This window comes from Hyphomicrobium sp. 99 (assembly GCF_000384335.2).
In the GTDB taxonomy this organism is placed as follows: Bacteria; Pseudomonadota; Alphaproteobacteria; order Rhizobiales; family Hyphomicrobiaceae; genus Hyphomicrobium_B.
On record NZ_KQ031382.1, the window covers coordinates 3728545 to 3843887 of the forward strand.

The 115343-nt window shown below is 59.0% G+C and carries 111 protein-coding genes, 2 tRNA genes, 3 pseudogenes and 1 other annotated feature (2 of these 117 only partly in view); of the genes and pseudogenes, 61 read left to right on the top strand and 55 right to left on the bottom strand.

Features of this window, described 5'->3' with window-relative positions:
- From adh to aroA, 16 genes are all read right to left on the bottom strand, one after another.
- Positions 1–805 carry the 5' portion of an aldehyde dehydrogenase gene (adh, locus tag G359_RS17965; protein ID WP_045837231.1) on the bottom strand. Its footprint begins 716 nt before the window's first position, so only the first 805 of its 1521 coding nucleotides appear in the window; its start codon is at positions 803–805; its stop codon lies beyond the left edge, outside the window.
- A gap of 250 nt (positions 806–1055) precedes the next feature.
- Positions 1056–2405 carry a bifunctional folylpolyglutamate synthase/dihydrofolate synthase gene (locus tag G359_RS17970; protein ID WP_045837232.1) on the bottom strand — a complete coding sequence of 450 codons (1350 nt, stop codon included), beginning with the start codon at positions 2403–2405 and terminating at the stop codon, positions 1056–1058.
- A gap of 27 nt (positions 2406–2432) precedes the next feature.
- A complete protein-coding gene (gene accD, locus G359_RS17975; protein ID WP_045838204.1) occupies positions 2433–3518 on the bottom strand; it encodes an acetyl-CoA carboxylase, carboxyltransferase subunit beta in 1086 nt (361 codons plus the stop codon).
- 176 nt (positions 3519–3694) lie between these two features.
- Positions 3695–4525, bottom strand: coding sequence for a tryptophan synthase subunit alpha (trpA, locus tag G359_RS17980; RefSeq protein ID WP_045837233.1), 831 nt, complete (start codon positions 4523–4525; stop codon positions 3695–3697).
- Between the two features lies 1 nt (position 4526).
- Positions 4527–5768 (bottom strand): tryptophan synthase subunit beta, encoded by a 1242-nt coding sequence (gene trpB, locus G359_RS17985; RefSeq protein ID WP_045837234.1) that lies wholly within the window; start codon positions 5766–5768, stop codon positions 4527–4529.
- Positions 5769–5810: 42 nt separating this feature from the next.
- The gene (locus G359_RS17990) at positions 5811–6461 is read right to left on the bottom strand and encodes a phosphoribosylanthranilate isomerase (protein ID WP_045837235.1); all 651 of its coding nucleotides are present in this window, start codon (positions 6459–6461) and stop codon (positions 5811–5813) included.
- Between the two features lie 13 nt (positions 6462–6474).
- Positions 6475–6714, bottom strand: a complete 240-nt coding sequence (locus G359_RS17995) for a hypothetical protein (RefSeq protein ID WP_045837236.1) — start codon at positions 6712–6714, stop codon at positions 6475–6477.
- 19 nt (positions 6715–6733) lie between these two features.
- On the bottom strand, positions 6734–7084 hold the full coding sequence (locus G359_RS18000; protein ID WP_045837237.1) for a LapA family protein: 351 nt from the start codon (positions 7082–7084) through the stop codon (positions 6734–6736).
- A 61-nt stretch (positions 7085–7145) separates the two neighbouring features.
- The gene (ihfB, locus tag G359_RS18005) at positions 7146–7442 is read right to left on the bottom strand and encodes an integration host factor subunit beta (protein WP_045837238.1); all 297 of its coding nucleotides are present in this window, start codon (positions 7440–7442) and stop codon (positions 7146–7148) included.
- A gap of 32 nt (positions 7443–7474) precedes the next feature.
- Positions 7475–8440 carry a signal peptide peptidase SppA gene (sppA, locus tag G359_RS18010; RefSeq protein ID WP_045837239.1) on the bottom strand — a complete coding sequence of 322 codons (966 nt, stop codon included), beginning with the start codon at positions 8438–8440 and terminating at the stop codon, positions 7475–7477.
- A 193-nt stretch (positions 8441–8633) separates the two neighbouring features.
- Positions 8634–10355 carry a 30S ribosomal protein S1 gene (rpsA, locus tag G359_RS18015; RefSeq protein WP_045837240.1) on the bottom strand — a complete coding sequence of 574 codons (1722 nt, stop codon included), beginning with the start codon at positions 10353–10355 and terminating at the stop codon, positions 8634–8636.
- Between the two features lie 291 nt (positions 10356–10646).
- On the bottom strand, positions 10647–12413 hold the full coding sequence (lpdA, locus tag G359_RS18020) for a dihydrolipoyl dehydrogenase (RefSeq protein WP_045837241.1): 1767 nt from the start codon (positions 12411–12413) through the stop codon (positions 10647–10649).
- 9 nt (positions 12414–12422) lie between these two features.
- Positions 12423–13709, bottom strand: a complete 1287-nt coding sequence (locus G359_RS18025; protein WP_045837242.1) for a 2-oxo acid dehydrogenase subunit E2 — start codon at positions 13707–13709, stop codon at positions 12423–12425.
- A 19-nt stretch (positions 13710–13728) separates the two neighbouring features.
- Positions 13729–16407: a pyruvate dehydrogenase (acetyl-transferring), homodimeric type gene (aceE, locus tag G359_RS18030; RefSeq protein ID WP_045837243.1), complete on the bottom strand. Its 2679-nt coding sequence runs from the start codon at positions 16405–16407 to the stop codon at positions 13729–13731.
- Positions 16408–16640: 233 nt separating this feature from the next.
- Positions 16641–17270: a (d)CMP kinase gene (gene cmk / locus G359_RS18035; protein ID WP_045837244.1), complete on the bottom strand. Its 630-nt coding sequence runs from the start codon at positions 17268–17270 to the stop codon at positions 16641–16643.
- Between the two features lie 14 nt (positions 17271–17284).
- Positions 17285–18628, bottom strand: coding sequence for a 3-phosphoshikimate 1-carboxyvinyltransferase (gene aroA, locus G359_RS18040; protein ID WP_045837245.1), 1344 nt, complete (start codon positions 18626–18628; stop codon positions 17285–17287).
- 235 nt (positions 18629–18863) lie between these two features.
- On the opposite strand from aroA, the gene G359_RS18045 reads away from it, so the two are divergent.
- The 5 genes from G359_RS18045 to G359_RS18065 all read left to right on the top strand — a co-directional run bounded on the left by G359_RS18045 (position 18864) and on the right by G359_RS18065 (position 23757).
- On the top strand, positions 18864–19241 hold the full coding sequence (locus G359_RS18045) for a TIGR02300 family protein (RefSeq protein WP_045837246.1): 378 nt from the start codon (positions 18864–18866) through the stop codon (positions 19239–19241).
- Between the two features lie 97 nt (positions 19242–19338).
- Positions 19339–19414: transfer RNA gene (locus G359_RS18050), tRNA-Ala, on the top strand.
- 132 nt (positions 19415–19546) lie between these two features.
- Positions 19547–21598: a carbon starvation CstA family protein gene (locus G359_RS18055; RefSeq protein ID WP_045837247.1), complete on the top strand. Its 2052-nt coding sequence runs from the start codon at positions 19547–19549 to the stop codon at positions 21596–21598.
- Positions 21599–21601: 3 nt separating this feature from the next.
- On the top strand, positions 21602–21817 hold the full coding sequence (locus tag G359_RS18060) for a YbdD/YjiX family protein (protein WP_045837248.1): 216 nt from the start codon (positions 21602–21604) through the stop codon (positions 21815–21817).
- Positions 21818–21936: 119 nt separating this feature from the next.
- Positions 21937–23757: an ABC-F family ATP-binding cassette domain-containing protein gene (locus G359_RS18065; protein ID WP_045837249.1), complete on the top strand. Its 1821-nt coding sequence runs from the start codon at positions 21937–21939 to the stop codon at positions 23755–23757.
- A gap of 76 nt (positions 23758–23833) precedes the next feature.
- Here the strand turns inward: G359_RS18065 and pqqA are convergent, their stop codons facing one another.
- Positions 23834–23923, bottom strand: a complete 90-nt coding sequence (gene pqqA / locus G359_RS18070; RefSeq protein ID WP_045838205.1) for a pyrroloquinoline quinone precursor peptide PqqA — start codon at positions 23921–23923, stop codon at positions 23834–23836.
- A 162-nt stretch (positions 23924–24085) separates the two neighbouring features.
- Positions 24086–24772: a hypothetical protein gene (locus G359_RS18075; protein WP_045837250.1), complete on the bottom strand. Its 687-nt coding sequence runs from the start codon at positions 24770–24772 to the stop codon at positions 24086–24088.
- Between the two features lie 262 nt (positions 24773–25034).
- Here G359_RS18075 and G359_RS18080 point away from each other — a divergent pair, with 262 nt between their 5' ends.
- Together G359_RS18080 and G359_RS18085 are read left to right on the top strand one after the other, a co-directional pair.
- Positions 25035–25493, top strand: coding sequence for an Hsp20 family protein (locus tag G359_RS18080; RefSeq protein ID WP_045837251.1), 459 nt, complete (start codon positions 25035–25037; stop codon positions 25491–25493).
- 123 nt (positions 25494–25616) lie between these two features.
- On the top strand, positions 25617–25904 hold the full coding sequence (locus G359_RS18085; protein ID WP_045837252.1) for a BQ00720 family protein: 288 nt from the start codon (positions 25617–25619) through the stop codon (positions 25902–25904).
- 95 nt (positions 25905–25999) lie between these two features.
- Here the strand turns inward: G359_RS18085 and G359_RS18090 are convergent, their stop codons facing one another.
- Positions 26000–26974, bottom strand: a complete 975-nt coding sequence (locus tag G359_RS18090) for a complex I NDUFA9 subunit family protein (protein WP_045837253.1) — start codon at positions 26972–26974, stop codon at positions 26000–26002.
- Between the two features lie 441 nt (positions 26975–27415).
- Between G359_RS18090 and G359_RS18095 the strand changes: the two genes are divergently transcribed.
- The 8 genes from G359_RS18095 (at position 27416) to G359_RS18125 (ending at position 36066) form a co-directional block, all read left to right on the top strand.
- A tRNA-Leu gene (locus tag G359_RS18095) sits at positions 27416–27501 on the top strand.
- Positions 27502–27659: 158 nt separating this feature from the next.
- Positions 27660–28889 (top strand): tyrosine-type recombinase/integrase, encoded by a 1230-nt coding sequence (locus G359_RS18100; RefSeq protein WP_045837254.1) that lies wholly within the window; start codon positions 27660–27662, stop codon positions 28887–28889.
- Positions 28890–28974: 85 nt separating this feature from the next.
- Complete coding sequence (locus G359_RS19815; protein ID WP_052699449.1) at positions 28975–29643, top strand: hypothetical protein; 669 nt, start codon at positions 28975–28977, stop codon at positions 29641–29643.
- A gap of 135 nt (positions 29644–29778) precedes the next feature.
- Complete coding sequence (locus G359_RS18110) at positions 29779–29985, top strand: helix-turn-helix transcriptional regulator (RefSeq protein ID WP_045838207.1); 207 nt, start codon at positions 29779–29781, stop codon at positions 29983–29985.
- 60 nt (positions 29986–30045) lie between these two features.
- Positions 30046–30453: a helix-turn-helix domain-containing protein gene (locus G359_RS21180; protein WP_371199105.1), complete on the top strand. Its 408-nt coding sequence runs from the start codon at positions 30046–30048 to the stop codon at positions 30451–30453.
- Between the two features lie 27 nt (positions 30454–30480).
- Positions 30481–31584 carry a tyrosine-type recombinase/integrase gene (locus tag G359_RS18115; protein ID WP_045837255.1) on the top strand — a complete coding sequence of 368 codons (1104 nt, stop codon included), beginning with the start codon at positions 30481–30483 and terminating at the stop codon, positions 31582–31584.
- An 82-nt stretch (positions 31585–31666) separates the two neighbouring features.
- Complete coding sequence (locus G359_RS18120; protein WP_045837256.1) at positions 31667–33409, top strand: site-specific DNA-methyltransferase; 1743 nt, start codon at positions 31667–31669, stop codon at positions 33407–33409.
- Between the two features lie 2 nt (positions 33410–33411).
- Positions 33412–36066, top strand: coding sequence for a DEAD/DEAH box helicase (locus G359_RS18125; protein ID WP_045838208.1), 2655 nt, complete (start codon positions 33412–33414; stop codon positions 36064–36066).
- Positions 36067–36846: 780 nt separating this feature from the next.
- On the opposite strand, the gene arsH is transcribed toward G359_RS18125, so the two are convergent.
- The 5 genes from arsH to G359_RS21185 all read right to left on the bottom strand — a co-directional run bounded on the left by arsH (position 36847) and on the right by G359_RS21185 (position 40156).
- Positions 36847–37554, bottom strand: a complete 708-nt coding sequence (arsH, locus tag G359_RS18130; protein WP_371199106.1) for an arsenical resistance protein ArsH — start codon at positions 37552–37554, stop codon at positions 36847–36849.
- A gap of 22 nt (positions 37555–37576) precedes the next feature.
- Entirely contained in the window at positions 37577–38686 is a 1110-nt protein-coding gene (arsB, locus tag G359_RS18135) for an ACR3 family arsenite efflux transporter (protein ID WP_045837258.1), read from the bottom strand.
- Between the two features lie 72 nt (positions 38687–38758).
- A complete protein-coding gene (locus G359_RS18140; RefSeq protein ID WP_045837259.1) occupies positions 38759–39286 on the bottom strand; it encodes an arsenate reductase ArsC in 528 nt (175 codons plus the stop codon).
- Positions 39283–39636 (bottom strand): ArsR/SmtB family transcription factor, encoded by a 354-nt coding sequence (locus G359_RS18145; protein WP_045837260.1) that lies wholly within the window; start codon positions 39634–39636, stop codon positions 39283–39285. Before G359_RS18145 ends, G359_RS18140 begins: the two co-directional genes overlap by 4 nt.
- Positions 39590–40156: a TonB-dependent receptor domain-containing protein gene (locus tag G359_RS21185; RefSeq protein WP_156150828.1), complete on the bottom strand. Its 567-nt coding sequence runs from the start codon at positions 40154–40156 to the stop codon at positions 39590–39592. The genes G359_RS18145 and G359_RS21185 overlap by 47 nt, the downstream gene beginning before the upstream one ends.
- Between G359_RS21185 and G359_RS18150 the strand changes: the two genes are divergently transcribed.
- Both G359_RS18150 and G359_RS18155 read left to right on the top strand, forming a co-directional pair.
- Positions 40072–40455, top strand: coding sequence for a helix-turn-helix domain-containing protein (locus G359_RS18150; protein WP_197077610.1), 384 nt, complete (start codon positions 40072–40074; stop codon positions 40453–40455). The two genes, G359_RS21185 and G359_RS18150, sit on opposite strands and share 85 nt — an antisense overlap.
- Positions 40456–40561: 106 nt before the next feature.
- Positions 40562–41392 (top strand): ribonuclease HII, encoded by an 831-nt coding sequence (locus G359_RS18155; protein WP_245280084.1) that lies wholly within the window; start codon positions 40562–40564, stop codon positions 41390–41392.
- Between the two features lie 109 nt (positions 41393–41501).
- On the opposite strand, the gene G359_RS18160 is transcribed toward G359_RS18155, so the two are convergent.
- Positions 41502–43664, bottom strand: coding sequence for a catalase (locus tag G359_RS18160; RefSeq protein WP_082073007.1), 2163 nt, complete (start codon positions 43662–43664; stop codon positions 41502–41504).
- A gap of 682 nt (positions 43665–44346) precedes the next feature.
- Between G359_RS18160 and G359_RS20640 the strand changes: the two genes are divergently transcribed.
- Both G359_RS20640 and G359_RS18170 read left to right on the top strand, forming a co-directional pair.
- Entirely contained in the window at positions 44347–44523 is a 177-nt protein-coding gene (locus G359_RS20640) for a hypothetical protein (RefSeq protein ID WP_156150830.1), read from the top strand.
- Between the two features lie 115 nt (positions 44524–44638).
- Positions 44639–44926 (top strand): hypothetical protein, encoded by a 288-nt coding sequence (locus G359_RS18170; protein WP_156150831.1) that lies wholly within the window; start codon positions 44639–44641, stop codon positions 44924–44926.
- Between the two features lie 21 nt (positions 44927–44947).
- Here G359_RS18170 and G359_RS18175 read toward each other — a convergent pair whose 3' ends face one another.
- Entirely contained in the window at positions 44948–45247 is a 300-nt protein-coding gene (locus G359_RS18175) for a hypothetical protein (RefSeq protein ID WP_045837265.1), read from the bottom strand.
- Between the two features lie 540 nt (positions 45248–45787).
- Between G359_RS18175 and G359_RS18180 the strand changes: the two genes are divergently transcribed.
- Positions 45788–46006 (top strand): hypothetical protein, encoded by a 219-nt coding sequence (locus tag G359_RS18180; RefSeq protein ID WP_052699452.1) that lies wholly within the window; start codon positions 45788–45790, stop codon positions 46004–46006.
- Positions 46007–46420: 414 nt separating this feature from the next.
- Entirely contained in the window at positions 46421–46852 is a 432-nt protein-coding gene (locus tag G359_RS18190) for a response regulator (RefSeq protein WP_052699453.1), read from the top strand.
- A gap of 191 nt (positions 46853–47043) precedes the next feature.
- Here G359_RS18190 and G359_RS18195 read toward each other — a convergent pair whose 3' ends face one another.
- The 3 genes from G359_RS18195 to G359_RS18205 all read right to left on the bottom strand — a co-directional run bounded on the left by G359_RS18195 (position 47044) and on the right by G359_RS18205 (position 49554).
- The gene (locus tag G359_RS18195; protein WP_156150832.1) at positions 47044–47244 is read right to left on the bottom strand and encodes a hypothetical protein; all 201 of its coding nucleotides are present in this window, start codon (positions 47242–47244) and stop codon (positions 47044–47046) included.
- A gap of 187 nt (positions 47245–47431) precedes the next feature.
- Positions 47432–47989 carry a COG3904 family protein gene (locus G359_RS18200; protein ID WP_156150833.1) on the bottom strand — a complete coding sequence of 186 codons (558 nt, stop codon included), beginning with the start codon at positions 47987–47989 and terminating at the stop codon, positions 47432–47434.
- A gap of 260 nt (positions 47990–48249) precedes the next feature.
- Positions 48250–49554, bottom strand: coding sequence for a hypothetical protein (locus G359_RS18205; protein WP_052699454.1), 1305 nt, complete (start codon positions 49552–49554; stop codon positions 48250–48252).
- 236 nt (positions 49555–49790) lie between these two features.
- Between G359_RS18205 and G359_RS18210 the strand changes: the two genes are divergently transcribed.
- Positions 49791–50093: a polyhydroxyalkanoic acid system family protein gene (locus G359_RS18210; protein WP_045837269.1), complete on the top strand. Its 303-nt coding sequence runs from the start codon at positions 49791–49793 to the stop codon at positions 50091–50093.
- A 269-nt stretch (positions 50094–50362) separates the two neighbouring features.
- Here G359_RS18210 and G359_RS18215 read toward each other — a convergent pair whose 3' ends face one another.
- The 7 genes from G359_RS18215 to G359_RS18240 all read right to left on the bottom strand — a co-directional run bounded on the left by G359_RS18215 (position 50363) and on the right by G359_RS18240 (position 54620).
- Positions 50363–50620, bottom strand: a complete 258-nt coding sequence (locus tag G359_RS18215; RefSeq protein WP_045837270.1) for a membrane protein — start codon at positions 50618–50620, stop codon at positions 50363–50365.
- 214 nt (positions 50621–50834) lie between these two features.
- Positions 50835–52733, bottom strand: a complete 1899-nt coding sequence (locus tag G359_RS18220) for an AI-2E family transporter (RefSeq protein ID WP_052699455.1) — start codon at positions 52731–52733, stop codon at positions 50835–50837.
- Between the two features lie 150 nt (positions 52734–52883).
- Positions 52884–53099, bottom strand: a complete 216-nt coding sequence (locus tag G359_RS18225; RefSeq protein ID WP_045837271.1) for a CsbD family protein — start codon at positions 53097–53099, stop codon at positions 52884–52886.
- Positions 53100–53214: 115 nt separating this feature from the next.
- Positions 53215–53337 carry a hypothetical protein gene (locus G359_RS21055; RefSeq protein ID WP_256363870.1) on the bottom strand — a complete coding sequence of 41 codons (123 nt, stop codon included), beginning with the start codon at positions 53335–53337 and terminating at the stop codon, positions 53215–53217.
- 136 nt (positions 53338–53473) lie between these two features.
- Entirely contained in the window at positions 53474–53818 is a 345-nt protein-coding gene (locus tag G359_RS18230; protein ID WP_045837272.1) for a hypothetical protein, read from the bottom strand.
- 13 nt (positions 53819–53831) lie between these two features.
- Complete coding sequence (locus tag G359_RS18235) at positions 53832–54314, bottom strand: hypothetical protein (RefSeq protein ID WP_045837273.1); 483 nt, start codon at positions 54312–54314, stop codon at positions 53832–53834.
- 15 nt (positions 54315–54329) lie between these two features.
- Positions 54330–54620 (bottom strand): DUF883 family protein, encoded by a 291-nt coding sequence (locus G359_RS18240; RefSeq protein WP_045838214.1) that lies wholly within the window; start codon positions 54618–54620, stop codon positions 54330–54332.
- 220 nt (positions 54621–54840) lie between these two features.
- Here G359_RS18240 and G359_RS18245 point away from each other — a divergent pair, with 220 nt between their 5' ends.
- The 3 genes from G359_RS18245 (at position 54841) to G359_RS18255 (ending at position 57188) form a co-directional block, all read left to right on the top strand.
- Positions 54841–55452 (top strand): hypothetical protein, encoded by a 612-nt coding sequence (locus G359_RS18245; RefSeq protein ID WP_045837274.1) that lies wholly within the window; start codon positions 54841–54843, stop codon positions 55450–55452.
- Between the two features lie 82 nt (positions 55453–55534).
- Entirely contained in the window at positions 55535–56314 is a 780-nt protein-coding gene (locus tag G359_RS18250; protein WP_045837275.1) for a COG4705 family protein, read from the top strand.
- A 148-nt stretch (positions 56315–56462) separates the two neighbouring features.
- Complete coding sequence (locus G359_RS18255; RefSeq protein WP_045837276.1) at positions 56463–57188, top strand: phosphatase PAP2 family protein; 726 nt, start codon at positions 56463–56465, stop codon at positions 57186–57188.
- Between the two features lie 4 nt (positions 57189–57192).
- Here the strand turns inward: G359_RS18255 and G359_RS18260 are convergent, their stop codons facing one another.
- Positions 57193–58593: a sensor histidine kinase gene (locus G359_RS18260; protein WP_052699456.1), complete on the bottom strand. Its 1401-nt coding sequence runs from the start codon at positions 58591–58593 to the stop codon at positions 57193–57195.
- Entirely contained in the window at positions 58577–59254 is a 678-nt protein-coding gene (locus G359_RS18265; protein ID WP_045838215.1) for a response regulator transcription factor, read from the bottom strand. Before G359_RS18265 ends, G359_RS18260 begins: the two co-directional genes overlap by 17 nt.
- 224 nt (positions 59255–59478) lie before the next feature.
- Here G359_RS18265 and G359_RS18270 point away from each other — a divergent pair, with 224 nt between their 5' ends.
- The 3 genes from G359_RS18270 (at position 59479) to yghU (ending at position 62090) form a co-directional block, all read left to right on the top strand.
- Positions 59479–59946: a hypothetical protein gene (locus G359_RS18270; protein ID WP_156150834.1), complete on the top strand. Its 468-nt coding sequence runs from the start codon at positions 59479–59481 to the stop codon at positions 59944–59946.
- A gap of 104 nt (positions 59947–60050) precedes the next feature.
- A complete protein-coding gene (locus G359_RS18275) occupies positions 60051–61166 on the top strand; it encodes a THUMP domain-containing class I SAM-dependent RNA methyltransferase (RefSeq protein WP_045837279.1) in 1116 nt (371 codons plus the stop codon).
- A 57-nt stretch (positions 61167–61223) separates the two neighbouring features.
- The gene (yghU, locus tag G359_RS18280; protein WP_045837280.1) at positions 61224–62090 is read left to right on the top strand and encodes a glutathione-dependent disulfide-bond oxidoreductase; all 867 of its coding nucleotides are present in this window, start codon (positions 61224–61226) and stop codon (positions 62088–62090) included.
- On the opposite strand, the gene G359_RS18285 is transcribed toward yghU, so the two are convergent.
- The gene (locus tag G359_RS18285; protein ID WP_082073011.1) at positions 62091–62834 is read right to left on the bottom strand and encodes an alpha/beta hydrolase; all 744 of its coding nucleotides are present in this window, start codon (positions 62832–62834) and stop codon (positions 62091–62093) included.
- 41 nt (positions 62835–62875) lie between these two features.
- Between G359_RS18285 and G359_RS18290 the strand changes: the two genes are divergently transcribed.
- The 6 genes from G359_RS18290 to G359_RS18320 all read left to right on the top strand — a co-directional run bounded on the left by G359_RS18290 (position 62876) and on the right by G359_RS18320 (position 68207).
- Positions 62876–63670: a cobalamin-binding protein gene (locus G359_RS18290; RefSeq protein ID WP_045837281.1), complete on the top strand. Its 795-nt coding sequence runs from the start codon at positions 62876–62878 to the stop codon at positions 63668–63670.
- Positions 63671–63802: 132 nt separating this feature from the next.
- A complete protein-coding gene (locus G359_RS18295; RefSeq protein ID WP_045837282.1) occupies positions 63803–64240 on the top strand; it encodes a hypothetical protein in 438 nt (145 codons plus the stop codon).
- Between the two features lie 616 nt (positions 64241–64856).
- Positions 64857–65078, top strand: a complete 222-nt coding sequence (locus G359_RS18305) for a hypothetical protein (RefSeq protein WP_045837284.1) — start codon at positions 64857–64859, stop codon at positions 65076–65078.
- A 127-nt stretch (positions 65079–65205) separates the two neighbouring features.
- Positions 65206–65487, top strand: coding sequence for a hypothetical protein (locus G359_RS18310; RefSeq protein WP_045837285.1), 282 nt, complete (start codon positions 65206–65208; stop codon positions 65485–65487).
- A 184-nt stretch (positions 65488–65671) separates the two neighbouring features.
- Positions 65672–66667, top strand: coding sequence for an aldo/keto reductase (locus G359_RS18315; protein WP_045837286.1), 996 nt, complete (start codon positions 65672–65674; stop codon positions 66665–66667).
- A gap of 76 nt (positions 66668–66743) precedes the next feature.
- The gene (locus tag G359_RS18320; RefSeq protein WP_045837287.1) at positions 66744–68207 is read left to right on the top strand and encodes an MFS transporter; all 1464 of its coding nucleotides are present in this window, start codon (positions 66744–66746) and stop codon (positions 68205–68207) included.
- Positions 68208–68214: 7 nt separating this feature from the next.
- On the opposite strand, the gene G359_RS18325 is transcribed toward G359_RS18320, so the two are convergent.
- Genes G359_RS18325 through ssuD form a run of 3 tightly spaced genes read right to left on the bottom strand, consistent with a single transcriptional unit; the run spans position 68215 to position 70998 of the window.
- Positions 68215–69003, bottom strand: a complete 789-nt coding sequence (locus G359_RS18325; RefSeq protein ID WP_082073012.1) for an ATP-binding cassette domain-containing protein — start codon at positions 69001–69003, stop codon at positions 68215–68217.
- Between the two features lie 25 nt (positions 69004–69028).
- Positions 69029–69829 carry an aliphatic sulfonate ABC transporter permease SsuC gene (gene ssuC / locus G359_RS18330; protein WP_045837288.1) on the bottom strand — a complete coding sequence of 267 codons (801 nt, stop codon included), beginning with the start codon at positions 69827–69829 and terminating at the stop codon, positions 69029–69031.
- A complete protein-coding gene (ssuD, locus tag G359_RS18335; RefSeq protein WP_156150897.1) occupies positions 69826–70998 on the bottom strand; it encodes an FMNH2-dependent alkanesulfonate monooxygenase in 1173 nt (390 codons plus the stop codon). The genes ssuC and ssuD overlap by 4 nt, the downstream gene beginning before the upstream one ends.
- Before the next feature lie 254 nt (positions 70999–71252).
- Here ssuD and G359_RS18340 point away from each other — a divergent pair, with 254 nt between their 5' ends.
- Entirely contained in the window at positions 71253–72230 is a 978-nt protein-coding gene (locus tag G359_RS18340; RefSeq protein WP_045838218.1) for an aliphatic sulfonate ABC transporter substrate-binding protein, read from the top strand.
- Positions 72231–72266: 36 nt separating this feature from the next.
- Here the strand turns inward: G359_RS18340 and G359_RS18345 are convergent, their stop codons facing one another.
- Positions 72267–73877, bottom strand: coding sequence for an MDR family MFS transporter (locus tag G359_RS18345; protein WP_082073013.1), 1611 nt, complete (start codon positions 73875–73877; stop codon positions 72267–72269).
- A 39-nt stretch (positions 73878–73916) separates the two neighbouring features.
- Positions 73917–75143: an HlyD family secretion protein gene (locus G359_RS18350; RefSeq protein ID WP_045838220.1), complete on the bottom strand. Its 1227-nt coding sequence runs from the start codon at positions 75141–75143 to the stop codon at positions 73917–73919.
- A 113-nt stretch (positions 75144–75256) separates the two neighbouring features.
- Between G359_RS18350 and G359_RS18355 the strand changes: the two genes are divergently transcribed.
- The 4 genes and pseudogenes from G359_RS18355 to lptC form a co-directional block, all read left to right on the top strand.
- Entirely contained in the window at positions 75257–75904 is a 648-nt protein-coding gene (locus tag G359_RS18355) for a TetR/AcrR family transcriptional regulator (protein WP_045837290.1), read from the top strand.
- Positions 75905–76080: 176 nt separating this feature from the next.
- On the top strand, positions 76081–77277 hold the full coding sequence (locus G359_RS18360) for an HlyD family secretion protein (RefSeq protein ID WP_052699458.1): 1197 nt from the start codon (positions 76081–76083) through the stop codon (positions 77275–77277).
- Positions 77278–77516: 239 nt separating this feature from the next.
- Positions 77517–78137, top strand: coding sequence for a ribonuclease D (locus G359_RS18365; protein WP_045837291.1), 621 nt, complete (start codon positions 77517–77519; stop codon positions 78135–78137).
- An 83-nt stretch (positions 78138–78220) separates the two neighbouring features.
- Positions 78221–79432: pseudogene (lptC, locus tag G359_RS21190) on the top strand (LPS export ABC transporter periplasmic protein LptC); the annotation flags it as partial.
- On the opposite strand, the pseudogene G359_RS21195 reads toward lptC, so the two are convergent.
- Positions 79410–79463: pseudogene (locus G359_RS21195) on the bottom strand (hypothetical protein); the annotation flags it as partial. The pseudogenes lptC and G359_RS21195 overlap by 23 nt on opposite strands.
- Before the next feature lie 176 nt (positions 79464–79639).
- Between G359_RS21195 and G359_RS21200 the strand changes: the two are divergent.
- The 5 genes and pseudogenes from G359_RS21200 to G359_RS18390 all read left to right on the top strand — a co-directional run.
- Positions 79640–80164, top strand: a pseudogene (locus G359_RS21200) (LptA/OstA family protein); the annotation flags it as partial.
- Positions 80165–80313: 149 nt separating this feature from the next.
- Complete coding sequence (lptB, locus tag G359_RS18375) at positions 80314–81093, top strand: LPS export ABC transporter ATP-binding protein (protein WP_371199108.1); 780 nt, start codon at positions 80314–80316, stop codon at positions 81091–81093.
- A 46-nt stretch (positions 81094–81139) separates the two neighbouring features.
- On the top strand, positions 81140–82669 hold the full coding sequence (gene rpoN / locus G359_RS18380; protein ID WP_045837294.1) for an RNA polymerase factor sigma-54: 1530 nt from the start codon (positions 81140–81142) through the stop codon (positions 82667–82669).
- A gap of 228 nt (positions 82670–82897) precedes the next feature.
- Positions 82898–83518 carry a ribosome hibernation-promoting factor, HPF/YfiA family gene (gene hpf, locus G359_RS18385; RefSeq protein ID WP_045838222.1) on the top strand — a complete coding sequence of 207 codons (621 nt, stop codon included), beginning with the start codon at positions 82898–82900 and terminating at the stop codon, positions 83516–83518.
- Between the two features lie 97 nt (positions 83519–83615).
- Entirely contained in the window at positions 83616–84080 is a 465-nt protein-coding gene (locus G359_RS18390; RefSeq protein ID WP_045837295.1) for a PTS sugar transporter subunit IIA, read from the top strand.
- 55 nt (positions 84081–84135) lie between these two features.
- Here G359_RS18390 and G359_RS18395 read toward each other — a convergent pair whose 3' ends face one another.
- Positions 84136–84933, bottom strand: a complete 798-nt coding sequence (locus G359_RS18395; RefSeq protein ID WP_045837296.1) for an undecaprenyl-diphosphate phosphatase — start codon at positions 84931–84933, stop codon at positions 84136–84138.
- Between the two features lie 137 nt (positions 84934–85070).
- On the opposite strand from G359_RS18395, the gene G359_RS18400 reads away from it, so the two are divergent.
- The 4 genes from G359_RS18400 (at position 85071) to G359_RS18415 (ending at position 88830) form a co-directional block, all read left to right on the top strand.
- Positions 85071–85775, top strand: coding sequence for a glutathione S-transferase family protein (locus G359_RS18400; RefSeq protein ID WP_045837297.1), 705 nt, complete (start codon positions 85071–85073; stop codon positions 85773–85775).
- 9 nt (positions 85776–85784) lie between these two features.
- Positions 85785–86939 (top strand): tRNA epoxyqueuosine(34) reductase QueG, encoded by a 1155-nt coding sequence (queG, locus tag G359_RS18405; RefSeq protein WP_045837298.1) that lies wholly within the window; start codon positions 85785–85787, stop codon positions 86937–86939.
- Complete coding sequence (locus G359_RS18410) at positions 86936–87799, top strand: SDR family oxidoreductase (RefSeq protein WP_045837299.1); 864 nt, start codon at positions 86936–86938, stop codon at positions 87797–87799. The genes queG and G359_RS18410 overlap by 4 nt, the downstream gene beginning before the upstream one ends.
- Positions 87800–87918: 119 nt before the next feature.
- Complete coding sequence (locus tag G359_RS18415; protein ID WP_156150835.1) at positions 87919–88830, top strand: hypothetical protein; 912 nt, start codon at positions 87919–87921, stop codon at positions 88828–88830.
- A gap of 2 nt (positions 88831–88832) precedes the next feature.
- Here G359_RS18415 and G359_RS18420 read toward each other — a convergent pair whose 3' ends face one another.
- On the bottom strand, positions 88833–89636 hold the full coding sequence (locus tag G359_RS18420; protein WP_045837301.1) for an alpha/beta hydrolase: 804 nt from the start codon (positions 89634–89636) through the stop codon (positions 88833–88835).
- A 34-nt stretch (positions 89637–89670) separates the two neighbouring features.
- Here G359_RS18420 and G359_RS18425 point away from each other — a divergent pair, with 34 nt between their 5' ends.
- The 4 genes from G359_RS18425 (at position 89671) to G359_RS18440 (ending at position 93026) form a co-directional block, all read left to right on the top strand.
- Positions 89671–90831 (top strand): glycosyltransferase family 4 protein, encoded by a 1161-nt coding sequence (locus tag G359_RS18425; protein WP_045837302.1) that lies wholly within the window; start codon positions 89671–89673, stop codon positions 90829–90831.
- Between the two features lie 216 nt (positions 90832–91047).
- Positions 91048–91779, top strand: a complete 732-nt coding sequence (locus tag G359_RS18430) for a hypothetical protein (protein ID WP_045837303.1) — start codon at positions 91048–91050, stop codon at positions 91777–91779.
- Positions 91780–91980: 201 nt separating this feature from the next.
- Positions 91981–92511, top strand: coding sequence for a translation initiation factor IF-3 (infC, locus tag G359_RS18435; protein ID WP_045837304.1), 531 nt, complete (start codon positions 91981–91983; stop codon positions 92509–92511).
- Between the two features lie 140 nt (positions 92512–92651).
- A complete protein-coding gene (locus G359_RS18440; RefSeq protein WP_052699459.1) occupies positions 92652–93026 on the top strand; it encodes a cyclic nucleotide-binding domain-containing protein in 375 nt (124 codons plus the stop codon).
- A 26-nt stretch (positions 93027–93052) separates the two neighbouring features.
- Here G359_RS18440 and G359_RS20645 read toward each other — a convergent pair whose 3' ends face one another.
- Entirely contained in the window at positions 93053–93229 is a 177-nt protein-coding gene (locus G359_RS20645) for a hypothetical protein (RefSeq protein WP_156150836.1), read from the bottom strand.
- A gap of 93 nt (positions 93230–93322) precedes the next feature.
- Positions 93323–93523: a hypothetical protein gene (locus tag G359_RS18445; protein ID WP_045837305.1), complete on the bottom strand. Its 201-nt coding sequence runs from the start codon at positions 93521–93523 to the stop codon at positions 93323–93325.
- Positions 93524–93795: 272 nt separating this feature from the next.
- Between G359_RS18445 and G359_RS18450 the strand changes: the two genes are divergently transcribed.
- Positions 93796–94311: a GtrA family protein gene (locus G359_RS18450; RefSeq protein ID WP_245280085.1), complete on the top strand. Its 516-nt coding sequence runs from the start codon at positions 93796–93798 to the stop codon at positions 94309–94311.
- Here the strand turns inward: G359_RS18450 and G359_RS18455 are convergent.
- Positions 94308–94655, bottom strand: coding sequence for a hypothetical protein (locus G359_RS18455; RefSeq protein WP_045837306.1), 348 nt, complete (start codon positions 94653–94655; stop codon positions 94308–94310). The two genes, G359_RS18450 and G359_RS18455, sit on opposite strands and share 4 nt — an antisense overlap.
- A 491-nt stretch (positions 94656–95146) precedes the next feature.
- On the opposite strand from G359_RS18455, the gene rpmI reads away from it, so the two are divergent.
- The 5 genes from rpmI to G359_RS18480 all read left to right on the top strand — a co-directional run bounded on the left by rpmI (position 95147) and on the right by G359_RS18480 (position 100998).
- Positions 95147–95347, top strand: coding sequence for a 50S ribosomal protein L35 (gene rpmI / locus G359_RS18460; RefSeq protein WP_015596609.1), 201 nt, complete (start codon positions 95147–95149; stop codon positions 95345–95347).
- Positions 95348–95447: 100 nt separating this feature from the next.
- Positions 95448–95849: a 50S ribosomal protein L20 gene (rplT, locus tag G359_RS18465; RefSeq protein ID WP_045837307.1), complete on the top strand. Its 402-nt coding sequence runs from the start codon at positions 95448–95450 to the stop codon at positions 95847–95849.
- A gap of 236 nt (positions 95850–96085) precedes the next feature.
- The gene (pheS, locus tag G359_RS18470; protein WP_045837308.1) at positions 96086–97159 is read left to right on the top strand and encodes a phenylalanine--tRNA ligase subunit alpha; all 1074 of its coding nucleotides are present in this window, start codon (positions 96086–96088) and stop codon (positions 97157–97159) included.
- Positions 97160–97170: 11 nt separating this feature from the next.
- Positions 97171–99603 (top strand): phenylalanine--tRNA ligase subunit beta, encoded by a 2433-nt coding sequence (pheT, locus tag G359_RS18475; protein WP_045837309.1) that lies wholly within the window; start codon positions 97171–97173, stop codon positions 99601–99603.
- Between the two features lie 33 nt (positions 99604–99636).
- Positions 99637–100998 (top strand): NAD(P)/FAD-dependent oxidoreductase, encoded by a 1362-nt coding sequence (locus G359_RS18480; protein ID WP_045837310.1) that lies wholly within the window; start codon positions 99637–99639, stop codon positions 100996–100998.
- Positions 100999–101085: 87 nt separating this feature from the next.
- Here the strand turns inward: G359_RS18480 and G359_RS18485 are convergent, their stop codons facing one another.
- From G359_RS18485 to G359_RS18500, 4 genes are all read right to left on the bottom strand, one after another.
- On the bottom strand, positions 101086–102327 hold the full coding sequence (locus G359_RS18485) for a lytic murein transglycosylase (protein ID WP_045838225.1): 1242 nt from the start codon (positions 102325–102327) through the stop codon (positions 101086–101088).
- Positions 102328–102425: 98 nt separating this feature from the next.
- On the bottom strand, positions 102426–103382 hold the full coding sequence (gene mbfA, locus G359_RS18490) for an iron exporter MbfA (RefSeq protein ID WP_045837311.1): 957 nt from the start codon (positions 103380–103382) through the stop codon (positions 102426–102428).
- A gap of 135 nt (positions 103383–103517) precedes the next feature.
- Positions 103518–105113, bottom strand: a complete 1596-nt coding sequence (locus tag G359_RS18495) for a SulP family inorganic anion transporter (RefSeq protein WP_245280086.1) — start codon at positions 105111–105113, stop codon at positions 103518–103520.
- A gap of 240 nt (positions 105114–105353) precedes the next feature.
- Positions 105354–105920, bottom strand: a complete 567-nt coding sequence (locus G359_RS18500) for a hypothetical protein (RefSeq protein ID WP_045837312.1) — start codon at positions 105918–105920, stop codon at positions 105354–105356.
- 170 nt (positions 105921–106090) lie between these two features.
- On the opposite strand from G359_RS18500, the gene lepA reads away from it, so the two are divergent.
- Positions 106091–107893: a translation elongation factor 4 gene (lepA, locus tag G359_RS18505; RefSeq protein ID WP_045837313.1), complete on the top strand. Its 1803-nt coding sequence runs from the start codon at positions 106091–106093 to the stop codon at positions 107891–107893.
- 35 nt (positions 107894–107928) lie between these two features.
- Here the strand turns inward: lepA and G359_RS18510 are convergent, their stop codons facing one another.
- Entirely contained in the window at positions 107929–111954 is a 4026-nt protein-coding gene (locus tag G359_RS18510; RefSeq protein WP_045837314.1) for an AsmA family protein, read from the bottom strand.
- 504 nt (positions 111955–112458) lie between these two features.
- Positions 112459–112511, top strand: a sequence feature (sul1 is cis-regulatory element that is thought to sense ions involved in sulfur or methionine metabolism; They are found in Alphaproteobacteria).
- 83 nt (positions 112512–112594) lie between these two features.
- Here G359_RS18510 and G359_RS18515 point away from each other — a divergent pair.
- Both G359_RS18515 and G359_RS18520 read left to right on the top strand, forming a co-directional pair.
- Positions 112595–114076 carry a SulP family inorganic anion transporter gene (locus tag G359_RS18515; RefSeq protein WP_045837315.1) on the top strand — a complete coding sequence of 494 codons (1482 nt, stop codon included), beginning with the start codon at positions 112595–112597 and terminating at the stop codon, positions 114074–114076.
- 204 nt (positions 114077–114280) lie between these two features.
- Positions 114281–115343: the 5' end (the start) of an ATP-dependent helicase gene (locus G359_RS18520; protein ID WP_045837316.1), read on the top strand. It continues 1382 nt past the right edge of the window; only the first 1063 of its 2445 coding nucleotides appear in the window; the start codon lies at positions 114281–114283; its stop codon lies beyond the right edge, outside the window.

Genomic DNA, 115343 nt, shown 5'->3' on the forward strand with positions numbered 1-115343 from the left:
TCGGTGACTTGCCGCCGAGCTCCAGAGTGCACGGAATGATGTTTTCCGATGCGTACTGCATGATGAGGCGACCCGTCGTCGTCTCGCCGGTGAACGCGATCTTCGCGATACGCTTGTTCTGAGCGAGCGGCTTACCGGCCTCGATGCCGAAGCCGTTGACGATGTTCAACACGCCTTCCGGAATGAGGTCCGCGATCAAGTCCGCAAGAACCATGATCGACATCGGCGTCTGCTCTGCAGGTTTCAGAACGACGCAGTTGCCGGCAGCGAGAGCGGGCGCGAGCTTCCAGACCGCCATCAACAGCGGGAAGTTCCACGGGATGATCTGCCCGACGACGCCGAGCGGTTCGTGGAAGTGATAGGCGACCGTGTCGTGATCGATCTCAGCGATCGAGCCTTCCTGGGCACGCACGCAACCGGCAAAGTAACGGAAATGGTCAATGGCCAACGGAAGGTCGGCGTGCGTCGTCTCACGGATCGGCTTGCCGTTGTCGATGGTCTCGACGAGAGCGAGGATGTCGAGATTTTCTTCCATGCGGTCGGCGATTTTCGACAGCACGCGGGCGCGCGCCGCGGGAGAGGAATTACCCCAAGCGTCCTTGGCTTTGTGCGCGGCGTCGAGAGCGAGTTCGATATCTTCGGCCGTCGAGCGGGCAATCTCGCAGACCTGCTGGCCCGTAATCGGCGTAACGTTAGAGAAGTACTGGCCGCGGACCGGAGCCACCCACTTGCCGCCGATGAAATTGTCGTAGCGCGACTTGATGATCTGCCGCCCTTTTAGCTTGTCCATAGCTACGTGTTGCATCGTGCATCTCCTCCGAATGACGCCTGTACCGGCGATCTTGTTTGCTTGATCGTGAAACGCTTTTTAGTAGCCTTGCTATGCTTCGTCTTGACCGTCCTCAATCTTAGTTGGCAAAGCAGCTATGCAAGGGCTCTAGGTCCGAGATAGTCGCGCCAACCTAGCGGGTTTTTATGACCTTTCGAACAGCAAATATCGAACGTGGCCGAAGCAATTTGAATTTGCGCGACCGCCGACCCTATCGGGCGGCTAATTATTCGAGGTTTTGCTGCAATGAAAGCACGTGTCCGGCAAGATAAAGCGAACCGCAGATAAGAACGCGCTTCGGCCCCTTCGAAAGCCCGGCGATCGTCTGCAGCGCCTCAATCACATTTTTGCGATCAAGAGCTTGCATGCCGGCCCCGCGCGCGACCTCGGCGAGATTTTCTTCGTTGTGCGGCGCCTCGTGGGCACCGGGGATCGGAACCGTATAGATGGCCCGGACAAGTCCGCGAAATGGCGCCAGAAAACCCAGCGCATCCTTCTGCCCCATCATGCCAACGATCAGATAGACGGGCTTCGGCGACTTCTCATCGAGCGTCGCGAGCGTATCGGCGAGCATATCTCCAGCCGCGGGATTGTGACCGCCGTCGAGCCAAAGCTCGGCCTGGTCTCCAAGAATTTCAGGCAGCGGCCCGTACGTCAGGTGCTGCATGCGGGCCGGCCATTCGACAGTACGAAGCCCTGTCTCGAGAGCGCGTTCATCGATCCCGAGCGACGGAATTCTTTCGCCGAGCATCAGCGCCGCAGCAACGGCCGTTCCGGCATTGACGATCTGATGCCGCCCGATGAGCGCGGGCAGCGGCAGGTCGAGCAGACGATCGTTCTGTTGAACGATGAGACGCCCCGCCTGTTCATACGCGTCGTAATCACGGCCCCAAACGGTGAGCGGCGCCCCGACCGAGCGGGCACGCGATTCAAGCACCGTGAGAACGTCATCGGATTGCTGCGAGACGATGCCGGGAACGCCGCGCTTCAGAATGCCGGACTTTTCGAACGCGATCTTCGCAAGCGTGGGCCCTAGCTTCTCGGCGTGGTCCATCGAGATCGGCGTGATGATGGTGAGTGCTGGCTCCGCAATCACGTTCGTCGCGTCGAGCCGTCCGCCGAGCCCAACTTCCAGCAGCAGAACGTCGGCCGGCCGTTCGGAAAATGCGAGGAACGCCGCCGCTGTCGTGATCTCGAACTGCGTGATGTCTTCGCCGTCGTTGACAGCGTGGACGCGCGTCAGAACATCGACGAGCGTGTCTTCGTCGATCGCATGCGCCTTCCCGTCATCTCCGGCAAGCGCGATGCGCTCGTGAAATCGGACGAGATGCGGCGACGTATAAATGTGCGCGCGCTTACCGGCTGCTTCCGTGAAAGCCTTGAGATAGGCCGTCACTGACCCCTTGCCGTTCGTGCCAGCGATGTGGACCACTGGCGGAAGCTTCTTTTCGGGATGCCCGAGCTTCGCAAGCAAACGCTCCACGCGGCCGAGCGACAGGTCGATCAGCTTGGGATGCAAGAGCATCATGTCGGCCAATAAGGCGTCGCTTGTAGGTCGTGTCGTCGACGAGGTCATGCCGCCCCGCAATACCTTCGAGAATTGCTAGGCGCCCTGGGGCGCATCCTTAGGCTTCGCGGACGAAGCCGATCCGGCTTCATCGCGGCGCGGCTTGTCGCCCTTGCCCGGCTCGAACCTTTGACTGTTCGGAACAGCCTCGGGCTCCACGACGCCGCTTTCCCGCGCGGCCGTCTCAATGACCTTGCCATCGACGGGCGCGCCGTTGACGTAAGGCTTGCCGTTCATCTTGCGCGTGTCTTTCGGCTTCGCCGCCTGCACACCGCTCATCAATAGCTTGGAGATGCGCGCAAGCGTTTCGCGCATTTGGTGGCGATGCACGACCATGTCGATCATGCCGTGCGAAAGCAAATATTCCGCACGTTGGAAGCCATCTGGCAATTGCTCGCGGATCGTCTGCTGAATGACGCGCGGCCCTGCGAAGCAGATGAGCGCGCCGGGCTCCGCGATATGAATATCTCCGAGCATCGCGTAGGAAGCGGTCACGCCACCCGTCGTCGGATCCGTCAGAACGACGATGTAGGGAAGCCGGGCGTCTCTCAGACGTTGCACGGCGATCGTCGTGCGCGGCATCTGCATGAGGGAGAGAATACCCTCCTGCATGCGTGCTCCACCCGAGGCCGCGAAAAGAATAAATGGCGTCCTGAGTTCGAGCGCGCGCTGCATGCCAGCGATAATCGCTTCGCCAGCCGCCATGCCGAGCGAACCCGCCATGAAACGGAAATCTTGAGCTGCCGCGACGACCGGCAAGCCCTCGAGCTCTCCTTCGCCAACGAGGATCGCATCTTCGAGCTTCGTCGCCGCCTTCGCGTCTTTCAAGCGATCGGTATATTTGCGCCCATCGCGAAACTTCAGCGGATCCTGCTGAACGGTTGGCACCGGGACGGTGCGATATTCTCCGCCATCGAACAGATGCTGCAGGCGCTGCTGCGAACCCATACGCATATGATAGTTCGAGCCGGGCACCACGAACTGATTGGCCTCGAGGTCTTTGTAGAAGACCATCTGGCCCGTCTCCGGGCACTTCACCCAGAGGTTATCCGGCACATCGCGCTTCGCCGTCGATAAAAGCCCGCTGATCTTGGGGCGGACGACGTTGTTAATCCAATTCACGTGCTCTTGGCTCCTTGTAAGCCGCTCCAAGCGCCTATCGCATCAACGTGCGGGCACAATGGCAAGCTCCTCACAGTCCGCCATTTTTTAGCGCCACATGAGGGGCCGACGCTAGGACAATGCCCAAAATGGGGGTGTAGAAGGCCGTATCCAATAGAGCTTTCCCGGGGAAAGCGCTAGTCGGCCGATAGGGCCGAACTCAATTCCCGGACGAGATCCGTTACACCCTTACGAGTTCTCTCCGTCGCCTCGCCCTTCGGCCCGAGGGATTTTTCTATAGTAGAAACAATGGCTGAGCCGACAACGACACCGTCAGCCCCTTTAGATATGGCCCGGGCTTGCTCGCCTGACCGCACACCAAAACCAACAACCACGGGCAGCGGCGTTTCCGCCTTGATCGCCTTCACTTGACTGTGAACGTCGTTAACGACGGGTGCCGCAGCCCCGGTGATGCCGGTGATCGAAACATAGTAAACGAAACCTGACGTATTCTTCAAAACCGCGGGCAATCGCGCCTTGTCCGTCGTCGGCGTTGCGAGGCGGATGAAATTGAGCCCTGCGGCGAGCGAGGGGAGGCAAAGCTCATCGTCAGCCTCGGGCGGCACGTCGACGACGATGAGACCATCGACCCCCGCCGACTTCGCATCCTTGATGAAGCGCTCGTTGCCGTAGACGTAGATCGGATTGTAGTAGCCCATCAGCACGATCGGCGTCGTCGCGTCCTTGGCACGGAAATCGCGAACGAGCTGCAGCGTCTTGATCATATTCTGACCGGCCTTGAGCGCTCGATGCGACGAAGCCTGGATCGCCGGACCATCGGCCATCGGGTCCGAGAACGGCATACCGAGTTCGATGATATCGGCGCCGGCTTTGACGAGGTCGTCAAGAATCTGCGCGCTCGTCTCGAGATCGGGATCGCCCGCCGTAACGAACGTAATGAGCGCCGGTCGCTTTTCTTTTTTCAATGCTTCAAAACGGGCATCGATGCGTGTGACGTGCTTGGTCATCTTAGATCTTCATCCCAAGATGTTTGGCGACCGTGAAGAGATCCTTGTCGCCACGACCGGATAGATTCACGACCAGCAGATTGTCTTTCGGAAGTTTCGGCGCAAGCTTCATGACTTGCGCGAGCGCATGACTTGGTTCGAGCGCCGGGATGATCCCTTCAAGACGCGTGCAGAACTGCAAAGCCGCGAGCGCTTCTTTGTCCGTCACGGCGACATACTTCACCCGGCCGATATCCTTGAGCCAGGAATGCTCAGGCCCGACGCCGGGATAATCGAGGCCCGCGGAAATCGAGTGACCTTCGAGAATTTGTCCGTCGCTATCCTGCAAGAGATACGTACGGTTTCCGTGCAGCACGCCCGGCGAACCGCCCGTCATCGATGCCGCGTGACCGTTCTCGACGTCGAGCCCGTGGCCGCCCGCTTCGACGCCATAGATCGCAACGTCCTTGTCGTCCAAGAACGGATGGAAAATGCCGATGGCGTTCGACCCGCCGCCGATGCAGGCAACGATCGTATCCGGCAACCGGCCTTCCGCTTCCATCATCTGCGAACGCGTCTCATGGCCGATGATCGCCTGGAAATCGCGAACCATCGCCGGATAAGGGTGCGGACCTGCCGCCGTGCCGATGAGGTAATAGGTGTCGCGCACGTTGGTGACCCAATCGCGCAGCGCTTCGTTCATCGCGTCTTTCAACGTGCCCGCGCCCGACGTCACGGGATTGAGCTTGGCGCCGAGCAACGTCATGCGCGCGACGTTCGGCGCCTGACGCTCAACGTCAGTCGCGCCCATGTAGATCTCGCAGTCCATGCCGTACTTCGCGCAAACCGTCGCGACGGCGACGCCGTGCTGACCGGCCCCCGTCTCCGCGATGATCCGCTTTTTGCCCATCCGGCGCGCAAGCAGGATCTGCCCGAGGCAGTTGTTGATCTTGTGCGAACCCGTGTGATTGAGCTCTTCGCGCTTGAAGTAAATCTTTGCGCCGCCAAGTTCCGCCGTCATGCGCTCTGCATGATAGAGGGGGCTCGGCCGGCCAGCGTAATGCAGGCTGAGAAAATCAAGCTCGCGCTGGAATTCGGGATCGGCTTTTGCAGCTTCGTAGGCGCGCTCGAGTTCCAGAATCAGCGGCATCAGCGTCTCGGCAACGAAGCGGCCACCGAAGATGCCGAAAAATCCCTTGTCGTCGGGACCTGTCGCATAGCTGTTGAGAGCGGCGTCCGCCGTCTTCTGAGATTTCGTTGCCATGAAAGCCTCGTTTCTCCGAGCTTGAGCCGGGAGATGAAATTGTCAGGTCTGCTTAGCTGTCTTTACGGCCAGAAGAAAGCGACGGATCTGTTCAAGGTCCTTGATGCCCGGCGCGCTTTCGACGCCCGACGACACATCGACGGCGATCGGATGCGTTAACGCGATCGCATCCGCCACATTATCGGGGTCAAGGCCGCCCGAAAGCATGAACGGCAGCGCTTCGGCGACACCGTCGAGCGCATGCCAGTCGAACGTCCGGCCGTTACCGCCCGGCAGCGATGAACCCGGAGGCGCCTTCGCGTCGAAGAGAATGAGGTCGGCAGCACCCGCATAACCCTGCGCTCGCGCGGCGTCGTCCGCTGTGGCGACGGAGATCGCCTTGATCACCTCACGACCGAACTTCTTCTTGATGGCCAGAACCCGTTCGGGCGCTTCACTGCCATGAAGCTGCAGAATGTCTGGCGCCACGTCTTCGACGATGTCTTGCAACGTCTCATCGTCCGCATCGACCGTTAACGCGACGATTCCGACCTTGCCGCGCGCCAACTCAGCAAGCGCCTTGGCCTGCGCGATCTCGAGATGACGCGGGCTCTTCGGGTAGAACACAAGCCCGATGTAATCGGCGCCACCGGCTATCGCGGCATCCAATGCTTCAGGCGTCGAGATCCCGCAAATTTTGGTTCTTGTGACCATAATATTTCATGCGTTACGCAGTGGGCGCACCAGCGAGACGGCGCTTCTGCCAGCGCTTAAGGGCGATAAACGTCCAAACGCCTTCGACCAAACCGAAAGGCCATGCGCCCTGCAGAAATCCATAGACCGAACCCATCGCGCAAGCGACGGAAAATCCAAGGATGCACCAAGGGCTGCTGTCCTCGAACGTGTAGAACAAAAGCATCAGACTGACCGCTACGAGCCCGAACAGCGTCAACGCATCGAATGTCATCGGGAACGTAGGCTCACAATCAACGGCTCGAGATCGCCAAGTGCTGGTCTGCGGCTTCAGCGGCAGCTTCGCGTTCGCGCGCGAGGCGGTCCGCCTCCGCTTGCCAGCGCGCTGCTCGCCGGCCTTGCGAACGGGCCGTTTGACGCCATCGGCTTTGCCCCATCCAAGTCGCAACGCCGCCAAGGATGACACCGAGAACGAGAGCCGCCATCAGATAGATGTAAAACGGCAGCTCGATCGAAAGCGCCGGCGTTTCGGGCCGGAACGGATCAAGGATCAGATCCACCGGCTGGCGGTTCGAAACCGCGATCGCAACGAGAATGATGCCAAGCGGAAACCCGATAAGCAGCGCGAGAATACGCCTGAACATGATCTACCTCACTTGGCGGGGCACGAAAATCCGCCGCGGCCATCTCGTCAGTGGTTGCTCGTCAGTGTTTCGCGCCGTTGAGCTTATTTAGCCGGTCGCGAAGTTCTTTGCCCGTCTTGAAGAATGGCACAAATTTCTCGGCGACGGCGACGGTCGTGCCGGTCCGGGGATTTCTTCCCTGTCGCGACGCACGATGCTTCACCGTGAATGCGCCGAAACCGCGAAGCTCGACGCGATCACCTCGCGATAAAGCATCGACGATTTCGTCGAAAATTACATTGACGATGCGTTCGACGTCACGATGGTAAAGATGCGGATTGGCAGTGGCAATCCGTTGCACCAGCTCCGATTTGATCACGTTTCGCTCCCAGCTTCGGCGACCATTTCTTCTTATTTTTCAGAAGGGTGCCAAACTGAGAGAAGACCGTCAAGTCCGAGCGTGGAAATCATCCGATCACGAACCAAAAAATTTACAGCGTCGCCCGCCGCCGGTCCCAACAGCCAGCCCGCAATGCTGGCCGACATCCCTGCAAAGCCGTAACCACTGCTGCTCGCGGGCTTCCAATCGGTGACTTTGGCCGTCTGCGGGACGCTTTTCACGTCTTTGAGCCATTTGACCGCCTCATCCTCACCGCCGAGTTGATCGACCAACTTGGCGTCGAGAGCCTCGCGGCCTGAATAGATTCGGCCGTCCAGCAGGCCTGGAATATCGGCAGCCTTGACGCCGCGGCGGCTCTCAACCAGCCCGATGAACCATTTGAAGCCGTCGGCCACCATGCCCTCGGCGACCTTCTTGCTCGAGTCGTCAAGCGTCTCGAACGGCGACGGCGAAGCCTTCAGCGGACCGCTCTTAACCTCGTTCATCTTGACGCCGATCTTGTCGAGCAACTGGACGACTTCCGGCCACTGCACGATGACGCCGACAGAGCCCGTAATCGTATTGCCACGGGCAACAATGTGGTCCGTGGCGAGACCCGCGATGTAGGCCGCCGAAGCCGCCACGGTGCCGAATTGCGCAACGACAGGCTTCTTTTTGGAAAGCGCACGGATGCCTTCGAAGAGCGCCTCGCCCCCCGTTGTCGTGCCGCCGGGACTGTTGATGAACAGCAGAACGCCAGAGACGCTGGCGTCGTCACCAATATCCTTCAGCAATTTAAGCTGATCGCGATCTTCCGTAATGGTGCCTTCGATTGTGACGCGGGCAATCTGCTTTTGACCGGTAAGGGAAGCAAGCTTGTCGCCCCCTAATGCCAGCGCACCGATCGCGATAAGCAGACCGGCGAGCCCTGCGGCGCGCCAAAGCGATACCGACCGGCGAAGCCGCCTGCGATCGAGAACCGTTTCCGTTTCAAGCATTTGGGGTGGTGCCCTTTCGTCATCTCGCGGCAAGTCGAGCGGGAGGCCCGTCAACGCGGCTCGTTCTGGGGGCGAACGTAGGCAAGGTTGGGGCCGCGAGCAACGGGGAAGCCCGCGACCTCTCGCCCAAAAGTTAAGGCGCGCGGCAGGGTTTGCCGCGCGCCTCTCAATTTCCAGGCTAAGCCTAAGCCGATTACTCGGCGTCTTCCGCGCCTTCGCGCTTCTTGATGGCAGCCTTGAAGATGTCGCCGAGCGAAGCTCCCGAGTCGGTCGAGCCGTACTGAGCAACAGCCTGCTTCTCTTCCGCGAGTTCGAGCGCCTTGATCGAAACGGCGATACGGCGTGCTGCCTTATCGACCGAGACGACTGCCGCATCGACCTTGTCGCCGACGTTGAAGCGTTCCGGACGCTGCTCCGAGCGATCACGCGAGAGATCGGCGCGCTTGATGAACGACGTCAACTCGCTGTCTGCGATCCGGACATCGATACCGGCTTCGTTGACCGCGGTGACGGTGCCGGTGACGGCGTCGCCCTTCTTGTACTTCGCCATGGCGTCGGCCGGGTCGCCGCCCAGCTGCTTGACGCCGAGCGAAATGCGCTCCTTCGAGCCGTCGACATCGAGAACGATGGCTTTGACGTTGTCGCCCTTCTTGTAGTCCTTGATGACTTCGTCGCCGGCCTTCTGCCAGTCGAGGTCCGAAAGATGGACCATGCCGTCGATGCCATTGTCGAGACCGATGAAGAGACCGAACTCGGTGATGTTGCGGATCGGACCTTCGACGACCGAGCCCTTCGGGTGCTGCGTCAGGAACGCATCCCACGGGTTCTCCTGCGTCTGCTTCAGGCCGAGCGAGATACGGCGCTTCTGCGGATCGACTTCGAGAACCTGAACTTCGACCTGCTGGCTCGTCGAAACGATCTTGCCAGGGTGCGTGTTCTTCTTCGTCCAGCTCATTTCCGAGACGTGGATCAGGCCTTCGACGCCCGGCTCCAGCTCAACGAACGCGCCGTAATCGGCAATATTCGTCACGGTGCCCTTGACGCGAGCGCCGACCGGATACTTCGCTTCGATTGCCGACCACGGATCGGACTGAAGCTGCTTCATGCCGAGCGAAATACGCTGCGTTTCCGGGTTGATGCGGATGATCTGCACCTTCACCGTATCGCCGACGTTGAGGATTTCGGACGGATGGTTGACGCGGCGCCATGCCATGTCGGTGACGTGAAGAAGACCGTCGATGCCGCCGAGATCGATGAACGCACCGTAATCGGTGATGTTCTTGACGAGACCGTCGATGATCTGGCCTTCGGCGAGACGAGCGACGATTTCCGTCCTCTGCTCTGCGCGGCTCTCTTCGAGAACCGACCGGCGCGAAACAACGATGTTGCCGCGACGGCGATCCATCTTCAGGATCTGGAAGGGCTGCTGCTGATGCATCAGCGGTCCGATATCGCGAACGGGGCGAATATCGACCTGGCTGCCCGGAAGGAACGCCACGGCGCCGTCGAGATCGACGGTGAAACCGCCCTTGACCTTGTTGAAGATGACGCCCGTAACCTTCTCGCCCTTTTCGTAGAGGCGCTCGAGGCGGGTCCAGCTTTCTTCGCGGCGAGCCTTGTCGCGCGAGAGAACTGCTTCACCGAGCGCATTCTCGACGCGCTCCAGGTAGACTTCAACGGTGTCGCCGACTTTGAGGTCGCCCGGCTTGCCGCCGACGCCGAACTCCTTCATCGCGACGCGGCCTTCCATCTTGAGGCCGACGTCGATGATCGCCATGTCTTTTTCGATGCCGACGATCTTGCCCTTTACGACGGAACCTTCGAACAGGTCGTCCTTGGCAAGGCTCTCGGCGAGCAGCGCGGCAAAATCTTCGCGCGAGGGATTGAAATCAGTGTTGGTAACTTCGGCGGACATTCGTTCTCCTTGATAACGACGTGGTGCCCGGCTCGGCGGTCGGGCGAGTTTGGGTTGATGTTTGAAGCGCCGATAAACAGACCCGCGCGAACGCGATGCCTGGCTTGATGGCGCTGATGTCTGGGTGTGATGTCGCCGTGATGGGCCGCAGCCCTGCCGGTCAGAATTCGGGGACCCCTATGGGGCGCCCAACCGGCTGATCTTCCTCTTGACCATCCGACAGCGACGTCGAATGGCGCCGGTATAGCCAACCGCCCCTTCAAAAGCAAGGCCCAGGCAAGGGTCAGAGCCCTAGGCCCGGACCCGGGACGGTTTGGGCGGCATCAGGTCCGTACAGACGCCTTCCGCCACTTCCGCCGCCATGCCAACGGACTCCGACAGCGTCGGATGCGGGTGGATGGTTTTCCCGATATCGACGGCGTCCGCCCCCATTTCGATGGCGAGACAAATCTCTGAAATGAGGTTTCCGGCTTCCGTGCCGACAATGGCCCCGCCGATGATCCGCTCGGTGCTCTCGTCGAAGAGCAGCTTGGTGAAGCCCTCGTCCCGCCCGTTGGCAATGGCCCGGCCCGAAGCGGCCCAAGGGAACACGGCCTTCTTATAAGCTATGCCTCGGGCCTTAGCCTCAGTTTCGGTCAAACCGGCCCAGGCGATCTCCGGATCGGTATAGGCGACGGACGGGATCTGGCGGACGTCGAAGAAACTTTTGCCCCCCGCCGCATTTTCCGCCGCGACATGCCCCTGATGGACGGCCTTATGCGCCAGCATCGGCTCATCCGCGATATCGCCGATGGCAAATATGTTCGCAACATTCGTCCGCATTTGGCTATCGACCGGAATGAAACCACGGTCCGAGACGGCGACCCCGGCGTTGCCGGCGCCGATCACCCGGCCGTTAGGCCTCCGCCCGACGGCGACAAGCACCATACCGTAGCGCTGCGGTTCGGACGGCGCGTCGGCGCCTTCGAAGGTCACGTGGATTCCATCCGGCTTTGCTTCCACCCCGACGACTTTGGTCTTCAGCATCACCTTGTCGAAACGGCGCGCGTTGGCCTTCTGCCAGACGTTGACGAGATCGCGGTCCGCCCCCGGCATCAAACCATCCAGCAACTCGACGACATCGAGCCGCGCGCCAAGCGTCGAATAAACCGTCGCCATCTCGAGGCCGATGATGCCGCCGCCGATGACGAGCATCCTCTCCGGAATTTGCGGCAGCTCGAGTGCACCGGTTGAATCGACGATGCGCGGATCGGATGGCATGAACGGCAGCTGAGCCGCCTCTGACCCCGCGGCGATGATGGCCCTTTCGAAACGCACTGTTTCTTCGCGCCCATCGTCGAACGCGACTTTCAAATGATGATCATCGACGAACGTGCCGGTGCCGCGCAACGTCGTGACCTTACGCGCCTTCGCCATCGACGCGAGCCCGCCCGTCAGCTTGCCGACGACTGCGTTCTTATAAGCGGCGAGCTTTTTCAAATCGATTTTCGGCGCGGCAAACGTAATGCCGTGTTTGCCCAGCGCAGCCGCTTCATCGATGACGAACGCCGTATGCAGCAGCGCCTTCGAGGGAATGCACCCGACGTTCAGACAAACGCCACCCAGCGCGGGCCACCGATCGACGAGGATGGTCTTCGCGCCGAGATCGGCCGCGCGAAAGGCGGCGGAATAACCTCCGGGGCCAGCTCCCAACACCAGAACTTCGCAACTATGATCTGCGTTTCCTGAGAACCTCTCCGCCGCAACCGTCGGCGCCGAGGGAGCTTCCTTTTTCGTCGGCGCCGCTTTGGCCTTTACCGGCTCTTCTTCGACCGCATCCGACTGCGTTTCGAGCGTCAGGATCGGACTGCCTTCGCTGACCTTATCGCCGACCTTGAGCAGAACCTCGACGATCTTTCCGCCTTCGGGAGCCGGCACATCGAACGAAGCCTTGTCGCTCTCGAGCGTAATGAGCGCGTCTTCGGCAGCGATGGTCGCTCCCGGCTTCACATGCACTTCAATGACGGGCACGTTCTCGAAATCGCCGAGAGCGGGAACGCGGATTTCCTTCTTGCTCATCACACCGTCCTACAAGACGAGCTGGCGAACGTCGGCCAGCGCATCGCAGATCTTTCTCAAGAAACGCGCAGCAAGCGCGCCGTCGACCACGCGATGATCATAAGAAAGGCAGAGCGGCAGCATCAGCCGCGGCTGAAATGCCGAACCGTCCCAATGAGGCTTCATCTGAGCCCTGACCGCTCCGAGAATGGCGACTTCTGGCGCATTGACGATCGGCGTGAACCCCGTGCCACCGATGCCGCCGAGGCTCGAGATAGAGAAGGTCGCGCCTGAAATATCCGTCGGCGTGATCTTGCCCTCGCGCATGCGTGCCGAGACGGCCGTCAACTCCTGGCTGAGTTCAAGAACGCCCTTGCGATCGACGTCGCGAATGACCGGCACGACGAGCCCATCAGGCGTGTCCACCGCAACACCTATGTTGTAGTAACGCTTGAGGATCAGCGCATCCTTGCCCGGCGCGAGGGACGAATTGACCTCCGGATATTCCTTCAGTGCCGACACCGACGCCTTCAGCAGAAATGCAACGAGCGTCACGCGATAGCCTTTGCCTTTCGCAGTTGCATCGAGTTCCTTGCGGTAGGCTTCAAGTTCGGTGATGTCGGCTTCGTCGGAATTGGTGACGTGGGGAACGTTCAACCAGGCGCGATGCAGGTTGGGACCGGTCAGCCTCTTCAGCCGTGACATCGGCTTCGTTTCGATCGGCCCGTATTTCGAGAAATCCTGCGCCGGAATTTCCGGAATGCCCGACGTCTGACCGGTGCCACCCGGCGCTGCTGCGGGTTGAATACTTCGCGCGATGTAAGCCTTTACATCGTCTTTCGTGATGCGGCCCTTGTCGCCCGTCCCTTTGACCTTCGTCAGATCGACGTCGAGGTCGCGCGCGATACGGCGTACCGAGGGGCTCGCATAAACGGAGCCGAAATCTCCGAGCGGAGCTAACGACGCCCCTTCTTTTACTTCGGCGGGTTTGGTTTTCTCCGGCGCGCTCGGAGCCTTCGCCGGAGCCTCAGGCTTGGCGTTGTTCTTGGCCATAGCCGGAGCTGCAGCTTTCGCCTCACCCGCCGTATCGAGCTTGATGATGGTGCTGCCTTCGCTGACCTTGTCGCCGATAGCGACGAGGATTTCAGCCACCTTTCCTTGGAAAGGTGCCGGCACATCCATCGCGGCCTTGTCGCTTTCGAGCGTGATCAGCGGATCGTCGGCCTTCACCTCATCGCCCGGCTTTACCTGAATTTCGACGACCGGGACATTCTCGAAATCACCGATATTCGGCACCTTGATGTCGACGAGCGGCATGTATTCGAACCTGTCCTGATCAGCTGTGAGCCGGATTGGCCTTGTCGGGATTGATCCCGTATTTCGTTATCGCTTCCGCGACCTTGATCGACGGAATTTTGTTCTCGTCGGCAAGCGCCTTGAGGGCGGCGACCGTCACGAAGTGCCGATCGACCTCGAAGAAATAACGCAATGTCCGACGGTAATCGGAACGCCCGAAACCATCGGTGCCGAGAACCGAATACCGGTTCGGAACCGAAGGCCGGACCTGATCGGCGTAGAGCTTCATGTAATCGGTCGAAGCGATCACCGGCCCGTCGCCACGTTCGGAAATCTTTTGCGTCACGAAGGGAACACGCGGCGTCTCCGTCGGATGCAAGAGGTTCCAACGCTCGGCATCGTGCGCTTCCCGTGCGAGTTCCGTAAAGCTCGTCACGCTCCAGATGTCGGCGGGCACGCCCCAGTCATCGCGCAATAGATCAGCTGCGGCGATAACCTCGCGCAGGATCGCGCCCGAGCCCATCAGCTGCACTTTGTGACCGGGCGCACCTTCCGGCGCGGCCCTGAACAAGTACATGCCCTTGATGATGTCATCCTCGACGCCTTCCGGCATCGGCGGATGCTCGTAGTTCTCATTGAGCAGCGTCAGGTAGAAGAAGACATCTTCCTGATCCGTCAGCATGCGTTTCATGCCGTTCTGGATGATAACCGCGACCTCGTAATTGAATGTCGGATCGTAGGAGATGCAGTTCGGCACCGTCGCAGCGATGAGATGGCTGTGGCCATCCTCATGCTGCAAGCCTTCGCCGTTGAGCGTCGTGCGTCCCGACGTGCCGCCGAGCAGGAAGCCGCGGCAACGTTCGTCGCCCGCCGCCCACGCGAGGTCGCCGATGCGCTGGAAACCGAACATCGAATAAAAGATGTAGAACGGCACCATCGGCACATCCGACGTCGAATAGCTCGTCGCGGCAGCGATCCATGACGCCATCGCGCCAGCCTCGTTGATGCCTTCCTCCAGCATCTGGCCGGACTTGTCTTCCTTGTAGAACATCAGCTGATCGGCATCTTGCGGGCGATAAAGCTGGCCCACCTGACTGAAGATTCCGAACTGCCGGAACATGCCCTCCATACCGAACGTGCGGCTCTCGTCCGGCACGATCGGAACGATGCGCTGGCCCAGCGTCTTGTCGCGCATGAGCGCCGTCAAGATCCGCACGAACGCCATCGTCGTCGAGATCTCGCGGCCTTCGGAACCCTTGAGCTGCGATTCAAATAGCGATAGCGGGGGCGCCTCGAGCGTGACGGTTGACTTGCGGCGCCGCGACGGCAGATAGCCACCGAGATTGCGCCGCGTCTTGTGCAGATATTCGTCCTCGGGAGACCCCTTCTCGAAACGAATGAACGGCAGGTTGGCGAGTTGTTCGTCGGCAACCGGAACCTTGAAACGATCGCGGAACTGGCGAAGCGCGTCGACATCCATCTTCTTCGATTGATGCGCGAGCATCTGACCTTCGCCCGCTTGTCCCATGCCGTAACCCTTGACGGTCTTGGCCAGGATGCACGTCGGCTGGTCCTTGTGCTGCGTCGCCGCCGCATAAGCCGCGTAAACTTTCGACGGGTCGTGCCCGCCGCGCGTCAGGCGCCAGATCTTCTCGTCCGACCAGTCTTCGACGAGCGCGGCCGTTTCCGGATACCGCCCGAAGAAGTGCTTGCGGATGAAGGCGCCGTCCCGCGATTTGAAGACTTGGTATTCGCCGTCGACGCACTCTTCCATCAACTGGCGCAGTTTGCCCGTCGTGTCGCGGGCGAGAAGCTCATCCCACTGCGAGCCCCAGATGACCTTGAGAACGTTCCAGCCCGCGCCGCGGAAGTTGCGTTCGAGTTCCTGAATGATTTTGCCGTTGCCACGCACCGGTCCGTCGAGCCGCTGCAAGTTGCAATTGACGACGAAGATCAGGTTGTCGAGCTTCTCGCGACCCGCGAGCGAAATCGCACCGAGACTTTCCGGCTCGTCCATCTCGCCGTCGCCGCAGAAAACCCAAACCTTGCGGTCTTCCGTATCGGCCAAGCCGCGCGCGTGAAGATACTTGAGAAACCGCGCCTGATAGATCGCCATCAAGGGCCCGAGGCCCATCGAGACGGTCGGGAACTGCCAGAAATCCGGCATCAGCCATGGGTGGGGATACGAAGAGAGACCCTTCCCTCCAACCTCCTGGCGGAAATGCAGAAGCCGATCCTCGTCGAGCCGTCCTTCCACGAACGCGCGTGCGTAAATTCCCGGAGACGAATGGCCTTGGATAAGAATGAGATCGCCGCCGTGGCTTTCGGTCGGCGCATGCCAGAAATGCATGAAGCCCGTTTCGTAGAGCGTTGCCGCCGACTGATAGCTCGCGATGTGACCGCCAAGCTCGGTCGACTCTTTGTTTGCACGCAAAACCATGGCCGCCGCGTTCCAGCGGATCGCCGACGCGATGCGATACTCGAGCTCGCGATTGCCGGGAAGCTTTGCTTCCTCGTCGACGCTGATGCTGTTGATGTAGGCGGTGCTCGACGCAAAAGGTATTGCCGCGCCGCTGGCTCTCGCCCGCTCGACGACTTCTTCCAGAATGTCGTCAGCTCGTTCCGTACCGCCGTACGCGATGACGGACGATATCGAATCCGTCCAGTCGCGGATTTCGGGATCTTCCGGCTTCAGAACCTTCTGCTCGTTCTTGCCCATGATGTCCTTTGTTCCTCGATCGCGAGGAGACTTGTAGAACCCCGAGACGGCCGTCTCGGTTCGAACCGCGCGTGCCCTAAATTATCTAGCACAAACCTATACGCGACGGTGCGACATCAGGAACTGAAAAATGGTTTATAATGCCGACATTTAGACGTCGGCATCCGTTGAGCCTAGCCGCAAGCTTTTGCTTGCGCGCCAGGCCGTCAAATATCCGTGGCGTCGACCGCCGCTCAGCGGGTCTTCCGCGCCCCATCGATCAATTGCAGCGCAGCAGCAAACGCCTGATCCGCGTCTAATGACGTCGTATCCAGATGAAGGGCATCGCCTGCAGCGAACATCGGCGCAGCAGAACGACTGCTGTCGCGCGCATCTCTCCGGCGGATATCGACCAGTAGGTCGTCGTAGGTAACGCTCTCGCCGCGCGACTGATGCTCCAGAAAGCGCCGTTTCGCCCGCGCTTCATCGGAAGCGGTAACGAAAATTTTCACATGCGCGTCGGGACAGACAACCGTGCCGATATCGCGTCCGTCGAGAACGGCGCCGTTGTCCTGCCGCGCGAAGACCCGCTGATACTCGAGCAACGCTGCGCGCACCTCGGGAATTTTTGCAATGATCGAGGCGGCATCGCCGACCCGCGGCCCGCGCAACCCGGGATCATTCAACGTCTCGGCGTTGACCGATTTCGCGGCCGCGATCGCCGCCTGAACGTCCTCCAGATCGCGGCCTGCCGAGAGGACATCTCTAGCGACCGCGCGATAGAGAAGTCCGGTATCGAGCCAAGCCATGCCGAAATGGGCGGCGATGCGCCTTGCGAGAGTGCCTTTGCCGGAAGCGGCCGGACCATCGATCGCAATGATCAACTGCGTTCTCCCTGTCACCGGCCGACAGGCTCTTCATATTGAGCCCCGAGCGTTTCCATCAGCTGCCGGAACTCCGGAAAGCTCGTCGCGATCATGGTTGAGTCGTCCACGACAATCGGCTGTTCGCTCGCAAGACCGGCCGTCAAAAACGCCATCGCGATCCGATGATCGAGATGGGTTGTAACGACGCCGCCGCCTTTCAGGCCGCCAGTGCCGGTAACCGTAAGGCTGTCGCCCTCGACCCGCACAGTCGCACCATTGGCCGTCAAGCCTGCAGCCGTGGCCTGCAGCCGGTCGCTCTCCTTGACCTTGAGTTCGGCCAAGCCGTCCATCCGCGTATCGCCCTCGGCAAAAGCCGAGATCGCAGCGAGCACCGGATATTCGTCGATCATCGACGGCGCCCGCTCCGCAGGAACGCGAACGCCCTTGAGACGGGACGCGCGAACACGAATGTCCGCAACGGGTTCGCCACCCTCCTCGCGCTCATTCAGGAACGTGATATCGCCGCCCATTTCCTGCAGCGTCGTATAAAGACCGACGCGCGTCGGATTGATTAGAATGCCCTCGATCGTGATGTCCGAACCCGGCACGAGCAATGCCGCAGCTGCCAGAAATGCCGCCGATGACGGATCGCCGGGAACGTGGACCTCCTTGCCCGTGAGCTCGGCGTGTCCCTTCACGGTAATGTGTGTATCCGCGCCTTTAGCCTCGGTCCTGACCGTCGCCCCGAAATGGCGCAGCATCCGCTCCGTGTGATCGCGCGTTGGCTCGCGCTCGACAACAGTCGTTTCGCCTGCCGCATGTAGACCAGCAATCAGAACGGCGCTTTTCACCTGCGCCGAAGGCACAGGAAGCACGTAGACGATCGGTGTCAGCTCGTTTGTACCCTTGAGGGTCAGCGGCAGCGTCTCTTTGCCGGGCTCGAGAATTTCGAGACCCATGTCTACGAGCGGAGCCAAAACCCGCCGCATCGGCCGGCGAGATAATGACGCATCGCCCGCCATCGTCACCGTGATCGGATGACCGGCGACGACGCCCATCATCAGCCGCGTTCCGGTGCCGGAATTACCGAAATCGAGCGGACCGCTGGGCGCCCTGAGCCCGCCGACGCCGCGACCTTTGACCTCCCAAACATCACCGCGCTTCTCGGCCATCGCGCCGAGTGCAACCACCGCTCGCGCAGTGTTGATGACGTCCTCGGCCTCCAGAAGCCCCGTGATGCGCGTGGTGCCAGTCGCCAGAGCCCCGAAAATCAGGGCCCGGTGAGAGATCGATTTATCGCCCGGAACGCGCACCTTGCCCTTGAGTGGCGCGGCGCGGCGAGACGACAGCGGTTTCGGTATGGATGTAGTGTTCAAAATCGACCTTCCGAACCGTTAGAAATCGGGCGCATCAGGGCTCTTTTCCCTGACCTGAGGCCCGGATAGACACTGGACCGCGACGCCCTGTCAACGGCACCCTCGGACGGCGGTCAAGACGTCTAGCGCCGGGGACCTTGACGCACTCCCGCCAGCTCCCACCTTTTCGTTTTGACAGGGGGCACCGCCTATGGCAGACGGGCTCCCTCAATTTCCGAACTCCGAGGCACGACCAATGGCGACCAAGCAAGCGCGAGGGACGAAGCGCACCTGTCAAAACTGCGACGAGCGCTTCTACGATCTCGGTCACGACCCCATCATCTGCCCATTCTGCAATAGCAAATATGTGATCGCCTCTTCACCTGCGGCGCTTGCTGCCCTCCAGGCCGAGCAGCGAGACCTCGCAGCCAAGAAGGCGAAGAAGGCAGCTTCCGTCGATGAAGCCGACGGCGAATTGCCGGTCGTCGAGGGCGAAGAGGCTCTTGTCGACGTCGAAACCGATGATACCGGCGCCGAAGACGATGAGACCTTCCTCGAAGAAGAGGAAGAAGAAGGCGGCGACGTATCCAACATCATCGGCGGTCCCGCAGGCGAGGGCGACGAAGAGCCCTAATAAAGCTCTGAAACGTCCTTGCAGTTTTCGCCAAGACCACTTATCAGGCGGGACTTCGAACTTCGGCGGGATCCAGCCCCGCCGATAGAATGGGTTTGGGGCTATAGCTCAGCTGGGAGAGCGCTTGCATGGCATGCAAGAGGTCACCGGTTCGATCCCGGTTAGCTCCACCATTTCTCTCTTGGGCCAATCTGGCGCATCAGCCCCGCGACCGTCGATACGGCTGACCTCGCTCCGCTTTTTATGTAGTCTCCCGCCCCGAACCGATTTGCGAAGCATAATCGCGAACGATAGGGACGGAACTGATGTTTAACTGGCGCTTGAACCTCATTTGGGTGGCCGTCGCTGCGCTCGGCGCCACTTCACTCGGAATTGTCGCGCTGTCGCGAGGCGAGACGATAAACGCCATCTGGCTCGTCTCCGCTGCGATCTGCTCCTATCTGCTCGCCTACCGGTACTACAGCCGCTTCATCGCTGACCGCGTGCTCCGCCTCGATGAACGGCGCCTCACGCCCGCCCAGCGCTTCAACGACGGGCTCGACTACTGCCCAACCGACAAAACCGTCCTTTTTGGCCATCACTTCGCAGCCATCGCCGGAGCGGGCCCCCTCGTCGGCCCCGTGCTCGCGGCGCAGATGGGCTATCTGCCCGGAACGCTCTGGCTGATCTTCGGCGTCATCTTTGCAGGCGCTGTGCAGGATTTCGTCATGCTCTGGGCCTCGACCCGCCGTGACGGACGATCCCTCGGCGAAATGATTCGCACCGAACTCGGCCAGATCGCCGGCACGATCGCGATGATCGGCGTCCTCCTCATCATGGTCATCTTGCTCGCGGTTCTGGCGCTTGTCGTCGTCAAGGCTCTGAAGCAAAGCCCGTGGGCAACCTTCACCGTCATGATGACGATCCCGATTGCCGTGCTCATGGGCATCTACGGCCGCTTCATTCGGCCGGGACGCATCGCCGAGATGTCGATCATCGGCTTTGCTCTTCTGATGCTGTCTTTGATCTTCGGTCGCTACGTCGCCGAGGATCCGACGCTTGGCCCGATGTTCAACTACACCGGCGAACAGCTTTCGATGATGCTGATTGTCTACGGCTTCGTCGCATCCGTGCTGCCGGTATGGACGCTGCTGGCGCCACGCGACTACCTGTCCACATTCCTGAAAATCGGCACGATCGCAGGTTTGGCGATCGGCATTTTCGTGGTGCTTCCCGATCTCAGAATGCCGGCGGTCACGAAATTCATCGATGGCACCGGTCCGGTCTTCGCGGGCAACCTCTTCCCGTTCCTGTTCATCACGATTGCCTGCGGCGCGATCTCGGGCTTCCACGCGCTTGTCTCGTCCGGAACGACGCCGAAGATGCTCGACAACGAGGTCAACGCCCGCCTCATCGGCTACGGCGCGATGCTGATGGAAAGCTTCGTCGCCATCATGGCGTTAGTCGCGGCGACGACCCTCGAACCAGGGCTCTATTTTGCGCTGAACAGTCCGGCTGCCCTCATCGGAACGACACCGGAATCAGCCGCCGCAGCGATCTCCGGCTGGGGCTTCGCCATTACGCCCGACATGCTGAAGGAAGCCGCAACCAACGTCGGCGAGCAGACAATCCTCTCCCGGACTGGTGGCGCGCCCACGCTCGCCGTCGGCATGGCCGATATTCTTTCGAGCGCCATCGGCGGCAAAGCCCTGATGGCCTTCTGGTATCACTTCGCCATCCTCTTCGAAGCGCTCTTCATCCTGACGACCATCGACGCCGGAACGCGCGTTGCGCGCTTCATGATCCAGGATCTGATCGGCACCTTCCGTCCGTCTTTCCGGGAAACGCGTTCGTGGACGGCAAACATCGTCGCGACATCCATCGCCGTCGGCGGGTGGGGCTATTTCCTCTACCAAGGCGTGATCGATCCCTTGGGCGGTATCAATACGCTCTGGCCGCTGTTCGGCATCGCGAACCAGATGCTCGCCTGCATCGCGCTGACGCTCTGCACCGTCATCCTCTTCAAGATGAAACGGCAGCGCTACGCTTGGGTGACGCTCGCGCCCGCAACCTGGGTCGCAATTTGCACGCTGACTGCCGGCTGGCAGAAGATCTTCAGCGAGAACCCGGCAATCGGCTTCGTTGCCCATGCTGAGAAATTCTCGAACGCGCTCGCATCCGGCACGATCATCGCCCCTGCCAAATCCGTCGAAGACATGCAGCGCATCGTCTTCAACGACTATCTGAACGCCACGCTGACAGGCCTCTTGATCGCGCTCGTGGTCGCCATGGCCGGGTTCGGCATAGCGGCGGTCATGAAGGCCCTCGCCAACCCGGATATTTCGGCTCGGGAGAGCGCAATGGTTGCGGCGGAGTGATGCATGCACAGACCCGGCACCGGCCTGCTCTTTAAGTTCGCAACCGGCGTCGCCAAAACGGCGCGCCTGATGGTCGGCGTCCCGGACTACGACGCTTACGTCGCACATCGTCGCCACGCCCATCCAGGCGAGCCGGTAATGAGCTATGAGGATTTCTTCCGCGAACGTCAGGCGAGCCGGTACGGCGAAGGCGGCGGCAAAATCAGCCGCTGCTGCTGAGGGAATTTCGCCCCGCGTCAAAACGCAACGGCCACTGTTCGTTGCTAACGGTCGCTGCTGTCCCGAACCGGCTTCCCGGAGGATTGATCCGGCGCGCTTCCACGGCTACGAGGGGCCGCATGGCACCTCCTCTCATTACGCTCAAAGACATTAACCTGACCTTCGGCGGAACTCCGCTGCTCGAAGGCGCCGAGCTGACCGTCGCTCCAGGCGACCGCGTCTGCCTCGTCGGCCGCAACGGTTCCGGAAAATCGACCCTGCTGAAAATAGCGGCAGGCTTCGTCGAGCCGGATCGCGGCGAGCGCTTCGCCCATCCGAACGCCAGCATCCGCTACCTTCGGCAGGAGGCTGATTTCACGGGCTTCGAAACGGTTCGCGCTTACATCGAAGCCGGGCTCGGTCCAACCGATGATCCCTACCAGGCCGACTACCTTTTGATGGAACTCGGTCTCGACGGCGAAGCCGATCCCCGAACGCTTTCCGGCGGCGAGGCACGGCGCGCCGGTCTCGCCCAGGCCATCGTCGCAAAGCCCGACGTTCTGCTGCTCGACGAACCGACGAACCATCTCGATCTCACCGCGATCGAATGGCTGGAATCGACCTTGCAGGCTTCTCGCTCGGCCCTGCTGCTTATCAGCCACGACCGGCGGTTCCTCGAAACGCTCTCGCGTTCGACCGTCTGGCTCGACCGCGGCAAGACACGCCGCCTCGAACAAGGCTTCGCCGCGTTCGAAGACTGGCGCGACAAGGTGCTCGAAGAGGAAGAAATCGAGCGCCATAAGCTCGACCGAAAGATTGTCCGCGAAAACCAGTGGATGCACGGCGGCGTCACCGGCCGGCGCAAGCGCAACGTGCGCCGCGTGCGCGAGCTGAAAGCCATGCGCCAGGAAGTGCGCGAACAGCGCCATGTCGTCGGAACCGTCCGCCTGGACGCCTCGGAAGGCAGCCTCTCCGGCAAGCTCGTCGTCGAAGCGACCGGCATCTCGAAAGCTTACGCCGACACCGACATCGTCAGGGGTCTCGATCTCCGTGTCATGCGCGGTGATCGGCTTGGCATCGTCGGTCCGAACGGCGCCGGCAAGACCACACTGATCAAATTGCTGACCGGCCAGATCTCGCCGGACAGCGGCAATATCCGTCACGGCGCCAATCTCGAGATCGTGGCACTCGACCAGAAGCGCGACGAACTCAATCCCAATTGGACGGTATCGGACGCACTGACGGGTGGACGTGGTGATCAGGTCATCATCAACGGAAAGGCGCGGCACGTCGCGAGCTACATGCAGGACTTCCTGTTCCTGCCCGAGCAGCGGCTTTCGCCGATCCGCGTCCTATCGGGCGGAGAACGCGCACGATTGATGTTGGCCCGCGCGCTCGCAAAGCCATCGAACGTCCTCATCCTCGACGAGCCGACGAACGATCTCGATCTCGAAACGCTCGATCTCTTGCAGGAACTTCTATCCGATTACCCAGGCACGCTTTTGCTCGTCAGCCATGACCGCGATTTCCTCGATCGCATCGTGACGAGCGTATTGGCTCCGGACGGCGACGGATATTGGACTGAATATGCCGGTGGCTATTCCGATATGCTCGCCCAGCGCAAGGGCGAGGCTCTGCAAAAGAAATCGCAGTCGAATTCTCCGGCGGCGTCACGCAAAGGCAGCGCTGACTCGAACGCGGCTTCAGCGCAATCGAAACAGAAGTTGTCATTCAAGGACAAGCACGCCCTGACGACGCTTCCCGTCGAAATGGCGAAGCTCGAAGCCGAAATCCAGGACCTCGCTGCGAAACTTGCCGACGCCGATCTCTTCACGCGCGATCGTGCATTGTTCGACAAAACGAGCGACCGGTTGGGACAGGCCCAAATGCAGCTCGAAGCTGCTGAAACGCGCTGGCTGGAACTTGAGGAAAAACGCGAGGCACTCGAGAGCCTCGGGTAAGACGCAAAATAAAAGCGACGACCGAGAGACTCGGCCGCCGCTTAAAAGTTCGACCCTAAGGTCGACATCATCTGAATTAGATGAGGTCGATCTCAGCCGGCAGATAGCTGGTCACTTCGAGACCAACTTCCTGCTCGCGAACTTCGGGCTTCGACCACGTCTTCATGGTTTCCTCCAAGAGTGGTTCGTCAAGAATGGGTTTGTCCACGCTCAACGAACGCTTACGTATGCCGCAGCGGCAATAAGTGCCAATCGTATTTACAATAGCCGCTCATAAGCCAGCCTAATAACAATATAACACTTCGCATATGCGAAAGGTAATTGGCCTCTATTGTTTGGCCGCCCACTGATCTTTGACCTCATCGCATCGCCGAGAGATGAATTCGTTGACCTCATCGACGATGGAGCTCGATAGGATGTTCACGGTGTTGTCGGCCGCCGTCGCGGTCCAAAGCGCGCTTTTGATCAGCGTAGGTGCTTCGATCTTGCCCCACTGAGCCTGCGCCTTGGTGGCCTTGCCGTTCTCGAAGGTCACCTTCGGAGTGAGATCGAACGAGAAGTCCGTCGCGCCCTTCTTCTCGCTCGCAATCGAGCAGGTGACCGTGTGCTTGGCGAAGACCACCTCGGCCTTTGGCTCCGACATCGCCTTCACCAAATCCGCGTTATTGACGCTCAAGTCGGTGGAGCAGTGGGCGCCATCGTAGGGCCATGTCACCTTCAATTTGGCGACGAGCTTCACCAGCTGTTCCTTGCGCCAGCTTTTGATCACGTGGCACGCGATGTCCTTGCCCGAGGGATCTTTCGAATGGAACGCCCGGCAGAGATCGACCTTGCAAGCCTGACGCGCGTCCTTCTCAGCTTTCTCTTCCGGAGTAAGCGGTCCGTCGGGATCGCCTAATACCTTCCCGGAATCGGCCGACGCTTTCGCAGGCTCGTCTGCGGTAGCAGGCGGAATAGCAAATGCAACGATCGAAAGAGCGATGGCCGACGCGAACACTCCAGACGCGAACTTCATGAAGACCCCACTTTGAAAGAAAGCTCGAAGAGAGGCTCCCTTGGTCGCGCACACGGGCGGGACTAAGGCAGGAAACCGGCTTTACACCATTTTGAGCGCACCTGAGGCGTCCGCGACACTACCCCCTCCCCATCGTGCTTGAAGACCGGATAGCCGCTCCCATATCTTCATTAAACCGATGGGCAGCGATGCCGCGGACCGGGTGGCTCGAAGGGGCGTCCGGGGAATTGAGAAAGATGGTCGCTTAACCAAGGGCCTTCAAATGACACGCCTAACCGCACTTTCGAACCCACTGCTTCTGGGTTTCGAAGAAATCGAACGGCTGGTCGATCGCGCCACCAAGGGTGGCGACGGTTATCCACCCTATAACATCGAGAGAGTCGCCCGGAACGATGACGCCGGCGAGCTTCTTCGGATTACATTGGCCGTGGCCGGCTTCACGCGAGACGAGCTCGAAATCACGCTCGAAGACAAACAATTGACCGTTCGTGGCAAGCAACGGGACGACAAAGAACGTGATTATCTCTATCGGGGCATCGCGTCCCGGCAGTTTTCACGAACGTTCGTCTTGGCCGACGGTATCGAAGTGAAAAGTGCCGAGCTGTCGAATGGGCTCTTGGCCGTTGATCTACAGCGCCTCGAACCGGAGCGCCTTGTCCGGCGTATTGAGATAGGGACCGCGAAACAGATCAAAACAGATCAAAAGCCGGACCTGAGCTGAGTCTTTCGCGTCACAGCGCCGGCGGCCGAATCGTCGGAGGATCGGAGCACACCCGCAGACTGGAAGGACATGATCCCGAAGCTGCGATGAGAGCCCGGCCTCGACACAAGGAGGAAGAGCGTCATGAACACTAAGACCACCGTAAAAGCCACCGAAGTCCACGATGTTGTAGCGCCAGTCATGAGCGAGCTGGAGCTTGCACGGCTTGGTGGCGGCGAGGTCGCTTACATCAAGACGCTGACCTCGGACGAAGCAATAGAGATGTTTCCGCAGATCGAAGGACTGCCGAAGGGCATTCCGCTCTTCTCGCTTCACGCGGCCGACGGTACGCCAATCGCGTTGACGGACACGCTGCAGGCGGCCATTGGGCATGCTCAGGAAGACGAGCTGTTGATCGCGCCGCTCCACTAAGGACGCGCCCAAAACACCGATTTTCTTAGAAAGAGCCACCCAATCCGTTGGGTGGCTCTACTTTTTTCCAGTACCCGCCATCCACGGAGAACCGCCTACGGGTGATAATGCGCGTACTGGCCCTTCGGCTTGAAGCGCTCGAGGTACTCCGGAACGATCCCGTCGATGGAAGCCGGGTTTTCGATCCCGAGCGCCGCAATCGTTCGCCCCTCTTTCTTCGCCGCCTCCGACACCACGTTATCGGACTGCAGGAGGCGGACCTGATCGAGCGTCAGGGGACGCAGCGAGTTCGGCAATGGCGAACTTAGGATCGCCATGAGTTTCGCCACGCCGAACGGCAGAGGTAACAGCAGGCGGTGGCGATCCGAGTACAGCAGCGTCGCCTTGAGGAGATCCCGGAAACTCAGGACCTCGGGGCCGCCCAGTTCATAGATCGTGCCGGACTTTCCAGTCCCGGTCGCGGCATTGGCAGCGGCCTGACCGACGTCGCCGACAAATACCGGTTGAAATTTTGTGTCACCGCCGCCGACGAGCGGAAGGAACGGACTGATCCGCGCCATGGCGGCAAAACGGTTGAAGAATTCATCCTCCGGACCGAACACGATAGATGGTCTCAGCACGAGAGCTGAGGGGAATTCGGCAAACGTCGCCCGCTCGCCCTCGGCCTTCGTCCGCGCATACCGCGACGCAGATTCCTTGTCGGCGCCGATTGCCGAAATATGGACAAGGCGAGAGGCGCCAGCTTCCTTGGCAGCCTTCGCAACGCGCTCCGCACCCTTCGCGTGGAGAGCCTCGAAGGTCTGTGCGCCGGTCGGCGACAAAATGCCGACGGCGTTGATGACGATGTCGGCGCCCTCAACAGCTCGCGCAATCGAATCGGCGAAGCGGAGGTTGGCCTGGACGGCATGAATCTGCCCGACCACGCCCATGGGTTGCAGATAGCCCGCAAGATCCGGCCTGCGGACAGCGGCGCGGACGCGGTAGCCCTTTCGAGCCAACGACCAAACGATGTAGCGCCCGATAAATCCGGAGCCTCCGAACACCGTCGCCAGCTTGCCGTTTTCTGCCATTTCCAAAACCTCGATGCTGCGGCCCCGCGGGGCTTAAGTGCTGCGATCAGCGGATCAAGCTCTAGCCGCACCGATTGCCGCTGTGAAGTCTGTACGGCGGCCTCAGCGGGCACCCGCCGAAGAGAATTCGTCGCTCCGCTCCGCTGGCCTTCCAAGATGAATTGCCCGCGGAGACCAGCTCCCGATGCTGACCGAACAAATCTCAATAGTTGTCACGATCGAGACCACCGAATCACGGCTGACAGCACGAAAATCCTTTCGAGGGACCTAGAGCGGCCCTCAGGGCGCCGAGAGGGGGGAGCTTTAAGACCAAAGCTTAAGGCGCCGGCGCCCGAAAACCCGGGCGGATCGCCTCATACACACCGCCCATGCGTTGTCTCGCCTCGATTTGACGTCTCGCAATTGACTTCCGCGTCTGCACAATTTACCTGACACGTCGATGCCCAGATGGCGGAATTGGTAGACGCACTGCTTTCAGGTAGCAGCGCTCACAAGGCGTGGAGGTTCGAGTCCTCTTCTGGGCACCATTTGGACTTCTGAGAGGGTCCAGAAACTTCCAAGAACATCTTTAAAACCTTAGATTTATCGGAATTTGCGTTCCGGGGACATTTTACGGTTTCCGTTGGCAGCCGACCAAATTGGGGGTATTTCTGGGGGTATCCGCGACAAGGCTTCGGCTGACCCCATGCCCCTGACTGTTACGGCCATCCGAGCCGCTAAACCGGGTGCCAAACCCTACAAGCTTGCGGACGGCGGCGGTCTGTTCCTGCTGGTCAATCCAACCGGCTCACGCCTTTGGCGGCTGAAGTATCGCGTGGGCGGCCGCGAGAAGCTTCTCGCCATCGGCGCCTATCCTGACGTGTCGTTGGCTAAGGCGCGCGAACGCCGCGATGAGGCAAGAAAGTCCATCGCGGACGGTGGTGATCCGTCTGCCCTCAAGAAGCGGGCGAGCAGGAAAGCCAAAGCAGCCGAGACGAACACCTTTCGCACCGTCGCCAAAGAACATCTGGCCAAACTGACCCGCGAAGGCCTCGCCGAAGTCACGCTGGGAAAACGGCGGTGGCTGCTTGAATTCGCTTACCCGGATTTCGGCGATCGGGACGTGGGGTCTATTTCGTCGGCGGATGTATTGCAGGCGCTCCGGCGGGTTGAAGTCAAGGGGCACCACGAAACGGCGCGACGCTTGCGCTCCGTGATCGGCTCCGTCTTCCGCTATGCCATCGCCACCGCGCGAATTGAAAACGATCCGACCATTGCGCTGAGGGGAGCCCTCACAACCCCAAAGGTCCGCCACCGGCCGGCCGTCACGTCGGCCATCGAGCTTGGCCGGCTGCTGCGCGCTATCGACACGTATCAAGGGCAGCCAGCCACATCTGCCGCTTTGAAACTGATGCCGATCCTCTTTCCGCGTCCCGGGGAATTGCGGGCGGCCCGTTGGGTCGAATTCGATCTTGAGACCGCAATCTGGTCAATTCCGGCGGAGCGGATGAAAATGCGCCGTGTGCACCGCTCGCCGCTGCCGCGTCAGGCCGTGGCGATCCTGCGGACGCTTCAGGCTGTGACCGGCGGAAACGAATATGTGTTCCCCTGCATCGGCGCAGCCAAAAAACCGATTAGCGAAAACACGCTGAACGGCGCGTTGCGGCGCCTTGGCTTCGGCCCCGACGTGGCCACCGCCCATGGCTTCCGCGCCACTGCGTCAACGCTGCTCAACGAATGCGGGCTCTGGAATCCAGATGCCATCGAGCGCCAACTGGCCCATGCGGAAAACGATCAAATCCGCCGCGCCTACCTCAGGGGCGAGCACTGGGAAGAGCGCACACGGATGATGACGTGGTGGGCCGATTATCTCGATACGCTTCGTGCCGAGAATGTGATTCCCTTTGGCCGCAAGCAGTCGCTGAGGGCGCCCTAGGACGGCACTGGACTCAATCGAATTCATTTCCAGAATCCGAAAAACTGATTCGTTTTTCGGAGAATGTCGTGAGTAATAGAGAAAGATGCGCTGTGTTCACGCGCTAACCATTTATCACATCGCCCTTCTGATCGAAGGTTACAACCCGTCAGAATACAACTGCAGTTCTGCTGGTTGTTGGGGTCTCAAGGCCCAAAGGGACACCGCAGCCGTATTAACGGCGCTTAAAAACGCCATCGACGATGAAACGCTCACTCTTTATCGGAAGGTTTATCATGAAGAATTCGGGGCTGGCTTAGATTACTCGCAAAGCCTCGTCCACGTGGATGATCTCCAGGATTGGATGCCGCGCATCGGCCTTCATGACAGCTTCTTTCGTCCCGCAGCGCCCGCTCCTGATATTCAGTATCCACTCGGCGATTTTTATGCGCCTAAGCTCGCAGCGGCGATTGCGGCGTGGAAAGCTGTAACGGCTGACCCGCGACTGCTTCGCGGAAAATCTCCGAAAAAAGCGCTCGAAGCTTGGCTGAGAGAAAACGCGGCACGTTACGATCTTCTCAACAAGGACGGCAGCCCGAACGCCACCGGCATTGAGGAGATTTCCAAAGTCGCAAATTGGAAACCGACCGGCGGTGCCCCAGCCACCCCCGAAGCTGATGAACCCGCCCCTGGGTTCCTGGAATCCCTAGGGGATGTTTCCGGAAAACCCACCCCGGGGTTTTCCTCGGTGGAGGATGAGGAAACACCGTTCTAACGGGCGTTTTGATAATATCGAGCCGGAAACTTCAACCGGCTGATACAGTTCCGTTTTTTGTAAGTTGCCTCGCTATTTCAGATGCGACGGCGCGGTCATCCTTTTCGCATGTCCAACAAGACATGGATGGAATTGATGACCTCAGATAGTACCCGCCCATCGCTGATCCGCCTCGAGGCGGTGAAGGCGCGCACCTGCCTCAGCCGCAGCACGATCTATTCTTACATGCGCGACGGCCGCTTCCCGCAACCGGTTTCCATTTCGGAACGCTGCGTTGCGTGGATCGAATCGGAAATTGACGCATGGATCGCTGACCGCATTGCCGCCACGCGCAAAGGTTGATTGGCGATGCGAAGGAACCATCGTGCCGCCCGACTGCAGCCCCTGCGAGTCAAACAGACCATGGCCTATGATGTGGCAGAAGCCGCGAGACTCCTTGGCGTCCACCGCAATACGATCCGGCGGTGGCTCAAGGATGGGTTGGAGCCCATCGACGATCGGCGCCCGCTGCTAATCCACGGCTCGCGTCTGAAAGCATTTCTTTCCCAGCGAATGCGCAGTCGCAAGCGAACCTGCCGACCCGGCGAATTTTACTGCTTTCGGTGCCGTGCGCCACGCAAACCTTGGGGCGGAATGGCTGATGTGACGTTACGAACGGAAAAGCTCGCATCTCTACGTGCTCTGTGTGCTGCGTGCGAAACGCCGATGTACCGCGCCATCCGCGTAGCCGACCTGCCGTGCCTGCGCGCTCTGATCGACCTGCAAACGATGGAGCCGGAACGATTGAATGATCGTCCTAGCCCCACCTGAAACAGTGTCTTCACGGAGATAGCCAGAATGTCCAGACTGAACCCGTCCAATGAGCGCTTGAAACGCGACTATTTGCGCTACTTGAAAGAAGCAAAGGGCAAGAGCGAAGCAACGCTCGACAGCGTGCGCAAGGCGCTGGCGCGATATGAAGCCTACACCGGCGCGAAGGACTTCAAAACATTCCGGCGCGAACAGGCCGTCGCCTTCAAGGTGCGGCTTGCGGAAACGGATGGCGTGCGCACAGGTGAAACGCTCAGCGCATCAACGCAGGCGGGAACATTGTCAGCGCTGCGCGACTTTTTCACCTGGCTCGCTTGGCAACCCGGCTTCAAATCGAAAATCCATCTGCCTGACATCGACTATCTGTCACCGTCCCGCAAGGACGTGGCGCGCGCAAAGGCACCCAAGCTGCGCGACTTCCCAAGCCTTGAGCAGGTGCACGCCGCGATCGAAGCCATGTCATGCGAAACTGTGGTGGACCGCCGCAACCGAGCGCTGATTGCGTTCACAATTCTGACCGGCATTCGCGACCGGGCCATGGTGTCGCTCGCACTGGGCCACATAGATACAACGCGTTCGCCACCCGTGGTGCGACAGGACCCGAATACGGTCGAGACCAAATTTGCCAAAGCCATCATCACGTATTTCTTTCCGATCGGAGATGATCTCGCCGAAATCGTCCGCGCCTGGATCGATGAACTTCGCGGCGAGCATCTGTTCGGCCCCGCCGATCCGCTTTTCCCGCGAACCTGCGTCGGCATCGCGAGCGATGGCGCTTTTGCGCCGGCGGGGATCGAACGGCGCTTCTGGAGCAATGCGTCCCCGGTCCGCGAGATATTCCGAAAAGCATTCACTGCTGCCGGCTTGCCCTACTTCCCGCCGCATTCCTTCCGCCACACGCTCGGCCATCTCGCACAGACGACGTGCCGGTCACCTGAGGAGCTGAAAGCCTGGAGCCAGAACCTTGGCCATGAGAACATCACCACCACCCTGACTTCCTACGGCCGAATCGATCCGCACCGGCAGGGAGAAGTCATCGGACAGATGAAGACTGGCAAAGCCGTTGACCCCGACATGCTCGCGGAAATCGGCGCCGTTATCGCGCGGAATAGAGGCGTCCCGATCGGCTGAACGATGCGTTGTTGCTTTTGGCCGGCGAGTTCGCTCTATGGTGTCAAAGAAATCTCAGAATGCGCGGGGGACGGAATCCTGAATGCCCACACTCGATTGGATTGGCAAGAAGGCGGTGGTGAACCATCACCGCGAAGTCCCCTATCGACTGATCCATTGCGACAAGGACAAGAGCGTTGGCAACCCTGACGCGGGCAACCTTCTCGTGCAGGGAGACAATCTCGAAGCGCTAAAGGCGCTGCTTCCCTACTACGCGGGCAAGGTGAAGTGCATCTATATCGATCCGCCTTACAATACCGGCAATGAGGGCTGGGTTTACAATGACAATGTGAACTCGCCTGAAATCCGGGCATGGCTTGGTGCCACCGTGGGCAAGGAGGCCGAAGACCTATCCCGCCACGACAAGTGGCTTTGCATGATGTATCCGCGCCTGCGTCTCTTGAAAGAATTCTTGACCGAAGACGGCGTGATCATAATCAGCATTGACGACTTCGAAGCGCACACGCTTCGCTACATGCTAAACGATATATTCGGCCAGAATAATTTCATCGCGCAACTTGTATGGGACAAGACGCGCAAAAACGACGCTAAACTGTTTTCCGTCGGCCACGAGTATGCGCTGATATACGCAAGGAGACTGTCTAAGCTTCGTGAACTGAAGACCGTGTGGCGCGAGCCGAAGCCCGGTGCGGCCGAAATCCTTCTTCAATATCGGACTTGGCGAAAGGAAGGCCTCTCGAATGAGGAAATCCAAAGTCGCCTAAGAGCATGGTACGCCAGTCTGGCAAATGATCATCCATCGAAAAAGCTGTCCCGCCACAAATGGGTCGATGACAGGGGCGTTTGGCGCGACCGAGACATCTCTTGGCCGGGCGGCGGCGGCCCGCGCTATGAAGTAATCCATCCTGTCACCAAAGAGCCATGCGAAATCCCGCCGGGAGGTTGGCGATTTGCCACCAAAGAGTCATTCGACGAACAAGTTAAGCTAGGTTTGATTTTTTTCCGTGAGGACCATACCAAGCCGCCCATGGTGAAGTCCTACTTGGCGAAGGGCGACGAGGAAGAAGACGATGATTCCGCCAGCGTGATGGGGTCGATCATTCATCGACAGGCACAGGTCGCAGCGAAAGCCCACCGCGCGTTGTTTGATGGCCAGAAGCTATTCGAGAATCCGAAAGATCATGAAGTCATCGGACGGCTGATTTCTTACGTGACCGATGATAACGATATTATTCTGGACTCATTTGCTGGGTCCGGCACAAGTGGACACGCCGTCTTGGAGCAGAACGCTCTGTTGCAGACAAGCCGACGCTTCGTCCTGATCGAACTCGACGACCATATTGCCAAAACGGTCACGTCAGAGCGGCTTAGGCGTGTCGTTGAGGGCTACAATGCTGATGGCGATCCAAAGAAGCCGGTGGCTGGTCTCGGCTCGGGGTTCCGCTTCTGTACGCTCGGCGAACCACTGTTCGATGCTGACGGCAATGTCAGTCCGGCCGTCACCTATCCTGACCTTGCCGCGCATGTGTTCTTTTGTGAGACTGGCTCGCCAATTCCGCGCCGCGCCGACGGCTCTTCGCCCTTGATCGGCACATTCCAAGGGCGCGCCATATATCTGCTTCACTCGGCCGAAGCGATCGGCGTCGCCAGCGCCAATGCCGGAAACGTCCTCACGGCGGCCGCGCTCGAAAAACTGCCTTTGCCCGAACCGGATTTCGACGGGGCGCGCGTGGTCTATGCCGAAGGCTGCACGGTGCCCGATGACCGGCTTTCGCGCCTCGGCGTCACGTTCAAACAGATTCCCTACCAGATAGAGGGGCTTTGATTGTGAGTTTGCCCCTCTTCACGCTGAAGGACTATCAGCTTCAAACGCTCGCCAGCCTTCGCCGCTTTTTGGAAAAGACGGTAGAGCTAGGCGATTCAGATACGGCCTTCTATGCCGTCACGAAGCAACCGTTCACGCCACCGCCTTGCCTGCCCGGCGTGCCCTATGTGTGTCTTCGCATTCCTACGGGCGGGGGCAAAACCATCCTCGCGGCACATTCGATTGGCGTTGCATCCGACAGCTTGCTTCGCACCGACACGCCCACGGTGCTTTGGCTCGTGCCGTCGCAAACGATCCGCGACCAAACGCTTGCGAGCTTGCAAGATCGAGCGCACCCCAACCGCCGCGCGCTGGCGGAGCGCTTCGGCGAGAACGTTCGGATCATGGGCGTTGCCGATGCCCTTTACTCCAAGCGCGCGGACTATGACGGCGGAGCTATTGTCATCGTCGCGACCCTCCAAGCCTTCCGTATTGAAGAGACGGAAGGCCGCAAGGTCTATGAGGCCAACGGCGAGCTTATGGATCACTTCAGCGGCGTTGCCGAAGGCTTGCGGGGTAAGCTCGAAACCGGACCTTCTGGCGACCCGCTGCCGTCGCTCGCCAATGTGCTTCGCCTGCACCGGCCTATGGTGATTGTGGACGAAGCGCACAACGCCCGCACGAGCTTGTCATTCGACACGCTGGCGCGTCTCACCCCGTCGCTGATAGTCGAGTTCACCGCAACGCCAGTGACGCCAGAAGAGCACAATCCGGCAAAAGGTATATACGCTTCCAACGTGCTGCATCACGTTTCGGCCGCTGAACTGAAGGCAGCCGATATGATCAAGTTGCCCGTCATCCTTCGCGGGCGGCCTGAGCCACGAGACACCATCGGCGATTCCATCGCGTGGCTTGATGAACTCGCCGCGACGGCGGGCGCAGAAGAAGCCGAAACCGGCGAGTTCGTGCGCCCGGTCATGCTCGTGCAGGCCGAGCCGAAGTCGAAGGACAAGCCGACGCTGCACGCGGAAGAGGTCAAGAAGCTACTTGTCGAGGATTTTCGTGTGCCGCCGGAGCACATAGCCTTGGCGACTGGTGACGCACGGGAAATCGACGGAGTGGACCTTTTTGACCGGGATTGCAAAATCCGCTTTATCATCACGCAACAGGCGCTTCGCGAGGGGTGGGATTGCTCCTTTGCCTATGTGTTGTGTTCGGTCGCGGAGCAGAAGTCGCCTCGCGCAGTGGAACAGCTTCTAGGCCGCGTGCTTCGTCTGCCCCGCGCCAAGCGCAAGCGCCGGGAAGACCTGAATCGGGCCTATGCCTTCGCCACTACAACGAGCTTTCAGAATGCCGCGAATACTCTGCGCGACGGGCTCGTTAACAACGGCTTTGAGCGGGTCGAAGCCCAAGCGCTCGTGCGCGCCGCGCACGACGCGCTGCCGGGCATGGAAGATGGGGGCTCAGCCTTCGTCTTTGAAGAGCCACTTCCCGAAGGTGCCGACGCGGACTCGCTCAAGACCAATGTGGAAGGCGCGACAGGCGGCCGGGTCGAAGTCGATATTAAGTGCGGCGTTCTAAGGGCGCGCGGGGCTCTTACCGCCTATGACCGCACCGCCCTGTTGCTGGCGATGCCCGGCGCGGAGAAGGCGGTTGAAGCGCTCGTGCATAAGTCGCGGGGCGCTCGGTTGAAGGCGATGGACGATAGCGCCGCGATCCGCTTCGCCGTGCCGCGACTTGGCGTGCGCTCGGATGCCGGGCTTCAGCTATTCGACCGTGCCCACTTCCTCGACATCCCTTGGAGGCTGGAAGAGGCCGACCCCGCGCCAATCCTCGACTATTTCGAGCCGCCGAAGCGCGCGGCCGACGAAGCTCACGTTGACGTTGACACAGCCGGGAAGATCACACTCGCCTTCGTGACCGACTTGCATGAGCAGCTTGCCCTTGCCTTGCAGGAACGGGGCTGGACGAAGAACGCCCTCGTGAACTGGCTGGACCGCCGGTTGCCGTTTTCCTCGCGCCGCGACATTACCCGCGTATCGTCCACGCTCTTCATCGCTAAGGCGTTGGACGCGATTGGGGCGAAAACCGGGTTGGGCATCGAAGGGCTAGCGCGCGCCAAGTTCCGGCTTGTCGAAGCTCTCGTGAAGGTCATCGCCAAGCATCGCGACTTGCGTGAGGCCACCGCTTTCGAGCGTGCCTTGTTTCCGCGAAGTGGCCTAGACTTTGAAACGAGTTCGGACCTTGAACTTGTTTTCGATGAAAGCCGCTACGGCTATAATCAGCCCTACAAGGGCGGTACCGATTTCAAGAAGCACCTGTTCCGTGTCATCGGCGATTTGGAGCCGAGTGGCGAGGAATACGAATGCGCGGTCTACCTTGAACGCCACAAGGGAGTGAAGGCATGGGTGCGCAACACGTCGCGCCAGCCGCACTCCTTTTGGCTGCAAACGTCATCGGACAAGTTCTATCCCGACTTCCTAGCGCTGCTGAATGACGGGCGAGTGCTCGTGGTCGAATACAAGGGCGCGCCCTACTTCACCAATGACGATTCCAAGGAGAAGCGGTTGGTTGGCGACCTATGGGCCGACCGCTCGTCCGGGAAGGGCTTGTTCCTGATGATTGAGAACAAGGAGTTCGCCCGCATAGACCACGCCATTGGAGCGGTGCCCACCTAAGGCCTGGCGGGTGGGCACGCCAAAAGGGTGGGGGTATGTTTGGGGGTATATTCAAAAAGTCACAAGAATTGGTTTCTCAATATCAATAACTTGCAATCAAGATTCGTTGCCTCTTCTGGCACCACGACTTTCCTAAGTCGCTGGATTGAAATAACTATCGAGCATGATTGAGATTTTGGCCGCCCAACTGTGACACAGGGGCGTGCCGCATGGTGCTCGCTATAAACCGTCCTATGAAAGCGTTCCGGCTCGTCATTCGAACAATTTCGCAAGCGCACTCCCGTCGATGTTCTTGAGTTAGCCCGAGGCAAGCGAGCGACGATTTCCCTGCCACCGGAAACTCCTGGTGACGACCCGGTTCTCGTCTCAATCACGATAGATGCGGAAGTTCGCTTCTCGCTTCAAACTCGCGAACCTGCGCTTGCCAGACAACGCAATGCCGCCGCTACCGAGCAACTCGAACGATTGTTTGCCGCCTACCGAAACGGTCCGCGTCCGCTGTTTCAAATGGAGCGCGTCCATCTAGCGGGTATTGCATACGACGACTGGGCAAAGACGTTCGCGGAAGCTCCCGGCGAGCCCGAAATTTGGCAGCGTAGAAAGGCAGGGACTGATACCCTTCAAAGCTTCGCGCAACGGTGCCTTTCTGACCCTTTTAGGAGAATTTGAAAGACGGCTGTGCGAGGGTGCATGGCGCCCCTATTCCAGGTGCATAGACCTAACCAGCCCAGAGGACGCTACTGGGTCATTGTGGGGCCCCAATCGTACCGGACCTAAAGCTCACGCCGAGGTGCCGCCTATAGCCTCTCGTGCGTTGACCCGCTTCGACAGCTCGGCGGCGCTCTCCTTCCGCTCGCTGTAGCGGTCTACCAGGTATGCGGCGCGGTCCCTGGTCAGGAGGGTGAACTTCATCAGCTCCTCCATCACGTCCACCACACGGTCGTAGTAGGGCGACGGCTTCATCCTGCCAGCATCGTCGAACTCAAGGAAAGCTTTGGCAACTGACGATTGGTTCGGAATGGTGATCATGCGCATCCAACGACCAAGCACCCTCATTTGGTTGACGGCATTGAAGGACTGCGACCCCCCGCTCACCTGCATGATCGCCAACGTCTTGCCCTGAGTGGGCCGCACAGCGCCGACTGACAAAGGTATCCAGTCGATCTGCGCTTTCATGATCCCGGACATCGCCCCGTGCCGCTCGGGTGAGGACCAAACCTGCCCCTCTGACCATGCCGCAAGTTCGCGAAGCTCCTGCACCTTCTCATGCGTGTCGGGAGCCCCATCGGGCAGCGGAAGCCCGCGCGGATCAAACACGCGCGTCTCGGCACCCAACGTTTGCAGCAGCCGCTCCGCTTCCTGCGCGAGAAAGCGGCTATAGGAGCGATCCCTCAGCGATCCGTAAAGAAGAAGAATACGCGGCTTGTGCGTTGTTCGCAGCGCTCCAAGCGCTTCCACGTCGGGCAGACGGAAGGCATCGGACTGAATGTTGGGGTGAGAGAGTTCAAGTTCAGACAACACGTTCATCTTTCTCGCTAGTGACGACCTCAGACGTCTCGACCCGGAACCGTGCCGGAACACCACGGCTCTTTACCGCGCTCCCGGCTTCGTACCAGTCGCGTGTAGAGTTCACGATCTTGACCACCGAAAGCATCACGGGAACCTCGATAAGAACGCCGACGACCGTCGCCAGCGCCGCACCGGAATTGAAACCAAACAGGCTGATAGCAGCCGCAACAGCCAGCTCGAAGAAATTGCTCGCCCCGATGAGGGCAGACGGTGCCGCAACGCAGTGCGCCTCGCCAGCGCCACGGTTGAGAAGATAGGCAAGACCCGAGTTGAAATAGACCTGGATCAGGATCGGCACGGCCAGCATGGCGATGATGAGCGGCTGAGCCAAAATCTGCTCGCCCTGAAACCCGAACAACAAGACCAGCGTCGCAAGCAGCGCGAAGAGCGAGGCCGGTTGAAGCTTTGCCAGGATTGCGCGAAGCGCGGTCTCGCCGCCCTTGCTGAGCACCGCTCGCCGGACGACCTGCGCGATGACGACCGGCACGACGATGTAGAGGACGACGGACAAGAGTAGCGTCGCCCACGGCACCGAGATCGCCGACAGGCCCAGCAACAGCCCAACAATGGGAGCGAAGGCAAAGATCATAATCACGTCGTTGAGCGCGACTTGGCTCAGCGTGAAATGTGGCTCCCCATCCGTTAAGTTGCTCCACACGAACACCATCGCGGTACAAGGAGCGGCGGCCAGCAGGATCAAGCCCGCGAGGTAGCTGTTGATCTGATCGGCGGGCAGATAGGGACGGAAAAGCCAGCTGATGAACAGCCATCCCAGAAAGGCCATAGAAAATGGTTTCACGGCCCAGTTGATAAAAAGGGTCACGCCGATGCCGCGCCAGTGCTGCTTGACCTCAGATAGAGCTGCGAAGTCAATCTTGAGCAGCATCGGAATGATCATCAACCAGATCAGGATTGCGACCGGCAGGTTGACTTTCGCGATCTCGGCAGAGCCGACAGCGTGAAAGACGCTCGGAAAGAAATGACCAAGGGAAATACCGGCCGCGATGCACAACGCGACCCAGACCGTGAGATAACGTTCAAATGTAGACATGCTTACCTTCGCGATGAGGGCGTTCGCTGAATTTCTGGCGTTAGTAGATGCCGGGGGGCACAACGCAAAAAATCACGCCTTCTCGGGCTCGGCGCTGGCCTTCATGCGCCCTATATCGTCGAGCCGCCTTTTGAGAGAGAGGGTATTAATCGACGCGATGGGAAGGCTGGTGAACACGCTGATGCGCTGGTTCAGCATTCGATAGGTGTCGGCGAATGCAAGGCGGCGCTCGATTTCATTGCCCTGGGCCGCCGAGGGGTCGGGTAATCCCCAATGTGCACTCATTGGCTGACCCGGCCAAACCGGGCACGTCTCGTTCGCCGCGTCGTCACAGACCGTAAAGACGAAATCCATTTTCGGAGCGTCTACCCCGGAAAACTCCTCCCACGACTTCGACCGCAATCCTTCAATCGGGTAATCAAGCTTGCGGAGCAAATCGAGTGCGTAAGGATGCACCCGTCCCGATGGGGAGCTTCCCGCGCTAAACCCTCGAAATGATCCCTTGCCGAGCCGATTGATCACGGCTTCGCCGATAATTGATCTGGCGGAGTTGTGAGTGCAGAGGAAGAGCACGTTCAGAGGTGAGCTTGTCGTCGTCATTTCCCTTCTCCTTCTACGCGACAGAAGTTCTTGGCGGCCTTCGTAGGAGCCGCGCACATCTCGGGATGCCCCTGACAGCAATCCTCTGTCAGATACGTGAGGAGCTGCCGGACGGCATCGACGTGGAGGGCGTAGACGATGCTTCGGCCCTGCCGTGTGGACCTGATCAGCCCTGCCCGATCTAGCTCTTTAAGATGAAACGAAGCAGCCGTAGGGCTCGCTCCTATCGCGCTCGCAATCGCGCCCGCTGGCAGCCCTGTCGGCCCCTTCCTCACCAAAAGCCGGAAGATGCCGAGCCTCTGCTCATGGGCGAGAGCAGCCAGCGAGGTAACCGCTTGCCGTTTGTTCAAGATTCAATCTTTCAACAACTGTTGAATTATTGAGACTTCTCATAGATGAGCGTCGAGCCCTTGTCCACACCGTTCGCTGACATCTCGGGGGGCTGTTCAATGGCACACAGGAGGGTGTAGTCGGCGATGTCGAGCGTATGGCTGTTGTCGTTGGTATTGCCGTATCGTAGTAGCGAACGCCCGCCGCGAGTTCCAACCCGCTCAATTGGCCCGAGTAGAAATGATACTGCCCCCAGAATGACGCTTGGTGATCTGGTGTTTCTGCCGGCCTCTCGCCAATCTCACCCACGCGTGCTCTCTTAGTGATTTTAGAGTCCAGATAGGAATATCCCGCGATGATCGAGAATTCGCGCGTTAGCTCCGCCTTGGCTTCGAACTCGACACCCTTGACACGGATTATCGTCGGCATTTTTTGAGCACGGCGTCTTCGTGATCTTGAACCGGCTCGTAGGTGCTCGGTCGCCGTCTCACGACACACGTCAGATCGGTGCGTTAGACTCCCAGCGGTTGGCGCGCGCATTCGAGTTCATCGAAAGCCGCCTCGATTCCGACGTGCGCATGTCTGAAATTGCGAGCGAACTGGTCCAGGACATCCGTACCGTGACGCGCGCGTTCAGAGCGTCGACCCGGCTCGCGCCATTCGAATACTTGACGGTCCGGCGCATGGAAAGGGCAAAGCAGCTTCTGCTTACCCGCCTCGAGATCACGGCTATCGCGGCAGAGGTCGGTTACTCAAATCCAAGCAAATTCGCGGCCGCGTTTCGGCGCGTCTGCGGGTGCTCACCGACGGATTGGCGCCGGAGAAACCGATCCATCTAGGAACTCCTAACCAAGTTCCTCTGTATCTCCAGCACCTAGCCCTTTGCAATGCAGGGCTAGCGAGAGGCTGGTTGCGTCGGGCATTCCCCTGACTAGAATGCGTTCTGTGACCAGACTTTTACTCGCTCAGATTCATCGCCGTTATGTGATCGAAGGCCGCCCGCTCGACAGAGACATCGAGGCCGCTTTGATGGCCGACCCGCGCCCAGGGGCCAAGGCAATCCTGGACGCCATCGCGCAGCGGCGCTTTGAAAATCGCTCAGAGGGTCAGCGACTGCGAAAGTTGCTGCGCTACGAAAGCGCGCTTTGGGCGGAAGGCGTGCTGCTTGTGGCGGGTGTCGATGAAGCCGGTATGAGTCCGCTCGCCGGACCGGTAGCCGCTGCGGCCGTCATATTCGAACCCGGATCGCGCATACCGGGGATCGATGACTCGAAGAAACTCGATGCAGCGACGCGCGATCGACTCGCAGCGGAAATCAAGGTCACGGCTTCAGCCTGGTCCGTCGGTTTCGCCGAGGTCGAGGAGATCGACGAAATCAACATCTATTGGGCCGGTCTTCTCGCAATGCGCCGCGCGGTTGAAGGACTTTCGTTGAGGCCGGGTCATCTTTTGATTGACGCGCGGCGCCTTCGAGAAGTGCAAATTCCTCAGCAATCCATCGTGAAGGGCGACAGCAAGAGCCTGACGATCGCCGCGGCATCAATTCTTGCCAAGACCGCCCGTGATGCCTTGATGCGCAAACTGGAGGCGGACTATCCCGGTTACGGGTTCTCGCAACACAAAGGGTATCCTGTCCGCGAACATCTGGCCGCCATTGAAAAGCTCGGCGTCTCGCCGATTCACCGGCGCTCGTTCGCACCTGTACGCGCAGCCTTGGGCCTTCCGCCACTTCCGCCATGGCCGAAAAACATCAGTACGGAACCGGACGCTGAGTAGCAGCGCTCAACTGCAACGTCGAACCCGCCGTTGCTGAGATGTGCCGAGGCCGCATCGCGTCGAATGACTGACGCTCGCAGAAAGAAGTCGACAGGTTCACATTTGAAACTCAGTTGGCATCGAGGTCGATGGTTACCTCTCGTGGCCAATACCGCAAGTCGGCACACGCTTTTATGAAATCCGTTACCGACTGAGCGGAGCTGATCTCGAAACAGCCGGCGTCTAGATCGTCATACACACCCGCCGCCTTCAGGAAGGCCTCGGCCCCACTCGAATAGGCGATGAATTTGCAATGCGCGAAGGCATCCCGAATAAAGTCCTTGGAGCACGCATCCTTGGCAAGCACGAGAGCCTGCTCCTCCGGAAAGACAAGAGCGACTGCATCGTACAATACTGACGGACCACCATCGATTTTTTGCTTCGCAGGTATCTGCGTACCATCGGAAAGGGTGACACCGGAAATCTTCGGCGCGACCAACTCCCAAAGTGCGCCTGGCTTTTCGACAGCCACGGTGAGTGCGTTTATCAACTTGGCGTCCGCACCGTCCGTCACAAAAATTCCGAGCTTGCGGCCTTTAAAGTTTTTAGGCCCGCGCAAAACAATGCTGAGCGCTTCCGACGGATTGACATCAATCGGCTCGATGACGGTTTGCGCAGCTTCTGGCAGTTCATCGATGCCGAGACCAGTCGCGACAACGTCCGCCAGACCTTCATCGATATTGAGAAGATGTGAAACCACGCGCTCGCGAATGTCCGGCCGCTCCACCTTGCTCAGCTCGAAGACGATGGCATCGCCGATATGCTTGCGCTCAACCTCCGTCTGGCTGCGATAGAACATCCGCGCCTGACTATAGTGGTCCGCAAAACTTTCAGAACGAAGCCGGACCTTCGGGCCTTCCTCCACCGCCTGGAAAGTCCTGAAGCCAAGTTTCGGCGACTCGCGCGGCCCGCCAAGTGCAGCCCCCCAACTATTGGGTTCATAATTTGCGCGCCCCTTCGGATTCGTCATCGCCATGTGGCCGTCCTGCTGGAAATTCGCAAAAGGACAGCGCGGCGCGTTCACCGGAATATGCGTGAAATTGGGACTGCCGAGACGCTTCAGCTGCGTATCGAGGTATGAAAAGTTTCGGCCCTGCAGGAGTGGATCGTTGCTGAAATCGATCCCGGGCGGAACGTTCTGAGTGCAGAACGCAACTTGCTCAGTTGTAGCGAAAAAATTATCGACGACACGATCCAAAACCAAACGTCCAATAACACGAACTGGAAGAACTTCCTCGGGGATAAGCTTGGTTGGGTCGAGAACATCGAACTCGAAATCATCCGCGAACTTCTGGTCGAACAATTGCACGCCCAGTTCCCACTCGGGAAAATCTCCGCTCGATATCGCGTCCCAAAGATCTCGCCGGTGAAAATCCGGGTCGGCGCCGTTTATCTTGACGGCCTCATTCCACATCACGGATTGCAAACCGAGCTTCGGCTTCCAGTGGAATTTGACGAACGTTGACCGATCGTTCTTATCGACCAATCGGAACGTGTGGACGCCAAAGCCCTCCATGAAGCGGAATGATCTCGGGATGGCCCGGTCAGACATGACCCACATGATCATGTGCATGCTTTCAGGCGTCAGCGAAATGAAATCCCAAAAATTATCGTGCGCCGATTGCGCCTGCGGAAATTCTCGATCGGGCTCGGGTTTGACCGCGTGGATCACGTCCGGAAATTTTATGGCATCCTGAATGAAGAACACCGGGATGTTGTTGCCGACGAGATCCCAATTGCCTTCCTTCGTATAAATCTTCACGGCAAAGCCACGCACGTCGCGAGCGAGATCGAATGATCCTTTGCTACCGGCCACCGTGGAAAAGCGAACGAACGCTTCCGTCTTTTCGCCAACGCGCTGGAACACATCAGCCCGCGTCACGTCCGCAAGGGATTCTGTGAGCTCAAAATACCCGTGCGCTCCATATCCGCGCGCATGGACGACGCGCTCAGGAATTCGCTCGTGATCGAAATGGAAGATCTTTTCTCTGAAGACGAAATCTTCGAGGAGCCCTGGACCACGCGCGCCAACTCTCAGCGAATTCTGATCATCCGAAATCGGAATCCCCTGCTGCGTCGTCATCGTCGCGACGCCATCTCCCGCCACCTGATGCAATTCACCGCCGGACCCGCGCACCACGCTGACTTCGCCATAAGACTTCGTCGATTTTTTCGTAGTTTTTTGTTTCGGACGCGATTTAGCCGCTCCGTTGCGCGCATTGCGGGTTGTCATGATGATCTACTTCCTGCGCTTTAAGTGGGGGCGAAGTACCTGTCTTGAACAGAAGTGCCCCGCCTTACGTTCCCGCAGAAAATTCCGCTTTAGCCGGCGAAGAGCCGAGATTTTTCCGATTTTTGTTTGCAGTTTTTTCCGTCCCGGTGCCAGCTTGGCGCAACGAGAGCGCGTGCGAAGCAACTCTTCGGCCTCTTGGAGGTTCCTTCTGGTACCGAAGCAATCTTGCGGATGAGGTAGCCCACAATGGAACAGCTCAGCACCGAAATGCGGGCTTGCGCTGATCTTTGCGAAACCTGCGCCACCACATGTTTTAACGAGGCGATGAACCATTGCCTCGAGTCAGGAGGCAAACACACCCAACCCGATCATTTCCGGCTGATGATCGCGTGCACCGAAATTTGCAACGCGTCCGCCGCAATATTACTGACTGGAATTCCCGAGCACGTCTTCGTCTGCCGTGCCTGCGCTCAAATCTGCCGCGCATGTGCGGAGAGCTGCGAAAAACTGGGCGACATGCAGGATTGCGTCGATGCGTGTCGCGCTTGCGGTGAAAGTTGCGAAGCGATGAGCGCCACAATGCAAATGGCCGCCTGATAAAGGTTCGCGCCTCGCGCACAACCCGCTTCGGAACATAAATCCAGTCATTGACGTTTCAAAGCGGGCTTCGCGAGGGTAAAGAATGAAATCTTTTGTAGCCGGGCTTTCCGTATTGTTCGCTTCCTTCATGGCGCTCAGCGCCTATTCTCTCAATGCGGATTGGAAATCGTCCGCCGTGGGCGCAACCGCCGCGCCGATCACAGCGGACGCTGCGATGACACCGGATTCAGGGACGTCGGGCACCGGCTACGAACCCTAACTTCGCGCTGCCGCTCCGCCTCATGCCACCCCTTCTCCTCGCGCCCTGACCCGTAGGACCCCGGAACAAATTGCCTCCGTACCGCGTCTGGCATTCAAGAGAGCGGAGAAAAGTAATGAGTGAGAGTAGCGGTCCGCCAGTACGTGGCGACATCGCGTGGTTGGAATACTGCTGCGAAAAAGCGCTCGACGCCTTTACCCTTGACGACGCCCTGACGTGGCAAAATGAGATCGCGCGTGAACTGACGCGACGGATCGCCCTCGTGTCAGAGATGAAGTGGCCGACAGATCTAAAAACCCGGACCATGTTCGATCTCATGCATCGACGCGCAATCCACAATGCCTGCATCCACCATGCTCAAGCTGCGCTGCGCCGAAATGAGAACGTTAAGTGGAAGGCGTAAAAAGGCACCTGCTGATCACCTTCAGGCCGCTGGCTTGAGGGCTATTCTCGCATAGGCGATCGTATTCCCCGTACGGAGCTTCCTCACCCCGAGGCTCGCAGCGGCCTCATCGAACTTTTTGAGAAAACTTGCGACGGGTAGCGGCCGCACATCCTTCTCCCCGCACCAGCAAAAATAGTCCGCCCAAAGCACATTTGGCGGCAACCAACCCTCGGGATCGGGGCGCAGCCGCTCTAATGCAAAGATACCCACCCGCCAGGAAATATCGTCGTCAGAACCGGCCATAGACTGCGCCACAGCGCGTAGCGTTTGTCCGAGCATTCGAGGGCCTCCTCCGTCGTAGCGAGGCGCCAATGCTTTCGGCGAAAATCCGCCATCAAAAGGGCAGCAGATCTCGTCACTCAATCTTTACGGTGGACGATATGTTGATATCGCGGATGACCGCTCGGGCTGCATGTGGAAAAACGCCCGCACACCGAAAACCCTATCCGTGCGCAGCCTTTTTCTTGAAGAATTGAACCTGCTTCTCTCGTTTCTCGGCGCCTGCCTTGCTCTTATAGGCTCCGAGATTTTTTCCCTTCTTCGACACCAATTGGTACCCCCGATTTCACTTTGCGAATGGTCATTGGCGGAACTCCAGTTCGTGTATACGAGCGGTGAACTCTCCCAGAAAATGCATTCGTTGCAATTGCAGCGTCCATCGCCTCCTCGAAGTCGACCCATTTGAAATGGCCATTAAAGAACTGTGAATATATTTCGGCGCTACAAAAAATAAGTCTGCAACCTAAGTGGAACCCAGATTCTCCGTCGGTGTTTTCTTGCTGTGGACAGGGGGCTGTCCGCCACTGTGAGGGACGCCAGATGAAAACAAATGGTTACACCGCTGCGGAACTCGCCGGCTTCTACGCCGTGCTCGACCGCGCTGTTTGTAAAGCTGCCGAGCGTGAATTACAGATTTCCATTCCGACAATGGTTCAACGACTTTTTGCGGCCGCTGATAAAGGCGAGCGCGATCCTGACCGGCTTACGAAGATCCTCTTGGGACACCCCAATCCGCTCCCTCAGGCCCGAGCCGCCTAACCCGAAGCGTGCGCAATAGCTGCCGCATACTTCAGTTGCTTCACCACAAGATAAGAGCCCCGGATCGATCCGAGGCTCCTCGCACGCGGTGTCTCCTCCGGAGCGATACGGCTTTTCACCCCTTACGAGGCTTTGCCGCTTACGTTGTCCTCGCGCGGCATGAGGACATTCCTTCGGGCGTTGCTTTTCTCTTCGGTACGTATCGATTACGACCAAACGCTGCGAAATTTTTCCAATTGGACGGAACTCTTTCACCGGAACGCGCATTTTGCATGCTGGCCGACTGCGCCTTCGAAGGGGATCGATCGCGCGGATTAGACGTTCAGTCGTAATAGAGCGGCTTGGGGGCATCTCACAGAGAATGGCTGGTTCGGCAAGAAAGCAATGAGATGTATCTAACAAGGAGCGACTCGGTTGCGCGATCAATGTGAGAGTCTCGTTCCCGGCCATAGGCCCGGCTCCCAGCCGAAAGCCAGCGGCGCTCCGCTTCAAGGTCTTCGCATCCTCGTTATGGAGGATGAACCGATCATCGCGTTGGATCTTCGGCTCACGTTGGAAGACGCCGGAGCGTTCGTCATCGGGCCGGCAACAACGCTCGCAGCAGCGATCGAACTTATACAAATAGAAATGATCGACTGCGCCCTCCTCGATGTTCGTATGGGACGTGAGAGCGCTTTTGCCGCCGCGGAAAAACTAAGCGCACGTGGCCTGCGATGGGTATTCCACACAGGTAACGCGGATGCCGGGGACATCATGAAAGCGTGGCCATCCTGTCCAATCTTGTTGAAGCCCGCCGATCCACCCTCCGTAGTACGAGCGCTCGCGACCCTGAGTCCGCACATCTGATTGACGAGTCGAATGAGGCCACTCTTGGTGGTCCCAGACCAGTTTCACTCTACGCGTCAGTAACCAAATTCGCGGCGCCTTGGCTTTGGCCGATGTGTCGGCGCAGCCATTCACGGTCGAAGCCCTAGGGGCGAAGATCCGCCAGATGATTCAAAAGCACTAAATCCGACGAAATCAAAAATCTCTGTTCGTCAACGCCGCGGCGAGTATCGGCTGACGTAGCCTTCGATGGGAATAATGCGCGCCGACTGCGATTGCCAGCGATACCAGCGCCTTGCGCGATAAATCCTATCGAGAATGGCGCCATGAATGATCAGCATGGCGAGAAATATAGGACCAAGGATCAATGCGGGGATTAGGAAAAGCCAATTGCAAGCTTTTAGATTTCGCATGATTTTCACCGCGCTTTTCACCGAGGCTGAACGCAATCGCGCATCAATCGGTTCCGGCACAGCCGCTGAGAGATTGACAGCTCGAAACATTCCGTCGTTCGTCATCACAACCCTTAAACACCATCCGGCGCGTCATGATGAGATGACAAGAATAGCAGCGTAAAATATTGATTAAGCCGAACGCCCTTTAGGTCTTCGCTGATGCGGTCGTAATTTTCAGCGACTGTAATTCTTCAGACCGGAAAATATAAAGGCGCTCCTTGGGCGTCTGCATCGCCTTGATCCAGCTGCCCGGATCAACACCCATGCTGACGAGATATTCGACGCAACGCGCCGAAATCTGTTGAGCGGCAGAAATGCCGTCTCCCCAAGTTTCGGTCCCTTTTGCTATCGCCGAAACTTGATGAACGCCAATCAAGGCATGTTTGCCGACAACGCGTTGAACACCTCCCGCAAACACCAGCGGACAGGAAGACGCGCAATATCCATTATTGGCAACCATCGTATTGAGCCCGCGCTTGCGCACCGAGCGCCCCATGCTTATCGCATCCGGAACAGAACCGCCTGGCGATAGCAACCAGACCGTCTTCGCACTTCGCCCATCGCCATCGAGAAACTTTTCGAAATCTGCAGAACTTCCCGGCTCTATTCTTCCAATCGCTGAAACATCACCGTTGGAGCCCAGATAATATGTCATCCGGTTTGCGATCATCTCCGGCGGAGGCTTGTCCGATATGCCCGGCATTCGCGGACTTTCTCCGCCGGGAATGATTGGCATCGCTTTTGGATTATATGGACGCTCTTGATCCGTCCGCGTCGGCGCCTGAATGACGACGCGAGTAACTTGCTCTGCTCCCTCGTCCAAAGCCCGGCTCAACTGCTCACGAAAATCCAGAGCAAGGAGGCCGCCGCTCACTGCCAAGAGAAGCAGAAAAATCGTTCGAATAAATGAGCCCTCGATGCCACCCCCTTCCCCCGGCGAAATGAGATTGTCAGCCATGGCAGTCAGCGAGTGAACCCGATAACAGGATTGATGGACGCGACGTTTCCTGGGGGCTTATCAACGCCACCAGCAGCCGACGCTTCCGCGGTAGCAATTTTCTCTGCGACAGCGGGAGCCGCCGTAGGCCGCGCCTCCACAGCTTGCAGGTTATGATAAATCTTGAGAGCCCGCATGATTTCACCAGCGGTCATGCCGTCTTCGTCGCGCGCGTCGCCTTCCTCGCGACGGATCGCCTCGAAGACGATCGAATGGATGAAAATCAATACCGCCGGCATGAGATCGAGCGAGATAGCGCCCGCCCAGCTCGGCAAAAAATCGGTGGCGTACTGAATCACGGCTTCGGCTGTCGACAAGGGAACAAACCTGATAGGTTTCGCCGCCGGCCGCGAAAGTATCTCATCGGCAGCACTGGAGAGTGCCTGCGATTGAGACTTGATCGCCTGCTCCACCTTGCCCACGACCTGGTTCTGGCGGTCCGCCAGATCGGCAGTCCGCCCGTCGGCAGCGGGAGCAATAAAACTTTTCGATAGATCGTCGGCTGTTCGCTTCACCGCAGGAGCAATTGAGGTCTGCTGCAGATCGGCGATGATCCCCGTCAACGTCACGGTCTCGGCGGCAAACTCGTTTATCCGATCCTCGATAGGACCGGTACCGGACGTGAGCTGCCGCATTTTTTCAAGCGTCTTGCTTCCCGATTCAAAGAGCGTCTTTATCCGATCCTGCGACGCGTTTACTTCGCCAGCAAGCGCGTTGAGCTGTGCCGACATTTGCGCAGTCAATTGAACAACCGTTCCACTCCCCGAGGTGCCCGTGAGCGCACCCGATTGACGTTCTTGATCGGAAAGAAGTGAAAACCGTTGCGATGCGAGTTGGATATCCGGCAACAACCCCTGTGCTGCGAGCGCATTGCCATGCGCCTTGTCCAAGCTTTGCTGATATTGGTCGGTCGCGCTCGCCATGTGCTGTTGAAGGGCGGCAGAACCAGCTAAGGCCGCTGCGTTGAGCCAAGCGGACATAGCAATGATCATGATGCTGCCGATGAACATCGCGACATACATAAGCCGACGCGATGATGGCTGCCGAACGTGCGGCAGAAATCGCATCAAATACGTCCAAAATGCGAATATTCCGACAGAGACGGCCGCCGAGTAGACGATCGCGGCCAGAAACACCTCGATAGGAGAACCCTCAAGGAGGCTTCGAACACCGATGTAGGTATAAATTCCGCTGGCGAGCGCCAGCGTTGCGAGCGTGAACTTCGTCATCACTTCGAGGCGCGCAATGCCGCCCCTAAGCACCTGGGACATCAAACCATCCTTAGACGGTAAATGCATAATCCGGACTTATGTAAGCTACCAGGAACCCTTTTAAAGCGGGCTCAATATTTGACGCCAAAATAAGTGCAAATCCAAAGGCTAGGGTACGCGATGAAAAGGTCGGCGCGCCTTTGGATCGAAGTCTTGCTTTCCGGCGTTCAACAACTGGACAGCGTGTATTACGCGACTCGCAGATTTTGCTTTTCCTGCTTCTGAGGAATAATTCAGTGTCAGAGCCCGTCGTCATCACCATCCCCCACAGGCTAGGGAAGGTTGAGGCCATCCGCCGACTGAAAAGCGGCTTGGCGTCGGCGCATCTTCCATTCCTGAAAATCGACCGCGAAATTTGGAAGGACGATCTTTTGGAATTCAGCCTGAGCGGAATGGGCCAAAAAGCAAGCGGCACGGCACTTGTGAGCGATGATGCCGTCCGGCTCGAACTCGTCCTACCGTGGCTGCTCCAACGCATCGCTGAATTGGCCGCCAGTACATTGGCTTCTCGGACCAAACTATTGTTGGAAAAGAAATAATCGCCTTACGGGCGCTTCCCATGAATGTCCGTTCTCGGACCCGGCCAAATTGCTCTATCCGCATACTGTTGAAAACCAGCGTCTTCAGCTTGTTTCGAATCGCTGACCACGCAACGATCAAAATCTCTCGCCCTCATTGGCAAATCTGGGAGAGACCCCGCACCCCGACAGCAACCCTCGCTCGTCGGGGTGTTTTTTTGAAAGAGCCAGCAGTCTGATTTCGCTGACGTCAGTGACGGCCGCTTGCGTAGCGACCGCCACTTTAGAAATTAGAACTCGATCCAGAGTCCGTTACGCCAGTATCCTCGGCCCTCATGTTCGCGCCAACGATACTTCTTGGCGTCACCCTCGGCCCATCTCCAGTCGTCGGGATAAACACGCACGCCAAATTCGGGACGATACGCATGATGCTCGCGAACGTGCCAGCAATCGCCCTCGTCGTTGCAAACGATTGCAGCGGACGCAGCCGTACCTGACACAGCGATCATACTCGCAGCGGCAAGAACACACTTCGTAAGAGTCTTCATAGCGGTCTCCTCTCGACTAATTTCGATCAAGCGATGATGCCCGCAGTTTCAACGGAATGAGATACGTGCGGTTCCAAAAAAACAGGTGGCTGAACGGCCGTTCATCAGTCGCCGGAATTTTCGCAAGGCTTCTGCTGCTCGCCGCGCTGGAAGGAAACAATACTGTATGATTTCTGCCGCAATCTGAGCATCGCGGGCGCCACACTTTTTCGCCTTAAGATCCTAGCTCTTCGCCAAACCGCATCGAATTCTCGTAGACGATATCCGTGTGAATGGGTGCTGCGTCCTCGACGGTCCCGTGGTGCACGGCGCTAGTAGGGGCGAGAAGTTCCTTGCAGAGCGCCGCAGCGTCCGAAATCTTGGTCACGACCTTGTCTGCACCTGAAGCTTCACGCCATTCCTCCGCAAGATCGCTATTGCCGGTGAGAGACCAAAAACCTGCAACCATGATCGCATCCGGCATCACGGCTCGCGCACGACGCAGCAGGATGCCCAAGAACGCCGGAACTTTGTTCGAACCCAAATACCCGAACACGACAATCTTCGCCTGACCACGCCTCGTCTCGAGCGCCCGCATGCGAAGAGATGCGTTGTAGGGAAGCGTGGATGTACGCATGCCCGCGTCATCGAGCACCTGCTCGAGCATCAGAAGCGGCCCTTCATCGAGTTCACTGCGAACCGGAAGGCAAAGCACGACGATATCCTTGTCGTCCTGATCCGAATTCTTTTCGGCAGCTTGCCGAGCTTCTGCGTTCTCGGTGTGCTCCGCCAAACCATCGACGACATCTTCGATCGCGTCTTTGACTTCCGTGATCTCGTCCCGGCTAAGTCGACCGCTCGTGGCGTCTTCGTAGGCCATGGAAAGCGCTTTCAGGGCAACGTCATCGTAGTACTGGATCAGAGGCATTTCTTTCATGCTCTGCTCCGCAACTTCGATTGCCTCGACTCCATCGCCGGCCAGAACGCGTTGATAGAGCCTCTCGTGCGGCTCAAGAGCCGGCTCGTCGCCAAACAAGATCTCAAGGAAACTCAGCGCCTCGACATGTCTACCCAGGACCATGAGGCAGACGGTCAGCGGCGTAGCCAAGATAAGACCAACAGGACCCCAGATCAGCGTCCAGAAGAGCGTCGCGACGACAACGGCCACGGGCGATATCCCCGTGTTGCGTCCATAGAGCATCGGCTCGATGACTTGACCGGCTACAGTTTCGGAAATGAGAAACAGAATGGCTGTCTTTATCACCAGCGACCAACCGGGATCGATCGCCGCCGCCAGAATGATCGGAAAAACGCACGAGATCACCGATCCGATGAACGGAACGAAACGCATCAATCCCGCGAGAACGCCCCAGAGAACGGGATTGGGCAACCCCAATGCCCAAAGGCAGAGGCCAATGAAAATACCGAAGGCGGTGTTGAGCAAACCTTGAATGATGAAAAATCGACTGAGACGATCGCCTGCATCATCGAGCGCTACCGTCGTGCGTTGAAGGTCCCCGGTACCTGCGAGCCTCAAAAAGCGATCTCTCAAATCTTCGCGTTGCGCGAGAATAAAGAAGAGAAACAAAATGATCAGACCCGTCGTCGCAAGTGGAGAAATCAGCGGATGGATAAGCGACAACGTCTTATCCAAAACCGTCTCGGGCGGCTGGTGTATCTCGACCGGGATTGGCTTGAGGGGACCGACCCCGGTCTGAGGAGCGGCTGCAGGCGCGTTCTTTCCGGCTTCGGATTTCGAAAGCTCCGCCTGCAAATCTTCAAGAGTAACTCTGGCTCGTTCAAGCGCGCTGGATTCGACTGAAGCCGATCGAACTGACGAAACTTTCTTCAGCAAATTAAATTCGTAGCTCGGGAGTTCGGAGAGCAAATCCGATAGCTGCCCGCCGACAACGAAACCTACCCCGCCAATAGCGCTGATAGCGATTAAAACAACAGCAATCACCGACAGTATTTTCGGGATGCCCACCTTTTTCAGCAACCGGATCGCCGGTGTCAGAACAAAACTGAGGAGGCCGGCCAATGCCAACGGCATGAGCACGCTGCTTCCGTAGTAAAGCAGAAGCAGAACTCCGGTGATGATGAGAACATAGCAAGCAGCATCGAGAGCCGTCATTCGCGCTGGTGATTCACCTTTGGCGAAGGTCGCCTTACGCTTGCTTAGACGACGTATGGAAGTTGAATTTGGGGCGCTGGTAATATCGACCGGTCGCATGGCAAACTCCAGTCAAAAAAGGCCGGTCATCGACCGGCCCTTGAGCTTTGACTAGAGCTTGCGATTGATCTCGTCGGCGACTTTATTGGCGCCGTCTTTAACGGCCTCTTTGGCCTTCCCAACTTCGACCTGGGCTTTGCCCTTCAATTCCTGAGCGCCGCCTTCAATTTCCATTTTGTCGGATCCAATGACCTTACCGACGTTCTTCTTGATGTTTCCCGCGGCTTCGTTCGCGTAACCGGAAACCTTGTCAGATGTGCTGCCCATGGTGATGATTTCCTTTCGTGGATGCGACCGTAAACGTGCGCCGCGTCCACTAGGTTCCGACGTTCGGAGGCTCGGGTTGGACCGATCCGAGTTCGCATCATCACCGTCGTTCGCTTCACTTCACCGACTGTGCGTCAGCAGGCGTGAACGCTTCGCCCAAGTGACCGTAGTGCCCAACGATCAGCGCAAGGCCAGCGACCAGCACGATATGGACAATGATCTTGTGAAAAAGTTGCATGTCGAGCCTTTACTCCTATCCAGCGAATGCTTGGTCGCCGCAGCACATCTTCACACACTTAACCGAAACAGCACCGGCGCGTACCCGCGACGATGCTGTTCCAAAACTATCGACTGAACGAATGATGATGCGGCGTCTAGTAAGCTCGTCTCTGCACGGCATCTATAAAGCGGGTGAGATGCTTTTTTGCTGCACCCTCAATCTGCGCAGGCGAATAGCCTTCGTCACGTAATCTCTTGCTTAGTTTGTGAACTGTGTCGGTCGCGCCAGACCGAGCCATCTCGATGGCCCTTTCGATTGAGCCAAAGGAAGATGTGTTCGATCTCCGATATCGCCAGATCACGGCGCCGACCGCGAAGCCAATCGCGCCAGCCGCGATGAGCGCGACCGTCGGATCACTAAGGATCGATCCGTTTTCCTCGTCGCGATCCGGATCGTACAATGTTTCGTCATCCGAACGGTTCATATCTGCGGATCCCATTGATTTCTCCTTATCAGACTTGCGGGGGCGCGGATTGCGTTGCGCTTCCCGCATTCTCGGAACGGCTGAAGACATAAAGTCCGGCCGCCGCGGCCAGAATGAGCGGCCAATTTTTCGTCGCTGTTCTGAGCATCGCCGGAAGCACGATCGGTGCGGCTGCAGCAACGATGCTCATCACCTTCTCGTCTTCCAGAAAAGACGGACCGGTGTGTAGAGGTTCCTCACGGGCCGGTTCTTCGCGTATTTCGGGTGATGGGCCAGACCGCTTTCTAAGCTTGACGATTGCCAAAGCGATAAGCCCCAAAAGGACGAAGCCTCCCGCGACAATGAGATTTCCGATCTCAGGGCCATAGGTGCGGTTCGCAAATGAAGAAAAACTCGCTGCGGCGAAGCCAAGTGCCACGACAAACGGAATGCCGATCAACACGCGGTTTCCAAGTTCGCCAAGCGCATTGTCTACACTGGCTTCAGCTCTCTTGAATAAGCTTGCGAACACCGGATAACTCCGAAATTAGGCTTTCCAAAGCGCGCCAAGAATGAAGCCAGCCGCTACAGCTACTCCCAGCGTAGTCAACGGCTGCTCGGCGACAGACTTGTCGATGGCATTCGAAAAATTCTTCGCAACTTTCTGCAAATTATCGCCGAGCTCGGAGGTCTGCGCAGCCAGCCTCTGCCCTGTGTCTTGAGCGCTTGCGACCGCTCGATCCAATGAATCGACGGCTTTCAATCCAGCGTCTACGGCTCTGTCAGTTAGGTCGTGCGATGCGGATCTGACGTCTTCCGCTGCGTCAACTCTTCCCATGGAAAACTCCCGGTAACCTCTTCGGCTTGCTTTGAACGCCGCGCCTCGGTCGATTGTTCCGGAAAAGCCACGCAAGCGGGCGGCCAACCACACCCAAAGCCGCCGTCTCACCGCGAAGACGAGGTCGGCCATACAAAATTGTAAGTGTTCAGCCGCAAAGCCACCGCCAAGAGACTTAATTTTCCTCGCTTTCGAGGTGAGCCGACAGGTCGAACAGGCAATGCACACTAAGGAATTGGGGCGTACGCTCCGCGCGATTGCCGAACTCGCGGAGTTCGAGAGATCGCAGGAGTTATATCGCTTTGCCGCCTATTTTGAGCAGGGTTCGAACGAAACAATCCTCGCGAGGCTGAAGCGCATGAGCCCGTCCACGGTTTATCCCTTACGCCTGAAGGAGAGTGTGGAAGCCATCGAACTCGGCTTTAGAAATTCAGGTGCCCCGAAACAAGCCAACATGCTCCGCGCCGTCCTCAAGTTATTCGTCGGCCGTCCCGGCGCTTCCGTCGACGCATTCATTGCAGAAATCTCGATTGCCCCGCCGCAGACAGCGAACCTTAACGCTAAGCGTTTCAAGACGGCCGATCTCGCTCTAGTGAAGGAAATCACGAACCAGCTCGCGAGTTCGTCCCTCGATGCCGAAGCATTTGAAGGCATCATGGCTGAACTCCGCTCGCCCAAACGCGTGGGAACTACCACACTGGCATTGATCGCCAACACCTACCTCGGCAATCGACGGATCTATCGAGAACGAAAAGCTGCACTCGAAGCCATTGAAAAGCATTTTCGCGTCACGGCGGCACCCGTGGTCGAAACCTGCAACGCGTCAAGTTGAACCAACCGCGCAGAATAGATCTGATCCGCACACAAAATAACACCAATAATGCGAGAAGCTTCTTCACGCGGAAGGACAACGAATGAACCGAGACTTCGGAGCCAGAAGCACGCCATATTCGAAGGTCGCCGAAGTCACGATATTTTTCTGGATCATGAAGATCCTGGCGACGACGCTTGGCGAAACCGCCGGCGACTTCATTTCAATGACCCTCGGCCTCGGCTACTATTTCGGCCTGACAATCACCTTCTCGATACTCAGCGTCATTTTGTGGCTGCAGATCGCCGGCAAGACCTATCATCCAGCCCTGTTCTGGACGGCGATCATCGCAACGACAACGGCCGGCACGGAAATCTCGGACTTCATGGATCGCTCGTTGGACCTGGGCTATTTCGCCGGTTCGATCATTCTGGCAACCGGATTGGCCCTGAGCCTCGCGGTTTGGTACTACCGCGTCGGTAATCTGAGGGTCTATCCCATTGCGACGCCGAGCGCCGAAATCATGTTCTGGCTGGCAGTCTTGTTCTCCAACAGCCTTGGCACCGCTTTCGGCGATTACCTCGTTGACGACGTTGGCCTTACCTTCATTCAAGGCGCGTTGGTGACCGCGGGAATCATAATCGCTGTAGCCGCGTTACATTACTTCACGCGCCTGAATAACGTCATTCTGTTTTGGATCGCTTTCGTCTTTACGCGCCCATTCGGCGCGACTTTTGGCGATTTCCTGACAAAGCCCACCGATGCCGGAGGCTTGAGCCTGCCTCGCGAGTATGCTTCGCTCATAACCCTGGCGCTTCTGCTGACAGTCCTCTACGTCTCGTTGCGTTGGTCAGGCCGCAAATCTTCGCCGCGTTCAGAATGATAGCGAGGACGATTGTAATTTCGCACACTGAATGAGCCAATCTTGCAAAGCATACGAAATTGAAAGATATCCGCCCAGATCTCGGCTTAATGCTCACTGAGTTTCCATGCAAAAACTTCGATCGGGGGAACTCTTGGTATTACGTGAAATGACCGCGCCTCTCGCGGCGATTGCTGCTGGCGATTCTCAACGCAGAACAGCCAAGACTCTAATCCTCGGCGCCCTGTCCATAGGCATGGTCTCCGCACTTATCTTCGTCGTTTTTCCGGACCTGGATCTTGCAGTATCTCAACGGCTTCTAAATTCCGAACATCACTTCTTCGGACGCGACTCACTGGCTTTTGGGGCGGGGCGGCTTTTTTTCAACATTCTTTTTTACGGCGCTTGCGCAATTGGATTGGTCGGCTGCATCGTTACCCTTTCGACCGGACGTCAATGGCTGACGCTGTCTTCGAATAAATGGCTATTCCTCGCCGTCTGCGTTGTGGTCGGTCCATTGGCGCTCACCAACCTCGGCTTCAAGGACCATTGGGGACGTGCGCGGCCTCAGACCGTCGTCGAATTCGGAGGCTCCAAGGTGTTCACTCCTCCGCTGGTTAAATCGCAAGAGTGTCCCAGAAATTGTTCGTTCTTTTCAGGCGAAGCGTCTTCGATCTTCGTTGTGAGCTTCGCTGCTGCTTTCCTGTTTCCGGCAGCCGCAGGCACATGGATCATTTCAGGACTCGTGCTCGGAAGCCTCTGTGGTTTCGTCCGCATGGCCGAGGGAGCCCACTTTCTCTCCGATGTGATTTTCGCCGGGGTCTTCATGGCGCTCACCGTCGCGGTTATTCAAATGCTGTTCTCCGCTATCTCCGGAAACAGCGAACCGGTGTGAGTTCTCAGTCGACCCGCGGCACCTCATCGAACATCACTTCCACGACGAGTCCCGGCTTGTTATCGGCGAGCGTCACTTTCGCGCTGTGGAGCTCAGCAATAGCCGCAACCAAGCTTAGGCCGAGCCCGCTTCCACGCGTGGTACGGCTCTTTTCCAAGCGGTAAAGCCGTCTGAACACCTTTTCTCGCTCCGTAGCAGGGATGCCCGGTCCCGTATCGCGAACTCGTACAATTGGCTGCTGCGCGTCGTTGTGCAATTCCACCTTGATTTCGGAAGCAGGCGGGCAATGAAGGATCGAGTTCTCGATGAGATTGACGAAGAGCTGATTGAGGAGTCGGCGGTCGCCTCGGACAATCACAGGACGGGCGGGCGCGCTCGGCGCGTACAAACGATGATGACGCTCCTCCGCCACCGCCTCCAGCGCATCAATGATATTCGCCAAGAGGCTGTTCAATTCAACATCGACGAATTTCGCTTTTTGCGCTCCCGACTCGATCTCGGAAATACGCAGCAGCGCATCGAAGGTATCTGCGATGCTGTCGATTTCACTGATCGACTGATCGACCGCAGCTTTGTAGGTGGCAATGTCGCACGGGCCCGACTGAATGGTTTCAAGCTTCTGCCGCATGCGGCTGATGGGCGTGCGCAAATCGTGCGCGATATCGACCGAAACCTGCTTCAGGTTGCCGATCAGCCTCTGCAATCGATCGAGCGTCACGTTGATCAGCGCCGCAACGTGATCGATGTCATCGGACGCGGCGTTTCTCGGTATGCGCCGTTGGAAATCACCTAGGGCAACCGCATCGAGAACCTGCTCCATCTCCTCGACACGCCGCTGCGCTTTGAGACCTATCAAATAGCCGCCGCCGAGCGCGCAAATGACGGACAAGGCGATACCCCACAACAGTCCGGTGAGAAGCAACCTTTGCGCGTCTTTGATGTCGCCGTTGCCGTCCCCGACAAAAAGGTAACCGCCCTTTACAGGCGTCCAGGTCCCGACAACCGCATCGCTCGCTCTCGCCGAGGGCCACTGCCCGACGAGGTTCAAGTCGTTCCAAGGGATCGTCCGCCAACCTTCGAACCGCTCCAACGATTTGACATTGCCGGAAACGTATTTCCCCTCTCGGTCCGTCAAGAGATAGATGTCTTCATCCGACTGGGCAACGAACGCATGCCTCCCGACGGCCGCCGCGAGTTCGCGAAAGCCGTCACTCTCATCGCCCTGAACATCAACGAGCGTCCCGCGCACCTCATCGACGTGCGCTTTCAGATGTTGACCGAGCTGTTGGCTGATGACGAAAAATAAAATCGCGAAAATGAGAACATTTGTCAGCGTAATAATGAGAGCAACGAAGCCCGCCAACCGGAAGGCCGTCCTCTGAGTTAGTTTATGCGGGCTGGTCAATGATGTAACCCAAACCTCTCACCGTGCGGATGAGAGGCGTATCTCCCGGCCGGTCTATTTTCAATCGCAACCGACTGACGTTTGTTTGAACGATTGAGGTTTTGGAATCCGACTCCAATCCCCACATCTGCTCGAGGATCATCGACCGCGTGACGACGCGTCCGCGATTTCTGATGAGAATCTCAAGCATTCTGAACTCGCGCGGCTGCAGATGAATAACCTCCCCGCCGCGCCGCACCTCGTGTTTGACGAGATTGACCTCCAGATCGTCGATCCTGAACAGAAAGTCCTGCTTCGGGCTTGGCGGCCGCCGCCCTAGCGCCGTGACGCGCGCGAGAAGCTCTCCGAGTGCGAATGGCTTGACGAGATAGTCGTCGGCCCCGCTGGCAAAGCCTTCTATGCGATCTTCGATACCACCAACGGCCGTGAGGAATAGAACCGCGGACGTGACATCCGCCCGACGCAGGCTCTGGACGACGCTGAGACCATCGAGGTCGGGGAGCATTCGATCCACCACCAGCACATCGAATGAACCAACGACCGCTTTTTTCAAACCATTCACACCGTCGAGGGCTACATCGACTTGATGCCCGTTCAGCGTCAAGCTGTCGGTGACCAGCCTCGCTGTCTCGGTGTCGTCTTCGATGAGTAAAATCCGCATTGCGTCTTCGTATTTACGCGGCCAAACGAATTGAACCGCCTCCGATGATTTGGCGTGGAACTCATCGCGGAGAGTGACCAAATTGCGGCCGACCCGCCACCAAACTGTATCTTAAGCGGCCGCTCCCGCGTGGCAAACGGAGAAACATTACAAGATTGGGACACCTCTGCCAAAATCCAAACTCCAACAAACCTAATGCTAGGCTCGGTATTGGAGCATGGATCTTGGCAGCCGCAAAAATGAAAGCTCTCCCACTGAGAGCTTTGAGAGCTTCCGCAAGCTCGGCAGTCATCGTCGCGTTAGCAGTGACAGCGAGCTACGGCTCGCCCGTCTGCGTTCGTTGCAAGGGCTCCGAGGCAGCCCTTTCCTGCGTGGTCGACAATTCGGAAAAGGTAGAGTCTGCCCCCTTCGGCCACATCCTTATCGAGCGAGCCTGCCTGAAAGCTTTCAAATCCGAGGGTCTCGGCCACTGCAAGGTCGCGAGCGACGATGCATGCACGAACGCTCAGGAAAAGCATGTGAGCCTCCACGACGCCAAAGCCGTGTTGCTGGGGCAGGCTCCGAGCGAACCGCCGAAACCCGCAGCTCTCCCTGACCCTCCCAATCCTCCTCCAGTCAAGGAGGCAGAGACCTCGAGCAATGGCGTCATGAGCGCTTGGGTGCATATCAAATCGCTTTTTGGATGGAATTGACCGGCGGCACGGCGGTCAGAAGTTAACGTCAGGCCCCGCGACGTCGAAACAGCCGCGGCGACAAAACTGTCGCTGCTCGCGCCTCTTCCCGATATGCAGGCGGGATGACCACACATGGCGAATTCGAAATCTTCCTTGCGACCTCTCCCGGCTTTGAACCCGTGCTCTGCAAAGAGGCCGAGGCTCATGGTTTCAAGGATCCGAAAGTCATCACGGGCGGCGTGACGGTAAGGGGCGGCTGGCCTGAGGTCTGGCGCGCAAATCTCGAGCTTCGTGGTGTTGGCCGCGTTCTCGCGCGCATCGGCGAGTTCCGCGCCATGCATCTCGCCCAGCTGGACAAACGCGCCCGCCGCGTGGTCTGGGGCGACGTCCTGCGTCCCGATGTGCCCTTCCGTGTCCAGGTTTCCTGCAAAGGGTCACGCATCTATCATTCGGGTGCTGCGGCACAACGGATTGAAAAGGCTATCCGCGAGGAATTGGGAGCGCCGCTTTCGGCAGATGCCGAAGTCATCATCAAAGCACGCATCGATGACGATCTCTGCACCATCGCCGTCGATACGTCTGGCGAATCCTTGCATAAGCGCGGCCACAAGGAAGCCGTCAACAAAGCCCCGATGCGGGAAACACTGGCGTCTCTGTTTCTGCGGCAATGCCGATACGACGGAACCGAACCCGTCGTCGATCCAATGTGCGGTTCCGGAACCTTCATTATCGAAGCTGCAGAAATCGCGGCCGGCTTGAGGCCCGGTCGCTCACGGCGCTTCGCCTTCGAGCAATTGGCGACCTTTGATGAAGCCGCCTGGCAGCGTCTCCGCGCCACGACTGATGTGGCGAAACCCGCGCATCGGTTTTTCGGCAGCGACCTCGATGCAGGCGCGATCCGCATGAGCCGCGCCAACGCGGAGCGTGCCGGCGTCTCGGAGATGACGGAGTTTCAGCAACTCGCAATCACTGAATTGACCGCGCCAAGCGGTCCGCCGGGCTTGGTCATCATCAACCCTCCCTACGGCGACCGGCTCGGCGACAGAGACGACCTGCGCCCCCTATATCGTTCGATCGGACAGACGTTGCTCAACCGTTTCGCCGGCTGGAGAGTTGGCCTCGTGACGAGCGAGGCGTCTCTTGCTAAAGCGACTGGCCTGCCCTTCGCCCCCCCGTTCGGACCCGTGTCGCATGGAGGGCTGCGCGTTAGCTTATTTCTCGCCGGGCCATTGAAGTGATGCCGATCGCGAGTTGCGATCGCGTCCCGAAAAAGTCCTAAAAAAGGAACGAGAGCGATGACCGATTACACCCCTCCAAAAGTGTGGGTTTGGAACAAGCCGAGCGGAGGCCAATTCGCCAGCATCAATCGTCCGATTTCGGGTCCGACGCATGATAAGGATTTGCCCGTCGGCCGCCATCCGCTGCAGCTCTATTCGCAAGGGACCCCGAACGGCGTGAAGGTCACGATCATGCTGGAAGAGCTGCTGGCGCTCGGGCACGACGGTGCGGAATACGATGCGTGGCTGATCAAGATTTCCGATGGCGATCAGTTTGGCAGCGGCTTTGTAGAGGTCAATCCGAATTCCAAAATTCCCGCTCTGATGGACCGGAGTGGCCGGAAGCCAATCCGCGTATTCGAGTCCGGTGCAATACTTGTGTATCTCGCCGAGAAATTCCGCGCCTTCCTTCCGGCCAAAGGTGCTGCCCGTGCCGAATGTCTGTCCTGGCTGTTCTGGCAGGTCGGCAGCGCGCCCTATCTCGGCGGAGGGTTCGGACATTTTTACAGCTACGCCCCAACGAAGATCGAATACGCCATCGATCGCTTTGCGATGGAAACGAAGCGCCAGCTCGACGTGCTCGACCGCCGATTAGCGGAGAACGAATTCATTGCCGGCGATACCTATTCGATCGCCGATATGGCGATCTGGCCTTGGTATGGCCAGTTGGTACAGGGCGTCATCTACGGGGCAGCGGAGTTCCTCTCGGTGAAGGATTATAAGAACGTCCTTCGCTGGGCCGACGTGGTCGCCAATCGGCCTGCCGTTCAGCGCGGGCTGATGGTGAACCGCACCTCGGGCAAGCCCTCGAGCCAATTGCATGAGCGCCACGACGCCGCCGATTTCGATACGAAGACGCAGGACAAGATAAACGCAGGCGCTTAGCTACTGCGCACCGCTGCGCGAAATTAGCCACGCGTCGAGATCCTTGATTTCGCGATCTTGAATTTCATGATGCATGCCAGCATAGGCATGGAATTCGTTCGGCATGCCCAGACGGTCGAGTTCCGTATGGGCAGCCTTTCCGCTGGCAAACGGAATGCGCTCGTCCGCTGTTCCATGCCCGATGAAAAGCGACGCGCGCATCCGATCATTTTGCGTGGAAAGCTCGCGCGCATCAAAAGCGTAAAGCGAGCCGCTGAGAACTGCAGCACCGCGAAACCTGCCAGGTTCATACAGAACAGCATGGTAGACGAGCACCGCCCCCTGGCTGAAACCCGCCAGAAAAACCCTTTGAGGATCGGCGTGAAAACGATCGATCGCCGCTTCGACAACCCTGACGATTGCTCCACGGCTGAGCCGGATATCCGCCGCGGTTGATGTTCCCTTGCGATACCAACGATAGCCGTGAGCCGGGTCACCGAAAGGCGCGCGCGGCGAAACAACGATGAAGCCTTCCGGCAATTGCGCCCAGAGGCCTATCATATCGCTTTCATCAGCACCGCTTCCATGAAGCAAGACGATCAAAGGCGGACGTTCGGATGCTTTCGCCGGTTCGTGAAAGAGATAGGTCAGCTCAACATTCGCTGCCCGCGCGCGGGGCGCAATCGCCGCGCAAAAAATCAGGAACACCAAGAAAAAATTTCGCCTAGCCACCCTGCCGGAGATAGACACGATATGATGACTCATTGCCCCAAACTCAAAACGATCCACCACCCGGATTAAACCACATGCGCAACTTCCCCGCTCGCCGGCTGGTGTGCCTTACCGAAGAGACGGTCGAGACGCTATACCTTCTCGGCGAGCAGGATAGGATCGTCGGTGTTTCAGGATATGCGGTCCGTCCGCCGCAAGTTCGGCGCGAGAAACCGCGTGTATCCGCGTTTACGTCGGCTGACATTCCAAAAATAGAAGCGCTAAAGCCCGATCTCGTCCTCGCGTTCTCGGACATTCAAGCGTCTATCGCCGCAGATCTTGCCCGTGCGGGCCTCGCCGTTCACATTTTCAATCAGCGCGATCTCGCTGGCATCTTCGCGATGATCCGTACACTCGGCGCGCTGATCGGATGCCACGAGAAAGCCGATGCTCTCGCCAATTCGCTGAAAGAGCGCATCGAAAATATTCGTGCTGAAACGCGCGCGAGCCTCCGCCGTCCGCGCGTTTATTTCGAGGAATGGGATGAGCCCCTGATAACCGGTCTATGCTGGGTTTCCGAACTGATCGAAATTGCGGGCGGCGAAGATATCTTTCCCGAAAAGCGAAGCGAGGCCGCTGCAAAAGATCGTATCGTCACTGCCGCCGAGGTGGCCCGGCGGTCGCCGGATATCATCCTCGCATCCTGGTGCGGCAAAAGAGTAAGACCCGAAAAAATTCGCGCACGCGAGGGATGGCAGAACATACCCGCGGTGATCGAAAACAGGATCCACGAGATCAAGTCGCCGCTAATTCTTCAACCTGGACCCGCCGCGCTGACCGACGGCCTCGACGCCATACGAGCAGCAATGGGCTCTATGCGCGCTCCGTGATGGCCGACACGAACAACTGCGCAATGTTCGCTAAGGCGATTTTTATCACGACCAGGGAACACCCATAGCCGGAGGGCGTATTCTGGTAGGCTGATGTGTGGGGGCACGAAGCCAGAGGTAATCGGCTGTGCCATGTCAAATCGAGTTTATGCGTCGTTATTCTATATCGTTTTGATCGTGGCTAGCTCATGGACCGTCGTGACGGTTGCCGAAGCACTTGCCCGAGAAGCTCTCACCAAGCTGGCGCTCGCTCCCTCTGCCAAGAGCCGGCCGACGCGTGTGAATGTTGTATTGACTTCGCAGAAGCAGGTCGGGTTCCCGCAGAAAGCTGGTGACCCCGTCGTTCCAAAGGCGCCAGCAATCTCGGCCGGCGAGCTGGCAAAAGCGCTCGACGAAGCCGAGCACACCGATAAGCAATCCAAAACGATGGGCGTCGTCGTACGGCCGCGCGTTGCAGGCTGGGTAAAACGAATTCCCAAGCGCGCCATCCCAGAAGATCAACCGAGGCGCGCCGTATCGGAAGAATCCTCAGGCCGCATCATCATGCGCGCGTTGCGAGCAGATATGTAATCCCGCTGATTTGAATGGAGTGGTGGGCACCCGGCGGGGGGAAGAGGGGTGGCCGAGTGCCCACGCTCAAAACCTCAATCCGGGGGGAGGATATGAGGTATACACACAATATCAGAAATCCAACAGCGAGAAGTTAACGCGCGACCGATTTTACAAGCGACGAAAATTGCTAATATATCCACCGAGCATAACATTCCAGCCAACGCCGATCGTTCGTGTTTTCATGCTCGAAAATTGTCTCGGTTTCCTCGGCCCGACAGTTCGTTGATCTGATCTCGACCCGCATTCACGGACGGTCGCGCCCTTTCGATTTTCATTCGATCGCGCGGCGATAGCGCCTGCTCCCAGGCTCGCGCCAGGGCGTAAATGAGAACGACCCCGAAAACGTAGAGACTTGCGATAAACATGATGACGGGAGCAGCATCTCCGGACACGATAACCTCCTGTTCGCTTATTCCTGACGTGGCGATTGCAGCATCACTGGACAAGATGCGCGCACAGAGAAATCTGAAAGGTGGCTGGCGCAGCCACTCAATTTTTCGCACTTGTGGAGATCGATACGAAGTCTCTTCTTGGGGCGCTTCAAATCACATAGCGTGAGTGAGAGGGCTCCCTGATGGACACAAAACTCCTGTCACTCTTCCAGCGTGAAGCAACTGCCCGTCTCAACGCAGCCGAATATGAACTTGTCTCGTACACGAGAGCGTGCCGGGGCAAGATCATCGATTTGCACGAGATGAACCACATCAGAAAGCTTCGCGAGCGCGTGGAGCAGGCGAGAGCGCGACAGTTGAAATGGACGCGACATCGCTTTCTCGCAGAGTCCGGTGTTCTTTGAGTGGAATTGCCGAATAGAACGGCACAGTCGGCGCTCTTTTGTCTAAATTGTCATCACGCGTTATTTTTGAGCCGATGTAAAATTGAGCGCGTAATTACCGATTCGCGGTTCCTAAGGGACGGCTGGCGTGACCCTGGTCATCGTCTTCATCGGCGCCATTTGCTACTATTATTTTGGTGCCATCGGCGCTGTCCTCGGCGCCTTGGTCATAACCTCCTCACTTTCTAAATCGAGAGCCGACGCCATTCTGCCGTCGCTTGCTTTTATCGCTTTCTCATGGGCAGCGGGCAACGTCATCGCGAGCAACGCCGGAGCCGCGGCAGGCGTTATCTTCGCCACCGCCGTCGCACTATGGTTTGAAGGTGGCAATAAACCTCGCCACCACCGCCCGGCCATCGATAAACACTGACGCGATCGCGCGAGCTTCCGACGCTGCCAACACTGTTCACAACAGTGCCACAACAGTGAACGTCCGTCTTGCACGCGGGGTCTACTCCCCGACGGGCAAAGACTGCATCACACCTTTGCAATGACGGGAACGAGGCCTACATCACGGCTGCACCCCGATTACGTACTCACGCCGCGAGGTACCCATGGAATACGTCAAGCTCGGCCACACCGGTCTCGAGGTCTCCCGCATTTGCCTAGGCTGCATGAGCTACGGCCAATCCGACAGCGGCGTCATGAAATGGGCGTGGACATTGAGCGAGGAAGACAGCCGCCCCTACATCAAGACGGCATTGGAACACGGCATAAACTTCTTCGACACTGCGAATGTCTATTCGCACGGCGAAAGTGAACGCGTGCTCGGCCGCGCCCTTCGCGATTTTGCAAAGCGCGACGAAGTCGTCATCGCCACAAAAGTATATTCCCCCATGCGGCTTGGACCGAACGGCAAGGGCCTCTCGCGCAAGGCGATACTTTCCGAGATTGACGACAGCCTGAAACGCCTCGGCACCGACTACGTCGATCTCTACATCATCCATCGTTACGACTACGAAACGCCGCTCGAGGAAACGCTCGAAGCCCTCGACGAGGTCGTGCGCTCAGGAAAGGCGCTCTATCTCGGCGCATCCTCGATGTACGCCTGGCAGTTCATGAAAGCCATCGGCTTGCAGCGCGCAAATGGCTGGGCGCAATTCATATCCATGCAGAACTATTACAACCTGATGTATCGCGAAGAGGAGCGCGAGATGCTGCCACTCTGCAAATCCGAGGGCATCGGCGTCACACCCTGGTCGCCGCTAGCGCGAGGACGCCTTACACGTCCCTGGCAGAATGAGCCGCAAACGGAACGCGCCAAAAACGATGCGCTTGGGGATCGTCTTTACGAAAAGTCGAAGAAGTTGGACAAGCCGGTCGTCGATCGCGTGCTCGAGGTTGCCAAAGCGCGAGGCGTTTCTCCGGCCCAGGTCGCGCTGGCCTGGATGCTCAGTAAGCCCGCCGTAACCTCTCCCATCATCGGCGCGACCAAGCCCCATCAACTCGACGACGCGATAAAGGCCGTATCGCTCAAGCTCTCGGACGAAGAAATTGCCCATCTTGAAGACCTGTATGAGCCTCACCACGCGCCAGAAGGCTATGTCTAGGCCGCAGTTTCGAAAATTCTGAACCGCCGCGCGGCTCGCGCGTTTCCCTGCGAAGCGCCAGCGAGTCCTGCGGTTCATGCAAAAGCCGGTTGCAAGCGAGAAAGCAGAAAGCGGGACTATCGTCGAAACGACGATACCGTCGCGTCTCGATCGCTTGCCCTTTGGACGCTTCCACGTCCTCGTCATCGCAGCGCTCGGCATCACGTGGATTCTTGACGGACTCGAGGTCACGCTTGTCGGCGCCATAGCGGGAGCTCTGAAGGAAAGCCCGGCGCTGCGTTTCACCAATACCGATGTCGGAATAACGAACAGCGCCTATCTCGCAGGCGCTGTGCTCGGAGGGCTATTCTTCGGCTGGCTAACAGACAGACTCGGCCGCAAAAAGCTCTTCTTCATCACGCTGACGACATACATGATCGCGACGATCGCCACCTCCTTCTCATGGAATCTCCTGAGCTTCTCACTGTTTCGCTTTTTCACCGGAGCCGGTATCGGCGGCGAATATACGGCCGTGAATTCGACGATCCAGGAATTGGTGCCTGCCCGCTATCGCGGCTGGACCGATCTCAGTATCAACGGCAGCTTCTGGCTGGGCGCCGCGCTTGGCGCTTTGGGCTCGGTCGTCCTGCTCAATAGCGCACTCATACCCTCCGACATGGGATGGCGACTGACTTTCCTCATCGGAGGCGGGTTGAGCGCTTTCATTTTCCTGCTGCGCCTCTGGATCCCCGAGAGCCCGCGCTGGCTCATCACACACGGCCTGGCAGAGAAGGCTGAAAAAATCATCGGTGACATCGAAGCGAGGTTCCATCGGGAAAATCATTTTCTCAATGATGGAGAAATCAAAACGACGCGCCTGAAAACACGCACCCATACGCCACTCTGGGAAGTCGCAACATCCATTCTGAAAACACACCGCGAGCGGGCGATTGTCGGCTTCGCTCTGATGACCGCGCAGGCCTATTTCTATAACGCGATCTTCTTCACCTATGCGCTCGTTCTTTCCTCGTTTTACGGCGTACGGACGGATAAAATCGGTTGGTATCTTCTTCCATTCGCGGCCGGAAATTTCCTTGGACCGCTGATCCTCGGACGGCTCTTTGATATTTGGGGACGCCGCCCGATGCTGATCATGACGTATAGCGTTTCCGGCGTGCTGCTCGCCGTCACAGGATATCTGTTTGCAGCCAATCTCGTCTCGTATTCCACGCTCACCATCGCATGGGTGATCGTGTTCTTCTTCGGTTCGGCGGCATCGAGTTCAGCCTATCTGACCGTCAGCGAGTCCTTTCCGCTTGAAGTCCGCGCGTTCGCGATCTCGCTCTTTTATGCTGTTGGCACGGGTGTGGGCGGCGTCATCGGCCCCGCGTTCCTCGCCCATCTGATCGATACCGGATCGCGCGATAGCGTATTCATAGGCTATCTCATTGGTACGGTGCTGATGCTTTCAGCAGCCGTCATTGCCTGGCTCAAAGCGGCCGCCGCCGAAGGCAAACCACTCGAACAAGTCGCGCGCCCTCTGTCGCTCGCCGACGAATAGCGCCGGATCAGACTTCCTTGAGAATTCTAGCCTGCAGGGCCGCCAGATGCGGGTCCGTGCGATCGCGCGGTCTTTCCGCCGTAACATCGACGTCAAAGGTCAGACGGCCATTCTTGATGACGACGACGCGATCCGCCAGCGCCACCGCCTCCGCGACGTCGTGTGTGATGAGAAGCGTCGTAAATTTGCGATCGAGCCAAAGCCTTTCGAGTAGCCCGTGCATATCGACACGCGTGAGCGCATCGAGCGCGCCGAAAGGTTCATCGAGAAGAAGCACGCTCGGCCGTCCGACGAGCACGCGCGCCAACGCGACGCGCTGGCGCTGTCCACCCGAGAGTACAGCCGGCCAATCGTTGAGACGATCGGCGAGTCCGACATCGTTGAGCGCTTCGACGGCGGTTTCGCGCCAGCCGGGCTGACGCGCGATACCGACATTGCTCAAGACGTTCTGCCACGGCAGCAGACGGGCATCCTGGAAAAGCAGCCGCACGGAATCCTGGAGCCCGAGGACCGGCTTCCCGTCGATGACGACGCGTCCATCTTCCGGTTGATCGAGGCCGACGATCAAACGCATGAGCGTTGATTTGCCGACGCCCGAACGGCCGACGATCGCAACGAATTGGCCAGCGGGAACGTCCAAGCTGAGCCCGTCGAGAACGACACGTTGTCCGAACGAACGCTTCAGCCCCTCGAGCTTCAGCGACTTGCCGAGATGCTTGATCTCTTCTTCGCGCGGGGAGGCCTCGGAAGACTCCGAGCTGATGAGCTTCCGGCGGCTGTCAATTCGCTTCAACATGGCTGCGATTACCTGATGCGTTTGTTTAAGCCGAGACGGAGCCGGTGCTGTGATAGGCTGGATGCCACGCCAGGACCCGGTGCTCGATCAGCTTCGTCGCTACGTCCGCTGCCTTCCCAAGCAGCGCATATACGAGAATGCCAAGCACGACGACGTCGGTCTGCAGAAATTCACGCGCATTCATCGTCATGTATCCGATACCGGACGTCGCCGAGATCGTTTCAGCCACGATCAGCGTCAGCCACATGATTCCGAGAGCGTAGCGCAAGCCGACCAGCACCGAAGGCATTGCACCCGGCAGAACCACGCGCCAAAAAATCGCGAAAGGACCGAGCCCGTTCACCTTCGCCATTTCGATCAACCCACGATCGATCGTGCGTATTCCATGAAACGTGTTGAGGTAGATCGGGAACATGGTTCCTACAGCGACTAGAAACACCTTCGCAGTCTCATCGATCCCGAACCACAGGATCACCATCGGGATGATGGCAAGATGCGGAATGTTGCGCAGCATCTGCAGTCCGGAATCAAGAAACCGTTCTGCCGGACGCGACACACCGTTGAGAACGCCGAGAAGAAATCCCAGGCTTCCGCCGATCGCAAGACCCACAATGGCGCGATTGAAGCTGATGAACACGTTATGGGCGAGCGTGCCGTCCTTTGCGGTGTGCCAGAAGGCCACCGCGACTTGGCTCGGAGCCGGAAGCACGCGTTGCTCGATCAGGCCCACTCGAGCGGCGAGTTCCCAAAGAACGAGAACCGAAACCGGCAATAACCAAGGCGTCAGACGTTCGATAATGCTTTCGCCGCGCGAAGTCCGGCTCATGACTGCCCCCGCTGACGTTCCTGCGGAAGAATCGAGTTTGCGATCGTCTCGCCGACCGGGCCGCCGGGATTGTCCCGTCGCCGGTGATCGCGAGAGCCATCGGCTAACGGCAGCAGCGGGAAGACGAGTTCCGCGAACCGGTACGCCTCTTCGAGATGCGGATAACCGGAGAAAATGAACGTGTCGATGCCAACACGCATGTACTCTTTGATGCGTTCCGCGACCGTCTCGGCATCGCCGACGAGCGCCGTACCCGCGCCGCCCCGCACCAATCCGACACCCGCCCAGAGATTGGGACTGACTTCGAGCTTGTCTCGGCTTCCGCTGTGGAGCGCCAGCATGCGCTTCTGACCAACCGAATCCATCCGCTCGAATGTCTTCTGGGCCGCCGCGACCGTTTTCTCGTCGAGGTGCTTCAAAAGATCGTTTGCCGCACGCCAAGCTTGCTCATTCGTTTCGCGAACGATGACGTGAAGGCGAATGCCGAATGAAAGTTTGCGTCCTCGCGCCGCCGCAGCAGCCTGCGCCACCTGGACTTTTTTAGCGACCTCGGCAGGCGGCTCGCCCCACGTCAAATATTTGTCGACCTGCTCCGCCGCAACCGCGATCCCGGCATCGGATGAACCGCCGAAATAGAGCGGCGGGTGCGGAGTCTGAATGGGATGAAAGAGCAGCTGGCCATTTTCGACCTTGATGTGCCGGCCTTCATAATCGACGCGGCCGCCCGCCAGCAGCCCCCTGTAGACGTCGAGAAATTCCTTGGTCACTTCGTAGCGTTCGTCATGCGCCAGAAATACGCCGTCACCCTTATTCTCAACGGGATCACCACCCGTGACGACATTGATGAGCAGCCGCCCGTCTGAAATTCGGTCGAGCGTCGCAGTCATGCGCGCAGCGACCGCAGGCGAAAGAAGCCCCGGCCTCACCGCCACGAGGAAACGCAGATCTTTCGTCTGCGGCAACAGCGCCGACGCAATCACCCACGAGTCTTCGCAGCTTCTCCCGGTCGGCAACAGCACGCCGAAATAGCCGAGACGGTCGGACGCTTCCGCGATCTGCTTCAAGTAAGTGAGATCGACCCGGCGGCCGCCGATCGATGACCCTAAATAATGCCCGTCGCCGTGCGTCGGCAGAAACCAAAGGACATTCGCGCGTTCTGCGGCTTCGATCGTCACAACCAACTTCCCCGGTGTTTGAACCCTCGACGTGAGGCATCGCTTCGGATGGCCAGCATCTCGACCTCCAACAATCCAACGCAACGCTCTGTTTTATTGGACGAGCGGACGAGCGATCACAAACAACAAAAAACGATTAGCTTTTCGAATTTTTGTATTGGCGTTCCGAGTGTTGGCTTCGCTTTACTCGGGCAAAGCCAATGGCTGCAGCCGTAAACTCGTCGCGGCACAACTCGGGGTATATCAATATGAATCGACGCCACTTCTCTAGCGGCCTTGCTGTTCTTGGGCTGACCCTGGCTTCAGGATTGAGCGGCGCCGCCGCAGCCGACGCCCCGACAACCGTCAGGATTGGCTTTCAAAAGTCTTCAACCCTCATCAATGTGCTGAAAGCGAACGGCGAGCTTCAGAAGGCGCTATCTGAACTCGGCGTATCCATTACCTGGTCGGAATTTCCGAGCGGCTTGCCATTGCTTGAAGCGCTCAACGTTGGCGCCATCGATATCTCTGGTGACGTTGCAGATACAGTTCCGATCTTTGCGCAAGCCGCAGGCGCCAAGCTGACCTATCTCGCGACGGAAGCACCTTCACCCTCGGCCCAAGCCCTGCTCGTGAAGTCGGACTCCCCGATCAAATCCGTTGCCGACCTCAAAGGCAAGAAGATCGCCGTCGCCAAGGCATCGGGCAGCCATTACCTGCTCATCGCCGCGCTGGCTCAGGCAGGTCTCAAGTTCAAAGACATCGAACCGGCTTATTTAACGCCAGCAGATGGCCGCGCCGCATTCGAGAAGGGCGCCGTCGACGCCTGGGCGACGTGGGACCCATTCGTCTCCGCCGTCCAAAAGCAATCGGACGTTCGCATTCTCGCTGACGGCAAGGGCATCGCGGACTATCGGCGCTACTACCTCGCGTCCTCCACTTTCGCCGCTGCGCGGCCTGACGTGCTGAAGATCGTCTTCGCGAAGCTCAAAGAATCGGGCGAATGGACGAAGAAGAATCCGGAAGCCGCCGCCAAGCTCTTGGCGCCCGTTTGGGGGCTGGATGAGGCGATCGTTACGGCCGCAAACAGCCGGCGTAGCTACGAGGTGCAGCCTGTCGTTGCTGAAAACCTGACCGACGAGCAGAAAATCGCCGACGTGTTCTTTGCAGAGGGCGTTCTGCCGAAAGAGATCAAGGCCAGCGAAGCTCAGATCTGGTCGCCTGAAAAGAAAGCGGCTGCGAACTAAGTCAGATCTTTCTTCCTTTCCGCTACGAAGCCACAATCAATGAGCAACAGAGGCGCCGCCGCTAGGTGGCGCCTTTCTTGCGAAAAGCAGCGCCACCGCAGCGATCGCGAGCATGACCGCGATCACGGCAAACGTATCACTGAAGCCCATGACCAGCGCCTGACGCTTGACCGTATTGCCGAGAGCGATCACCGCTTGATGCTTGGCCATCGCCACATCGGAAATGCCGTGCGACATGAAATAGCGGGTCATCTCGTCGAGCCGCTGCCGAACATCGTCCCGATAGACCGTCACCGATTGTCCGATGATGTTCGAGTGAAATTGCTCGCGCTTCGTGATGATGGTTTCGAGTGCAGCGGTGCCGACGGCGCCGGCCAGGTTACGCAGCATGTTGAAAAGACCGGAAGCGTTGGCTGCATCTTTCGGCGCGATGCTTGAAGTCGCGATGGCCGTCAGCGGCGTCAGGATGAGTGCCTGACCAACAGCGCGCACGATATTCGGCACGAAGAACTGATCACCGGAATAATCGAGTGACATGTTGACGTTCATGAAACAGCTGAGCGCAAAGAGCGCGATGCCTGCAACGCCGATATAACGCACATCGAAATGCTTCATCAGCAGAGGCACGAACGGGATAATCAGTAACTGCGGCAAGCCGGTCCACGCGAGAACGTTCCCGATCTGCTCGGCGTTATAACCCTGCACCTGCCCGAGATACTGCGGCAGCACGTAGACCGTCCCGAACAGCGCGAAGCCGACGAGCATGTTCGCGACGGTGCCGACACCGAAATTCCGGTTTCTGAAAAGCCTGAGATCGACCAGCGGCTTTTTCACGACAAGCTCGATCCACACGAACGCCACCAAAAACACCACCGCGATAACCGCGAGCTTCACGATGAAGGGCGACCCGAACCAGTCATCCTTGTTGCCCTCTTCAAGCAGTGTCTGCAGCGACGAAAGCCCGATTGCCATCGTGATGATGCCGGCCCAATCGCCTTCCTTGAGAAGACCAAGCTGCATCTTGTCCTTCTCGAGCGTGAACCACAGCGCGATGATCATGATCGCGCTTGGAATTGCGTTGATGAAGAAAATTTTCTGCCAGCCATAGTTCTCCGTCAGATATCCGCCGATCGTTGGGCCGATCGCGGGAGCAAACGTGACGGCTATGGCGAAAAGGGCCAAACCCACGGGTTGTTGAGGCTTCGGCAACTTCGTCACGACCATCGTGAACGCCATCGGGATCAGCACGCCGCCGGCAAAACCCTGAAGGCCGCGCATCGCGATCATCGTGCCGAGATCGTGAGCGAACGCGCACGCCATCGAGAACACGGCGAAGAAGAAAGTGCTGGCGATCATGTACCGGCGAAACCCGAAAACACGGCTGAAATATCCGGTCAGAGGAATGACGATGATTTCGCCGATCAAATACGACGTCGAAATCCACGCACCGTTGTCGGCGCCCGTCCCGATACCGCCTTCGATATCGAGAAGGGACGCATTGGTGATTTGAATGTTCAGGATCGACATGAACGCGCCGATCATGCCGGCGACGACGGCGATCCAAGTCGTCAGACTTGCTTTATCGGCAATGTCAGCCGGTGCCTTTGGAAAATGTGCACCGGCTGCTGTTTGAACCGTGCTTGCCATAACTGCTTACTCCCGCACGCGGCGAAGGTGTTCCCACCTTCATTTCGCTGCGATCGACGCCGTGGTTTCGTGAGTCTTTTTAGTTTCGATTGTCGGATAGACCGACATGCCCGGACGAAGCTCGCCAGCAAGAGGATTGCCCCTGTCGAGGGTGATCTTCACGGGAATGCGCTGCACGATCTTTGTGAAGTTGCCCGTCGCATTGTCCGGCGGCAGAAGCGCAAACTGCTGACCGCTGGCAGGAGCAAGGCTATCGACGTGCCCTGGAATTTCAACGCCAGGGAACATATCGACCTCGACGTTCACCGCCTGACCAGGGCGAACATCCGCAAGCTGCGTCTCTTTGTAATTGGCGACGATGTAGGCAGCCGACGTCGGCACGACGGCCATAAGCTGAGTTCCAGCCTGAACGTACTGACCGACACGCAACGTGCGGTTCCCGACAGTGCCATCCACCGGCGACAGAATGTTCGTGTAGGAAAGATTGAGTTCCGCCTGCCGCTGCACGGCTTCATCGTGCGCCAGCGTCGCCTGCGCCTGCGCAAGCTCCGCTTTCAAAATGTCTGTCTGCTTCGTCGCCGTTGCGAGTGCCGCCGTGTCGCGCGCAATCGAGGCGCGCGCTCCAGCGATCCGGGACGTCGCCTGCTGTGCGTTCTGCACGCTGCCATAGCCCGTGCTCGCGAGGTGCGCGTAACGCTGATCGTCCTGCTCGGCGAAGGTCTCATTGGCGCGATCGACGTCGATCGTCGCCTTGGCGCTATCGATGATGGACTGCTGCGCATCGAGCGACGCCTGCTTATTCGCAACCGCGGCCTTAGCGGCCAGAACGTCCGCTTTCGCCTGATCGAGAGCGACCTTGAAATCGCGATCATCGATACGCGCCAGCACCTGACCGGCATTCACCACTTCGTTGTCGCCAACGAGAACGTCCGAGAGATAGCCCGACACCTTCGGCGCGATCGTCGTATTGTCGGCCTGAACGTAGGCGTCGTCCGTTGCGACCTCGAAGCGCCAAACAGTCCAGTACTGCCAACCGAAGTATGCGGCAGCCGCCAAAACCGCGAGGCTCGCGCCCGCAATAAGCACCCCGCGCGACCTCTTCGGAGCATGAACGGGGAGCTGCGCTTCAACAGGTTCGCTATCGCCACCCGGCGCCTTGAGATCTTCGGCGTGCGGCTTCTTCTGCCCCGACAACGGCACGTAACGCATTGTTTCAGCGCCAGAAATTTCTCTTTCCGCCGTCACAGCATTGGGATGATGGCCCATGGCATTTGTCCCTCGGCTCGACCGCGGCATCCTTGCCGCGACCGTTAGGAAACTTGATGTTTTCCAAAATAGGAACTATAGAATGGATGTCAACAGGAATTTGGAAAATAGTCATGGGACAAAATAGTGCGGCACCAAAACGGTGCCGCGGGCGCCCGCAAATCCGGCCCGACGAGGAGACGCTGCACCTGCTGGTTGAGGCCGCAGCCGCCGAATTCCAGGAAAACGGCTATGCGGCGACCACGATGGGAAATGTCGCCCAGCGCGCCGGCATTTCGACCAAAACGATGTATCGCCTCATCCCCGCCAAGGCGGATCTTTTCAAAAAGGTCATCGCTGACCGGACCGGCCGCTTCATGCTGGCAGTTGAGCCCTCGGACCTTGACCACATGGACCTCGGGGAAGCCGTCGAGCGCTTTCTCATCGCGTTCGGCACCCTGGCCCTCGCCAAGGAAACGATCGCGATGCTCCGGCTGGTCATCAGTGAAAGCGACCGCTTTCCCGAACTCGCCGCCACCTTCCATGAGGTAGCCGTCGCGCAGACTACGAGTGCGATGACGCAATGGCTGGAAGGCCTGCGCAGCCGCGGATTGTTAAAATTTGATGATCCTGCCGCGACCGTCAGCGCGCTGCGGGGAATGATGGTGATGGACCTGCAGCGCACCGCGATGCTTGGATTGAGCCCCGCCCCTTCGCCCGAAGAAATCAAAACGAGAGCACGTATCTGCTCGAAGTTGTTCCTCGATGGATGCCGCGCCTGAAAGGCCGGACACGCGCGGAACCTCCGCGCGAGCTGGAAGTAACAACTTTCTGTCCGCATAGAGATCATTCCGCACCGCGCGGCGATCGATGCCAACGGAACCGGCACGCCGGTCGCGTTTAACGACAGCGAGCCCGGCGGTCGGAACGTTTCTTCCGGGAGAGCCAGGAGAAGGCTATGACCGATGGCGCGAACGGGGGACAAGAGATGGATGGCGCGCATGCGCCTCGCTACGCAAGCCACGTTCGCACGTTGGTTCTGAGAATGCTCAGCGTTCTCGCCGTCGTGTCAGCCGGAATTCTGACGTGGCATCTGACCGGACAAGATGACCGCTGGACCCGAGCCGCCTACAGCGAACCAGCGACAAGCACACTCGAAACGACTGACGACGCTCATATCGCAGGCGACGTCATACCCCTCGCCACTAAGGTATCGGGTTACATCAGAACTGTTCCCGCAACCGACTTCAAGGCTGTGAAGAAGGGCGATATCATCGCCGAAATCGACGCGTCCGATTACAACGCCGCGCTCGTTCAAGCCCAAGCGAACGTCGCATCGGCGCAGGCGAACCTCGATAATCTCGCCAATCGTAAAGAAGGCCAGCAAAGCCTCGTACGTCAGGCTGAAGCGGCGATAGATGCGGCCCAGGCCGACGTCGATCGCTCAACGCTCGAAGCGAAACGCCAGCACGAGCTAATGAAAACGAGCGACATCGGAACCGCTCAACGGGTCGAACAAGCAGATAGCGGCGCGCGACGGAGCGAAGCCCAGTTGATTCTCAGCAAAGCTCAGCGCGACCAGCAAAAGACCGTTCTCGCAAGCTTCGATCTCGCGCAGGTGCAGCTCGAGGCACAGCTGCGCGCGGCCAAAGCTGCAGCCGCCCTCGCTCAGAACAACGTGACCAACACGCGAATTCTGTCGCCGGTCGATGGTATGGTCGGCCAGCGTCACGTTAGCCCCGGACAGTTCGTCGGAGTGGGCTCGCAAGTGATCACCGTCGTTTCGCTTCCGAATGTTTGGGCCATCGCGAATTTCAAGGAAACGCAAATGACCAATATCCGGGCCGGACAGACTGCGCGCGTAAAGGTGGATGCCTTTCCGGATCTGATGGTGACAGGCCACGTCGAGAGCTGGGCTCCGGCGACCACCAGCATTCTCGCTGCACAGCGGCCGGAGAGCGCCTCGGAGAATTTCACGAAGGTCGTCCAACGCATTCCCGTGAAGATCGTTCTCGATCAAAATCCGGCGCTCGGCACGCTCGTCCGGCCTGGAATGTCGGTCGAAGTGACGATCGATACGGGAACCAGCCCCCGACGAACCGACCTAGAACCGTCAGCAGCAGCCTCCGAACCGCCTTCCGCTTCGGCCAAATGATGAACGGCGCCATTTCGCGCTGAAGGCATTCAACCAGGTCGCTATTTGTCGAAGCTGTTGTCCCCTAAAAGCCGCTTCTTGCTCTCGGCCTCCGCCGAATGCTACAGACCTATCTCGCTTTGAGTCCTAGAGCGTAACAACATCAATCATTTAGCCTCCGGCAAGATGACTTTGGCGAGGCTCGTGGCATCGCGACGAGCTATCTCGACCGCCGCGGCGACGACGACGGAAATGAAGAAATGACCGCGCCCAAGATCAAGCTTCACAAAGGTGATTTGCCCGCGGGCCTGTCGTTTCCGAATGGCGTCGCGATCGACACCGAGACGCTCGGACTGAACCCCCATCGCGATCGCTTGTGCCTGGTGCAGCTCTCAAGTGGAGACGGCACGGCCCATCTCGTGAAGTTCGACGGCAAGGAGTATGACGCCCCGCGTCTCAAAGCCCTCCTGACCGATCCAAAGGTTCTCAAGATTTTTCATTTCGCCCGCTTCGATATCGCGGTGCTCGAGCAATATCTCGGAGTTGCAACAACACCCATTTATTGCACCAAAATTGCTTCGAAGCTGTCTCGCACCTACACGGACCGCCACGGCTTGAAGGACCTCGTTGGCGAACTGCTCGGCATAGAGCTTTCCAAGCAGCAGCAGAGCAGCGACTGGGGCGCATCGGAACTGTCGGATAGTCAAAAAGCCTATGCCGCGAACGATGTCCTGCATCTTCACGCGGTCAAGACGAAGCTCGATATGATGCTCGCGAGAGAAGGCCGGGAAGACTTGGCCGATAAGGCCTTCAAGTTCCTTCCCACGCGGGCCCGCCTCGACCTCGCCGGGTTCGAGGAAGACGACATATTCGCGCACTGAACTCGGCCGAGGCCGGGGTCGGAGCATAAGGTCCCAAAGTCTCCCCAATTACCGGTGAGATTAGAGGCCTTAGGGGGAACTTCATGGCCACAGCGGCTGTCACATCGAATAATACGGCTGCAGCTGGTGGTCATGCGCGTGCATCCGGCCACGCCATTGTCATAGGTGGCGATCGCACGCAAAGCCGGTTGGCGGCTCATCGTCATTCCAGGCGCGTTCGCATTTTGAAGATTGCGCTGCCCCTCGCCGCTGTCGCCACAGCAGTAATTTCAACCGTGAACATTCTTGGCAATGCCGGAATTGGACCGTCGCTGCCGCCGCTCGAAGTTCCGCAAATCGTTGCCGATAATCTCAAGATGCATAACCCGCATTACGAAGGCTTCAACGCCGACGGCGGCCGCTACTGGGTGAAGGCGGAGACGGCGCAGCAAGATCTGAAGACGATGTCGGCCATTCATCTGCAAGGCATCACCGGCGAACTGACGGATGCCAAGAAGCAGAAGACCAATCTCGTCGCGACCCGCGGACTGTTCGACAACAGCACGAACATTCTCGAGCTTTACGATTCGATCCACGTGACGGGCGACGGAGGACTGACCGCGCAGCTGACGCGCGCGACGATCAAGACGAAAGAAAACATCATCACGTCCGATCAGCCATCGACGATATTGATGGGCGCGGGACAAATCACGTCCAATCAGCTGACCATCCGCCAAAAGGCCAAGGAATATACGTTCGTCGAAAATGTGCGCACGCACATGAAGCCGAAGGAAGCCCAGCCTTCCACGAATGATCCATCGGCGCAGCAATCGCTTCCCTTCGGAAAGCCCGGCGAGCCGGTCGACGTCGAATCCAATCGTCTCGATATCGACGACGTCAAGAAAACCGCATTCTATACGGGTAAAGTGGTCGCCACTCAGGCCGGAGCCACGATGAGCGCCCCGGAAATGACCGTCACCTATGAAGGCTCGGTCGCCCCGGAAGGCGGCAACGCCGCGAAGCCTGTTTCGCCGGACGCCGGCAATCAAGGGACGAAGGTCAAGCAAATCCTCGCAACCGATTCCGTCGTTTTGAAGCAGCCCAATGGTGAAACGGCGACCAGCCACACGGCACTCTTCGATACGATTTCGAACACCGCCGTTCTCGAAGGCGACGTCGTACTGACCCAAGGCGACGATAAGAAAGCCGTCGGCGATCGCGTCGATTATGATCAAACGGCTCAGACCATGGTTTTGACCGGCTCCGTCGTGGTGACACAGGGAGCGAATGTGCTCAGAGGCCGCCGGCTGACCTACCACCGCACGACGAGCAAAATGCAGTTGACGTCCCCGGCCGATCCCGTCTCCGGAACGAGCGTCGGACGCATCACCGCGCATTTCGTGCGGCCGTCAGCCAAGGCAGGCGCGCAGCCGGCGGAGGACGATCAGGAGAGCGGCGACGGAATGTCGTTCGGTGCGGCGTTCAAGACGGATCCGAATTCGCCGTACGATGTCGTATCCGACAAGCTCGACGTCGATGACGTCGCAAAGACGGCCTTGTTCACAGGCAACGTTTCGGCCGTGCAGGGAAGCATTTCGATGCGGTCACAGGAGCTGACAGCGTTCTACACGGGTAATGCCGGTATCGGTTCGACTGGCGATCAGGCCGCTTCAGGCGCGGCCGCGTCGTTGACGCATCTGACCGCAAAGAAGAAGGTCGTGGTTACGGCCAAGGACGGACAAACCGCTACCGGCGACTGGGCTGAAGTCGACGTCAAGAAAAACCTGACGACGCTCGGCGGCGCCGTCGTGCTGACCCAAGGCAAGAATATCGTCAATGGAACGAGGCTGGTGATCGACATGAACACCGGCGAGGCGACGATCAAGACTGAGCCGACGGCCACGAGCGGAGCGCTGATGACCAGCCGCGACGGCGGCGGAAACGGCGAGGTCTTCAAGGCCGAACGTCCCAGCGCCGTCTTTTATCCTGGCCAATTGAAGAAATCGAAAATTCAGGCGGATAGCTGGCAGGTCCGTACGTCACCTTGACCTTGCGAACGGCTTGGCGACATTGAGACCGCGGCGACAGTGCACGAAGGGCTGCGAGGTATCGGGTGTTTAAGGCTTTACCAATTCGCCTCAGATCGAATTCGAAATCGAATGGCGCGGGCGTCAACGGCGCCGGCGACACGAATGGCGTGAGCGCAGGGGCTGCACCCTCCGCCGACGATCCGCACGCCATCGGCGCGGACGGATGGCTCACGGCTTTCGATGTGAAGAAATCATACCGCAAGCGGATGGTCGTCAAGGGCGTGAACCTGGCCGTCGGCCGCGGCGAATCCGTTGGCCTTTTGGGCCCGAACGGCGCTGGCAAAACCACTGTTTTCTACATGATCACGGGCCTCGTCGCCGCCGACGAGGGGCGCATCACGATCGACGGCGAGGACGTCACTAAGCTGCCGATGTACCAGCGCGCCCGCCTCGGCGTCGGATATCTCCCTCAGGAGGCCTCGATCTTTCGTGGACTGACGGTCGAGCAGAACATCATGGCCGTCCTCGAGTTGATCGAACCAAACCGCAAGGCCCGCCAAGAGCAACTCGATAGCCTGCTCGAGGAATTTTCCATCACTCGGCTGAGGAAGTCGGCAGCAATGGCCCTCTCGGGCGGTGAGCGGCGACGCTGCGAAATCGCCCGCGCCCTGGCCTCCCGGCCGTCGTTCATGTTGCTGGACGAACCGTTTGCCGGCATCGACCCCATAGCCGTCGGGGACATTCAGCAACTGGTTCGCCACTTGACCGAACGCGGTATTGGTGTGTTGATCACCGACCATAACGTTCGTGAAACATTAAGCCTGATCGACCGCGCATATATTATTTACGATGGTCAAGTTCTGACACAGGGCAATCCTTCTGAAATCATATCGAACGAAGATGTGCGGCGAGTCTACCTTGGCGATATGTTCGTTAACGCGCGTTGAGTACCTTTGGCTCCGAGTTTGCACAAACGGAGCAGCGGATTAGCGCATGGCGCTTTCAGCAAAATTAGAGCTGAGACAAGGCCAGCAGCTGGTAATGACGCCACAGCTGCAGCAGGCGATCCGTCTCCTGCAGCTCTCCAATCTCGAACTCACGGAATTCGTCGACCAAGAACTCGAACGAAACCCGCTCCTCGAGCGCGATGACACCGCAAACGTTAAACCCGCCGATGAGCCGATCGTTGAACGCGCAGAGGAAAGCGCCGCCGACGAGCGCTGGCTCGATCTGCGCGAGCCTGTCAACGATCATACCGGCGGCCTGGATGTTGATTTTGGAAATGTCTTCCAAGAGCCGGGAACAGGCGAACCAGGCTCGAACGCGGCCGCCGCCTCCGGGCTGAGTTGGGCTAACGTCTCACAGCGCATGCATAACGGCAGCGACGGAGACAACGACCTCGAGGATTTCGTCGCCAATCAAGTTTCGCTCAGGGATCACTTGGGCAGCCAGTTGCCGTTAACCGTGAGCGACCCCGTCGAACGGCTCATCGGTCAGTACTTGATCGATCTGGTCGACGAGGCCGGCTATATCCCTGCAAACCTTGAGGCGCTCTCTCAGCGTCTCGGTGCGCCGCTCGAATTGATCGAAAGCGTATTGGGCAAGCTTCAGACGTTCGACCCTCCCGGTATTTTCGCCCGGTCGCTGGCCGAGTGCCTCGCGCTCCAGCTCAAGGACCAAAATCGCTACGATCCTTTGATGGCGCAGCTTTTGGCACATCTGGATCTGCTCGCCAGCCGGAATATCCCAGCGCTCAAACGGGCGATCGGCATCGATATGGACGAGCTTGCCGATATGATCCGTGAGATCAAGCGGCTCAATCCCAAGCCCGGCCTGAAATTCGGCGCCGTCCAGCTTCAGCCGGTGGTGCCAGATGTCATCGTCCGCGCCGCCTCCGACGGTGGATGGCATGTCGAACTGAACGGCGACACTCTGCCGCGCGTTCTGGTCAATCGCACCTACTACACGCGCATCGCCAAGTCCGCGACGAACGAACGCGACAAGGGCTACATCTTCGATTGTCTGCAGAACGCCAATTGGCTCGTGAAGAGTTTGGATCAGCGAGCGCGGACGATCCTGAAGGTCGCCGAGCAAATCGTGCGTCAGCAGGACAGCTTCTTCATGTACGGCGTTCAGTATCTGCGACCGCTCAACCTCAAGGTGATCGCGGACGCGATCTCGATGCATGAGTCGACCGTCTCGCGCGTGACGTCGAACAAGTACATCGCGACGCCCAGGGGGATATTCGAACTCAAGTATTTCTTCACGTCGGCCATCGCCTCGGCAGCCGACGGTGAAGCCCATTCATCTGAATCCGTTCGTCACCGGATCAAGCAGCTCATCGACGCAGAAAGTGCCGACGACGTGCTTTCCGACGATCAGCTCGTTGACCGCTTGCGGGGCGAGGGCATCGAGATCGCCCGACGCACAGTCGCAAAATATCGCGAAGCGATGCGCATACCCTCCTCCGTGCAACGCCGCCGCGACAAGAAACTGGTTGAACGCCTCGGCGACTTCGCCTGACGCGCCGCTTATAAGCATATGAAAAATATGGGGATTTTCGTTACATTTGAAGCCCAAAGCGTGATTTGACAGGCCATCCCGGGGGGCCTATCGATTATATTGTTAGAGGCTGGGTTGAGTGTCGGTCATACGCTCCCGAGGCTTCAGAAAAGGCAGCTCGGAGCCCCGGAGCAAATTGCGCTCGATAACGGCGAACGCAGCCTCGGTAAGTGCAGAACAGGCATTTTCATGACAATTCAAATCACTGGTAAAAACATCGAAGTCGGCGATGCCTTCCAAAACTACGCCGGCGACAAGATCCGGGGCATCCTCCAAAAGTTTCTCTCTCGCGAAGTGAACGGCCACATTCGGCTCGAACGCGAGCGCGAGGTCTTCAAAACATCATGCACGGTCCATGTTGCGGGCGGACTTCTGCTCGAGGCGCATGGCGAAGGTGGAGACGCTTACAGCTCCGTCGATTCCGCCGCACACCGGCTGGAGACGCGCGTAAAGCGCTATAAGAGCCGCATTAAGCATCATACCTCGCCGGCTGCTGCTGCACGTCGCAAGGTCGACATCGAAGCACGCGACTATATCGTGAGCTTGGGCGACGACGACGAACCCGAGCAGCACGAAGCGAATCCGCTTATTATCGCCGAAGGCCAGCGCAACATTAGTCATATGACGGTTAGCGAAGCAGTATTGAAGCTCGACTTGTCGGAAGCGTCCTTCATGATTTTCAGGAACGCTGCCCACGGCGGGCTGAATGTGGTTTACCGGCGTAGTGACGGGCACATTGGGTGGATCGACGCCGATATCCCAGTGGCAGCGAAGGCAAATGGTGCCATCGCGCCGGAACATGCGGACTGAGGGCAGTTTATTTATTTTAATCAATGCAATGTGGAGACCGACCAGGATCTGGCTCGGTAGCCACATTGGCGGCCATATCATCGTGGATGGAGCCTGAATGAATATCGAAGACATGCTCGCCCCTGACGCGATCATTCCGCGTCTTGCGGCGGAGGACAAAAAGCAGGCGCTGTACGCCCTCGCCGAAAAGGCTGGGGCCCTGACGGGTGCGACTGCTGGCGACATCTATGCAGCACTGCTGCAGAGGGAACGGCTGAGTTCCACGAGCCTTGGCCGTGGGATCGCGATACCGCACGTCAAGCTTCCGGCCGTGACGAAGATCACGTGCCTGTTCGCGCGCCTCGAACGTCCCATTGCCTTCGAAAGCCACGACGGTGAACCCGTCGATCTTCTGTTCTTTCTTCTGGCGCCCGAACACGCCGGAGCCGATCATCTGAAGGCCTTAGCGCGCATTTCCCGGCTCGTCCGCGACCCCGCGACCCTCGAAGGTCTGCGTAGCGCCAAGGACGTCGAAAGCCTCCGGAGCGTGCTCACGAAGCCCCTGGCGTCCCACGCAGCTTAACGCGCTCGGCGGCCGGCTCGCGGAACGCGAGTCGCCGAGCGCAATCAAAAATGCGTCAGTGCAGGACAGCGATAGCGCCCAGTCCGATGCCGCCGACAAGCAGGCGCCACCAGCCGAAGAACGACAGCCCGCGTCGTGAGATGAAGTCGAGCATGTAACGGACGACGATGACGCCCGTTACGAACGCCGCGATGAATCCGAGCACGATGTGGCTCATGTCGTCGGGCGTCAAAATCGACCAGTTCTTGTAGAGGTCGTAGGCAAATGCGCCGGTCATCGTCGGCATGGCGAGAAAGAATGAAAATTCCGCAGCCGTGCGCTTATCCGCGCCGAGCAACACCCCAGACACAATTGTTGAGCCCGACCGCGAAACGCCTGGGATCATCGCGAGACACTGGGCAAAGCCGATAATGAGCGCCGTCGTCAAAGGAATATCCATGACGTCCGTGAAGCGCGGCTTGTACTTTATCCGGTCGATGACAAGCAGAATGATACCGCCGACAACGAGTGCCAGACACATGATCAGTGGCGACTCGAACAGAACTTCCTTGATGATCCGATGTGCAGCGACGCCGATGAACACCGCCGGCAGAAACGCGATCAACACCGCAAAAACAAAACGCCGCGTTCGGGCATTTGTCGGGAAATCGACGGCGAGATGCCAGAGCTTTCCGGCATAAACCGTCAGAAGGGCGAGGATCGCGCCGAGCTGGATCAGCACCTCGAAGGTGCGTCCTGCAGACGTCACACCCATGACGTCTTCCACCAGGAGAAGGTGCGCCGTCGAGGAAACCGGTAGATATTCCGTCAGACCTTCGATCAGCCCCAGCAGTACGACTTGCCACGTTTCCATCTATGCTGACCCCGCACCTCGAAAGCGGGGGAGCGTTAACAGAAAAAGCGGCAATACCAAAGAGGGCGTTTAGCCGAGTTGCCATCGAATCGACGACAGCGGGTGTATAATAACGTCGCCAGCAAAATAGGAATCCCATGCCCCCGCGACTTACGCAGTATCGCCTCTGTCCGCGTTCTCGGTCCATTCGATTGGCGCTTGCCGAATATGGCGTTGAAGTTCAGCTCATCGACGAAAATCCGTGGGAGTGGCGCCAGAGCTTTCTTGCAAAGAACCCCGCGGGTGAGATGCCGGTTCTCGAATTCGAGAACGGCCTGATCCTGTGCGGCGCATATTCGATCTCGGAATTCATCGCTGAAGAAGTGCTCCCCGTAGCAACGATGGTTGCGCCGGGGCCGCCGCCGCTCATCCCAGGCAATCGAGAAGACCGCGCGGAAGTCCGCCGCCTCATCGACTGGTATCAGGGAAAATTCGACCGTGAAGTCACGCGCGAACTGCTGATCGAGAAGGTCTATAGCTCCATGCTTCCCTCAGGCCCGGTCGCACCCGATCCCGGAATTCTGCGCGCCGTTCGCGCCAACCTCAAATACCATCTATCCTACACAGGCTATCTCGCCGACACCCGGCGTTGGATCGGCGGTGACGAACTGAGCTTTGCGGATTTCGCGGCTGCGGCTCAAATTTCGACCGCAGACTATCTTGGCGAGATACCGTGGAACGACTACCCCACAGTTAAAGTCTGGTACCAGCGGATAAAGTCTCGGCCGTCTTTCCGGGCCTTGCTCAGCGACCGCGTTCCGGGAACCGCTCCGCCTCTTGCCTATTCCGATCTCGATTTCTAAATCGCTCGTATGCTCGACGCCCGTAAATCAGGTTCCGATCTCGCGGACATGATCCGCACCGAAGCGTCGAAGCTTGGGCTCGATGCCGTCGGCATCGCACGGCTGACTGACGATACGGAACTCAGCGCACGACTGGCGCACTTTCTAAGCGAGAACCGTCATGGCGACATGGACTGGATGGAAACGCACGCCGATCGCCGCAGCGGTCCGCTGAAGCTTTGGCCAGAAGCGAAGAGCGCCATCATCTTCGGACAATCGTATGCGCCGCCGAGCAATCCTCTCGATGCCCTGCGCGACCGGTCGAACGCAGCGATATCAGTCTATGCCAAAGGCCGCGATTACCACGATGTGCTGAAGAAAAAAATCAAATCGCTAGCGCGTTCGTTCGCTGAGCGATCGGGCGCGGACGTCAAGGTCTTTGTCGATACCGCGCCGCTGATGGAGAAGCCGCTGGCCGCCAAAGCCGGTCTCGGCTGGCAGGGCAAACACACGATCCTGGTTTCGCGCAGTCACGGCAACTGGCTCTTCCTTGGCGCCGTATTGACGACCGCCGAGTTGGAACCCGATACCGGGCTGGACGACCATTGCGGTTCATGCCGCCGCTGTCTCGATGTCTGTCCGACGAACGCTTTCCCTGCGCCCTATCAGCTCGATGCGCGGCGCTGCATTGCCTACCTGACGATCGAGCACAAAGGCCATATCGCGCCGGAATTCCGCGCTCCCATCGGCAATCGCGTATTCGGTTGCGACGACTGCGCCGCGGTCTGCCCGTGGAATAAGTTTGCGACCACCGCAACGGAGATACGTTACGCCGCGCGCCCCGAAACGGATAATCCTCCGCTTGCCGAACTTCTTGCGCTCGATGATGCTGCATTTCGCTTGCGCTTCGCGGGCACACCGATCAAACGGACAGGACGCGACCGCGTCGTACGCAATACGCTGATTGCCTGCGGAAACTCCGGCGATCGATCGCTGCTTCGCCATATCGAACCCCTGATGGAAGACAATTCTGCGCTTGTCCGCGCGATGGCGATCTGGGCTTCACGCCGCCTCGCAAGCGACGCCGAGATCGACGCTCTGCAAAAGCGCTATCAAGATCGTGAGAGCGATCCCGAAGTCGCTGCCGAATGGACCTTGCCAATCGAAGGAATTCAACACGCATGAGCCGGCTCTTCTGTTTCGGATTGGGCTACTGCGCGAACGAGCTGGGCAGGCGCCTCCTCGCTGAAGGCTGGTCCGTCGCGGGTACGACCGCACACGTCGAAAAGGTCGAGCGTCTTGCCGGTCAAGGCTTCGAACCTTTTCTCTTCGATGGAACTGACGCCCTCCACGATGTCGCCGAAGCGCTCCAAAGCGCAACGCATGTGCTGCTGTCCATTCCGCCGGACGCTAAAGGCGATCCGGCCCTGAGGCACTTCGGAGCTGCGATCGCCGCCAGTTCTTCCATTCGCTGGATCGGCTATTTCTCGACCGTCGGCGTTTACGGCGACGCCTCGGGCAACTGGGTGGATGAGACGACGGAGACGCGACCCGGAACCGAGCGCGGACAGCGTCGCGTCAAAGCGGAGAACGGTTGGATCGACCTCGCCCGCGCATCCGGCAAAGCTCTCGTCATCTATCGTCTACCCGGGATCTATGGCCCCGGCCGCAGCGCCATCGATCAGCTGAAGGCAGGCACTGCGCGGCGCATCTTCAAGCCGGGTCAACTGACCAATCGCGTGCACGTCACGGACATTGCGACTGCTGTCGAGGCGAGCATCGATCTTCCGCCGGGGGTTCATATCTTCAACGTGACAGACGACCTTCCCGCCCCTCCGCAAGACGTCATCGCCTATGGAGCCGAACTCTTGGGCGTGCCATGCCCGCCGGCAACCGATCCCACCGACGCCGACCTGTCGCCAGCCGCGCGGAGTTTCTATATCGAGAACAAGAAGGTCTCGAACGCGCGCATGAAATCCGAGCTCGGCGTTAAACTTGCGTATCCAACGTACGTTGAAGGACTGAAGGCCATAGCCGAACTATAGCCGATCGGTTTTTAGTTTGCGGTCACACCTTTTCCCCCATTCCGCCAGAATGGGGGTAAAGACGTAACGACTGCGCTCCCGCGGGGAACGCAGATGCGAGCGGGACCATGAGCTTCGCCATGGCGATGAAAGCAATTTTTGCAGCGACGCTAGCGGTCATGCTTTCAGCGCTTGCGACGCATGCTGACCCTATCGATCCGGCGCAGGCGATCGCGCAAAAATTCTCCGACGCGAGCGACGAGGAAACCTCAAAGCCATCGCCCAAGCCATCGACAAAGCCAGCACCGAAGCCGTCTGTGGCTCCGAGCAAGCCCGACGCCGAGTACGAGGCGGATATGCTTCGACGGGCGCGCGCCGAAGAGATCGATCGCGAAAAGCAGCAATTCCAGAAGATTGCGGCTGAACCCTCAGCTATTCCCAAGCCCGTTCCGCCACCTGCTGTTTCCCCTCCTGCGGAAAAGCAGCCTGCGCCGTCCGTTGCAGCCGTTCCCTCGAAATCCGATATCGAGCCTTCAGCCAATTCTGCTGACGCGGCCGGTCCGCCCGCAACGCAAGCGACCATATTGCTTGTGCTCGATACGGAGAGCGGCCCGCTCGGATTCAAACCCGACCCGATCATTTGCATCGATGATCGCTGCTGGCTTTCAAACGGCATCGAAGCCCCGGCCGTCGCCATGCCCCGCACCCAGGCGGTCGCGTTGCGCACGACGGAGGAGACGACGTCCGATCCCTGCGCCGGGAAATCCGCCTGCGTCTATCGCGGCGTCCCGCTAGAAGCTGGCGCGCGCATCGAAGTCATCGAAGTCGGCGAAAGCCGCGGCGCTTCCGCCGGCGCCTTCACGATTGCAGCTGACACGAGCTGTCGCAAAGACGGCGCTGCTCTCCTTTGCGACAACGGTCTGGCGACACAGGATTTCCGGATTTGGGTGGTGCCCGAAGCTGTCGCCACATCCATCGGCCCCGATGCCCTCGAAGACGCTGTTGCCGAGGGTCTTCCCGACGCAGACGCCGCAGCGGGCAATGACAAATAGAGCTAAAGCAGTTTGCCGATCTCTGCGAACAGCAGATCGAGATCTTGCGGCCGCGACAGACGATGCTCGGCATCGGCCACCTCGATTAACTTGACATTATCGCCAGTCAGAAACGTCGTAAGCTCTCGTGTGTGAGACGCCGGCACATCGACATCGAGCAAGCCTTGCAAGATCACGACAGGCCGCCCGGGATTGAACGGCCGGCGCGCGAAAAGATGCTCGCGGCCATCCTCGATGAGGCGGCGCGTAATTGTATATGGCGCGGCATAGGCCGACGGCTGCTGGAAAAACCCGCGCTCCATAATTTCGCTGCGGGTCTCTTCCGGAAACCGCTTCCACATCAACTCTTCCGTCATATCCCAAGCTGGAGCGATCAAAACGAGCGCCTTGATCCGCGCCGCCTCGTCAGGGCGTTCGCGCAGAAGCTTCCGCAAGAGCAGAAGCGCGATATGTCCGCCCATACTCGAACCGATCACGATCTGCGGCCCTTCGGTCACCTCGGAGAAGATCGCCGTGGCTTCTTCAAGCCATCGCCCAATCGTCCCGTCCTCGATACGGTCTGCGGATATTCCATGACCGGAATAATCAAACCGCGTCGATGAAAGGCCGTGCTCGGCGGCCCATTGCGCAACGGCGGTCGCCTTCGTCGACGACATCTCGGACATGAAGCCCGAAAGCCAGAAAAGACCGGGGCCCCCGGACTTCGCCGGACGCTGCGCAATGAACGGGATTTCCCGCGCGTCGCGGCCCGTCCCGACAGGAAGGATTTGCGGTTCGGCTGATGCAATCTTATAGGGACTGTCCATCGTTGGTCTTGACGACTCCGTTTGATGAGCTGAAATGAAAAATACCTTCACGGTTCTGCAAGTCATTCCCCGGATGCGAGCCGGAGGCGCTGAACTCGGCTGCCTGCAGATCGCAACCGCGCTCGTCAAGAACGGTCATCGTGCACTCGTCGCATCCGCAGGCGGCTTGCTCGTCGATCAGCTCAAAGCTGCCGGCGCCGAGCATATCACTATGCCGCTCGCCACGAAAAATCCGCTTCTTCTCGCAAAAAATGGCTCCGAGCTCGCGAGCATCATTCGCCGCGAGAATGTCTCCATAATTCATGCACGCAGCCGCGCCCCGGCGTGGAGCGCCCTTTACGCAGCGCGGCGCACCGGCACGCCATTTGTAACAACTTACCATTCCGAATATTCCGAAAAAACGCGACTGAAGAATTTCTACAATAGCGTCATGGCGCGCAGCGACACCGTCATCGCCGTGTCGGACTACATGGCGCACCTCATCCGCACGCGCTACCACACGCCCGAAAAGCGCATCGCCGTCATACATCGTGCGTTTGACTCTAACGTTTTCGATCCGGCGCTGCTAACGCCTGAAAGACTGGCGGCTGTTCGGACGTTGCTCGATGCCGATGGGTCGAAGCCTGTGCTGATATTGGCAGGCCGCATCACGCCGCGCAAAGCGCAGCACCATCTTGTTTCCGCGCTCGGACTGTTGAAGGAACGCGGCGCTCCTGATGTTGTCTGCGTTTTAGCGGGCGAAATCGAAAAGCCGGCTTTCAAAGCGCAGCTCGAAGCCCAAGCTGAAAAGCTCGGCGTCGCGCATCAATTGCGCTTTCCGGGCCACGTGCGCGACGTCGCCGCCGCCTACGCGATCAGCGATATCGCGCTCAATATTTCGGAACAGGAAGGACTCCCGCGCGTCGCGATCGAAGCCCAGGCGATGGGGGTGCCGATGATCGTTTCGGATACTGGCCCCGGCCGCGAAGTTGCGCTGACCGAGCCCGATGTTAGGCCCGACGAAGCATCCGGTTTGCGCGTGCCTTACGCGGATCCGAAAGCCGTCGCCGACGCGATCGAAACCATGCTCAGCTGGCCATCCGAAAAGCGAAAAGCCTATGGCCAAAGAGGCTCCGCCAACGTCCGCAGCCGCTTCACACTCGACCAGCTGACCTCAAAAACGCTGGCGGTCTATCAGCGCTTGCTGAGCGCATAACGAGTGCTCATCCGACCAAGCGCGGGATAAGCGCGGAACGCGCAATGCTCGGTTGAGCCAGCATGACATAATTCTCCACCCATATACCGTTACTGACAATAATTAGCGGAAGGGAGGCCGAGCACGCTTTTGCGTCCGCTCGTCTTCCGATATCAAAGGTTTGGCTGGGTGGGTGGATCCACGGGGACGTGGCCGTAAGAATAAAAAACTGGGGCAATGCAAACAATAATCTGTATCAAGTGGGGTACTCGCTACGGAGTCGAATACCTCAATCGCTTGGCATCTATGGTCCGCCGCAATTCGCGGCGCGAGACACGACTCATCTGCTTCACAGACGACGGAGAGGGAGCCGATCCCTGGGTGCAAATAGCGCCGCTGCCGCCGATCAACCTGCCCCAGCGCGTATCCTCGACGCCCTGGCGCAAGCTGTCGCTATGGCAGTACCCCCTTCTCGATCTCGAAGGCGACGTCCTCTTCTTCGATCTGGACGTTGTCATCACCGGCCCGCTTGATGACTTCTTCGACTTTGAACCCGGCCGCTTCTGCGTTGCGCGGAATTGGACGCAGCCCAATGACCGCATCGGCAATACCTCGATCTACAAATTTCCCGTCGGGAAGATGTCTCACATCTTCGATACCTTTAACGCCAATCCGGAAGCCATTCTCGGCCGCTACCGGATTGAGCAGCAATACATATCGGCGGAAAGCGAAGACGTCGTTTTCTTCCCGCCGGAATGGTGCCTGAGCTTCAAACACTCTTTGCTGCCGATCTGGCCGCTGAATTTCTTCATCGCCCCGCGCCTACCGCCGGAGGCACGCGTTGTAGCTTTTCATGGCAAACCGGATCCCGATGAAGCGCGCGACGGGATTTGGCCCGTGAACGCGGGTTGGAAGAAATTTTATAAGTATGTCCTGCCAACCCCGTGGATCGCCGAACACTGGCGATGACGCCCATTTGCCTGGGCCCAAACGCCATGCGGCAATGGGATGTGTTCGGAAAAAGGGCGAAATCGCTTGTTTTGGCAATTTTGCTCACGCACACCGCTTGACTTAAGCGCCCGTTTTTTCCCATGTTCGCCGCTGGCGGGGGCGGAATCTGTCCTCCGTCATAATTGGAACCACAAAAGGAGTTGAACCATCCGTAAACCAATGCGACCCGAGCCTCAGAGCCGGGAAAACTCAGGGCCCCGCATCAACGACCAAATTCGGGCCCGGGAAGTCCGTCTCATCGATGAGACAGGCCAGAACGTCGGCGTCATTGCAAAATTTGATGCTCTTGCCCGTGCCGAAGAGGCCGGACTGGATCTCGTTGAGATCTCGCCCGACGCAGAGCCGCCGGTCTGCAAGATTCTCGATTTCGGCAAGTTTAAATTCCAAGAACAGAAAAAGGCCGCCGAGGCCCGTAAAAATCAGAAAATCGTCGAGTTGAAAGAGATCAAGATGCGTCCGGGCATCGACGATCATGACTACGACGTGAAGATGCGGGCGATTAAGCGGTTCTTCGAAGACGGCGATAAGGTCAAGATAACGCTGCGCTTCCGCGGCCGTGAGATGGCGCACTCTCAGCTCGGCATGGCGGTACTGCAGCGCGTGAAAGCTGACACCGAATCCATCTCTAAGGTCGAGAGCGAACCGCGCTTCGAAGGCCGCCAGATGGTCATGGTGCTCGCCCCCAAATGATGTGACTGCGGCGGGGTTTTCCGCCCCGCCCTTGTCTCCCCAATCCGCTTGAAGTCGCGACCCGGCCGGCGGACTTGTCCTCGGACACAGACGGTTCTAGCCTTCCCCGCTCGACGGCACTCTTTCGGGGGAACGGCCGCATGAGCGATGAACCGCCATTCGATTTCTCGATACTTGACCGTATCGGCGCGCCATATCGCCATTTTGCGCCGGGCGAGAAGATTTTCCTCGAAGAAGAACCCGGCGACGCCATGTACATGGTCCGATCAGGCCGGGTCGACGTCATCACTTACGGCACGGTCCTCGAGAACATCCGCACAGGCGGCATTTTTGGCGAGATGGCGCTGATCGACGATGGTCCTCGAAGCGCGGCAGCCATGGCCGCTGAACCGACCGAAGTCGTCGCCATAAACAAACCTACGTTTCTCGCTGTCGTCCGCGATGACCCGCAGTTCGCGCTCCGCGTCATGAGCCTGTTGGCGACCCGCCTGCGACGGATGAATAAGCAGTTGTGAGATGCGCGGCGGTTTTTGAAGTGCAATCACGCCGCCATCTTGAGCTTCGGCGCCGCGGCGTTCTTCGAATATTTCTGATGAGCCTCCGCGAGAAGCTGCAGCAGAATATCCTGGCGATTGTAGAGATTTGGAAAAGCTTGACGCAGATCGTCCAGCTTTTTCAGCGCCTCGCTATTCAGCCCAATATGAACGATGAGGTACATGGCGATGATCCGCAGGCTGCAAATAATACAGCCGATATCGCCATGACCTCGATGGATCCGCTGTTCCCCGCGAAACGCTGCGCGCCATCGCTTTCAATCGAGGTCCACTAAGCCAAGCGCAGCAAGCGAAACAAACGCGACAATCATCAAAATACCGACGAGCAAGACCAACGCCGGATAGAAGGCCGCGAAAACCACGCCCGCGCGCCAGCCGGCGGCCGAACGCAAGCTGATTGCAGCAGTCGGCAGCGCTGCCAAAAGCAAAATCGCGACAACGAACGGATCTAGCCTCATGACCAAACTCTCGATGTACGCCACTGAAAGTTGCTACTTTAGCTTGCCACATATGGGCAACCGCGCCAGTCAACAGCGGTGAAAGAGACGCAATCCGCGGCAAAATACGAATTTGCTGATGTATTCCACCGCGGTCGGACAAATCCCTTTACGCGTCACGCGGGTAAGCGATCGCTGCGGTCGATTTGGCGCATGACCGAAGTTTCCCGAACAGCCTAAAAAACGTGGGTTACGGGCGACGCGGCGGTTAACGGCAACCGAGAAAAATCCCGATGTTTCCCAAGATACTGCGGTCCGCTTGTCAGCCCGCTTTATCTATTCCATCGTTCGAAATCAGTCGCAAGAAGGCCGTCGAAATGCACCCCAAGGTTCGCCATGCACTGCTTTATACTGGCGTAAACCTGAGTTCGACCGTCGTAGACTTCACCATCTTTCTCGGCCTCACCCACGTCTTCGGGATGCCCATTCTACAAAGCGCCATCGCTTATTGCGTCGCCATGGTCGTGAATTATGCGCTGACGAGAAACTTCGTCTTCGCACACGACATGTCCCACAAATCGGAGCACCGGGTCTTCATCGAGTTCGTCGCGACGTCGTTCCTCGGTCTTCTCCTGACGACTGGCGTCATCTGGCTGACGGTGCACAAGATGAACTTGCCGCCTATCGAGGGAAAAACAATCTCCCTGCTGATCTGCTTCGCCTCGCTCTACTACATCCGCAGTCGTATCGTTTTCAGCAAGAACACGAATGCGAATGTTTCAGCCGACGCCGAACCGGTTCAGAACTAGAGATTGACGTGCTGGATCACGTAGCTGCCGCCCGCCGCGATGAGGCCCGCGATCAGCACATACGGCAGGATGGAAACGAGAACCATCAACAGTTCCACAAATGCCTTGAAGATCTGCTCCGCCGCCGCCCAGAGCTGGAAGAAGCCGCGATAGAGCACGTAGATGATGGCGATGACGACGACCGCCAGAATCGCGATTTTCCAGATCGGCAGCGATTGCCAGTCCGATTGGAAGATCATCAGCATCTGCCCGAATGACCACTGCCACACGAGCTCGACGAACCTGAAAATGGCCGTGATGCCCTGCTGCAGCAAATTGACGATCTGATCGATGATTTGCTTCACGGCCCAACCCCCTCGCGCGTCTGCGCGGTTAATAACGCATTAACCTCGTACTTGGTTCTAATCTAACTAATGAGAATTTCGCGGCTCGCCGCAGAAATCCTTCCGCGCGGTGCATTTTTCGCAACACCTGCCGAAATTGTTGCGAAGTTCCGATGGCTCCCCTATAACCCCGCTTAGAGCCGCCCGGCGAGGCATGCCGTGGCGGTTCTTATGCTTTTGAAAAACAAGCGGAAACCGCAAAAAGCACCCTTCGCAGGACCGGCCGTTTCGCAACGGCTGAGAGTGTTGGAGCAGCAATGCATCAGCACTTCGGCTCGGAAACGAGCCAGGGCATTTGAGCGCCTCCAAGCTCGCCTCCGCACTTCGGACCTTTTGGTCCGGGGCCGCAAGGCGGCCCGGCGCCGAGCGCCGCCCCCGCGGAGGGCCAGGATGGGAAGCGCGCAAGCGCGAGCATCCGGCGGGCCCGTGAGCGAGAACTAAGGACAAGCAAAATGCCTAAAATGAAGACGAAGAGCGGCGCCAAAAAGCGCTTCAAGATGACCGGCACGGGCAAAGTTGTTGCAGCCCAGGCAGGCAAGCGTCACGGCATGATCAAGCGCACGGCGAAATTCATTCAGAAGGCGCGCGGCACAGGCGTGCTGAACGATTCTGACGCGAAGATCGTCAAGAAATACATGCCCTACAACCGCTGAGATGTCCCCGGGCACTTGCGGCCGGCTCCCCGCAGGGGAGTCGCAAGTGCCAACGAAATCTCTTTCAATCTTGAAGCACTAATTCCAGGAGTTTTCTCCAATGGCCCGCGTCAAACGTGGCGTTACCGCCCACGCCAAGCACAAGAAAGTCATCAAGGCCGCGAAGGGCTTTTATGGCCGTCGCAAGAATACGATCCGCGTTGCAAAGCAGGCGGTCGAGAAGTCGCAGCAGTACGCCTATCGTGACCGCAAGCGTCGCAAGCGCAATTTCCGCGCACTTTGGATCCAGCGCATCAACGCTGCCGTCCGCGAGCACGGCCTGACGTACGGCCGCTTCATCAACGGCCTGACGAACCTCGGCATCGAGGTCGACCGCAAGGTTCTCTCCGACATCGCGATCAACGATCCGGCGGGCTTCAAGGCACTGGTCGACAAGGCAGCGGCAGCCGCCAGCTCGCCCGTCGCCAAGGCTGACCAGGACAAGGTCAAGAAGGCGGCTTAAGCCGCCACTTCGCGCTCGGTTTTTCGACTGGTCCCGCTGCTGACCATTCCTTCATCCCCTCCCCAGCGGGGAGGGGTCAGGGGTGGGGAGAAGCCGCACAACCGAGCGAGCGCAATGCAAGTTCCTGGGCATAAAGTGGCGTGTCGCCGCTAGCCATACACCCCACCCAGCCCCTCCCCTGAGGGGAGGGGTGATCTGGGGAAAAGAATGTTGGGTTCCGACTCAAGGAGATTTCTATGAGCGGCGCTAACGACCTCGCAGTCCTCGAAAAAGACCTACTCGCCGAGATTACAGGCGCAAGTGATCTCGCGTCGCTCGATGCAGTCCGCGTTTCAGCCCTCGGCAAGAAGGGGCGCGTCTCCGAGCTGATGAGCAAGCTCGGCTCCCTGCCGCCCGAAGAGCGCAAGAGCTTCGGCCAGACGGTCAATACGCTGAAATCGAAAGTTTCCGACGCTCTCGACGCCCGCAAAGCGGTGCTCGAAACCGCAGCTCTCGACGCGCGCCTCCAGACCGAGCGCGCCGACGTCACGCTGCCGGTGCGCCTCGGCCCTGTTGCCGAAGGCCGCATTCATCCCGTCAGCCAGGTTCTCGACGAAGTCATCGAGATTTTCGCCGATATGGGTTTCTCGGTCGCCGAAGGTCCCGACATCGAGACCGACGAGATGAACTTCGACAAGCTCAACATCCCGGCCGAACACCCAGCGCGCCAGGACCACGACACATTCTATTTTTCGCCGAAGGCCGACGGCTCGCGCCTGCTGCTCCGCACGCACACGAGCCCCGTGCAGATTCGCACGATGGTCTCGCAAAAGCCGCCGATCCGCATCATCGCGCCGGGCCGCGTCTATCGTATGGATAGCGACCAGACGCACACGCCGATGTTCCATCAGGTGGAAGGCCTCGTCATCGACGAGTCGACCCACATGGGGCACCTGAAATGGGTGCTCCAGGAATTCTGCAAGGCCTTCTTCGAGGTGGACGAAGTGAAGATGCGCTTCCGCGCCTCGCACTTCCCCTTCACCGAGCCTTCGATGGAAGTCGACATCGGCGCCGAAGCCATCGGCAAGCCTGGTCAATGGCTGGAAATCCTCGGCTGCGGAATGGTGCATCCGAACGTGCTGCGCAACTGCGGACTCGATCCTGAGAAGTATCAAGGCTTCGCATTCGGCGTCGGCCTCGACCGGCTGACGATGCTGAAGTACGGCATCCCCGATCTGCGCTCGTTCTTCTCCGGCGATTTGAAGTGGCTCAGCCACTACGGCTTCTCGATGCTCGACGTCCCGACCCTCGGCGGCGGGCTGTCGACCTAAAGGCGCGAACAATGAAATTCACGTTCTCTTGGCTGAAGGATCACCTCGACACGGAGAAATCCGTCGACGAGATCGCGACGACGCTGTCGGCCATCGGGCTCGAAGTCGAAGGCATCGAAGATCCCGCGAAGTCGCTCGGCGCGTTCAAAATCGCGCGCATCGTCGAAGCGAAGAAGCATCCGAACGCGGATAAGTTGCAGGTCGTCCAAGTCGAGGTCGCCAAAGGCGAACCGCTGATGGAAGTCGTCTGCGGCGCGCCGAACGCACGCGCGGGCATGGTGTCGGTGTTCGCGCCGCTCGGCACCTACATTCCGGGCTCAAAAATCACGCTCGAGAAAAAGCCCGTTCGCGGCGTCGTCTCGAACGGCATGATGTGCTCCGCCGCCGAACTCGAACTTTCCGAGGAAAGCGACGGCATTCTCGATCTGCCCACCGAATGGGCCGATAACGTCGGCGCCCGCTACATCGACGTCGTTGGCCTCAACGATCCCGTCATCGAGGTCAAACTGACGCCGAACCGGCCGGACTGCACCGGCGTGCGCGGCGTCGCGCGTGATCTCGCGGCAGCGGGAATGGGCAAGCTGAAGCCCGAGCCGAAGCTCGGCGCGGTCGAAGGCAAAGTCGAATGCCCGATCGATATCAAGCTGGACTTCACGAAGGAAACCGCGAACGCCTGCCCGGTATTCGCCGGACGCCTCGTCAAAGGCGTGAAGAACGGACCGTCGCCCGCTTGGATGCAAGCGCGTCTGAAAGCTGCAGGCCTTCGCCCGATCAACGCCCTCGTCGATGTCACGAACTATATCTCGCTCGACCGCGGGCGCCCGCTGCACGTCTATGATGCAGCTAAGCTGAAAGGCGCCATCCGCGCCCGGCTTGGCAAAGCAGGCGAGAAGTTCCTCGGCCTCGACGACAAAGAGCACGCCGTCGACGAAACGATGTGCGTGATCGCCGATGACACCGGCCCGCTCGGCCTCGGCGGCATCATGGGCGGCGAAGCCTCAGGCTCGACCGACACCACGACCGACGTCTTCATCGAGAGCGCATACTTCGATCCGGTCCGTACCGCAGCAACGGGCCGAAAGGTCGGTTTGCAAACCGATGCGCGGTATCGTTTCGAGCGCGGCGTCGACCCTGCATCCGAGCGCCCCGGCCTCGATCTCGCGACCGACATGATCCTGAAATTCTGCGGTGGTGAGCCGACGAAGGCCAAGATTGCGGGCAAAGAGCCCATCGAAAACCGCGTGATTTCGTTCGATTTCGCGCGCATCGAAAAGCTCTCGGGTGTGAAGCTCTCGAACGACGAAATCTCCGATACGCTGAAAGCCTTGGGCTTCACCATCGACGGCAAGCCGAACGCCGCAAAGATTACCGTTCCGACTTGGCGCCCTGACGTCCACGGCCCCGCTGACCTCGTCGAGGAAGTCGTCCGCATCGCCGGTCTCGATCGCATCCCGGCGACGCCCCTGCCGCGCGCCGCTGGAATTGCCCGCGCCGTCCTGACGGAAAAGCAGAAGCGCGCCCGCCGCGCTCGCCGTCTCTTGGCCGCACGCGGCTTCGTCGAAGCCGTGACGTGGAGCTTCATCCCAAAGGAGCAGGCGACGCATTTCGGCGGCGGCTCACCCGCTCTTGATCTCGGAAATCCCATCTCCGTCGAATTGTCGTCGATGCGTCCGGGGTTGCTTCCGGGTCTTCTGACCGCAGTGACCCGCAACCGCAATCGCGGAATTGCCGATGTCGCTCTGTTCGAACTTGGCCAAGCCTATCGCGGCGAGCAGCCGGAAGATCAGTACGCGAGCGCCGCTGGCGTCCGCGCCGGAACGGCACGCCTAACGGGCGCCGGACGGCACTGGGACGGTAACACCAATCCCGTCGGCGCCTTCGATGTGAAGGCCGATGTCTTCGCTGCGCTCTCCGCGCTCGGGCTCGACCCATCAAAAGCGCAAATCACGCGCGACGCCCCGGCATGGTATCATCCGGGCCGCTCCGCCGCGTTGAAGCTCGGCCCGAAAACCGTGCTCGCCTACTTCGGCGAAGTTCACCCGGCAACGCTGAAGGCGCTCGACGTCGAAGCCCCCGTTTCCGCGTTCGAAATCTTCCTCGACGCCCTGCCGCCGGAGAAGAAGAAATCGCGCGCCAAGCCGCCGCTTGCAGCTTCCGATCTGTTGCCCGTGACGCGCGATCTCGCCTTCATCGTGCCGAAAGACGTTGCGGCCGGAGATGTGGTGAAAGCCGCGGCAAATGCCGATAAGGCTCTGATCCGTTCCGTGAACGTCTTCGACGTTTTCGAAGGGGGCAGTCTCGCGGCCGAAGGCAAAAAATCCGTCGCCATAGAAATAACGATCCAGCCTGCGACGGAAACGCTGACCGATCAGGCCATCGAAACGATAACCAAAAAAATAGTATCGGATGTTAAGAAGGCGACCGGCGGCGAATTGCGTTCCTAATGCCGCCGTCATGACTTTGCGCATGAGGCCAATATGAATTTGCAGGCTCCCGCTACATTGCCAGACAAAGGCACCGCCGAAAAACAGCCCTATCGCATCGTCATCGTCGGCGGTGGCGCAGGTGGATTAGAACTCGCGACACAGCTCGGCCAGAAGCTCGGCCGCTCCGGCAAGGCAGAAATCACGCTCGTCGATCGTGCGCGCACGCACATCTGGAAGCCGCTCCTGCACGAAATCGCGGCCGGCAGCATGGATACCGGACGCCACGAACTGTCCTATCAGGCCCAGGGCCACTGGCACGGATTTCGTTATCGCTACGGCGAAATGATCGGGATCGATCGCGCCAACAAGCGCGTACACCTCGCGGCGACCTACGACGAAGACGGCCGCGAGATCACGCCCGATCGGTGGTTCCCCTACGATACGCTCGTCATCGCCATCGGCAGCATTTCAAACGATTTCGGAACGCCCGGCGTCATGGAGCATGCAATCATGCTCGACACGCCCGAACAGGCCGAGCGCTTCAACAGGCGACTGTTGAATGCCTGCGTTCGCGCCTACGCGCAGCCGGGCCCGGTGCGGGACGGCCAGCTCCACGTCGCGATCATCGGAGCCGGCGCAACCGGCAGCGAGCTTTCGGCAGAGCTGCACCATGCGGCTCGCGGCTTGATCGAATTCGGGCTCGATAAGCTCGATCCGGAAAAAGACTTCAAGATCACGCTGATCGAAGCGGCGCCCCGCATCTTGCCCGCCCTTCCCGAGCGCCTTTCGCAAGCGACCGCGAACATTCTGCGCGGCATCGGCGTCGATATTCGCGTCGGCAGCCCGGTCACGAAAGTCACGGCACAAGGGGTAACGCTTGCGAATGGCGAGTTCATCCCGTCCGAACTCGTCGTTTGGGCCGCCGGCGTCAAAGGCCCGGATGTCCTCTCCAAGTTGGATGGCCTCGAAGTCAGCCGCATGAACACGCTCGTCGTCAAGCCGACGCTGCAGACGACGAAGGACGACAACATCTTCGTCATCGGCGATGCCGCCTACCTGCTTCCCGACGGCGAAACCGCGCCGATCCCTCCCCGCGCTCAGGCAGCGCACCAGGAGGCGAGCCACCTCCTCAAACAGATCCAACGCCGCATGAATGGCGCGACGGATCTGGCGCCGTTCAAATATCGCGATTTCGGCTCGCTGGTTTCGCTCGGCAAATATTCGACCGTCGGCAACCTGATGGGCTTCATCGAAGGCAAGTCGCTGCGCATCGAAGGCTGGTTCGCCAAGATGATGTATCGGTCGCTCTACAAGATGCACGAGGTCGCGCTGCACGGCTACATCAAGGTCGCGCTCGACACGCTCTCGCGGATACTCACGCGTCGCACGGAGCCGCAGGTCAAGCTGCACTAGGTGCAAAGCGGTATGAGTTGCAGTGATGAATGACGATTACGCCGGCGGCTCAACGAACCGCCGGCGAAATTCATTAAGCGAGCGGTTCTAGCTGCGGCCGCGCAGCGCCGTCAGCAGCTCGGCCGTCGGATAGCTGTCCGCCGGCAAACCGAACTTGATCTGCATTTCTTTGATGGCCTTGCGCGTGCCGGCACCAAGCTTGCCGTCGATCTCGCCGACATCGAAGCCCCGGCGCTTCAAAAGGCTTTGCAACTCTTTCAGCTGCTCATAGCTCAGCGAGACCACATTGCCGCTCTCGCGGCTAAGGTTCGGCGCGCCTGCCATGCGGGCGGCGAGATGCGCTGCCGTCATCGCGTAGGTCAGCGACTGGTTCCACTGCGTGTAAACGAGGAAGTTCGGATAGGCGAGGAAGGCCGGGCCGTTGCGTCCCATCGGCAGCAAGAGCGACGCCTGGAGACCATCCGCCGGAAGCCGCTTGCCACCAACACCTTCGATGCCCCACGCGGCCCATTGCGAGCGCGGCAGCCGTACAGCCAGATCGGCCTTATCCCACGGGAGATCTCGCGTGATGCGAACTTCTTCGAGCCACGGCTCGCCGCGCCGCCAGCCCATTGCTGCGAGGAACTTCGCCGTCGATCCGATGACGTCGGCATTGCTGCGAATGAGATCGACGCGCCCGTCGCCGTCATAGTCGATGCCGTAGTTGAGATAGTGGCGCGGCAGGAACTGCGTCTGGCCAAGTTCGCCCGCCCACGAGCCGATCATCTGATCAGGGGTGAGATCGCCGCGCTGAACGATCTTCATCGCAGCCTTCAGCTCTTCGCGGAACATATCGCCGCGACGGCAATCCCACGCCAGAGTCACAAGCGAATGCATCACGGGCAGCTTGCCCATTCCGCCACCGAAGTCGCTTTCGAGCGCCCAGAACCCGGTGATGACGGCGCCTGGCACGCCGAACTCTTTCTCGGCGCGATCGAAGATGTCGCGATAGCGCTGCAGGTAAGTGCGGCCCATCTGCTCGCGGCCTTTGGTGGCGAGCTTGAAATAGAATTCGATGAACGTCTGAGAGAAAAAGCCCTGCTTCCGATCGCGGCCGATCGTGCCCTGATCGGGCGTCATGCCGCCGATCGTCTCTTCGATCGTCTCCGGACGAATGCCCTCCGAAATCGCTTCGCGCTTGAAATCTGCAAGCCAGCGGTTGAACGGCACCGTGTTCTGGCAATTGCGCTTGTTCGGGGGCGGCGGCGGTGTGCTTTCCGCATTGGCACTCGCGGAGAGCCCCGCGAGCATGAGTGATGCCACCGTGAAAACGAGAAAACCTGCGCGCATGAGATGCCTTCGGCCATTGATTGGGGCCGGCACTTTTGCCAGCCGCATGGAGAGCGTCAAGAGACTATGGCTTGAGTGAGGCCTTCCCGGTCTCTTGTCTAGGCACTGCCGATCAGGACGCCCACCATAAAGACGATCAAGCCGCCGACAACAACTTCCGAAGCCGCACGCCAGAACCGGGTTTCGCTGAATCGCGAACGAATTCCAGCGATAATCCAAAGCTCGATGAACACCACGCTGACAGCGATCGTGGTCGCAGTCCAGAAATCCGGAATGAGGTAGGGAAGCGTATGACCGAGACCGCCAAGGGCGGTCATCACCCCTGTGACCGAGCCGCGCAGCCACGGATGGCCGCGTCCCGTGAGTTCCCCATCATCGGAAAGCGCCTCAGCGAAGGCCATCGATATGCCGGCACCGATGGACGCGGCAACGCCGACGAGAAATGTCTGCCAGGTATTATGCGTGGCGAAAGCTGCAGCAAAGATCGGCGCCAGTGTCGAGATCGAGCCGTCGATCAAACCCGTCAGCCCGGGCTGCACGTACTGAAGTACGAAGGAGCGGCGCGCGGCCTGTTCTTCATACGCTTTCACCTTTTCGGTCAGTTCCACAGCCGCAACGTCGTGGGCGATTTCGATATGCTCGTTTTCGGCCGCGATCAGATCGCCGAGCAGCTTGCGGATTTCAGCATCCGAGGCGCGCGCCAGTGCGGACTGATAGAAACTCCGCGTTTCAGCCTCGATCTGCTCGGCCTGCCGCCGCACCTTCTCGATGCCGAGCGGACGAACCATCCAGATCGGATCATGGCGAACGAAGCCTGCCACGTCCTGGCGGCGGATGAGCGGAATATGGTCGCCGAACTTGCGGCGGAAGAGATCGATCAGCCAGCGGCGGTGCTCGTTCTCCTCTTCACCGAGTTCGGTGAAGATTTTCGCCGATGCCGGATAGTCCGCGCTGAGGCCCGCTGCATAGTCCGCGTAAATGCGGCCGTGTTCTTCCTCGAGTGAAATCGCGAGCGCCAGAATTTCGCGTTGATCGAGTTCGCTGAACTTCCGCATAATCACCAAGATCCTAGAATTAGAATAATTCTAATCTAAGAGCAAATGACGCGTTCGGCAAGCGGCGCACGTGTCGCGCGCCGCCTGTTGGTATCGCCCTGAAATGCAGGAGCCCCCTAATCGGGTGGCCCCAGTTCAAGCGGCGTTCGGGGCCGCCGCAGTCGCCCCCGCCGCGCTTTCTTTCGCGGCGGCCCGCTCGAGCGCATTGCCGCTGCGTTGCTGATACTTGTTCTTGAGCGCATCCCACTCGATCGAAAGTGAACCGCCACTCAAACCATGCTGGCGATCCCAGTTCGACAACAGATCGATACACGCGTGATCGATGTAATCGAGATCACCGATGTGCACGTGAACCTGCGCGCCAGGGGGTAGCTCCTCCAGCGCGGATGCAAGCATCGGCAAGCGAACGAGAGTTGCTGACCCTTTGAGATGCAGGTCTACCCGATTGTCTGGCCCAACCTGCTTGGTGACTTCGAGATGGGAGAACGCATAGACGAGTTTCAGTAGCGATAGCCCAAGGCCGACGAGCACGCCGTCCAGAAGGTTCGTCAGCACGATCATCACGACTGTGATCGCGTAGATCGCAACTTCGGCCCAGCCGTAGGATCGCAACGTCGGCAGGATCTTCGGATACGCGAGTTTGTAGCCCGTATAGACGAGCACCGCAGCGAGCGCTGAAAGCGGAATGAGCTTCAGAACCATGGGAAAGAACGCGACGAGAAGCAGAAGCCAAACGCCGTGCAGGATCGCAGACCACCGCGTCTGGGCTCCCGCTGCAACGTTTGCGCCCGAGCGAATGATAACGCCCGTCATCGGCAGCACGCCGAGAACGCCACAGATGGAATTGCCGACGCCCTGCGCAAAAAGCTCCTTGTCGTATTTCGTTCGCGGTCCGGTGTGCATCTGATCGACGGCCGTCGCACAGAGAAGCGTTTCCGCACTCGCGATGAAGGCGATGGAAACCGCGCCGATGAAAATACCCGGCTCGACGATGTGCATGATCTTCTCAGGCGTCGGATACATTTGGAGCGACCACTCCCAAATGTTGCTCGGAACATCGACGAATTTGATGGATTCCAAACCGAGAAGCTTGGCTGCGATCACCGCCACGATGACGCCGACAAGCGGCGCCGGGACGAGTTTCATCGATTTGGGGGAATAAGCGCTCCATCCGGCAATCGTCACGATGGTCAGCAGTCCAACGAGCCCGGCGGTCTGACGCCCGGCGCCACTGCGGATCGCATCGATAAAAGCGGCCGGAATTCCGATGAGATTCTGCACCCCGCTGCCGAGCGGTTTGCCATCGAACATGACGTGAAACTGCGAAGCAAAGATCAGCACACCGATGCCCGCGAGCATGCCGTGAATGACGGCCGGTGACACCGCGCGAAACCATTGGCCGAGCTTCAGATAGCCCGCCAGCATCTGAATGAGCCCGGCGAAAAGCACGATCGTACCGAGCATGGCAGCGCCGTGATCTTGGACGAGCATGTAGACGAGAACGGTAAGCCCCGCTGCAGGTCCGCTGACTTGCATCGGCTGGCCGGAGATCGTCGCAACGACGATACCGCCGACTATGCCGGTGATGATGCCCGTGGTCGGCGGCAAGCCCGATGCAATTGAAATGCCCATGCACAATGGCAGGGCCACGAGAAAGACGACAATCGAAGCAAGAAAATCGCGTCCAAACACACTAGCAGCCGGAGCCGAAGCCGGGTTCGACATCGTCATAAAGCGTTCCCCGTTCTAGCGCGAAGAGCCTCCGCGCAGCCTGTTTTTATTTTTATGCGGAACGTTGTCGGTCCGCGTGCGGCCTTTAACGGTTGGAACGATAGACACAGTAAAACGCCTGCGGCAACGGCATCGGCGTGTAGAAAAGTTGCCGCGTTGCGATATAAACCGCATGAAAAAGGCGCCGATCTCACGGGACCGGCGCCTTGAATATTCAAATTGCGGGGTGACATCAGCGCATTAGCGCGAGTTGCCTTTACCGCCGGATGGCTTGCTCCCCATAGCCTGCTGCTGGGTATCCACCCATGTGGACATCGCCTGCTGCCAGCCCTTCTGCCACATCTCTGCGGCCTGCATCCAGAACTGGATCGGATTGACGGCCCCGCCGCCGAAATCAGGAAAACCGCCGCCGTTAGTCGCCGAAAACTGCGGGAACCCTGACCCTGCTCCGAATCCGGGTACGTTCGGAAAGTTCGGGAACGATGGGAAGCTCGGCACCTGCCCCGCATTGCCAAGCGCCTTCACCTGCTTCTCCCAGACGTCCATCACCTGATCGACGGCTTGGAGCTGCAGCTTCGATGCGCTTTGCATCTGCTTGCGGCTGAGTTCGACGAAATCTGTTGGCCAACCCAGAGATTTGGCCGCTTCCGCCATCTTATCGAAGACGGCGTTGCTGTTCTTCTCTCCGAGATCGGCAAGCTCCGCCCGCCAGTTGGCCATGGCGTCGAACGCCTGAATGACAGCCTTTTTCGCATCTTCCCCGAGCTTGGTAAAAGCGGGGTTCGCCTCGAACGGTGAATTGGCCATATCGGTTCTCCAGGAGCGCCGGGGAGCACAAGGGGCGCGAGAAGATTTCTCGCACACCGCCACCGCTGCCGCCACTTATATCGACGTGCGGCGATCAAGCAGCCCCTATAAGCTCCTCAGTGGCTTAACGCCCCTTTTACCGGTCAGTTCCGGGTGCTATGAGCCCGCCCATGACAGCCATTTCCCATATTCGAAACTTCTCGATCATCGCCCACATCGATCACGGCAAGTCGACGCTTTCCGACCGGCTGATCCAGCTTTGCGGAAACGTCTCAAATCGTGAAATGAAGGAGCAGATCCTCGACTCGATGGACATCGAGCGGGAACGCGGCATCACGATCAAGGCTCAGACCGTCCGGCTCGACTACCGGGCGAAAAACGGTGAGCTTTATCAATTGAATCTGATGGACACCCCCGGTCACGTCGACTTCGCCTACGAGGTGTCGCGATCACTGGCCGCCTGCGAAGGTGCCATCCTCGTCGTCGACGCGAGCCAGGGTGTCGAAGCCCAGACCCTCGCCAACGTCTATCAGGCGCTCGACAACAACCTCGAAATTCTACCCGTACTGAACAAAATCGATTTGCCGGCCGCCGACGAGGATCGCGTCAAAAAGCAGATCGAAGATGTGATCGGCATCGATGCCTCCGGCGCGATCGGCGTCTCCGCCAAGAGCGGCCTCAACGTCGAAGCCGTCCTCGAAGCGATCGTCGAGCGTCTTCCCCCGCCAAAGGGCGACCCGAAGCTGCCTTTGAAGGCCATGCTGATCGACAGCTGGTACGACGCCTACCTCGGCGTCATCGTGCTCGCTCGCGTCATCGACGGCACCTTGAAGAAGGGCCAGCGCGTGAAATTGATGGCGACGGACGGCAGCTATCAGGTCGAACGCGTCGGCATCTTCCGTCCAAAACAGGAAATGCTCGAACAGCTCGGCCCCGGCGAAGTCGGCTTCTTTACTGCTGCGATCAAGGAAGTTGCCGATACCCGTGTCGGCGATACCATCACCGACGAAAAGCATCCGACGGCTGAAGCCCTTCCCGGTTTCAAGCCCGCGCAGCCCGTCGTCTTCTGCGGCCTCTTCCCGGTCGATGCCGCTGATTTCGAAGATCTTCGCGAGGCGATGGGCCGTCTCCGCTTGAACGACGCCAGCTTCTCGTTCGAAACGGAAAGCTCTGCAGCATTGGGCTTCGGCTTCCGCTGTGGCTTCCTCGGGCTTTTGCATCTTGAGATCATCACGGAGCGTCTCGAGCGCGAGTTCAACCTCGATCTCATCACGACGGCGCCGAGCGTCATCTATCACTTGCATATGAATGACGGCACGATGATCGAGATGCACAATCCGGCCGACATGCCGGAGGTCTCCAAAATCGATCACATCGAGGAACCGTGGATCGAAGCCACCATCCTCGTCCCCGACGATTACCTCGGCGCCGTGCTGAAGCTCTGTCAGGACCGCCGCGGCCGCCAGAAGCAGCTCACCTATGCGGGCTCGCGCGCCATGGTGGTCTACGAGCTGCCGCTCAACGAAGTGGTGTTCGATTTTTACGACCGCCTGAAGAGCGTCTCGCGTGGCTACGCATCCTTCGACTATCACATCAAGAATTACGAGGAAGGCGACCTCGTCAAACTCTCCATTCTCGTCAACAGCGAGCCGGTCGATGCGCTCTCGATCATCGTGCACCGTTCGCGCGCCGAAAGCCGCGGCCGCTCCATGTGCGAGAAGCTGAAGGAACTCATTCCTCCGCACCTCTTCCAAATTCCGATTCAGGCCGCGATCGGCGCCAAGGTCATTGCGCGCGAGACGATCAAGGCCCTTCGGAAAGACGTTTTGGCCAAGTGCTACGGCGGCGACATCTCACGAAAGAGAAAGCTGCTCGACAAGCAGAAGGCCGGCAAGAAGAAGATGCGCGAGTTCGGCAAAGTCGAAATTCCCCAAGAGGCGTTCATCAATGCCCTCAAGATGGACGACAACTGACCACTCTGGCGGCCGCGCGCCTACTGCACGCAAATTTACTGAAAGCCGCCTAGGCTCTTCATCACCTCATCCGATGAGGTTCGGCGCGGCTGCTGCCTCTGGACGCCCGTTGAGCGTCCCGACGATGGCCGCACCGCCGGCTCAGGCTTCGGAACGGGTAGGCCCGTTTCAGGATCGATCACGACGGCGCCAGTCGCCGCGTTCGGTTCGCCGCCCGGCACGCTTTCCTGCGAAAGTGGCTCGACCGTTATTTTCGGCGTCAACACGGTGTTGCCGGGCGCATCAGCAGGCTTCGTCGCGCCTTGCGGTTCTGCCTGTTGAGCTGCCGGAGCATTCGTAGAGGCGCTCCCCTCCGTCGCTGGTGGTTGCGGCGGAACAGGCGGCGCCGGTGATGCATCCGGCTGCGGCTGCGGCGCTGTCTCCGCGCCAGGCGTCAAACGTTCGATTTCCTTTTTCTTCGCCGCAGCTATGGCCGCAGCTCGCTCGGCAGCGAGCTTCTTCCGGCGTTCCTTCTCGAGACGAATACGCTCCTCATCGACGCGCCTCGATTGCTCAAGCTCTTCGACGTTGCGCTCCATCTGGCGAACGACGAGTTCGCGCTGAAGAGTGGCGACGTCCGCTTTGATTGTTAAGCCGCCAAGATTATCGAGCGGGCCGTCGTAAAGCACCAGGATCGCAGGCAGCGGACCCTTGGGAGCGGGGGGCGCCCAATTCGCAATCGGAATTGCCGGCGGCGGCAAAGGCCTGACGTTCGACGTAAGCTGGAAAGCCGCATTCATGTCGAGCATTGCGAGGTCGGCAGTAACATTGCCTTCCACGCGGCCATCGGGACCATCGAGCACGAACTTGTCGAGCTTGATCGAGCCATCCGCGATCGAAACCGCGAACTCCCGGTTGCCGATTGCCAGCTTCGATGAATTGAGTGCACCGGCAAGGGCCGTTGATATCGCCCGCTGCTCGTTCTGCAATTTCCCGCCAAGCACATCGTCAACGATTTGTGCAACGGTCGCCGTCGAGGGCCCAGGGATTTCCGCGTCCGCGAACTTTGCCGTGCCGTCCCCACTCATCACCGCAACGAGACCCGCCGGACTTTGCGCCCGCGCCTCCGCTTTGAGATCGATCGTCGCCGTGCCTTTTCCGGTTGCACTAACGGCCGCCAATTTGGCCTGCTCGAGCTTCAGCGTCGAGGTGAAAGCGACACCATTCGATGCCTTCTCGAAACCGACGTTCCCAGTCAACTGTCCGCCTGCTGCCGTCGCATTGAGATCGCTCACGACGAGCTTGCCGGGAGCCAGCGTCAACGTGAGTTTGCCGTCGTGCGTGGCAAGGCCCCCGCTCAAGTCGAGCGTCTTGAAGGCGATCTTGAGCGTCGCATTCGTGCTGCCGAGGGCCGCAAAATTGAACAGTCCCTCAGGCCAGATTGGCTGCACATCCGCGGCAGCGTCGTTATCGACGTCAGATCCGGCCGCGGTGGGCTGCTCCGGGCGCGCGTCGGTGATGGCCGCGAGCAGGCTCTGAAACGCGACGCGATCCGCATCGATATTTCCAGCGACCTGAACCGCCTCAGCCTTCGGCGTCACGGTCAAATTGCCCGCAAGGGTCGACGTGCCAAGCGAGAAATCGTGCGCCGCAACGGTCCAATCGTTTCCATTACGGCCAATATGAAGCGAGCCATGAGCTGCAACGTCTTCCGAGCCGCTCGGCAGCGAAACCCCAGCAATGGCTAGCGCATCGGTAAATTGCGCTGCCTTGAAATCGAGCGTTCCATTGAGCGCCAGTTCAGCGTTCTCCGGCCATCGCGTATGCCCCGTGAAGCTCATATTGAAATCTGGTGACGCGATATCCGCACGGGCTTCCGCGTCTGCGCCGAAAACGCCGGCCGTCACGAGAGACGCGCGTGCCGCTTGCGCTGGCTGTTCTGTGCTGACGGCGTGGCTAGTGACTGCACCCCGTCCGAGCGTCGTCAGCAGCGACGACAAAGTTGGCGCATCGAGTGATGTGCGAATGCGGCTTGGACGTGAGCGCCAGCCCTCAAGTCCGCCATCGAATTCGGCGGTGCCGTTGAGATTTGCGCCGTTCAACGTTCCGTCGAACGTCACGTCGGTCGCTGTCGGCGACCTCAGGCCGAGCCGGATCAACCCGGCGATCTTGCCGTCTTTCAGTCCCGTGAAGCGATCCTCGCCAAGCACCGTCACAAGACCGGCCTTGCTGACGAGATCGCGCATCGCCTCCGGCGTCGTCCCAACGAGATCGAACGCAAACGTGCCAGCCGGTCCGCCATCCCGCGTCTCGACGCGACCCTCGAGTTCGATCGAAAGTCCGCTCTCGGTGGTGAGCTTGGCGACCGGCAGCTTGATGTCCCGGCCTTCGATCGCGAACGAAACATCGACATCCCGATAGGCCGTGTCGCGGTCGGTCAGCCGGCTGGCGATGACACGCAGCCGAACATCTCCCGGCAAAACCGCGCGCGGATCTTCTGCGCCTTCGACTTTTTGAAGACCGAGCGAGCGGCGGAATTCGCTATTCAGGGCGGCCGCGATTTTCGGAAAAACTTCACGCGTGTCGAGGTCGGCGGCCTGCAGCGTCAAATCCGTTTGTTGCCTGTCGCCGCGCAGGATCTTGAGTTCACCGGCAAGCGCGCGGCCCGAGAGATCTCCAGAGGCGTCTGTCAAAGCAAAGTGCGTATCGTCGACTTCGAGCTTGCCCGCGGCCGAATAGGAACCGTCGGCGTCGAAATCAATCGGAACGCCGGATTTCTCCGCCCACGTTTTCAGCCGCCCAAAACTGCTGCCGCCGATGAAGGCATTGCCAGCGAAGCTGAACTTGCCCGCATTGTTCTTGAGGTCGCCTGCAAGATCGAGCCGCGATCCACCGGGCAGGCTGACCTTAAACGTGTTGAGGTGCGTGACATTGCCTTGACGGATCGCATCGAGCGACAGGCCGCCCGCGTTTTCGCCGCCAACTTTCACCTGTTCGAGATTGATCTTCGCCGTCGCGGTGCTGTCGCCTGCAACGGATTGCATCAACCCGCCAGTGAGTTGCTTGAGCTTTGCGAAAGAGGCGCTTCCCTGTCCCGCGCCCGCAAGCCTGTCGATGTCGAGCCATTTCGATTGCAGGGAAATGTCGAGCCGGGGCGACGCCGTCCACGTGGCAACAGCCGATCCCGTAATCGTTTGCGCGGCGGCCGCGTCATCGAGCGTTAGCGCGAGCTTCTCGAATTTTGCGCCCAGCGCGTCGGCCGTGACGTCCGATTTGAGATCGAGTAGCGGGGGGGCCTTGCCTCCGGGAGCGACCGTCTCGCTGCCCGGAATGGCAAGTTTCCCGGTCCACTTGCCTTTGAATATCGGCTTGTTGCTCAGATCGGAAACCCGCCCGTCCAGCATGTAGACGGTCGGAGAACTGTCGCCGCGTGCGGAAACTTTGAGCGCGAAGGTTCCGTCGGGCTCGGGAATATCGGTCGCGAATTTGACGTCGTGGTCGGCTCCCGCCCAGGAAACCAAACCTTTGAAACGGAACGGACCTTTGAGGCCATCGGCCGACAGCTCGCCATCGATGCCGTCCAGTGACGCTACGCGCTCAGCTGCTGCGTTGTAGATGGATATCGCGCCATCCGTGAGTCGCACCGAGCGAAGCGCAACATCATGCGGCACGAACGGCATATCGCCGGGCTTCAACTCGATATTGGTCCAATTCCCGCCGCCCTTATCGTCGGCCACAAGTGTCAGAACCGGTTTATCGAGCTCGATTTGACTGGCCTCCAATACGCCGCGCAGCAGCGCAGGTCCGGAAAGCCACATCGTGAAACTCTCTGCACGGACGAACGGCTCGCCCGTCTGCCCAGTCAAGTTGGCGATGCGAACCTTCTCGAAGCGGACGTAGGGAACCGGAAGCAGCTTCAGGTTGACGGAACCACCGACGCGGACGTCACGGCCAAGAACCTTCGACGCCTCCTCCTCGAAGACGCCACGATATCCGTTCCAGTCAACGAAATTTGGTACGGCAAAAAGCGCCGCAAGAACAACGACCAGTAGGCCGCCAAAATATAATAGCCCGTTGTTCATGAACGTCTCTTTGAGCCGCGCCCGAAACGCAAAGCACAGTGGCGGACATCATCGAAATAACGTCCCTGCCTTGTACACCTGTATGACACGGCAGCAGTTCACTCTGAACTTGAAATTTGGCTCAATTCCAACGGACGCGAAGCGGTGCGCCCACAAATCGAATTCACAACCTTAGATCATAAGCATACGCGTCCTGTAAATGCGGTGGAATTTCCGCGTTGTACCGAGAAGTTTGAGAGAACCACATTGAGTTCAGCTGTCGTATTCGGTTAGCCGCCGCAACTCGCGCGATACTTAAATTGAAAACGGCAAAAACTCGAACTGATCGTGAAACGTGACGACATCGCCCGCTCTGAAAACAAGCCGTGTTGCACCCGAAAAAAGCAGTTCCAGATTCCGAATTCCCAATCGTCTGGCCACAAGCTCAAGCGCGAATTCGCAGTTAACTGAAACGGTTGGTCGCGGGGCTTGATACCGCATCGCAACATGTTATTCTGCGGCCTCATCGGACCCGATTTATCGGGTGGCTCGGCCGGGCGCCTATCCCTCGGAAAACCCTCAGCGTATCGCGATCGTTCTGCCGTCTTCCAGGCCGGCCGGACACTGCCCATCGCCTCGCTGACTAAATTGGTTCAAACGATTGACACTGCTCCAGACTGTTCGCCGCGAATGGCTGACAAACATCCCCACTGAGGTCCTCTCAGGCATACTTGTCGCCCTGGCGCTTATCCCTGAAGCAATCGGCTTCTCCATTGTTGCAGGCGTCGATCCGAAGGTCGGCCTATACGCTTCCTTCTCTATTGCTTGCGTCACCGCCATCGTCGGTGGACGGCCGGCCATGATCTCGGCCGCGACCGCCTCGACGGCGGTGCTCATGATCACGTTGGTGAAAGACCACGGCCTCCAGTACCTGTTCGCAGCAACGGTTCTGATGGGGTTGATTCAAATCGCGGCCGGAGCGCTGCGGCTCGGCCTGCTGATGAAGTTCGTGTCGCGCTCCGTGATGACCGGCTTCGTCAACGCACTCGCCATCCTGATCTTCATGGCCCAGCTACCGCAACTGACGCACGCCGGCTGGGAGACCTACGCGATGGTCGGCGCGGGCCTCGGGATCATCTACCTCTTTCCCTTCGTCACGACGAAAATTCCGTCCGCGCTCGTCAGCATTATCGTTCTAACTGGTTTCACGATCTACTCCGGCATCACGCTTCGCACCGTCGGAGATATGGGCGAACTCCCGTCGAGCCTTCCCTTTTTCGCGATACCAGACGTCCCATTCACTCTCGAGACGCTGAAGATCATCCTGCCCTACGCTCTAGCGATGGCGGCCGTTGGCCTGCTGGAAAGCCTGCTGACCGCATCGATCGTCGACGACATGACCGACACCGGCAGCAACAAGAACCGTGAATGCGTCGGCCAAGGCGTCGCTAACTTCGTCACGGGCTTCTTAGGTGCGATGGGAGGCTGCGCGATGATCGGACAATCGGTGATCAACGTCACCGCCGGTGCGCGGACAAGACTTTCCACATTCGTCGCCGGTGCATTCCTGCTGTTCTTGATCGTCGTCATGGGCGATTGGGTTAGGCAAATCCCGATGGCGGCATTGGTCGCTGTGATGATCATGGTATCGATCAGCACGTTCAACTGGTCATCCATCGCCAACTTGCGCTCGCATCCCCTCTCCTCCACCGTCGTCATGCTCGCAACGGTGATCGTGGTCGTGGCGACCCGTGACCTGTCCCTCGGAGTCTTGACCGGCGTGGTGCTGAGCGGCGTGTTTTTCGCCGCCAAGGTCGCTCGGCTCCTGGGCGTCTCGACGAAGAGATCGGAGGACGGCAACGATATCAAGTACGTCGTCACCGGTCAGGTGTTCTTCGCATCCTCGAGCAGTCTCGTGGATGCCTTCGACTACTCGGATGTCCCGGCCCGCGTGTGGATCGATGTCAGTGCGGCGCACTTCTGGGACATATCGGCGATCGGTGCTCTGGACGAAATCGTGCGCAAGCTCCGCCGTCATGGCGCAGTAGTCGAGGTCATCGGCCTCAACGAGGCGAGCGCGACGATGGTGGAGCGCTTCGGAACCCATCATCGCCCAACGGCCAGCCAGCCGGCGGCGCATTGAGCGCGAGTGGATAATAGCGCCGCCTTCTGTCCTGGACGGGAGGCAGCCCGAAGGCGCGGGAATCACGCGCCTTCTCTGTTCGGAAATGTTGGCCTTTTCAGGCGCTTGAATAATTGTGGATCGATTTGACAAACGCTGTCCGCAAGGCCGCGGCGGGGCGCCGCGCCGGTTGTACGATCAGCTTCGGTGGTTTACCTGAGTTCCATGACCTCAATTCAGAATCCGAACGCCACCGGCAGCGGAGATTTGCCGCACGATGACGACCCGCCGTTCGATCTGCCGGAGGCGCCCCGACCGGAGCGCCAGGATGACAGGAACAGCCCGTCCATTTCGGCGCGCGCCGTAGCTGCGTCTCGCGGCCAGCCGACATATCTCGACGGTCTCAATCCAGAACAGCGCGATGCCGTCGAAACGACGGAAGGACCGTTGCTGGTTCTCGCAGGCGCCGGCACCGGAAAAACGCGTGTCCTGACGACCCGCATCGCCCACATTCTCGCAACCGGCCGCGCCTACCCGTCGCAAATTCTCTCCGTGACGTTCACGAACAAAGCCGCGCGCGAAATGCGCGAGCGCATCGGAACGCTCATCGGCGGAACGCTCGAAGGCATGCAGTGGCTCGGCACGTTCCATTCGATCGGCGTCAAGATCCTGCGCCGCCACGTCGAACTCGTCGGCCTGAAGCCAGGCTTCACGATCCTCGACGACGACGACCAGGTACGCCTGCTGAAGCAAGTCCTCGAAGCCAACGGCATCGATAAGGACCGCTGGCCCGCGCGCCAGCTCGCAAATCTGATCGACAGCTGGAAAAATCGCGGCTTGACGCCCGATAAAGTCCCTGAGGGCGAAGCCTACAATTTCGCCGTTGGCCAGGGCGCGAAACTGTACGCGGCCTATCAGGCCCGGCTGAAAGATCTCAACGCCTGCGACTTCGGCGATTTGCTTCTCGAATGTCTGCGGCTCTTCCGCGAGCACCCCGACGTTCTCGCCGACTATCACCGCCGCTTCCGCTATATCCTGGTCGATGAGTATCAGGACACCAACGTCGCCCAATATCTGTGGCTGCGATTCCTGGCGAAAGGATCGCCGAACATCTGCTGCGTCGGTGACGACGATCAGTCGATCTACGGCTGGCGCGGCGCCGAGGTGGACAACATCCTGCGCTTCGAGAAGGACTTCCCCGGAGCAAAGGTCATCCGGCTCGAACGCAACTATCGTTCGACGGCGAACATTCTCGCCGCCGCCTCCGGCCTCATCGCGAAGAACGATG

Coding starts and splice junctions, on each gene's coding strand:
- G359_RS17970 (WP_045837232.1), bottom strand. CDS start 2,405: ATGACCTCGTCGACGACACGACCTACAAGCGACGCCTTATTGGCCGAC.
- trpA (WP_045837233.1), bottom strand. CDS start 4,525: ATGACCAAGCACGTCACACGCATCGATGCCCGTTTTGAAGCATTGAAA.
- trpB (WP_045837234.1), bottom strand. CDS start 5,768: ATGGCAACGAAATCTCAGAAGACGGCGGACGCCGCTCTCAACAGCTAT.
- G359_RS17990 (WP_045837235.1), bottom strand. CDS start 6,461: ATGGTCACAAGAACCAAAATTTGCGGGATCTCGACGCCTGAAGCATTG.
- G359_RS17995 (WP_045837236.1), bottom strand. CDS start 6,714: ATGACATTCGATGCGTTGACGCTGTTCGGGCTCGTAGCGGTCAGTCTG.
- G359_RS18000 (WP_045837237.1), bottom strand. CDS start 7,084: ATGTTCAGGCGTATTCTCGCGCTGCTTATCGGGTTTCCGCTTGGCATC.
- sppA (WP_045837239.1), bottom strand. CDS start 8,440: ATGCTTGAAACGGAAACGGTTCTCGATCGCAGGCGGCTTCGCCGGTCG.
- rpsA (WP_045837240.1), bottom strand. CDS start 10,355: ATGTCCGCCGAAGTTACCAACACTGATTTCAATCCCTCGCGCGAAGAT.
- lpdA (WP_045837241.1), bottom strand. CDS start 12,413: ATGAGCAAGAAGGAAATCCGCGTTCCCGCTCTCGGCGATTTCGAGAAC.
- G359_RS18025 (WP_045837242.1), bottom strand. CDS start 13,709: ATGCCGCTCGTCGACATCAAGGTGCCGAATATCGGTGATTTCGAGAAT.
- aceE (WP_045837243.1), bottom strand. CDS start 16,407: ATGGGCAAGAACGAGCAGAAGGTTCTGAAGCCGGAAGATCCCGAAATC.
- G359_RS18045 (WP_045837246.1), top strand. CDS start 18,864: ATGGCGACCAAGCAAGCGCGAGGGACGAAGCGCACCTGTCAAAACTGC.
- G359_RS18055 (WP_045837247.1), top strand. CDS start 19,547: ATGTTTAACTGGCGCTTGAACCTCATTTGGGTGGCCGTCGCTGCGCTC.
- G359_RS18060 (WP_045837248.1), top strand. CDS start 21,602: ATGCACAGACCCGGCACCGGCCTGCTCTTTAAGTTCGCAACCGGCGTC.
- G359_RS18065 (WP_045837249.1), top strand. CDS start 21,937: ATGGCACCTCCTCTCATTACGCTCAAAGACATTAACCTGACCTTCGGC.
- pqqA (WP_045838205.1), bottom strand. CDS start 23,923: ATGAAGACGTGGTCGAAGCCCGAAGTTCGCGAGCAGGAAGTTGGTCTC.
- G359_RS18075 (WP_045837250.1), bottom strand. CDS start 24,772: ATGAAGTTCGCGTCTGGAGTGTTCGCGTCGGCCATCGCTCTTTCGATC.
- G359_RS18080 (WP_045837251.1), top strand. CDS start 25,035: ATGACACGCCTAACCGCACTTTCGAACCCACTGCTTCTGGGTTTCGAA.
- G359_RS18085 (WP_045837252.1), top strand. CDS start 25,617: ATGAACACTAAGACCACCGTAAAAGCCACCGAAGTCCACGATGTTGTA.
- G359_RS18090 (WP_045837253.1), bottom strand. CDS start 26,974: ATGGCAGAAAACGGCAAGCTGGCGACGGTGTTCGGAGGCTCCGGATTT.
- G359_RS18100 (WP_045837254.1), top strand. CDS start 27,660: ATGCCCCTGACTGTTACGGCCATCCGAGCCGCTAAACCGGGTGCCAAA.
- G359_RS19815 (WP_052699449.1), top strand. CDS start 28,975: ATGCGCTGTGTTCACGCGCTAACCATTTATCACATCGCCCTTCTGATC.
- G359_RS18110 (WP_045838207.1), top strand. CDS start 29,779: ATGACCTCAGATAGTACCCGCCCATCGCTGATCCGCCTCGAGGCGGTG.
- G359_RS21180 (WP_371199105.1), top strand. CDS start 30,046: ATGGCCTATGATGTGGCAGAAGCCGCGAGACTCCTTGGCGTCCACCGC.
- G359_RS18115 (WP_045837255.1), top strand. CDS start 30,481: ATGTCCAGACTGAACCCGTCCAATGAGCGCTTGAAACGCGACTATTTG.
- G359_RS18120 (WP_045837256.1), top strand. CDS start 31,667: ATGCCCACACTCGATTGGATTGGCAAGAAGGCGGTGGTGAACCATCAC.
- arsB (WP_045837258.1), bottom strand. CDS start 38,686: ATGTCTACATTTGAACGTTATCTCACGGTCTGGGTCGCGTTGTGCATC.
- G359_RS18140 (WP_045837259.1), bottom strand. CDS start 39,286: ATGACGACGACAAGCTCACCTCTGAACGTGCTCTTCCTCTGCACTCAC.
- G359_RS21185 (WP_156150828.1), bottom strand. CDS start 40,156: ATGCGCGCGCCAACCGCTGGGAGTCTAACGCACCGATCTGACGTGTGT.
- G359_RS18160 (WP_082073007.1), bottom strand. CDS start 43,664: ATGACAACCCGCAATGCGCGCAACGGAGCGGCTAAATCGCGTCCGAAA.
- G359_RS20640 (WP_156150830.1), top strand. CDS start 44,347: ATGAAATCTTTTGTAGCCGGGCTTTCCGTATTGTTCGCTTCCTTCATG.
- G359_RS18170 (WP_156150831.1), top strand. CDS start 44,639: ATGAGTGAGAGTAGCGGTCCGCCAGTACGTGGCGACATCGCGTGGTTG.
- G359_RS18175 (WP_045837265.1), bottom strand. CDS start 45,247: ATGCTCGGACAAACGCTACGCGCTGTGGCGCAGTCTATGGCCGGTTCT.
- G359_RS18180 (WP_052699452.1), top strand. CDS start 45,788: ATGAAAACAAATGGTTACACCGCTGCGGAACTCGCCGGCTTCTACGCC.
- G359_RS18195 (WP_156150832.1), bottom strand. CDS start 47,244: ATGCGAAATCTAAAAGCTTGCAATTGGCTTTTCCTAATCCCCGCATTG.
- G359_RS18200 (WP_156150833.1), bottom strand. CDS start 47,989: ATGCCGGGCATATCGGACAAGCCTCCGCCGGAGATGATCGCAAACCGG.
- G359_RS18205 (WP_052699454.1), bottom strand. CDS start 49,554: ATGTCCCAGGTGCTTAGGGGCGGCATTGCGCGCCTCGAAGTGATGACG.
- G359_RS18215 (WP_045837270.1), bottom strand. CDS start 50,620: ATGAAGACTCTTACGAAGTGTGTTCTTGCCGCTGCGAGTATGATCGCT.
- G359_RS18220 (WP_052699455.1), bottom strand. CDS start 52,733: ATGACGGCTCTCGATGCTGCTTGCTATGTTCTCATCATCACCGGAGTT.
- G359_RS18225 (WP_045837271.1), bottom strand. CDS start 53,099: ATGGGCAGCACATCTGACAAGGTTTCCGGTTACGCGAACGAAGCCGCG.
- G359_RS21055 (WP_256363870.1), bottom strand. CDS start 53,337: ATGCAACTTTTTCACAAGATCATTGTCCATATCGTGCTGGTCGCTGGC.
- G359_RS18230 (WP_045837272.1), bottom strand. CDS start 53,818: ATGGGATCCGCAGATATGAACCGTTCGGATGACGAAACATTGTACGAT.
- G359_RS18240 (WP_045838214.1), bottom strand. CDS start 54,620: ATGGGAAGAGTTGACGCAGCGGAAGACGTCAGATCCGCATCGCACGAC.
- G359_RS18245 (WP_045837274.1), top strand. CDS start 54,841: ATGCACACTAAGGAATTGGGGCGTACGCTCCGCGCGATTGCCGAACTC.
- G359_RS18250 (WP_045837275.1), top strand. CDS start 55,535: ATGAACCGAGACTTCGGAGCCAGAAGCACGCCATATTCGAAGGTCGCC.
- G359_RS18255 (WP_045837276.1), top strand. CDS start 56,463: ATGACCGCGCCTCTCGCGGCGATTGCTGCTGGCGATTCTCAACGCAGA.
- G359_RS18265 (WP_045838215.1), bottom strand. CDS start 59,254: ATGCGGATTTTACTCATCGAAGACGACACCGAGACAGCGAGGCTGGTC.
- G359_RS18275 (WP_045837279.1), top strand. CDS start 60,051: ATGACCACACATGGCGAATTCGAAATCTTCCTTGCGACCTCTCCCGGC.
- yghU (WP_045837280.1), top strand. CDS start 61,224: ATGACCGATTACACCCCTCCAAAAGTGTGGGTTTGGAACAAGCCGAGC.
- G359_RS18285 (WP_082073011.1), bottom strand. CDS start 62,834: ATGAGTCATCATATCGTGTCTATCTCCGGCAGGGTGGCTAGGCGAAAT.
- G359_RS18290 (WP_045837281.1), top strand. CDS start 62,876: ATGCGCAACTTCCCCGCTCGCCGGCTGGTGTGCCTTACCGAAGAGACG.
- G359_RS18295 (WP_045837282.1), top strand. CDS start 63,803: ATGTCAAATCGAGTTTATGCGTCGTTATTCTATATCGTTTTGATCGTG.
- G359_RS18305 (WP_045837284.1), top strand. CDS start 64,857: ATGGACACAAAACTCCTGTCACTCTTCCAGCGTGAAGCAACTGCCCGT.
- G359_RS18315 (WP_045837286.1), top strand. CDS start 65,672: ATGGAATACGTCAAGCTCGGCCACACCGGTCTCGAGGTCTCCCGCATT.
- G359_RS18320 (WP_045837287.1), top strand. CDS start 66,744: ATGCAAAAGCCGGTTGCAAGCGAGAAAGCAGAAAGCGGGACTATCGTC.
- G359_RS18325 (WP_082073012.1), bottom strand. CDS start 69,003: ATGTTGAAGCGAATTGACAGCCGCCGGAAGCTCATCAGCTCGGAGTCT.
- ssuC (WP_045837288.1), bottom strand. CDS start 69,829: ATGAGCCGGACTTCGCGCGGCGAAAGCATTATCGAACGTCTGACGCCT.
- G359_RS18340 (WP_045838218.1), top strand. CDS start 71,253: ATGAATCGACGCCACTTCTCTAGCGGCCTTGCTGTTCTTGGGCTGACC.
- G359_RS18345 (WP_082073013.1), bottom strand. CDS start 73,877: ATGGCAAGCACGGTTCAAACAGCAGCCGGTGCACATTTTCCAAAGGCA.
- G359_RS18350 (WP_045838220.1), bottom strand. CDS start 75,143: ATGGGCCATCATCCCAATGCTGTGACGGCGGAAAGAGAAATTTCTGGC.
- G359_RS18355 (WP_045837290.1), top strand. CDS start 75,257: ATGGGACAAAATAGTGCGGCACCAAAACGGTGCCGCGGGCGCCCGCAA.
- G359_RS18360 (WP_052699458.1), top strand. CDS start 76,081: ATGACCGATGGCGCGAACGGGGGACAAGAGATGGATGGCGCGCATGCG.
- G359_RS18365 (WP_045837291.1), top strand. CDS start 77,517: ATGACCGCGCCCAAGATCAAGCTTCACAAAGGTGATTTGCCCGCGGGC.
- rpoN (WP_045837294.1), top strand. CDS start 81,140: ATGGCGCTTTCAGCAAAATTAGAGCTGAGACAAGGCCAGCAGCTGGTA.
- hpf (WP_045838222.1), top strand. CDS start 82,898: ATGACAATTCAAATCACTGGTAAAAACATCGAAGTCGGCGATGCCTTC.
- G359_RS18390 (WP_045837295.1), top strand. CDS start 83,616: ATGAATATCGAAGACATGCTCGCCCCTGACGCGATCATTCCGCGTCTT.
- G359_RS18395 (WP_045837296.1), bottom strand. CDS start 84,933: ATGGAAACGTGGCAAGTCGTACTGCTGGGGCTGATCGAAGGTCTGACG.
- G359_RS18400 (WP_045837297.1), top strand. CDS start 85,071: ATGCCCCCGCGACTTACGCAGTATCGCCTCTGTCCGCGTTCTCGGTCC.
- queG (WP_045837298.1), top strand. CDS start 85,785: ATGCTCGACGCCCGTAAATCAGGTTCCGATCTCGCGGACATGATCCGC.
- G359_RS18410 (WP_045837299.1), top strand. CDS start 86,936: ATGAGCCGGCTCTTCTGTTTCGGATTGGGCTACTGCGCGAACGAGCTG.
- G359_RS18415 (WP_156150835.1), top strand. CDS start 87,919: ATGGCGATGAAAGCAATTTTTGCAGCGACGCTAGCGGTCATGCTTTCA.
- G359_RS18420 (WP_045837301.1), bottom strand. CDS start 89,636: ATGGACAGTCCCTATAAGATTGCATCAGCCGAACCGCAAATCCTTCCT.
- G359_RS18425 (WP_045837302.1), top strand. CDS start 89,671: ATGAAAAATACCTTCACGGTTCTGCAAGTCATTCCCCGGATGCGAGCC.
- G359_RS18430 (WP_045837303.1), top strand. CDS start 91,048: ATGCAAACAATAATCTGTATCAAGTGGGGTACTCGCTACGGAGTCGAA.
- infC (WP_045837304.1), top strand. CDS start 91,981: ATGCGACCCGAGCCTCAGAGCCGGGAAAACTCAGGGCCCCGCATCAAC.
- G359_RS18440 (WP_052699459.1), top strand. CDS start 92,652: ATGAGCGATGAACCGCCATTCGATTTCTCGATACTTGACCGTATCGGC.
- G359_RS20645 (WP_156150836.1), bottom strand. CDS start 93,229: ATGTACCTCATCGTTCATATTGGGCTGAATAGCGAGGCGCTGAAAAAG.
- G359_RS18445 (WP_045837305.1), bottom strand. CDS start 93,523: ATGAGGCTAGATCCGTTCGTTGTCGCGATTTTGCTTTTGGCAGCGCTG.
- G359_RS18450 (WP_245280085.1), top strand. CDS start 93,796: ATGTTTCCCAAGATACTGCGGTCCGCTTGTCAGCCCGCTTTATCTATT.
- rpmI (WP_015596609.1), top strand. CDS start 95,147: ATGCCTAAAATGAAGACGAAGAGCGGCGCCAAAAAGCGCTTCAAGATG.
- rplT (WP_045837307.1), top strand. CDS start 95,448: ATGGCCCGCGTCAAACGTGGCGTTACCGCCCACGCCAAGCACAAGAAA.
- pheS (WP_045837308.1), top strand. CDS start 96,086: ATGAGCGGCGCTAACGACCTCGCAGTCCTCGAAAAAGACCTACTCGCC.
- pheT (WP_045837309.1), top strand. CDS start 97,171: ATGAAATTCACGTTCTCTTGGCTGAAGGATCACCTCGACACGGAGAAA.
- G359_RS18480 (WP_045837310.1), top strand. CDS start 99,637: ATGAATTTGCAGGCTCCCGCTACATTGCCAGACAAAGGCACCGCCGAA.
- G359_RS18485 (WP_045838225.1), bottom strand. CDS start 102,327: ATGCGCGCAGGTTTTCTCGTTTTCACGGTGGCATCACTCATGCTCGCG.
- mbfA (WP_045837311.1), bottom strand. CDS start 103,382: ATGCGGAAGTTCAGCGAACTCGATCAACGCGAAATTCTGGCGCTCGCG.
- G359_RS18495 (WP_245280086.1), bottom strand. CDS start 105,113: ATGACGATGTCGAACCCGGCTTCGGCTCCGGCTGCTAGTGTGTTTGGA.
- G359_RS18500 (WP_045837312.1), bottom strand. CDS start 105,920: ATGGCCAATTCACCGTTCGAGGCGAACCCCGCTTTTACCAAGCTCGGG.
- lepA (WP_045837313.1), top strand. CDS start 106,091: ATGACAGCCATTTCCCATATTCGAAACTTCTCGATCATCGCCCACATC.
- G359_RS18510 (WP_045837314.1), bottom strand. CDS start 111,954: ATGAACAACGGGCTATTATATTTTGGCGGCCTACTGGTCGTTGTTCTT.